General features: G+C 70.5%; 106 protein-coding genes and 1 pseudogene (2 of these 107 only partly in view). 56 read left to right on the forward strand and 51 right to left on the reverse strand.

Going from position 1 to position 115110, the window contains the following annotated elements:
* From K1T34_RS10575 to K1T34_RS10585, 3 genes are all read left to right on the forward strand, one after another.
* Window positions 1-269: the final stretch of an NADPH-dependent FMN reductase gene (locus K1T34_RS10575; RefSeq protein ID WP_220244097.1), read on the forward strand. The gene continues 319 nt to the left of window position 1, outside the view; 269 of the gene's 588 nt are visible here — the last part of the coding sequence; its start codon lies beyond the left edge, outside the window; it ends in the stop codon at window positions 267-269.
* A gap of 66 nt (window positions 270-335) precedes the next feature.
* A complete protein-coding gene (locus K1T34_RS10580) occupies window positions 336-1859 on the forward strand; it encodes an ATP-dependent DNA ligase (RefSeq protein WP_220244098.1) in 1524 nt (507 codons plus the stop codon).
* A gap of 124 nt (window positions 1860-1983) precedes the next feature.
* A complete protein-coding gene (locus K1T34_RS10585; RefSeq protein WP_255638437.1) occupies window positions 1984-3273 on the forward strand; it encodes a S8 family serine peptidase in 1290 nt (429 codons plus the stop codon).
* A 72-nt stretch (window positions 3274-3345) separates the two neighbouring features.
* Here K1T34_RS10585 and K1T34_RS10590 read toward each other — a convergent pair whose 3' ends face one another.
* Both K1T34_RS10590 and K1T34_RS10595 read right to left on the reverse strand, forming a co-directional pair.
* Window positions 3346-4404, reverse strand: coding sequence for an iron-containing alcohol dehydrogenase (locus K1T34_RS10590; RefSeq protein ID WP_220244099.1), 1059 nt, complete (start codon window positions 4402-4404; stop codon window positions 3346-3348).
* Window positions 4388-4960 carry a VOC family protein gene (locus K1T34_RS10595; RefSeq protein ID WP_220244100.1) on the reverse strand — a complete coding sequence of 191 codons (573 nt, stop codon included), beginning with the start codon at window positions 4958-4960 and terminating at the stop codon, window positions 4388-4390. The genes K1T34_RS10590 and K1T34_RS10595 overlap by 17 nt, the downstream gene beginning before the upstream one ends.
* Window positions 4961-5087: 127 nt before the next feature.
* Here K1T34_RS10595 and K1T34_RS10600 point away from each other — a divergent pair, with 127 nt between their 5' ends.
* Together K1T34_RS10600 and K1T34_RS10605 are read left to right on the forward strand one after the other, a co-directional pair.
* Window positions 5088-5555 (forward strand): MarR family winged helix-turn-helix transcriptional regulator, encoded by a 468-nt coding sequence (locus K1T34_RS10600; protein ID WP_220244101.1) that lies wholly within the window; start codon window positions 5088-5090, stop codon window positions 5553-5555.
* A gap of 69 nt (window positions 5556-5624) precedes the next feature.
* Window positions 5625-6272, forward strand: a complete 648-nt coding sequence (locus K1T34_RS10605; RefSeq protein WP_220244102.1) for a Pr6Pr family membrane protein — start codon at window positions 5625-5627, stop codon at window positions 6270-6272.
* Here the strand turns inward: K1T34_RS10605 and K1T34_RS10610 are convergent.
* Window positions 6232-7161 (reverse strand): annotated as a pseudogene (locus tag K1T34_RS10610) (hypothetical protein). The gene K1T34_RS10605 and the pseudogene K1T34_RS10610 overlap by 41 nt on opposite strands.
* Window positions 7162-7268: 107 nt before the next feature.
* Here K1T34_RS10610 and K1T34_RS10615 point away from each other — a divergent pair.
* Window positions 7269-7892: an MBL fold metallo-hydrolase gene (locus tag K1T34_RS10615; protein WP_220244103.1), complete on the forward strand. Its 624-nt coding sequence runs from the start codon at window positions 7269-7271 to the stop codon at window positions 7890-7892.
* Window positions 7893-8076: 184 nt separating this feature from the next.
* Here K1T34_RS10615 and K1T34_RS10620 read toward each other — a convergent pair whose 3' ends face one another.
* On the reverse strand, window positions 8077-8844 hold the full coding sequence (locus tag K1T34_RS10620) for a helix-turn-helix domain-containing protein (RefSeq protein ID WP_220244104.1): 768 nt from the start codon (window positions 8842-8844) through the stop codon (window positions 8077-8079).
* Between the two features lie 72 nt (window positions 8845-8916).
* Here K1T34_RS10620 and K1T34_RS10625 point away from each other — a divergent pair, with 72 nt between their 5' ends.
* Window positions 8917-9645 carry an SDR family NAD(P)-dependent oxidoreductase gene (locus K1T34_RS10625; RefSeq protein WP_220244105.1) on the forward strand — a complete coding sequence of 243 codons (729 nt, stop codon included), beginning with the start codon at window positions 8917-8919 and terminating at the stop codon, window positions 9643-9645.
* A 2-nt stretch (window positions 9646-9647) separates the two neighbouring features.
* On the opposite strand, the gene K1T34_RS10630 is transcribed toward K1T34_RS10625, so the two are convergent.
* On the reverse strand, window positions 9648-10163 hold the full coding sequence (locus K1T34_RS10630; RefSeq protein WP_220244106.1) for a hypothetical protein: 516 nt from the start codon (window positions 10161-10163) through the stop codon (window positions 9648-9650).
* Between the two features lie 9 nt (window positions 10164-10172).
* Here K1T34_RS10630 and K1T34_RS10635 point away from each other — a divergent pair, with 9 nt between their 5' ends.
* The gene (locus tag K1T34_RS10635; protein WP_220244107.1) at window positions 10173-10319 is read left to right on the forward strand and encodes a hypothetical protein; all 147 of its coding nucleotides are present in this window, start codon (window positions 10173-10175) and stop codon (window positions 10317-10319) included.
* 112 nt (window positions 10320-10431) lie between these two features.
* Entirely contained in the window at window positions 10432-10830 is a 399-nt protein-coding gene (locus tag K1T34_RS10640) for a molybdopterin-binding protein (RefSeq protein ID WP_220244108.1), read from the forward strand.
* 25 nt (window positions 10831-10855) lie between these two features.
* Here K1T34_RS10640 and K1T34_RS10645 read toward each other — a convergent pair whose 3' ends face one another.
* Window positions 10856-11641, reverse strand: coding sequence for a sulfite exporter TauE/SafE family protein (locus tag K1T34_RS10645; RefSeq protein ID WP_220244109.1), 786 nt, complete (start codon window positions 11639-11641; stop codon window positions 10856-10858).
* A gap of 188 nt (window positions 11642-11829) precedes the next feature.
* Between K1T34_RS10645 and K1T34_RS10650 the strand changes: the two genes are divergently transcribed.
* The 3 genes from K1T34_RS10650 to K1T34_RS10660 are packed head-to-tail and all read left to right on the forward strand — an operon-like array spanning window position 11830 to window position 14742.
* Window positions 11830-12849 (forward strand): extracellular solute-binding protein, encoded by a 1020-nt coding sequence (locus tag K1T34_RS10650; protein WP_220244110.1) that lies wholly within the window; start codon window positions 11830-11832, stop codon window positions 12847-12849.
* Window positions 12850-13683: an ABC transporter permease gene (locus K1T34_RS10655; RefSeq protein WP_220244111.1), complete on the forward strand. Its 834-nt coding sequence runs from the start codon at window positions 12850-12852 to the stop codon at window positions 13681-13683.
* A gap of 3 nt (window positions 13684-13686) precedes the next feature.
* On the forward strand, window positions 13687-14742 hold the full coding sequence (locus K1T34_RS10660) for an ABC transporter ATP-binding protein (protein ID WP_220244112.1): 1056 nt from the start codon (window positions 13687-13689) through the stop codon (window positions 14740-14742).
* A gap of 104 nt (window positions 14743-14846) precedes the next feature.
* Here K1T34_RS10660 and K1T34_RS10665 read toward each other — a convergent pair whose 3' ends face one another.
* The gene (locus K1T34_RS10665; protein ID WP_220244113.1) at window positions 14847-15314 is read right to left on the reverse strand and encodes a DUF309 domain-containing protein; all 468 of its coding nucleotides are present in this window, start codon (window positions 15312-15314) and stop codon (window positions 14847-14849) included.
* A gap of 67 nt (window positions 15315-15381) precedes the next feature.
* Between K1T34_RS10665 and K1T34_RS10670 the strand changes: the two genes are divergently transcribed.
* Window positions 15382-16821 (forward strand): GuaB1 family IMP dehydrogenase-related protein, encoded by a 1440-nt coding sequence (locus tag K1T34_RS10670; RefSeq protein WP_220244114.1) that lies wholly within the window; start codon window positions 15382-15384, stop codon window positions 16819-16821.
* Window positions 16822-16872: 51 nt separating this feature from the next.
* Here the strand turns inward: K1T34_RS10670 and K1T34_RS10675 are convergent, their stop codons facing one another.
* The gene (locus K1T34_RS10675; protein WP_220247107.1) at window positions 16873-18159 is read right to left on the reverse strand and encodes a PhoH family protein; all 1287 of its coding nucleotides are present in this window, start codon (window positions 18157-18159) and stop codon (window positions 16873-16875) included.
* A gap of 735 nt (window positions 18160-18894) precedes the next feature.
* On the opposite strand from K1T34_RS10675, the gene K1T34_RS10680 reads away from it, so the two are divergent.
* The gene (locus K1T34_RS10680; protein ID WP_220244115.1) at window positions 18895-19140 is read left to right on the forward strand and encodes a hypothetical protein; all 246 of its coding nucleotides are present in this window, start codon (window positions 18895-18897) and stop codon (window positions 19138-19140) included.
* Window positions 19141-19228: 88 nt separating this feature from the next.
* Here K1T34_RS10680 and K1T34_RS10685 read toward each other — a convergent pair whose 3' ends face one another.
* Window positions 19229-20005, reverse strand: coding sequence for an isoprenyl transferase (locus K1T34_RS10685; protein ID WP_220244116.1), 777 nt, complete (start codon window positions 20003-20005; stop codon window positions 19229-19231).
* Between the two features lie 87 nt (window positions 20006-20092).
* Here K1T34_RS10685 and K1T34_RS10690 point away from each other — a divergent pair, with 87 nt between their 5' ends.
* Entirely contained in the window at window positions 20093-20776 is a 684-nt protein-coding gene (locus tag K1T34_RS10690; protein ID WP_370643667.1) for a hemolysin III family protein, read from the forward strand.
* Between the two features lie 77 nt (window positions 20777-20853).
* Here the strand turns inward: K1T34_RS10690 and K1T34_RS10695 are convergent, their stop codons facing one another.
* The 6 genes from K1T34_RS10695 to mca form a co-directional block, all read right to left on the reverse strand.
* Window positions 20854-20994 (reverse strand): hypothetical protein, encoded by a 141-nt coding sequence (locus K1T34_RS10695; protein WP_220244117.1) that lies wholly within the window; start codon window positions 20992-20994, stop codon window positions 20854-20856.
* Window positions 20995-21123: 129 nt separating this feature from the next.
* Window positions 21124-23019 (reverse strand): acyl-CoA dehydrogenase, encoded by a 1896-nt coding sequence (locus K1T34_RS10700; protein WP_220244118.1) that lies wholly within the window; start codon window positions 23017-23019, stop codon window positions 21124-21126.
* 501 nt (window positions 23020-23520) lie between these two features.
* Complete coding sequence (locus K1T34_RS10705; protein WP_220244119.1) at window positions 23521-24078, reverse strand: hypothetical protein; 558 nt, start codon at window positions 24076-24078, stop codon at window positions 23521-23523.
* A 117-nt stretch (window positions 24079-24195) separates the two neighbouring features.
* Window positions 24196-26187 (reverse strand): thioredoxin domain-containing protein, encoded by a 1992-nt coding sequence (locus tag K1T34_RS10710; protein ID WP_220244120.1) that lies wholly within the window; start codon window positions 26185-26187, stop codon window positions 24196-24198.
* 69 nt (window positions 26188-26256) lie between these two features.
* Window positions 26257-26592, reverse strand: a complete 336-nt coding sequence (locus tag K1T34_RS10715) for a hypothetical protein (protein ID WP_220244121.1) — start codon at window positions 26590-26592, stop codon at window positions 26257-26259.
* Complete coding sequence (mca, locus tag K1T34_RS10720; RefSeq protein ID WP_255638438.1) at window positions 26589-27503, reverse strand: mycothiol conjugate amidase Mca; 915 nt, start codon at window positions 27501-27503, stop codon at window positions 26589-26591. Before mca ends, K1T34_RS10715 begins: the two co-directional genes overlap by 4 nt.
* Before the next feature lie 158 nt (window positions 27504-27661).
* Between mca and K1T34_RS10725 the strand changes: the two genes are divergently transcribed.
* From K1T34_RS10725 to K1T34_RS10735, 3 genes are all read left to right on the forward strand, one after another.
* Window positions 27662-28117 (forward strand): DUF4307 domain-containing protein, encoded by a 456-nt coding sequence (locus K1T34_RS10725; RefSeq protein ID WP_220244122.1) that lies wholly within the window; start codon window positions 27662-27664, stop codon window positions 28115-28117.
* Window positions 28118-28315: 198 nt separating this feature from the next.
* Complete coding sequence (greA, locus tag K1T34_RS10730; RefSeq protein ID WP_220244123.1) at window positions 28316-28813, forward strand: transcription elongation factor GreA; 498 nt, start codon at window positions 28316-28318, stop codon at window positions 28811-28813.
* Window positions 28814-28895: 82 nt separating this feature from the next.
* The gene (locus tag K1T34_RS10735) at window positions 28896-29708 is read left to right on the forward strand and encodes an MBL fold metallo-hydrolase (protein WP_220244124.1); all 813 of its coding nucleotides are present in this window, start codon (window positions 28896-28898) and stop codon (window positions 29706-29708) included.
* Here K1T34_RS10735 and K1T34_RS10740 read toward each other — a convergent pair.
* The gene (locus K1T34_RS10740) at window positions 29705-30169 is read right to left on the reverse strand and encodes an Lrp/AsnC family transcriptional regulator (protein ID WP_220247110.1); all 465 of its coding nucleotides are present in this window, start codon (window positions 30167-30169) and stop codon (window positions 29705-29707) included. The genes K1T34_RS10735 and K1T34_RS10740 overlap by 4 nt on opposite strands.
* Before the next feature lie 121 nt (window positions 30170-30290).
* Here K1T34_RS10740 and hppD point away from each other — a divergent pair, with 121 nt between their 5' ends.
* The 7 genes from hppD to K1T34_RS54660 all read left to right on the forward strand — a co-directional run bounded on the left by hppD (window position 30291) and on the right by K1T34_RS54660 (window position 39034).
* Window positions 30291-31490 (forward strand): 4-hydroxyphenylpyruvate dioxygenase, encoded by a 1200-nt coding sequence (hppD, locus tag K1T34_RS10745; protein WP_220244125.1) that lies wholly within the window; start codon window positions 30291-30293, stop codon window positions 31488-31490.
* Between the two features lie 269 nt (window positions 31491-31759).
* The gene (locus K1T34_RS10750; RefSeq protein ID WP_220244126.1) at window positions 31760-32308 is read left to right on the forward strand and encodes a YbaB/EbfC family nucleoid-associated protein; all 549 of its coding nucleotides are present in this window, start codon (window positions 31760-31762) and stop codon (window positions 32306-32308) included.
* Between the two features lie 39 nt (window positions 32309-32347).
* Window positions 32348-32662, forward strand: coding sequence for a type VII secretion target (locus tag K1T34_RS10755; protein ID WP_220244127.1), 315 nt, complete (start codon window positions 32348-32350; stop codon window positions 32660-32662).
* A complete protein-coding gene (locus tag K1T34_RS10760) occupies window positions 32662-36594 on the forward strand; it encodes a hypothetical protein (protein WP_220244128.1) in 3933 nt (1310 codons plus the stop codon). Before K1T34_RS10755 ends, K1T34_RS10760 begins: the two co-directional genes overlap by 1 nt.
* Complete coding sequence (locus K1T34_RS10765) at window positions 36572-37009, forward strand: hypothetical protein (protein WP_220244129.1); 438 nt, start codon at window positions 36572-36574, stop codon at window positions 37007-37009. Before K1T34_RS10760 ends, K1T34_RS10765 begins: the two co-directional genes overlap by 23 nt.
* A 64-nt stretch (window positions 37010-37073) precedes the next feature.
* Window positions 37074-37520 (forward strand): hypothetical protein, encoded by a 447-nt coding sequence (locus tag K1T34_RS10770; protein ID WP_220244130.1) that lies wholly within the window; start codon window positions 37074-37076, stop codon window positions 37518-37520.
* A gap of 20 nt (window positions 37521-37540) precedes the next feature.
* Entirely contained in the window at window positions 37541-39034 is a 1494-nt protein-coding gene (locus K1T34_RS54660) for a hypothetical protein (RefSeq protein ID WP_220244131.1), read from the forward strand.
* A gap of 6 nt (window positions 39035-39040) precedes the next feature.
* Here K1T34_RS54660 and ilvA read toward each other — a convergent pair whose 3' ends face one another.
* The gene (gene ilvA / locus K1T34_RS10780) at window positions 39041-40246 is read right to left on the reverse strand and encodes a threonine ammonia-lyase (protein ID WP_220244132.1); all 1206 of its coding nucleotides are present in this window, start codon (window positions 40244-40246) and stop codon (window positions 39041-39043) included.
* A 96-nt stretch (window positions 40247-40342) separates the two neighbouring features.
* On the opposite strand from ilvA, the gene K1T34_RS10785 reads away from it, so the two are divergent.
* Window positions 40343-40642 (forward strand): hypothetical protein, encoded by a 300-nt coding sequence (locus tag K1T34_RS10785; protein ID WP_220244133.1) that lies wholly within the window; start codon window positions 40343-40345, stop codon window positions 40640-40642.
* Window positions 40643-40931: 289 nt separating this feature from the next.
* On the opposite strand, the gene K1T34_RS10790 is transcribed toward K1T34_RS10785, so the two are convergent.
* The 6 genes from K1T34_RS10790 to K1T34_RS10815 form a co-directional block, all read right to left on the reverse strand.
* A complete protein-coding gene (locus tag K1T34_RS10790) occupies window positions 40932-42089 on the reverse strand; it encodes a cystathionine gamma-synthase (RefSeq protein WP_220244134.1) in 1158 nt (385 codons plus the stop codon).
* Window positions 42090-42221: 132 nt separating this feature from the next.
* Window positions 42222-42959, reverse strand: a complete 738-nt coding sequence (locus tag K1T34_RS10795; RefSeq protein WP_220244135.1) for a hypothetical protein — start codon at window positions 42957-42959, stop codon at window positions 42222-42224.
* 85 nt (window positions 42960-43044) lie between these two features.
* Window positions 43045-43572, reverse strand: coding sequence for a hypothetical protein (locus K1T34_RS10800; protein ID WP_255638439.1), 528 nt, complete (start codon window positions 43570-43572; stop codon window positions 43045-43047).
* 1067 nt (window positions 43573-44639) lie between these two features.
* Entirely contained in the window at window positions 44640-46238 is a 1599-nt protein-coding gene (locus K1T34_RS10805; protein ID WP_220244136.1) for a hypothetical protein, read from the reverse strand.
* Window positions 46239-46453: 215 nt separating this feature from the next.
* On the reverse strand, window positions 46454-47824 hold the full coding sequence (locus tag K1T34_RS10810; RefSeq protein WP_220244137.1) for a cystathionine beta-synthase: 1371 nt from the start codon (window positions 47822-47824) through the stop codon (window positions 46454-46456).
* 76 nt (window positions 47825-47900) lie between these two features.
* A complete protein-coding gene (locus K1T34_RS10815) occupies window positions 47901-48188 on the reverse strand; it encodes a hypothetical protein (protein WP_220244138.1) in 288 nt (95 codons plus the stop codon).
* Window positions 48189-48319: 131 nt separating this feature from the next.
* Between K1T34_RS10815 and K1T34_RS10820 the strand changes: the two genes are divergently transcribed.
* On the forward strand, window positions 48320-49540 hold the full coding sequence (locus K1T34_RS10820; RefSeq protein WP_220244139.1) for an acetyl-CoA C-acetyltransferase: 1221 nt from the start codon (window positions 48320-48322) through the stop codon (window positions 49538-49540).
* A gap of 86 nt (window positions 49541-49626) precedes the next feature.
* Here K1T34_RS10820 and K1T34_RS10825 read toward each other — a convergent pair whose 3' ends face one another.
* Window positions 49627-51183 (reverse strand): DHA2 family efflux MFS transporter permease subunit, encoded by a 1557-nt coding sequence (locus K1T34_RS10825; RefSeq protein ID WP_220244140.1) that lies wholly within the window; start codon window positions 51181-51183, stop codon window positions 49627-49629.
* A 340-nt stretch (window positions 51184-51523) separates the two neighbouring features.
* Window positions 51524-52390 carry a Bax inhibitor-1/YccA family protein gene (locus K1T34_RS10830; protein WP_220244141.1) on the reverse strand — a complete coding sequence of 289 codons (867 nt, stop codon included), beginning with the start codon at window positions 52388-52390 and terminating at the stop codon, window positions 51524-51526.
* 332 nt (window positions 52391-52722) lie between these two features.
* Here K1T34_RS10830 and K1T34_RS10835 point away from each other — a divergent pair, with 332 nt between their 5' ends.
* The 4 genes from K1T34_RS10835 (at window position 52723) to K1T34_RS10850 (ending at window position 58737) form a co-directional block, all read left to right on the forward strand.
* Complete coding sequence (locus K1T34_RS10835; RefSeq protein ID WP_220244142.1) at window positions 52723-54228, forward strand: collagen binding domain-containing protein; 1506 nt, start codon at window positions 52723-52725, stop codon at window positions 54226-54228.
* A 16-nt stretch (window positions 54229-54244) separates the two neighbouring features.
* Window positions 54245-54952: a class F sortase gene (locus K1T34_RS10840; RefSeq protein WP_220244143.1), complete on the forward strand. Its 708-nt coding sequence runs from the start codon at window positions 54245-54247 to the stop codon at window positions 54950-54952.
* Window positions 54953-55328: 376 nt separating this feature from the next.
* Window positions 55329-57320 carry an SDR family oxidoreductase gene (locus K1T34_RS10845; protein WP_220244144.1) on the forward strand — a complete coding sequence of 664 codons (1992 nt, stop codon included), beginning with the start codon at window positions 55329-55331 and terminating at the stop codon, window positions 57318-57320.
* Window positions 57321-57441: 121 nt separating this feature from the next.
* On the forward strand, window positions 57442-58737 hold the full coding sequence (locus K1T34_RS10850) for a cell division protein DivIVA (protein ID WP_255638440.1): 1296 nt from the start codon (window positions 57442-57444) through the stop codon (window positions 58735-58737).
* 302 nt (window positions 58738-59039) lie between these two features.
* On the opposite strand, the gene K1T34_RS10855 is transcribed toward K1T34_RS10850, so the two are convergent.
* Together K1T34_RS10855 and K1T34_RS10860 are read right to left on the reverse strand one after the other, a co-directional pair.
* The gene (locus K1T34_RS10855; RefSeq protein ID WP_220244145.1) at window positions 59040-60362 is read right to left on the reverse strand and encodes an amidase family protein; all 1323 of its coding nucleotides are present in this window, start codon (window positions 60360-60362) and stop codon (window positions 59040-59042) included.
* 20 nt (window positions 60363-60382) lie between these two features.
* The gene (locus K1T34_RS10860) at window positions 60383-61393 is read right to left on the reverse strand and encodes an aldehyde reductase (protein ID WP_255638441.1); all 1011 of its coding nucleotides are present in this window, start codon (window positions 61391-61393) and stop codon (window positions 60383-60385) included.
* A gap of 89 nt (window positions 61394-61482) precedes the next feature.
* Between K1T34_RS10860 and K1T34_RS10865 the strand changes: the two genes are divergently transcribed.
* Window positions 61483-62034: a TetR/AcrR family transcriptional regulator gene (locus tag K1T34_RS10865; protein WP_220244147.1), complete on the forward strand. Its 552-nt coding sequence runs from the start codon at window positions 61483-61485 to the stop codon at window positions 62032-62034.
* A gap of 95 nt (window positions 62035-62129) precedes the next feature.
* On the opposite strand, the gene K1T34_RS10870 is transcribed toward K1T34_RS10865, so the two are convergent.
* The 3 genes from K1T34_RS10870 to K1T34_RS10880 all read right to left on the reverse strand — a co-directional run bounded on the left by K1T34_RS10870 (window position 62130) and on the right by K1T34_RS10880 (window position 63577).
* A complete protein-coding gene (locus tag K1T34_RS10870; RefSeq protein WP_220244148.1) occupies window positions 62130-62765 on the reverse strand; it encodes a LuxR family transcriptional regulator in 636 nt (211 codons plus the stop codon).
* A 213-nt stretch (window positions 62766-62978) separates the two neighbouring features.
* Window positions 62979-63272: a WXG100 family type VII secretion target gene (locus K1T34_RS10875; RefSeq protein WP_220244149.1), complete on the reverse strand. Its 294-nt coding sequence runs from the start codon at window positions 63270-63272 to the stop codon at window positions 62979-62981.
* Window positions 63269-63577 carry a WXG100 family type VII secretion target gene (locus tag K1T34_RS10880; protein WP_255638442.1) on the reverse strand — a complete coding sequence of 103 codons (309 nt, stop codon included), beginning with the start codon at window positions 63575-63577 and terminating at the stop codon, window positions 63269-63271. Before K1T34_RS10880 ends, K1T34_RS10875 begins: the two co-directional genes overlap by 4 nt.
* A gap of 332 nt (window positions 63578-63909) precedes the next feature.
* Here K1T34_RS10880 and K1T34_RS10885 point away from each other — a divergent pair, with 332 nt between their 5' ends.
* On the forward strand, window positions 63910-67230 hold the full coding sequence (locus tag K1T34_RS10885; RefSeq protein WP_220244150.1) for a BTAD domain-containing putative transcriptional regulator: 3321 nt from the start codon (window positions 63910-63912) through the stop codon (window positions 67228-67230).
* A 136-nt stretch (window positions 67231-67366) separates the two neighbouring features.
* Complete coding sequence (locus K1T34_RS10890; protein ID WP_255638443.1) at window positions 67367-71074, forward strand: BTAD domain-containing putative transcriptional regulator; 3708 nt, start codon at window positions 67367-67369, stop codon at window positions 71072-71074.
* On the opposite strand, the gene K1T34_RS10895 is transcribed toward K1T34_RS10890, so the two are convergent.
* The 5 genes from K1T34_RS10895 to K1T34_RS10915 are packed head-to-tail and all read right to left on the reverse strand — an operon-like array spanning window position 71075 to window position 76061.
* On the reverse strand, window positions 71075-72448 hold the full coding sequence (locus tag K1T34_RS10895) for a GH1 family beta-glucosidase (RefSeq protein WP_220244151.1): 1374 nt from the start codon (window positions 72446-72448) through the stop codon (window positions 71075-71077).
* Window positions 72441-73265 carry a carbohydrate ABC transporter permease gene (locus tag K1T34_RS10900; protein ID WP_370643669.1) on the reverse strand — a complete coding sequence of 275 codons (825 nt, stop codon included), beginning with the start codon at window positions 73263-73265 and terminating at the stop codon, window positions 72441-72443. The genes K1T34_RS10895 and K1T34_RS10900 overlap by 8 nt, the downstream gene beginning before the upstream one ends.
* Window positions 73265-74173: a carbohydrate ABC transporter permease gene (locus K1T34_RS10905; protein ID WP_220244153.1), complete on the reverse strand. Its 909-nt coding sequence runs from the start codon at window positions 74171-74173 to the stop codon at window positions 73265-73267. The genes K1T34_RS10900 and K1T34_RS10905 overlap by 1 nt, the downstream gene beginning before the upstream one ends.
* Before the next feature lie 8 nt (window positions 74174-74181).
* Entirely contained in the window at window positions 74182-75453 is a 1272-nt protein-coding gene (locus K1T34_RS10910; RefSeq protein WP_220244154.1) for an ABC transporter substrate-binding protein, read from the reverse strand.
* A gap of 14 nt (window positions 75454-75467) precedes the next feature.
* Window positions 75468-76061 carry a LuxR C-terminal-related transcriptional regulator gene (locus tag K1T34_RS10915; RefSeq protein WP_220244155.1) on the reverse strand — a complete coding sequence of 198 codons (594 nt, stop codon included), beginning with the start codon at window positions 76059-76061 and terminating at the stop codon, window positions 75468-75470.
* A 176-nt stretch (window positions 76062-76237) separates the two neighbouring features.
* Between K1T34_RS10915 and K1T34_RS10920 the strand changes: the two genes are divergently transcribed.
* Both K1T34_RS10920 and K1T34_RS10925 read left to right on the forward strand, forming a co-directional pair.
* Window positions 76238-77428, forward strand: a complete 1191-nt coding sequence (locus K1T34_RS10920) for a glycoside hydrolase family 3 N-terminal domain-containing protein (protein WP_220244156.1) — start codon at window positions 76238-76240, stop codon at window positions 77426-77428.
* Window positions 77429-77486: 58 nt separating this feature from the next.
* Window positions 77487-78362, forward strand: a complete 876-nt coding sequence (locus K1T34_RS10925) for an oxidoreductase (RefSeq protein ID WP_220244157.1) — start codon at window positions 77487-77489, stop codon at window positions 78360-78362.
* A gap of 3 nt (window positions 78363-78365) precedes the next feature.
* Here K1T34_RS10925 and K1T34_RS10930 read toward each other — a convergent pair whose 3' ends face one another.
* The 4 genes from K1T34_RS10930 to K1T34_RS10945 are packed head-to-tail and all read right to left on the reverse strand — an operon-like array spanning window position 78366 to window position 83803.
* Window positions 78366-79259, reverse strand: coding sequence for a hypothetical protein (locus K1T34_RS10930; RefSeq protein ID WP_220244158.1), 894 nt, complete (start codon window positions 79257-79259; stop codon window positions 78366-78368).
* Window positions 79259-81763 (reverse strand): Hsp70 family protein, encoded by a 2505-nt coding sequence (locus tag K1T34_RS10935; protein WP_220244159.1) that lies wholly within the window; start codon window positions 81761-81763, stop codon window positions 79259-79261. The genes K1T34_RS10930 and K1T34_RS10935 overlap by 1 nt, the downstream gene beginning before the upstream one ends.
* On the reverse strand, window positions 81747-82274 hold the full coding sequence (locus K1T34_RS10940; RefSeq protein ID WP_220244160.1) for a hypothetical protein: 528 nt from the start codon (window positions 82272-82274) through the stop codon (window positions 81747-81749). The genes K1T34_RS10935 and K1T34_RS10940 overlap by 17 nt, the downstream gene beginning before the upstream one ends.
* On the reverse strand, window positions 82271-83803 hold the full coding sequence (locus K1T34_RS10945; protein WP_220244161.1) for a hypothetical protein: 1533 nt from the start codon (window positions 83801-83803) through the stop codon (window positions 82271-82273). The genes K1T34_RS10940 and K1T34_RS10945 overlap by 4 nt, the downstream gene beginning before the upstream one ends.
* Before the next feature lie 164 nt (window positions 83804-83967).
* Between K1T34_RS10945 and K1T34_RS10950 the strand changes: the two genes are divergently transcribed.
* Window positions 83968-84918 carry a hypothetical protein gene (locus K1T34_RS10950; RefSeq protein ID WP_220244162.1) on the forward strand — a complete coding sequence of 317 codons (951 nt, stop codon included), beginning with the start codon at window positions 83968-83970 and terminating at the stop codon, window positions 84916-84918.
* 6 nt (window positions 84919-84924) lie between these two features.
* On the opposite strand, the gene K1T34_RS10955 is transcribed toward K1T34_RS10950, so the two are convergent.
* Window positions 84925-85953 carry a LacI family DNA-binding transcriptional regulator gene (locus tag K1T34_RS10955; RefSeq protein WP_220244163.1) on the reverse strand — a complete coding sequence of 343 codons (1029 nt, stop codon included), beginning with the start codon at window positions 85951-85953 and terminating at the stop codon, window positions 84925-84927.
* Between the two features lie 171 nt (window positions 85954-86124).
* On the opposite strand from K1T34_RS10955, the gene K1T34_RS10960 reads away from it, so the two are divergent.
* From K1T34_RS10960 to K1T34_RS10985, 6 genes are all read left to right on the forward strand, one after another.
* The gene (locus tag K1T34_RS10960) at window positions 86125-87441 is read left to right on the forward strand and encodes an ABC transporter substrate-binding protein (RefSeq protein ID WP_220244164.1); all 1317 of its coding nucleotides are present in this window, start codon (window positions 86125-86127) and stop codon (window positions 87439-87441) included.
* Complete coding sequence (locus K1T34_RS10965; RefSeq protein ID WP_220244165.1) at window positions 87438-88424, forward strand: carbohydrate ABC transporter permease; 987 nt, start codon at window positions 87438-87440, stop codon at window positions 88422-88424. The genes K1T34_RS10960 and K1T34_RS10965 overlap by 4 nt, the downstream gene beginning before the upstream one ends.
* Complete coding sequence (locus K1T34_RS10970) at window positions 88421-89266, forward strand: carbohydrate ABC transporter permease (RefSeq protein ID WP_220244166.1); 846 nt, start codon at window positions 88421-88423, stop codon at window positions 89264-89266. Before K1T34_RS10965 ends, K1T34_RS10970 begins: the two co-directional genes overlap by 4 nt.
* Window positions 89267-89268: 2 nt before the next feature.
* Window positions 89269-90687, forward strand: coding sequence for a GH1 family beta-glucosidase (locus tag K1T34_RS10975; protein WP_220244167.1), 1419 nt, complete (start codon window positions 89269-89271; stop codon window positions 90685-90687).
* Window positions 90688-91071: 384 nt separating this feature from the next.
* The gene (locus K1T34_RS10980) at window positions 91072-92424 is read left to right on the forward strand and encodes a ricin-type beta-trefoil lectin domain protein (RefSeq protein ID WP_255638444.1); all 1353 of its coding nucleotides are present in this window, start codon (window positions 91072-91074) and stop codon (window positions 92422-92424) included.
* Window positions 92425-92592: 168 nt separating this feature from the next.
* A complete protein-coding gene (locus tag K1T34_RS10985; RefSeq protein ID WP_220244168.1) occupies window positions 92593-92820 on the forward strand; it encodes a hypothetical protein in 228 nt (75 codons plus the stop codon).
* On the opposite strand, the gene K1T34_RS10990 is transcribed toward K1T34_RS10985, so the two are convergent.
* Entirely contained in the window at window positions 92786-93565 is a 780-nt protein-coding gene (locus tag K1T34_RS10990) for a hypothetical protein (RefSeq protein ID WP_220244169.1), read from the reverse strand. The genes K1T34_RS10985 and K1T34_RS10990 overlap by 35 nt on opposite strands.
* A 114-nt stretch (window positions 93566-93679) precedes the next feature.
* Between K1T34_RS10990 and K1T34_RS10995 the strand changes: the two genes are divergently transcribed.
* Together K1T34_RS10995 and K1T34_RS11000 are read left to right on the forward strand one after the other, a co-directional pair.
* Window positions 93680-94207 carry a molybdenum cofactor biosysynthesis protein gene (locus K1T34_RS10995; protein WP_220244170.1) on the forward strand — a complete coding sequence of 176 codons (528 nt, stop codon included), beginning with the start codon at window positions 93680-93682 and terminating at the stop codon, window positions 94205-94207.
* Window positions 94204-94638 (forward strand): cupin domain-containing protein, encoded by a 435-nt coding sequence (locus K1T34_RS11000; protein ID WP_220244171.1) that lies wholly within the window; start codon window positions 94204-94206, stop codon window positions 94636-94638. Before K1T34_RS10995 ends, K1T34_RS11000 begins: the two co-directional genes overlap by 4 nt.
* A 13-nt stretch (window positions 94639-94651) precedes the next feature.
* Here K1T34_RS11000 and K1T34_RS11005 read toward each other — a convergent pair whose 3' ends face one another.
* The 3 genes from K1T34_RS11005 to K1T34_RS11015 form a co-directional block, all read right to left on the reverse strand.
* A complete protein-coding gene (locus tag K1T34_RS11005; RefSeq protein ID WP_220244172.1) occupies window positions 94652-94879 on the reverse strand; it encodes a hypothetical protein in 228 nt (75 codons plus the stop codon).
* A 237-nt stretch (window positions 94880-95116) separates the two neighbouring features.
* A complete protein-coding gene (locus K1T34_RS11010) occupies window positions 95117-97291 on the reverse strand; it encodes a hypothetical protein (protein ID WP_220244173.1) in 2175 nt (724 codons plus the stop codon).
* Window positions 97288-98175: a 5'-methylthioadenosine/S-adenosylhomocysteine nucleosidase gene (locus K1T34_RS11015; RefSeq protein WP_220244174.1), complete on the reverse strand. Its 888-nt coding sequence runs from the start codon at window positions 98173-98175 to the stop codon at window positions 97288-97290. The genes K1T34_RS11010 and K1T34_RS11015 overlap by 4 nt, the downstream gene beginning before the upstream one ends.
* Before the next feature lie 212 nt (window positions 98176-98387).
* Here K1T34_RS11015 and K1T34_RS11020 point away from each other — a divergent pair, with 212 nt between their 5' ends.
* Window positions 98388-99095 (forward strand): NUDIX domain-containing protein, encoded by a 708-nt coding sequence (locus K1T34_RS11020; protein ID WP_220244175.1) that lies wholly within the window; start codon window positions 98388-98390, stop codon window positions 99093-99095.
* 214 nt (window positions 99096-99309) lie between these two features.
* Here K1T34_RS11020 and K1T34_RS11025 read toward each other — a convergent pair whose 3' ends face one another.
* A complete protein-coding gene (locus tag K1T34_RS11025; protein WP_220244176.1) occupies window positions 99310-100191 on the reverse strand; it encodes an ion transporter in 882 nt (293 codons plus the stop codon).
* 77 nt (window positions 100192-100268) lie between these two features.
* Window positions 100269-100799 carry a DUF4232 domain-containing protein gene (locus K1T34_RS11030; protein ID WP_220244177.1) on the reverse strand — a complete coding sequence of 177 codons (531 nt, stop codon included), beginning with the start codon at window positions 100797-100799 and terminating at the stop codon, window positions 100269-100271.
* Between the two features lie 304 nt (window positions 100800-101103).
* Here K1T34_RS11030 and K1T34_RS11035 point away from each other — a divergent pair, with 304 nt between their 5' ends.
* Window positions 101104-101328: a hypothetical protein gene (locus K1T34_RS11035; protein WP_220244178.1), complete on the forward strand. Its 225-nt coding sequence runs from the start codon at window positions 101104-101106 to the stop codon at window positions 101326-101328.
* Here the strand turns inward: K1T34_RS11035 and K1T34_RS11040 are convergent.
* Both K1T34_RS11040 and K1T34_RS11045 read right to left on the reverse strand, forming a co-directional pair.
* Window positions 101325-101885: a M15 family metallopeptidase gene (locus tag K1T34_RS11040; RefSeq protein WP_220244179.1), complete on the reverse strand. Its 561-nt coding sequence runs from the start codon at window positions 101883-101885 to the stop codon at window positions 101325-101327. The genes K1T34_RS11035 and K1T34_RS11040 overlap by 4 nt on opposite strands.
* Window positions 101886-101989: 104 nt before the next feature.
* On the reverse strand, window positions 101990-102979 hold the full coding sequence (locus K1T34_RS11045; RefSeq protein WP_255638445.1) for an ArsR family transcriptional regulator: 990 nt from the start codon (window positions 102977-102979) through the stop codon (window positions 101990-101992).
* A 67-nt stretch (window positions 102980-103046) separates the two neighbouring features.
* On the opposite strand from K1T34_RS11045, the gene K1T34_RS11050 reads away from it, so the two are divergent.
* The 3 genes from K1T34_RS11050 to K1T34_RS11060 all read left to right on the forward strand — a co-directional run bounded on the left by K1T34_RS11050 (window position 103047) and on the right by K1T34_RS11060 (window position 105687).
* Entirely contained in the window at window positions 103047-104237 is a 1191-nt protein-coding gene (locus tag K1T34_RS11050) for an MFS transporter (RefSeq protein WP_220244181.1), read from the forward strand.
* Entirely contained in the window at window positions 104234-104695 is a 462-nt protein-coding gene (locus K1T34_RS11055) for a MarR family winged helix-turn-helix transcriptional regulator (RefSeq protein ID WP_220244182.1), read from the forward strand. The genes K1T34_RS11050 and K1T34_RS11055 overlap by 4 nt, the downstream gene beginning before the upstream one ends.
* Window positions 104696-104757: 62 nt before the next feature.
* A complete protein-coding gene (locus tag K1T34_RS11060; protein ID WP_220244183.1) occupies window positions 104758-105687 on the forward strand; it encodes a serine protease in 930 nt (309 codons plus the stop codon).
* A 45-nt stretch (window positions 105688-105732) separates the two neighbouring features.
* Here K1T34_RS11060 and K1T34_RS11065 read toward each other — a convergent pair whose 3' ends face one another.
* The 3 genes from K1T34_RS11065 to K1T34_RS11075 form a co-directional block, all read right to left on the reverse strand.
* Window positions 105733-106530: a family 1 encapsulin nanocompartment shell protein gene (locus tag K1T34_RS11065; protein WP_220244184.1), complete on the reverse strand. Its 798-nt coding sequence runs from the start codon at window positions 106528-106530 to the stop codon at window positions 105733-105735.
* On the reverse strand, window positions 106527-107576 hold the full coding sequence (locus K1T34_RS11070; protein ID WP_255638446.1) for a Dyp-type peroxidase: 1050 nt from the start codon (window positions 107574-107576) through the stop codon (window positions 106527-106529). The genes K1T34_RS11065 and K1T34_RS11070 overlap by 4 nt, the downstream gene beginning before the upstream one ends.
* 127 nt (window positions 107577-107703) lie before the next feature.
* Window positions 107704-108327 carry a TetR/AcrR family transcriptional regulator gene (locus K1T34_RS11075; RefSeq protein ID WP_220244186.1) on the reverse strand — a complete coding sequence of 208 codons (624 nt, stop codon included), beginning with the start codon at window positions 108325-108327 and terminating at the stop codon, window positions 107704-107706.
* 128 nt (window positions 108328-108455) lie between these two features.
* On the opposite strand from K1T34_RS11075, the gene K1T34_RS11080 reads away from it, so the two are divergent.
* From K1T34_RS11080 to car, 6 genes are all read left to right on the forward strand, one after another.
* On the forward strand, window positions 108456-109259 hold the full coding sequence (locus tag K1T34_RS11080) for an SDR family NAD(P)-dependent oxidoreductase (RefSeq protein WP_220244187.1): 804 nt from the start codon (window positions 108456-108458) through the stop codon (window positions 109257-109259).
* Between the two features lie 57 nt (window positions 109260-109316).
* The gene (locus K1T34_RS11085; RefSeq protein ID WP_220244188.1) at window positions 109317-110438 is read left to right on the forward strand and encodes a DUF5938 domain-containing protein; all 1122 of its coding nucleotides are present in this window, start codon (window positions 109317-109319) and stop codon (window positions 110436-110438) included.
* Window positions 110439-110454: 16 nt separating this feature from the next.
* Window positions 110455-112017 (forward strand): AMP-binding protein, encoded by a 1563-nt coding sequence (locus K1T34_RS11090; RefSeq protein ID WP_220244189.1) that lies wholly within the window; start codon window positions 110455-110457, stop codon window positions 112015-112017.
* A gap of 273 nt (window positions 112018-112290) precedes the next feature.
* Window positions 112291-113769, forward strand: coding sequence for an LCP family protein (locus K1T34_RS11095; RefSeq protein ID WP_220244190.1), 1479 nt, complete (start codon window positions 112291-112293; stop codon window positions 113767-113769).
* Window positions 113770-113903: 134 nt separating this feature from the next.
* A complete protein-coding gene (locus tag K1T34_RS11100) occupies window positions 113904-114758 on the forward strand; it encodes a bifunctional 2-polyprenyl-6-hydroxyphenol methylase/3-demethylubiquinol 3-O-methyltransferase UbiG (protein ID WP_220244191.1) in 855 nt (284 codons plus the stop codon).
* Between the two features lie 224 nt (window positions 114759-114982).
* Window positions 114983-115110 carry the 5' end (the start) of a carboxylic acid reductase gene (gene car / locus K1T34_RS54440; protein ID WP_304504313.1) on the forward strand. It continues 3373 nt past the right edge of the window, so only the first 128 of its 3501 coding nucleotides appear in the window; it begins with the start codon at window positions 114983-114985; its stop codon lies off the right edge, out of view.

The raw sequence follows: 115110 nt of genomic DNA on the forward strand, positions 1-115110 counted from the left end.
AGTGGACGGCCAAACCCGTCGCGTTCGTGAGCTACGGCGGCGCGGCCGGCGGGCGGCACGCGGTGCTCCACCTGGAGAACGTGCTGACCGAGCTGCACGCGGTGACGATTCGCGACGGCCTCACTTTCCCGAACTACTTCACCGCATGGGAGGCCGGCCTGCCGCTCGACCCGCAGGCCCCTGCGTACGCGAAGACGATGCTCGACCAGCTGGCCTGGTGGGCGGGCGCGCTGCGGACGGCGCGCGAGGCCGAGCCGTACCCCACCTGAGGGTGTTTTCCCAGTTCAGGACCATTTCACCGGGAAACTGTCGGTGCCTCGGGTCATGATGGTCGGGTGCTGCTCACCCAGATCGTCACCGCGTCCGCCGAGCTGGCGGCCACCCGGTCGAGGAAGGCGAAGATCGCCACCCTCGCCGCGGTGCTGCGCGCCGCCGAGACGACCGAGCTGCCGGCCGTGATCGCGTACCTCACGGGGCAGACGGCGCAGGACCGGCTGGGCGCGGGGTGGCGCACGCTCGCGGAGCTGGCCGTCGAGCCGGCCCCGGAGCCGAGCGTTGAGGTGCGGGAGGTCGACGAGGCGCTCACGGAGGTCGCGGCGGCTTCGGGGGCAGGGTCGGTGAAGCGGCGCGCGGAGGTGCTCACGGCGTTGTTCAAGCGGCTCACTCGAGGCGAGCAGGAGTTTCTCTTCCGGCTGGTCACCGGAGAGCTGCGGCAGGGGGCGCTGGAGGGCGTGATGGTCGACGCCGTCGCCGCGGCGGCCGAGGTCGGCGCCGCGGACGTGCGGCGGGCGTTCATGTTGTCCGGCAAGCTTTCCGTCACCGGCTATGCGGCGATGACCGGCGGCGCGGCGCGGCTGGCCGAGTTCCGGCTCACGCTGGGGCGCCCGATCAAGCCGATGCTCGCGTCGCCCGCGGAATCGCTCGACGAGGCGGTGGCGGAACACGAGCACGCGATCGTCGAGTACAAAATGGACGGTGCGCGAATCCAGGTGCACCGCTCCGGCGAGGAAGTGCGCGTCTACACGCGCACGTTGCGGGAGATCACGTCAAGCGTCTCCGAGCTGGTGGACCTGGTGCGGGCGCTGCCGTGCGAGTCGGTGGTGCTCGACGGAGAGACGCTCGCGCTCACCGACGACGGCCGGCCGAGGCCGTTCCAGGAGACGATGAGCCGCTTCGGCAGCACGCGGGAGGAACAGGTGCGGGCGCTGCTGCTGCGGCCGTACTTCTTCGACTGCCTGCACCTCGACGGCGTGGACCTGCTCGACGCGCCGCTGTCGGAACGCAACGCGGCGCTGCGGAAGGTCGCGGGCGAGCACGTGATCCCCGGCGAGGTGGAGCCGGCCGACGCCGCGGCAGTGCTCGACGCGGCGATGGCGGGCGGCCACGAGGGCGTGATGGTGAAGGACCTGGCGTCGCCGTACGCGGCGGGGCGCCGAGGCCGGGCGTGGCTGAAAGTGAAGCCGGCGCACACCATCGACCTGGTCGTGCTCGCGGTGGAGTGGGGGCACGGGCGGCGCACGGGCACGCTGTCCAACCTGCACCTCGGCGCGCGCGACCCGGACGGTGGGCCGCCGATCATGGTGGGCAAGACGTTCAAGGGCATGACCGACGAGCTGCTGGCGTGGCAGACGAAGCGGTTCCAGGAGATCGAGACCCACCGCGACAGCTACACCGTGTACGTGCGGCCCGAGGTGGTCGTGGAGATCGAGCTCGACGGGGCGCAGATCAGCACGCGGTATCCCGGCGGGCTGGCGCTGCGGTTCGCGCGTGTGGTGCGGTACCGGCCGGACAAGGAAGCTGCCGACGCCGACACGATCGACACCGTGCGCGGCCTGCTGCGGGGTGATCGGGCCGAATGACATCCGGACACCACCGGCCAATTCGCCCGGCCGAGGCCGAAAGGCCAGACGAAAGTCGATGTTGTGCCCTCCGGCGATGCATGAGAGTGGGCTGTACCGCATCGCTCACCACTGGGGAGACGACATGACTTTTCGGGTTCGGTCCGCCGTCCGGCCGATGACCTTGCTCGCGGGTGTCGCGCTGGCCGTCACGGCCGTCGCGGCTCCGGCCGGCGCGGCCACGAACGCGCCGGCTCCCGCGCTGCACCACTTCTCGGCGGCGGCGAAGTCGTTCATCGGCGCGCGCACGGTGGCCGACCGCGTCGCGAAGCTCGACGCCGCGATGTCCGCGCTGCCCAGGGAAAGCGTCGCGTACAACGCCACGAAGCTGTGGAACCAGGGCATCACGGGAGCGGGCGCCACCGTCACCACGCTGGTGTCGTTCGGCGACGACCAGGTGAAGCAGGTGCTCGACGAGTACTCCCAGCGCCACGGTCTGCCGCCGGCCAACGTCGAGGTGCTCCAGCCGTCGGGCTCGGTCCCGGCGTGCACCGACCCGGGCGTCGACACGGCGACTTGCGAGTCCTGGGGCGGCGAGACCGACCTCGACGTCACGATGATGCACGCGATGGCGCCCAACACGAAGATCATCGTCGCCGCGACGCCGGTCGCCGAGACGCAGGGCTTCACCGGGCTGCCCGAGATGATGAACGCCGTCGACTACCTCACGAAGCACAAGCTCACCGACGTGATCTCGATGAGCTTCGGCACCACGGAGGAGAACTTCCCGTCGTTCCAGTCCATCAAGACGCTCGACCCGGCGCTGGAACGCGCGAGCAAGGCGGGCATCACGATGGTCGCCTCCTCGGGTGACGACGGCCCGACCGGCGGCTTCCTGCAGGGCCCGGGCAACTACCCGTACCGCGTGGCGAGCTGGCCGGCCAGCGACCCGCGCGTGACCACCCTCGGCGGCACGCAGCTGCACCTCGACTCCACCGGCACCCGCACGAAGCCGGACGACCTGGTGAACGTGGCCGACAACGGCTTCGGCGAAGGCGCGGGCCTGTCGAAGGCCTACGCGCGCCCGGCGTGGCAGGACAGCGTCAAGAAGATCACCGGCAGCAAGATGCGCTCGTTCCCGGACATCAGCATGGAAGGCGTGCAGGGCACTTCGCAGTCGGCGCCGCTGTTCGCCGGCGTGCTCGCCCTGGCGGTGCAGGCCAACCACGGCAAGCTCGGCCAGATCAACCCCGCCCTCTACGAAAAGCTCGGCCCGAAGGGCGCCAAGGCCGGCATCGTCGACGTCACCACCGGCGACAACAGCCAGGACGGCGTCGAGGGCTTCACCGCCACCCCCGGCTTCGACATCGCCAGCGGCTGGGGCACGGTCGACGCCTCGGTCTTCGTCCCCGCCTTGGTGAAGGCGCTTCGCTGACGCGACCCTGAACAACCACGACGAAGGGCGCGGCCTACGGGCCGCGCCCTTCGTCGTGCTTGCCGAGGCAATTCAGCAACCCGCGACCAGCCGCTCGAAAACCTCCGCCTCGGCCCGATCCGCAGCCACGGACAACTCCCCCAGCATCAGCCGAAGCTCCGCACCGCCAAGGCCCAACTCACCCGCAACCCGCCGTGGGTCGACCTCCGCGGTCAGCCCCATCGTCACCGTGAGCTCGGCCACCGCCTGTTCGGCCGGCACCCCGGGTCGCAGCTCCGCCAGCGCCGCGCGCGCCCCGGCGGCGGCCTCGCCGTACGCCCGCAGCACGAGCGGAAGAAACAGCGCGTGCAAACGGCCGTACCCGAGCCCGTGCCGCGTGGACACCAGGTCGCACACCCGGTGCACCACACCGGCCCGGCCCAGCTCGTGCAGTGCGTGGCCCGCCAGGGCGGCGCCGGCCAGCGCGTCTTGGCACGTCGCGAGGTCACCGGCCGCGAGCGGGGCGAGGCTGCTCCACAGCAGAAGCAGACCTTCGCGAGCCGACGCCAGCGCTTCCTCGCTCGCGGGACGGCACAGGACCTCCAGGCAGTGTGCGACGGCGGTGATGCCACTGCTCGCCACCACCTCGCGGGGCAGCCCCGCGACGAGGTCGGGGTCGTAGAGCACCGCGCGGGGCAGTGCGTGGCCGGACGTCCCCGTTTCCTTGCCGCGGGCGGTGGTGACGAAGTAGCGCGATGTGCGCTCCGCGCCGGAGAAGGTGGTCGGGACCGCGATCAGCGGCAGCCGCAGCGCGAGCGAAACGATCTTGCCCAGCCCGATCGCCGAGCCGCCGCCGATGGCCAGGACCGCGTCGGCGTGCGTTTCCTGCGCCGAGCCGACGGCGAGGTTGGCCTGGTGGGCCGGCACGTGCGCGGGCACGTCCGACCACCGGCCGAGGTAGCGCCCGCCGAGCAGACCCGGCAGCCGGGCGACGACCGGGTCCGCCGACCGGGAGGCCACCGCGAGCACGCGGTGACAACCCAGGGCGTCGGCGACCTCCGGGAGTTCTCGCAGGGATCCGCTGCCCCACACCAGGTTCTGCTCGGGCGCGGCGTCCCGGGACCGGCGGACGGGGTCAGCGGGCCGCGCCACCGTGGCCGTCCGGCGTGTACTGCAGCAGGTGCTGTCCGTAGACGTCCGAGCCGATCGCGGCCAGCGCCGCCGGCACCGGTTCGGGGTCCTGCAGGAAGGGCTGCGCGACGTCGCACGGGTGCTGCCACGTGGCGAACTCCAGGGCGATCTTGTTCACCGGGTCCTCGAAGTAGATCGAGTGACAGAACCCGTGGTCGAGTTCACTGTTGACCTTGATCCCGTTCTCCTCCAGCACCGATTTCGCGTGCTGCAGTTCACCCTCGGAAGGCACCGTGATCGCGAGGTGGTTTCCCGCCCCGAGCAACGAGTTGTCCGCGGCGATCTCGACGTCCTTGAACTCGAAGAACGCGATCGTGTCCTGCTCGCTGATGCGGAAGAAATAATGCCTGCTGCCGGCGAGATTCCCCGGCACCGCACCGGGGAACGGGTCCGGGTCCGGCAATTGCAGCGTCACGACAATGGGAAACCCGAGCACCCCATTGTAGAACTTCACGGTTTCTTCCATGTCATTGGTCACGAAAGCCATGTGGTGACACCCGGTCGTCCGAATCCCCATGACGATTCCTCTCACTGTTCCCGGCAATGCGAGAATGACAGTACGCGCAATCTTGTTTCCACGTCAACGAGATTACCGCAAAGGACCCTGACGGCCCAACGCGCGCACGCTCGGTTACGGTGGGTACGTGACCGCGACGCACGGGGAACGCCCGGTGCCCCACCTCTCGGAGGACGAGCTGCTCGCCTGGCGCGGGCTGCTCGAACTGGAAGCACGCGTGCTCGGCGTACTCGACGCCGAACTGCGCGCGGACCACGACCTGTCGGTCGCCGAGTTCGACACGCTCTACCAGCTGTGGCTCCAGCCCGGCGGCCGGTGCCGCATGAAGGATCTCGCGGAGAAACTGCTGGTCAGCCGAGGCGGGGTGACCAAGCTGATCAACCGGCTCCGCAGCCGCGGCCTCGTGGCCCGCGTGTCGCAGCCCGGTCAGCAAGCCGTCGACGCGCAGCTGACCGAGACCGGCGAGGCGCTCCTCGCCACGGCGATGGACACCCACTTCGACGGCGTCCGCCGGCTCGTGACCTCCCGGCTGTCCGCCGCGGAGCTGCACACCCTCCGCACGGTCACGGAACGCCTGCGCGAGCCGCCCGCCTGAGCACCCCGACGGGGTGACACCGGGTCGTTTCGGCTGGGTCCGAGCAGGCCGGAACCGTAATCTCACCGCATGCCACCGACGCGACTGACCCGGATCTGGTTCGGGGTGACGGCCCTCGTTGTGCTGATCGGCCTCGTCACACAGGGCTTCGTGAGCGCCGGAACACCAGGCCGCTACGCCTCGGCGGGCGCGCGCGTCGCCAACATGTTCGCGTACTTCACCATCGAATCGAACGTGCTGGTGCTGCTGGCTTCCGTCGCGTTCGTGGCCGGCGCGCGGGCCAACGGGCTGCTGCGCGTGCTGTGGCTCGACGCACTGGTCGGCATCGCGGTGACCGGCGTCGTCTACCACGTCGCGCTGTCGGGGCTGCTCGATCTGAGCGGCGCGGCCCTGTTCGCCGACGTCATGCTGCACACCGTGTCGCCGATCATCGCGGTGCTCGGGTTCCTCGTCGCGTCGCCGCGCATCCTGCGGTGGCGCACGGTCGCGTGGTCAGCGTGCTGGCCCCTGGCGTGGCTGGCGTTCACGCTGGTCCGTGGCGCGCAGGGCGGCTTCTACCCGTACCCGTTCGTCGACGCCGCCGAGCTCGGTTACGGCCGTGTGGCCGTGAACTGCGTGCTCATCGCCGTGCTGTTCGTCGCGCTGGCGAGCGTCGCGAAGGTCCTCGACGGCTGGCTCACGCACGCACCCGCCGAAACGCGTTCAGCGGATCGTTGATCCCCGTGTGCACCAGCGCGCGCCACGCGCCGCGGCTGCGATCCGCCGGTTTGCCCGCGGCCAAGCGGTGCAGCTGCTGCGTGTGCCACTGGACTTCGAGCAGGCTGTCGGCCAGGCGGATCCCGGTGTGCGGGCACAGCCGTTCCGCGCGCGCGTCGTCGCCGGCGAGCAACCGCGCCGGCAGATCCGGGTCGACGGTCAGCGGCCGGCCCAGCCCGATCACGTCCAAGGCCCCTGACTGCAACGCTTCGGCCATCCCGGCGGGCGTGGTGAAGCCGCCGGTGACCATCAGCGCGACGTCGCTCACCTGCCGCGCTTTGGCCGCGTAGTCGAGGAAGTACGCCTCGCGCCGCGCGGTGCTCTCGCGACCGCAGCCCATCATCACGGCTTTTTCGTAGGTACCGCCCGAAATCTCGAGCAGGTCGATGCCCGCGTCGCTCAGCGCGCGGACCACACGCAGCGACTCGTCCTCGTCGAAGCCGCCGCGCTGGAAGTCGGCGCTGTTGAGCTTCACCGACACGGGCACGCCGTCGCCGACCGCCGCGCGCACGCGGCGCACGAGCTCCAGCAGGAAGCGGCTGCGGTCGCGGCCCCACTCGTCGTCGCGAAGGTTCGTGAGCGGGGAGAGGAACTACGAGATCAGGTAACCGTGGGCGCCGTGCAGTTGCACGCCGGTGAACCCGGCGTCGACGAAAGTCCGCGCAGCCAACGCGAAGCGGTCCACGATCGTCTCGATCTCGTCGCCGGTCAGCTCGGCGAGCTCGCGCGTCGGGGCGTTGCGCCGGTCGCCGAGCTGCTCACTCAGCGCCGATTTCCCCAGGCGGTGCGGCAACACGGCGCCGCAGCGCAGTTTGAGGGGTTCGGCCAGCAGATCCCGAGCGGCGGTCATGGGCGCTCCCGTCTTCGCGGCTAACTTACCGGCAGTAAGTCTACCCGAAAGTAGATACCGGCGGTATGTCAGCTGGACGGGCGCGTGGGCACTAGGGTCTGCAGACCATGACGGCGATAGTGCAGAACCTGGTCACGTCGGGCGTGTTCGAGCTCGACGGCGGCAGCTGGGAAGTGGACAACAACGTGTGGATCGTCGGCGACGACTCGGAGGTGATCGTGATCGACGCGGCGCACAACGCCGACGCGATCGCGGACGTGGTCGGGGATCGCGCGCTGCGCGCCATCGTCTGCACCCACGCCCACAACGACCACGTCAACGCCGCGCCCGCACTCGCCGAGCGCACCGGCGCGCCGATCCTGCTGCACCCGGCCGACCGCGTCGTCTGGAACCTGACGCACCCGGACCGCGCCCCGGACGGCGACCTCGCCGACGGCCAGACCATCACCGTCGCCGGCACCGACCTCAAGGTGATCCACACGCCGGGCCACGCCCCCGGCGCCGTCTGCCTCCACGCCCCGGAGCTGTCCGTCCTCTTCACGGGCGACACCCTGTTCCACGGCGGTCCCGGCGCCACCGGACGGTCCTATTCGGACTACCCCACCATCGTCAAGTCCATCCGCGAACGCCTTTTCTCCCTCCCGGACGCCACTTCCGTCCGCACCGGCCACGGCGAGGGCACGACGATCGGCGAGGAGAAGGCGGCGTCGAAGGACTGGCCGGAAAGCTAAACCGCGCGCGCAGGCCCGGCGCGCTGGGTACCTGGCGCCTCAACGACCGCTCGATGGCGGGCGGGCCGGCCGGAAAACCATGCCAACCGCGAGGGCGCCGGGCCGAACGGACCGCCCGGCTCGGCGTGGCAGTCGGCTCCGCCAACTCCTAGCCCGGCGACAACTCACGGCCACCGGCCGAAAGCTAAGCCAGCCGGGCCAACGCGTGGGCAGAACGGCTGCCCGGTTCGGCGTGGTAGATCAGCACATCCCACTCCCCGCCCGGCACCGTCAGCACCTGCCGCCCCAACGACAACTCGCCCACCACCGGGTGGCGGAAAACCTTGCGCGGCGCGGCGTTCGTGCGCACGTCGTGGCGAGGCCACAAGCGGGCGAAGTCCTGGCTGGCGGCCAGCAGCTCGGCAACGAGAGCGTCCAGCGCCGGATCGCGCAATGCCGTCCGAGCACGGAGCATCGCCGTCACGTTGAGGGCCATCGTGGCCCAATCCGGATGCAGCGAACGCACCGAGGGGTCGAGGAAAAACGCGCGGGCGAGATTCGTGCCCGGCCGGTACATCGGCGCCAGCGCGACGGCGAGCGGGCTGGCGGCGAGCACGTCCATCCGCCGTCCCCACGCGAGCGCCGGCGCGCCACCGAGCTCGACCAGCTCGCGCACGCCCGCCGGCAGCTCCCCGCCGGTGATCCGGGGTGGCGAAGCGAGCCGGTGGAGGTGGGCGGCGCCGTCGTCGCCCAGGTGGAGCGCGCGGGCCAGCGCGTCGAGCACCTGGGGCGACGGGTGCCGGTCGCGGCCCTGCTCGAGGCGCACGTAGTAGTCCACGCTCACGCCCGCCACCGCGGCCAGCTCCTCGCGCCGCAGGCCCGGCACGCGTCTCGGGCCGTCGTCGGGCAGGCCGACGTCGGCGGGGCTGACCAGCGCCCGCCGGGCGCGCAGGAACTCGCCGATGGCGTTCATCTGCCCAGGTTAACCGTGGGTGGCCCTGTCGCGGCCTGGTGACGGTCGAGCCCTGCGACGACGCTGGCAGTCATGATCACAGCCCTCGTGAGCGGCGCCAACAAGGGTCTGGGCCGCGAAATCGCCCGCGGTCTGGCCCGCCGGGGCGCCACCGTCCTGCTCGGCAGCCGCGACCTCGCCCTCGGCGAGAAGACCGCCGCCGAACTCCACGCCGAAGGCCTGGCCGTGACGCCGGTCCGGCTCGACGTGACGTCCGCAGCGGACATCGACGACGTCGCCCGCCACCTCGAAACCCGCCACGGCAAGCTCGACGTCCTCGTCAACAACGCCGGCGCCCGCTTCTCCGTCGAACCCGCCGAGCTGACCGCGGACCACCTTCGCCGCGCCTACGAAACGAACCTCTTCAGCGTCGCCGCCGTCACCCACCGGATGCTGGGCCTCCTGCGAGCCGCGGAAGCTCCGCACGTGGTCAACGTCGCCAGCACCTCCGCTTCACTCGCCCTCACCACCGCCGAGGGCTCGCAGTTCGCGGCCGCGACGGACACCATCGCCTACTCGTCGTCGAAAACCGCGCTCGTCATGCTCACCATCCGCTACGCGACCACCTTCCGCGCCGACCCCGCGTATGCGCACTTGCGCGTCAACGCCGTCACCCCCGGCTTCATCGCCTCCGACCTCAACGGCCACACCGGCCCCCGCACCGCCGAACAGGGCGCGCGCGTGGTCCTCGACCTGGTCGCGCAGGGCGCCGCGGCGCCGACCGGGGCGTTCCTCAACGAGGACGGCCCCGTGCCCTGGTGATCTCAGGACGTGTGCCGCCGGGCGACCGCCGCGAAGGCCTCGATCGCGTGGTCGAGGTCGCTGGCCGCGGCGGCGACCGGCGGAGGCAGCACAGGCCGGTTGAACGCACCGCCGGCGTCGAGCTCGAAGCGGGTGTGGTGCAGCAGCATGTCCTTGTGCCGCAGCTTGCGGGCCTGGGCGACGAGGTCGTCGGGACCGCTCATCACGAGCAGGCCGTAGAAAGCCCGCATCTGCGCCCGCGCCGTGTAGTACGCGTCCTCGTACTCGGCTTCGCGCGCGACGTCGCCTTCGTCGGCCTCGCCCAGCTTCTGCCGCCGGTGGATCACGTTGAGGTCGACCACGTGCTGGCGCGCCCGCGTCGCGGCCTCGATCAACCCCGCACAACGGTCGGCGCGGTCCTGCAGCAACCGCGCGCGCCGGGCCGCGCGCAGCTTCACCGGCTCCACGAAAGCCCCCAGCGTCACGCCCGCCAGCGACGCGACGGCCGCGATGATCGCGACACCCACAGCGGTCAGCACGGCAGCAGTGTGCCGGCCGGCACCGACAGGAGTCAGCCGATCAGCCGCGGCGCCACCGGGTCGGCCCGCGCGCGCGTGGTCCTCGACCTGGTCGCTCAGGGCGCCGCGGCGCCGACCGGGACGTTCTTCAACGAGGACGGCCCCGTGCCGTGGTGACCTCAGGACGTGTGCCGCCGGGCTCGTAAACCCACCCCGTTTCGGGCGGCGCGATGGCTCTCTGTCGCTTCGGAAATTCCGTGTCGTGGAGTCACCCGTTTATGCTGCCGAGGTGTCGCAGTACCGGATCTCCGAGGCAGCGAGGCTGCTCGGCGTCAGCGATGACACCATCCGGCGCCACATCGACGCCGGAACGCTCACCGCGACCAAGGACAAAGTCAACCGGTCCGTGATCGACGGTGCGGAACTAGCCGAGTTCGCTCGCCTCCAGGGCGAGTCCGCGCCTGATCCGACCTCGGTGGGGAGCTCGGCGCGTAACCGCATGGTCGGGCTGGTCACGTCGATCGTCGCCGACAAGGTCATGGCCCAGGTCGAGATACAGTGCGGCCGCGACCGCGTGGTCTCCCTGATGAGCACGGAGGCGGTCAAGGAACTCGGCCTCGAACCCGGGTCGCCGGCCGTCGCGGTGATCAAAGCGACCACCGTTGTGGTCGAAACGCCGAACGCCTGATCAGCTGCGCACCTCACCCGTCGGATCAGGCGAGCGTGGCTTCGATGACGTAGAGCGCGCCGATGCTCATGGCGAGGATGCCGAGCAGGAGGCGGAGCCCGGTTTCGGGTAACCGGGACTGCAGGCGGGTGCCGAGATAGCCGCCGAGCAACCCGCCGAGCCCGCAGGCCAAGCCGACGAGCCAGTCGGGTGCGATGTCGCCGGTCGAGGTCGTCGCGAGCACGGCGAACGAGGCGGCGCCGACGAGCGAGGTGACGAAGGTCGATGCGAGTGCGGCCGGGGCGGCGGTGGTGACGGGGACTCCGCGGCTGACCAGGATCGGGCTGAGCAGCGAGCCGCCGCCGATCCCGTAGATCCCGCCCACGATGCCGACCACGAGCGCCAGAGCGACGGTCGCGCGCGGCGACGGTGGCGTGTCGGAGCGGTGCGGGCGAGGGTGCAGCGTGCGGACGCAGATCCACAGGCCGAGGGGCAGGAGGAAGGCCGCGGCCAGGAGGCGGAACACCTGCGGACCAGGCACCGCGAACACGCGGATGACGGCTCCGATCACAACGCCGGGCACGGTGCCGGCCAGCAGCAGGCGCGTCAGCCTGCCGCGGAGATGCACGCTCCGGCGGTGCCGGACGAGGGCTCCTGGGCCGGCGACGACGTTGAACAGCAGGTTCGTCGGGGTGACGGCCGGGTTGGGGACGCCGAGGATGCTTACCTGCACGGGAAGGAGGAATACCGCGCCGGACACGCCGGCGGGAGTGGTCACCGTCGAGATGATCAGGCCCGCGACGAACGCGAGCACCTCCGTTGACCAGCTCACTGCTGCCCTTCCTGTCGTCGCGACCGCAACAGCTTGCGGCAGAGGCAGTCCACCAGGCACCTGGGGATGGCCGCCGAGCGTGGCCGTCGCGGGTGTCCTGATTGTGGTGGGTGAGCTGTTCGGCGCTGTCGTCCATACCTCACAGTCGGTAGCCTTGCCTACTCTGCGACGCGGCAGGAGGTAGCACGATGCGACGGGGCTTCGGGCTCAGAGCGCTGGCAATCGGTGCGGTGGCGGCAGTGGTGGCAGCGTGTGGGTCGTCGCCCCCGCCGCAATCGGCTCCGGCGAGCGGGTCCGCTGTTCCGGTCACCGGCACGTTGATCGTGAACGGGGCGGGCACGTTGGCCAAGCCGTTCGCGGCGATGATCGCGGCGTTCAAGGCGCAGAACCCGGGCGTGACGGTGCAGTCGCGCTTCGCCGGGAGCGTCGAGGTGGTGCGGGGCATCACCGAGCTGCACAACCCGGTCGACGTGCTGGGCGTGGCGGACTACTCGCTGATCCCATCGAAGATGTACGGCACGAACGGTGGCACGCAGTTCGCGAACTGGTACGTCGGGTTCGCCTCGAACCGCATCACCTTCGCCTACACCGATCAGAGCAAAGGGGCGGCCGATCTCACGGCGGACAACTGGTACCAGGTGCTCGCGCAGCCGGGGGTGAAAGTCGGCCGGTCCAATCCGGACACTGACCCGTCGGGCTACCAGACGTTGCAGATGCTCGCGCTGGCGCAGACCTACTACCACCAGCCGAACCTGTCGGCCGGGGTGCTGGCGAACTCTCCGCCGGAGACCATGGTCGGCACCGAGACGCAGCTGCTGCCCGCGGTGTCCTCCGGGCAGATCGACTACCTCGGGATCTACCGCTCCGACGCCTTGCAGCACCACCTGAAATTCCTGGACCTGCCCGCACAGATCGACCTGTCCGACCCCGCGCTGGCCGCGACGTACGCGACGGTCAGCGTGCCGACGTCGTCCGGGCCGCGGACGGGCAAGCCGATCGTGTACGCGCTGACCGTGCCGACCAACGCGCCGAACTCCGCGGCGGGGCAGAGGTTCGTCGAGTTCGTGCTCTCCCCGGCGGGGCAGAAGATCATGAGCGACAACGGGTTCTCCGTGGTCAACCCGGCGGTCGCGGGAGTCGCGAACGGCGCGCAGCTGCCCGCGTCGGTGCAGCCGCAGACAGTTCCGGCGAAGCTGCCCGGGGGCTGAATGAGCGACACGGCCGACCGCGTGGTGCCCCGGCGGGTGCACGGGCTGTTCCCCGCACTGCTGTGGGTCGCCAGTGGGCTGCTGCTCGGGTTCATCCTGCTGCCCGTGCTCGGCCTGGTCACCGCCACCTCGCCCGGCGGCCTCCGAGACGCCGCGGCCAGCGACGAGATCCGCGACGCCCTGTTGCTGAGCGTCCAGGACGCCGCGATCACCGCGGTGATCGCCACGGTGCTCGGTGTCCCGCTGGCCTACCTGCTCGCGAAGCGGCGATTCCCCGGGCACGCACTCGTCCAGGCGATCGTGGACCTGCCGCTGGCCGTCCCGCACACCGTCGCCGGGATCTCCCTACTGTTCGTGTTCGGCCGCACGGGCTGGCTCGGCGCCCCGCTGCAGGCCGCAGGCTTGTCCTTCTACGGCACGCAGGCCGGGATCATCGTGGCGATGCTGTTCGTCAGCGCGCCATTCGCCGTCAACAGCGCACGCGTCGCGTTCGAAGCCCTGGACCCGAACGTGGAACGCGCCGCGCGGAGCCTGGGCGCCTCGGCCGGGCAGACGTTCCGGCGAGTCAGCCTCCCGCTGGCCTGGCGCGGAGTCCTGACCGGCGCGGTGCTCGTGTACGCCCGCTCGATCAGCGAGTTCGGCGCCGTCGTCATCCTCGCCTACTACCCGGCCACCGCCCCCGTGACGATCTACAACCTGTTCCTCTCCTCGGGCCTCGCCGAATCCGCGTCGGCCGCGGTGCTGCTCCTGCTCGTCGCCCTGGCCACGTTCCTCGTGCTGCGCACCCTCGCCTCGGGCTGGCTCGTCGCGGGGAACACCCGCGCGCGGCGGTGACACGTGCTCATCGTGTCCGACCTGCGCACCGAGGCGGGATCATTCCGGCTGGGCCCGGTGGACCTCACCGTGTCCCCGGGCCGCGTCCTGGTCGTGCTCGGCCCCTCCGGCGCGGGCAAGAGCATGCTGCTCGACACCATCGCCGGATTCCGCACCCCCGGACGCGGCCGCGTGCTCCTTGACGGCCAGGACATCACCGGTCGGCCCGCCGACCAGCGCCGGATCGGCGTGGTGTTCCAAGACGCGGCCCTGTTCCCGCACCTGTCCGTTCGCGCCAACGTCGGCTTCGCGCCCGCCTTACTCGGCCACCGGCGCAACCCCGAAGTCGACGAGCTGCTCGACCGGTTCGGCATCACGCACCTCTCCCACCGAGCGCCACGCTCGCTCAGCGGCGGCGAACGGCAACGAGTCGCACTGGCCCGCGCCCTCGCCGCCCGACCGGCCGCCCTGCTCCTGGACGAACCCCTCTCGGCACTCGACCAACCCGTCCGCGAAGAGCTGCGCGAAGTGCTCCGGGCGACACTGCGGGACCTGGCCGTGCCCGCCATCCACGTCACCCACGACCGCGACGAAGCACTCCGCCTCGCCGACGACCTGGCCATCCTCAACGCCGGCGCCCTCCGCCAGACCGGCCCCACCGACGAGCTCACCCGCCACCCCACCGACACGGTCACCGCCCGCCTGCTCGGCTGGGCGGAACTCGGCCCCGCGGCCCGCGGCCCTGACGGCCTGCGCGTCGGCGACCTGCCGATCGACCCCGCGGTCCGCTACGGCGCCGCGACGCCGGGAACGGTGTTCTACCGACCGGAGGAAGTCCTCATCGGTGGTCCGGACCGGATCTCGTCCCCCGCGCTGCGGGTGCGAACCCAGGTCGTCGAGGTCGTACGCACGCTCCCGCTCGCCCGGGTCCTGCTCGCCACCACACCACCCCTGACCGCACTCGTGTTGCACCGTGACCTCGAGGGGCTCGATGGGCTCGACGGCGAGGTGGAGGTCACCGTGCCCCAGCACGCGCTGCGCGTCATCGAGCCCGGCACACCACTCCTTCTGCCTGGGTGAGCGCACTTCTCTCGCGTTGCAGGATCGCTGCTCCGCCGCGACGGCCGCGATGATCGCGGCACCTACGGCGGTCAGCACGGTTTGCCGGCCGGCACCGACAGGAATCAGCTGATCAGCCGCGGCGCCGCCGGTTCGGCCCGCACGCGCGCCTTCGCCTCGCGGGCCAGCTCGCGAGCCCACTCCTGCAAGCCGGGGACGTCGATCCCGTGCGGCGGAGCGGCCGCGAACGGCTCGAGGTTCGCCGCACCGCGCTCCAGCAACGCGACGGCGCCCGCGCCGTTGCCGCGCAGGGCGTGGGTCAGGCCGACGGCCAGCTGCGCCAGGCCGCGCCAGAGCTCGCGTTCGGGGCCGTTCGTGGCCTTCCACGCGTCCTCGAAGACCTCGTGGGCGTGGAACGGACGGCCCTCGTCGAGGAGCAGCTGGGCTTCGGTGAGCGTGTCGCCGGGGGTGCGGACCACGCCTTCCGGCTGGCGGGCGACGCCGTCGGCGCCGTACGGCAGCGGCCGGCCGAGGCCGTCGCGCGGGCGGGCGTTGCGCGCTCGGCCCGATTCGTCGCGGTCACGGCCGTTCATAACGGCATTGTTCCACGGGTCACGCCGGGTTCGCGTCGGCGGCGTCAGGCACGTAGTCTGGGGACTCGTGCGCTTTCTCGACGGGCACGTGCCCCCTCATGACCTGACCTACGACGACGTGTTCCTGCTGCCGAACCGCTCGGACGTGGAGTCCCGCTTCGACGTCGACCTGTCCACTGTGGACGGCACCGGTGCGACGATCCCCGTGGTGGTGGCCAACATGACGGCCGTCGCCGGGCGGCGGATGGCCGAGACGGTGGCCCGCCGCGGCGGCTTGGTGGTGCTGCCGCAGGACGTGGACACGGAGGCGGTCGCCGAGATCGTCACGTGGGTGAAGAGCCGCCACACCGTGTGGGACACCCCGCTCGTGCTCACGGGCGGTGACGCCGTGGCAGACGCCCTCAACCTGGTCCACAAACGCGCCCACGGCGCCGTCGTGATCGTGGACGGCGAAGGCCGCCCCGTCGGCGTTGTCGACGAAGCCGCGTGCGCGGGCGTTGACCGCTTCGCGCGCCTGGCCGAGATCGCGGAGCCCGCGACCGTCGCCGTGCCGCTGGACACGCCGCCGCGCGAGGTCTTCGACCTGCTCCACACCCACGGCGGGCGCCTCGCGCTCGGCCTCGACGCCGAAGGCCGCCTCGCCGGCGTGCTGACCAGCGTCGGCGCGCTGCGTGCGGGCGTCTACACCCCCGCCACCGACGCCGGAGGCAAGCTGCGCGTGGCTGCCGCCATCGGCGTGAACGGCGACGTGGCTGCGAAGGCCGAGGCCGTGCTGGCCGCGGGCGTCGACGCGCTGGTCGTCGACACGGCCCACGGGCACCAGGAGAAGATGATCGCCGCACTGAAGGCCGTGCGCGCGATTTCGCCGAGCGTCCCGGTGGTGGCGGGCAACGTCGTCACCGCCGAGGGCACCCGCGACCTCATCCACGCGGGCGCGGACGTCGTGAAGGTCGGCGTCGGCCCGGGCGCGATGTGCACCACGCGCATGATGACCGGCGTCGGCCGGCCGCAGTTCTCCGCCGTCGCCGAGTGCGCCGCCGCCGCGCGCGAGCTGGGCAAGCACGTCTGGGCCGACGGCGGCGTCCGCCACCCGCGCGACGTCGCCCTGGCCCTCGCCGCGGGCGCCTCGGCCGCCATGGTGGGCTCCTGGTTCGCCGGCACCCACGAATCCCCGGGCGACCTGCGCTACGACGAGCAGGGCCGCCCGTACAAGGAGTCGTTCGGCATGGCGTCCAAGCGCGCTGTCGGCGCCCGCACCCGCACGGACAACGTCTTCGAGCGCGCCCGCAAGGCGTTGTTCGAAGAGGGCATCTCCACGTCGCGCATGGCCCTGGACCCCAACCGCCCCGGCGTGGAGGACCTGCTGGACTCCATCTGCTCGGGCGTCCGCTCCTCCTGCACCTACGCCGGCGCGCGCACGATGGAGGAATTCCACGAGCGCGCGTTGCTCGGAGTGCAGTCGGCTGCGGGGTTCGCGGAGGGTCGGCCGCTTCCTTCAGGCTGGTGACCCGTGGGTGTTGCGCCCGGTGACAACCGGACGCAACACCCACGGAGCAGATCAGCCGTGATCCTCCAGCATCTCCGTGACCAGCGCCGCAATCGGCGACCTCTCCGAGCGCGTCAGCGTGACGTGCGCGAACAACGGATGCCCCTTCAGCTTCTCGATCACCGCCGAGACGCCGTCGTGGCGGCCGACGCGGAGGTTGTCGCGCTGGGCGACGTCGTGGGTGAGGACCACGCGTGACGCGGTGCCGAGGCGGGAGAGCACCGTGAGGAGCACGTTGCGTTCCAGTGACTGCGCCTCGTCGACGATCACGAAGGAGTCGTGCAGCGAGCGGCCGCGGATGTGGGTCAGCGGGAGCACCTCGAGCATGCCGCGGTCGAAGACCTCGTCGAGCACGTCCTGGCTGACCAGCGCGCCGAGGGTGTCGAACACGGCCTGCGCCCAGGGCTGCATCTTCTCGCTCTCGGACCCGGGCAGGTAGCCGAGGTCCTGGCCGCCGACGGCGTAGACCGGGCGGAACACCACGACCTTGCGGTGCTGGCGGCGTTCCATCACCGACTCGAGGCCGGCGCACAGCGCGAGCGCCGACTTGCCGGTGCCCGCGCGTCCGCCGAGGGAGACGATGCCGACGTCCGAGTCGAGCAGCAGGTCGAGTGCCACGCGCTGCTCGGCGGAGCGGCCGTGCAGGCCGAACGCCTCGCGGTCGCCGCGCACCAGCCGCACGCGCTTGTCCGCCGTGACGCGGCCGAGGGCGCTGGAGCTGCCCGCGAGCAGCCGCAAGCCGGTGTGGCACGGGAACTCACCCACCTCGGGCAGGCCGTACTCGACCGGGTCGACGGTGCCGCCCGAGAAGAGGCTGTCGATCAGCTCCTGAGGGGCGTCCACGTCGGCCATGCCCGTCCAGCCCGACGGCGTGACCTCACCCGCGCGGTACTCGTCGGCGGCCAGACCCACGGCCCCCGCCTTGACCCGCAGCGGGATGTCCTTCGTCACCAGCGTGACCGACGGCCGTTCCACCGCGAGGTTGAGCGCGCACGCGAGGATGCGGTGGTCGTTGGAGTCGGTCCGGAAGCCCACGGGCAACACCGACGGATCGGTGTGGTTGAGCTCCACCTGCAGGGTGCCGCCCTCTTCGCCGATCGGGATCGGCGCGTCGAGCCGGCCGTGCTTGAGCCGCAGGTCGTCGAGCAACCTGAGCGACTCGCGGGCGAACCAGCCGAGCTCGGGGTGGTGGCGCTTCGCCTCCAGTTCACTGATGACGACCAGGGGCAGCACGACCGCGTGTTCGGCGAATCGCGTCACCGCCCACGGGTCGGAGAGCAGCACAGACGTGTCGAGCACGTAAGTGGACTGCCCGGATTCGGGCGAGATCGAGGCTTTCTCCGGGCCAGAGGCACCGGTCGAAGAACGGCCAGAGGCCTTGCGGGGTGAACGCTGCGCAGTCACGACGGCATCTCCCTCGAGGGCGTGTTGCACCCCACGCCCGCACTCGCTGGGCCGGGCACCTCCCTGGCTGGGTCCGCACTCCCTGACGTTGGCTACGTCAGCGCGCGCGGCCACGAGGGCCGGGTGCCGGCCCCCTCGTGCATCGTGTGGGCGGCTGTGCCGCCCCCTCGATCAACGCCACGACCAGGGCCTCCCGTGAGGGCCCGCACGGAACGCGTGCCCTCACTTCCGGAAGGTACCGACGGATCGCGGTTCGTGCAGGCAGCCACACAGGTGATTCGCTCATTCGTCACCTCACCGTAGGTCGTCCGACATCAACACCCCGTCACTGTCACGCTGCGTCACCAAGCCAGCAATCGGGTGATCACGCGGTGGCGTGATCATGGAAAAAAGATCACCGAACGCGTTCGAAAGATCCGCGCAAAGGCTTGTACCACGGGGTGGACGAGAATGCATTTCGCGTCCTGAAGACAGGACCGGACCGGGTGAACCACGCGATTTCGGCCTCACACAATGGGCGTACCCGGCACTCATTTCGGCCTCGACGAGGGTAATTTTCTCACTGCGGGACACACCACCGGAAACTTCGGTGCCCCGGATCCCAGATATCTCTACCTAGGAGTGTGCGAAGTGCTGAAGAAGGCTGGAATCGTCGCCGGTGCCGCCGCAGGCCTGCTGATGATCGGCGGCACGGCGTTCGCCTCGCCGGCAGACCACGGCTACACCCCGGACCCGACGTTCGGCGACGCCTACGCGACCTTCATCGAGGGCGGCGGGGCCCTGGGCTTCGGCGCGGCCTCGCTGGTCGCCGGTGCTTACACGGGCATCGCCACCACCCCGGCGCTGGTCCTCCACTCGCTGGAGCACCACGGCTGATAGCCGACCTCGGCTACGGAAGGGCCCGGAGTTCCGACTCCGGGCCCTTCTGCTGTGCTCTGTTCTTGTCCGGCCGGGCTCAGGCGCCTCAGGTGCCGAAGCGGCGGTGGCGCCACGCGTAATCGCGAAGCGCGCGAAGGAAGTCGACCCGCCGGAATGCGGGCCAGTACGCCTCCGTGAACCAGAATTCCGAATGCGCCGACTGCCAAAGCAGGAATCCGGAAAGCCGCTGCTCTCCTGACGTTCGGATAATAAGGTCGGGATCCGGCTGACCGGACGTGTAGAGGTGTTCCGAGATGTGGTCCACGTCGAGGATTTTCGCCAGCTCGCGGATCGACGTGCCCTCGTCGGCGTGCTGCAGCAGCAGCTTGCGCACGGCGTCGGCGATCTCCTGCCGCCCGCCGTAACCGACGGCGATGTTGACCTCCATGCCGGTCCGGTCCTCCGTGCGGGCCGCGGCGGCGGTGAGCTTCTTCGCGACGTCCAGCGGCAACAGGTCCAGCGCCCCCATGATCCGCAGCCGCCACGGCACGGCCGGACCCGCGAGCTCGTCGGTGACGTCGGTGATGATCTTCAGCAGCGGCTCGAGCTCGTCGGGGTCGCGGTTGAGGTTGTCGGTCGAGAGCAGCCACATGGTGACGACCTCGACGTCGGCCTCGCGGCACCAGCTGAGGAAATCGGCGATCTTCTTGGCACCCGCGCGGTGCCCGTCGGCCACGTCGGCGAACCCGGCTTCCCGCGCCCACCTGCGATTTCCGTCGAGCATGATCGCGATGTGCCGCGGATGGCGGCCCCGCGCCTGCTGGATCAGGCGGCGGCCGTAGACGCTGTAGACGACGTCGGACAGGAAGGACCGGAGGCTCACGTCGGCTGAGCGTACGCACCCCCGCGTCACACGTGTGACGCGCCACGGGGGGTGGCGAAAAACCTACGCTCCCGTAGCGTGGGGTCGGTGAGCGTGACGACCGAACCCACACCGTCCGGCCCTGCGCCAGTGGACACCCGCCCGCGCCTGCGCGGCCACATCCACTTCTGGTCCTTCTTCGGTGCCCTCGCGGGCGCCGCCGCCCTGGTGAGCCTCGCCGCGTCGACCGTCTCGCCCCTGGCCGCCCTGGCGACGTCCGTCTACGGCCTGACCGTGCTCGGCGTCTTCGGCGTGAGCGCGCTGTACCACCGCCGCCTGTGGAGCCCACGCGCGTACAAGTGGATGAAGCGCGCCGACCACTCCATGATCTTCCTGTTCATCGCCGGCACCTACACCCCGTTCACCCTGCTGGCCATGTCGAAGCCCACGGGCTACATCATCCTGGCCATCGTCTGGGGCGGCGCCATCCTGGGCGTCGCGATGAAGATGCTGTGGCCGAACGCGCCCCGCTGGCTGGGGGTGCCGATCTACATCGCCCTGGGCTGGGTGGCGGTCTTCGTCATGCCGGAGCTCGCCCAGCACGCCGGCGTCGCCGCCCTGGTGCTGATCTGCGTGGGCGGTCTGTTCTACACGATGGGCGCGGTGTTCTACGCGGTGAAATGGCCGAACCACTGGCCGGAGACGTTCGGGTATCACGAGTACTTCCATGCGTGCACGGTGTTGGCGGCGGTGTCGCATTACGTCGCGATTTGGTTGGCCCTCTACGCCTAGCAGGTGCCCCTGGCGATCACAGCCCCGTTCTCGGCACGTACCTGCAATCCGATCACGCGGAGGACGGTAGCGCGTAGCTACCGCAACAGCAGGAGCACCGCCGCTCCGATCGTGCCGCGCGTGATGAGGAGCAGGAGGGCGTAGCGGAGCGTCGTGGGCCAGCCGGCGGTGGCGGCGGTGAGCAGGGCGGTGTGAGTGGTCCCCCGTGTGGCTGTCAAGGCCAGGACCTCCGGTGGGTGCGGATTGCGGACCCCCCGGCGAGAAGATGTCGCCAGGCGCAAGGGTAGCGGCAGGCGGCCGAGCCGGGCGAGCGGCCGATCAGGTGGCGTCCGCGCGCCGAAGCGGTGTCACGAGTGCAGCATCGGCGCCGCCAGGAACTGTGACGGGATTGCGAAGGCGTCCACGAGGGTGCCCGCGTGGGGACGCAGTGAAGCGCACAGCTCGTTCACCGCGGCGGTCACGGCCTTGGACCGCGAAGTCGTGAGGCGGCCGTGTTCGAGGAACCAAGCCCGGTCCTCCTCGATCGCCGACAGGGCGTACAGATCGCACACCCGCGAGAGCAAAGCCGCGGCCTCCGGATCCGAGCAAGCGTCGACCGCGCGAGCAAATGCCGACAGCACAAGGTGATCCACGTGCACCCGGCCGGCGCGCAGCACGTGGTCCTGCGCGGCGCTGAAGACGCCGAACGGGTCGTCGGCGGCTTTGCGCAGGCGGTTGGCGACGCCGTCGAGGACATGTTCCTCGCGGTCCTCGAAGAGGCGCAGCTGCCATTCGCGGTCGAAGAGCACCTCGGCGTCGTCGGATTCCGTCAGGCGTTCCACGAACTTGCGGGCGGAGGTGCGTTCCAGGACAGCGCCCACCAGCTGCTCGGCGACGAAGCGCGCGGTCGCAAGTGGACTGAGGTCCGCGAAGTGCTCTTTGTATTGTGTGAGAAGGCCTTTGGCCACGAGCTGGAGCAGCACCGTGTTGTCGCCTTCGAAGGTGGTGAAAACGTCGGTGTCGGCTTTGAGGCCGGCCAGCAGGTTTTCCGACAGGTAGCCGGCGCCGCCGCAGGCTTCGCGGGCGGCCTGGATCGCGGCGGTGGCGTGCCAGGTGTTGGCGGCTTTCAGGCCGGCCGCGCGGGATTCCAGTTCGCGTTGTTCCTCTTCGGGCGCGTCGGGCGCGATGTCGTTCAGCTTCGCGACGAGCTCTTCTTGCGCGAAGTGCAGCGCGTATGTCTTCGCGAGCGCCGGCAGGAGCTTGCGCTGGTGGCCGAGGTAGTCGAGGATCACGACCTCCTCGCCGTCAGGGCTCTTGAACTGCCGGCGCTGCTCGCCGTAGCGGATGGCCAGCGTCAGCGCGCGTTTCGTGGCGCTGCCGGCACTGCCGCCGACGCTCACGCGGCCGCGGATGAGCGTGCCGAGCATCGTGAAGAAGCGGCGGCCGTCGCTTTCGATGGGGCTGGAGTAGGTGCCGTCCTCGGCGACGTCGCCGAAGCGGTTCAGCAACGCTTCGCGCGGGACGCGGACGTGGTCGAAGGCCAGGCGGCCGTTGTCGACGCCGTTGAGACCCGCCTTGCGGCCGCAGTCCTCGATCGTCACGCCCGGCATCGGCGCGCCGGAGTCGTCGCGGATCGTCACGAAAAACGCGTGCACGCCACGGGAATCGCCACCCGTCACGAGCTGCGCGAAGACCACTGCGGCGTGGCCGTCGCGCGCCGCGTTTCCGATGTATTCCTTGGTGGCGCCGGGATCCGGGCTGTGGACCACGAACTCCTGCGACGCCGGGTCGTACGTCGCCGTGGTGTGCAGGTGCTGCACGTCGGAGCCGTGGCCGTGCTCGGTCATCGCGAAGCAGCCGAGCAGGTCGAGGTCCATGATGCGCCGCAGGTACTTCTCGTGGTGGCGCTGCGTACCGAGCAGTTGCACGGCGCCGCCGAACAGCCCCCACTGCACGCCGGCCTTCACCATCAGCGACAGGTCGCCGAGGCCGAGCATCTCGAACGACACCACCGAACCGCCGATGTCGCTCTGCCCGCCGTACGCGCGGTCGAACCCGAGCGCCGGCCGGTCGGTGGCGGCGAGTTCGCGCAGCTGGTCGAGTACCTGCGCGCGGTGCGCCTCGACGTCGAGGTCCACGGGGTCGCGGAACTCCTCGCCCGACATCTGCGCGCGCACGCCGCCGCGTAGCTCGGCCCAGCGGCCGTCGAGGACGGCGGTGAGCGCGTCCGGCTCCACCTTCGCGGGAACGGCAGGGATGTCCACGGCTCCTCCGATGCAGCTGGCGGCTACTCACTGGTAAGCCTGCCCCCGCCGCCGCGTCGTCGCAGGTCGAGGTGACGAAGACGACTCGATCGTTTGGTGGTTGTCCCGGTGGGGAAGCCCGCGGCGATGAGTTCACAAGCCACCGCCACGGGGGTCTCTGCGACGGATCGGCGGACTTTGCGAGGACGGTGACGTTTCCGCGCCTGACGGGGACATTCGGGCGACCGGCCTCGGCGCCGATCAGTAGCCGACCGTGCGCGCGGGGGACTTTCGCGCCGCCGCGAGAAGTTGTGTTCCGCGGCTTCGCCGCCAACACAAACGTGCGACGGCAACGAATGGTGGTCAGCTCACGCACGGCGGGGACTTTCGCGCCGCAGGCCCAACTCCACACCGACGACGCTGAGGAAGCACTCACGCGGGCCGGGCGCGTTCGCCGGCCACCCCCACACGCGAAAGGGACTCTCGCGCCGAAGCACGAGAGTCCCCGCCGGTACCCGGCCGTCAGCTCAGGTCCGGGCCCTTCGAGCGCAGGTCGTCGACCTTGGTCATCGCGTCGCGCAGCTCGGCGAGCCACGTGTCGGCGTGTTCGCCCACGAGCCGGACGGCCCAGGCCAGCGCCTCGGAGCGCGAGCGGGCGACGCCGGCCGCGACGAGGGTGTCGAGGACCAGCCGTTCGGGCTGGCGCAGGCGTGTCATCACGGGCGCGGACAGCGTCGTGAACAGCACCTGCGTGCCGCCCAGATTGGCGCCCCACGCGACCTTGCGCTGGTAGCGGTGCTCGGCCTGCCGGGCGATCTCGATGCGCTCGTCGCGCGTGTCCTCGCGGAACCGGCTGATGCGGCCGTCCTCCGCGGCCGCGCGGGCCGCGTCGTCGGCGAACTCGCCGGTCAGCGCGGGCAGCTCGCCCACGATGATGATCTCCTCGCGGTCGACCGTGACCTCCGGGTCGCCCGTGAACCAGCCGTCCGGGAGGCGCCCGCCGAACCAGGCGGCCGCGTCTTCGGCCGACGGCACCTCGGCCTGCTGCCAGCCGCCGCGGCCCTTCCAACCTCGTCCCATGTGTCCCACCACCTTGAAGTGCGTGTACATGTTCGCCTCCGCGATTACATGATTACCTCGCTACTCAAGCTACGCCGAATACACGTCGGGCAGGGCACTGTTCACCAGGGGCGGAACTCAGAGCTGCGCGAGCAGGTCCTCCGCCGAGGTCACCGGGCGATCGCAGACGTAGCCGCGGCAGACGTACGCCGCCGCAGCGCCGTCCACCAGCGGACGGTCCGCCAGCAGCGGCACGCCGGGCGCATCCGGAGCGCCACCCAGCACCACGCCGCCGCCGTGGATCTGCCGCGCGGCCGCCGCGACCAACTCCGCCCGGTCCTCCCCGACGACGGCCACCTGCACCGGCCCCGACTGCGCCGCTTCAGCCACCGAAAGCCAGTGCCCGGCGAAGCGCGGCGCCCGGCCCACCAGCAGGCCGGCGCGCTGCAGGGCCGCATCGGCCGCGTCGCGATACCGCGCGGCCTGCTCGAACCCGGCCAGCGCGGAAGCCGTCAGCAACGCGCCCGCCAACGCCGAAGCCCCCGAAGGGCTCGCGTTGTCCGTGGGGTCGGAAGGGCGCTGTACCAACGTTTCCGCGTCGTCCGCGGTGTCGTGGTACGCGCCCACGGCGTGCGAAGCGAAGTGCGTCAACGCCAGGTCCAGCAGCCGCGAAGCCTCCTCCAACCACCGCGGCTCGCCCGTGGCCTGGTGCAGCGCGAGCAGGCCGTCGGCCAGGCACGCGTAGTCCTCGAGGACGCCCGCCGGCACGCCGACCACGCCGTCGCGCGAGCTGCGCCGCAGGCGGCCGTCCACGAGGTGAGTGGAAAGCAGCAGCGACGCCGCCCCGCGCGCCAGCTCGATCCACTGTGGACGCTCCAGCGCGACACCCGCCTCGGCGAGCGCGGTGATGACGAGGCCGTTCCACGCGGCCACCACCTTGTCGTCGCGCGCCGGCTGCGGCCGCGAAGCCCGCGCCGCCAGCAACGCCTGGCGGACGCGCTCGAAGCGGTCGGCAGACTCCGGCTCACCCGGCAGCTGCAACGTCGACGAGCCTTTTTCGAACGTCCCGGACTCCGTCACCGAAAACACCGAAGCCGCCCAGACGCCGTCCTCGTCGCCGAGCACTTCGCGCAGCTCGGCGGGCGTCCAGACGTAGGTGAGTCCCTCGACGCCGTCGGTGTCCGCGTCGAGCGAAGCCGCGAAGCCGCCCTCCGCGGTCAGCAGATCCGCCTCCAGGAACCGGACGATCCCCTCGGCGACGCCCAGCGAGAACGAAGACCCCCGCCGCGCCAAATGGGCGTAAACCCGGAGCAGCAAAGCGTTGTCGTACAACATCTTCTCGAAGTGCGGCACGATCCACTCGGCGTCCACGGAGTACCGCGCGAAGCCGCCGGCGAGCTGGTCGTGGATGCCGCCGCGGGCCATGGACTCCGCGGTCGACGAAGCGAGCGACAACGCTTCGGCCGAGCCCGTGCGCTCGTGGTGGCGCAGCAGGAACTCCAACACCATCGACGGCGGGAACTTCGGCGCGCCGCCGAACCCGCCGTGGACGGGGTCCACCTCGGCCGCGAGCTTCTCGACGGCGCCGGCCAGCACGCCGGCGTCCACCGCCGAAGCCTGCAACGGCCCGCTCTGCTCGGTGAGGTGCCCGATCAGCCGCTGCGCGCCCTCGCGCAGGTCTTCGGGACGCTCGGCCCACGCCTCCGAGACGGCCACGAGCAGCTGCCCGAACGACGGGATGCCCGGCCGCGGCGTCGGCGGGTAGTAGGTGCCGCAGTGGAACGGCTCGCCCTCGGGCGTGAGGAAACAGGTCATCGGCCAGCCGCCCTGGCCGGTCATGGCCTGGGTGGCGGCCATGTACACCGCGTCGATGTCCGGCCGCTCCTCGCGGTCGACCTTGATGTTCACGAAGTGCGCGTTCATCAGCGTCGCGGTGCCCTCGTCCTCGAAGGACTCGTGGGCCATCACGTGACACCAGTGGCACGCCGCGTAGCCGACCGACAGCAGGATCGGCACATTGCGCTGCCGCGCCTCCGCCAGCGCTTCAGGCCCCCACTCGCGCCAGTCGACGGGGTTGCCCGCGTGCTGCAGGAGGTACGGGCTGGTCGCGTCCGCCAGTCGGTTCGCCATGACACCAGGGTGGCATGGCGCTGGTCGGGGCCAGTCAGGCACGTCGGCGAACCCGCCTGGCGGGCGAGGTCAGTCGGACTTGGCCCGCGCCGGGTCGGCCGGCTCGGCGGCCTTCACCTCGATCTGTTCGCCCGCGTCGTCCGACGCCGGTGTTTCGCCCGAAACCTCCGAGGCAGGTTCCTCCTTGTCGAAGCTCGCCGGCACCTTCTTCAGGTGCTTGCTCATCGACCGGATGAGGAACGCGACCGCGATCAGGAACAGGATCAGCACCAGGAAGCCGACGGGCGAGGACTTGCCGAAGTCCTCGCCCTGACCGCCGTTGTCACCGCTGTCGGGCTGCTGGGCCAGGAACAGGGCCGAGGCCGTCAGCGGGGCGACCGCGACGGCCGGCACACCGAAACTCATGGACTCACCTTCTCCTTGATGCCGGCGAACAGATCATCCTCCGGCAGCGTGCTGTCCACCAGGGAGCGGTTCAGTTCGTACTCCTCGGTCGGCCACGTCTCGCGCTGGATCTCGAGCGGGACCGCGAACCAGCGGCTGGTCGGGTCGATCTGCGTGGCGTGCGCCTTCAGCGCCTCGTCGCGCACCTCGAAGTATTCACCGCACTCGATCCGGGTGGTCACCCGCTCCATGATGTCGGCTCGATCCGGGTCCCAGTTCTTGAGCCACTCCTCGTAGGGCGAGGGCAGGCCGGCCTTCTTGAGCGCCTCGTCGAACAGGAGCATCCGGGCCTTGGAGAAGCCGTGCACGTAGTAGAGCTTGAGCGGCTGCCACGGGTCACCGGCGTCCGGGAAGCGGTTCGGGTCGCCCGCCGCGTCGAACGCCGCCATCGACACCTCGTGGGTGCGGATGTGGTCCGGGTGCGGGTACCCGCCGTTCTCGTCGTAGGTGATCAGCACGTGGGGGCGAAACTCCCGCACCACGCTCACCAGCGCCTCGGTGGACTCCTCCAGCGGCACCACGGCGAACGAGCCCTCGGGCAGCGGCGGCAGCGGGTCGCCCTCGGGCAGCCCGGAGTCGACGAAGCCGAGCCAGCGGTGCTGCACCCCCAGGATCTTCGCCGCGCGCGCCATCTCGTCGCGGCGGATCTCGGCCATGTTGGCCAGCACCTCGGGCCGGTCCATGGCGGGGTTGAGGATGCTGCCCGCCTCACCGCCCGTGCACGTCACGACCATGACCTCATGGCCCTCGGCGACGTACTTCGCCATCGTGGCGGCACCCTTGCTGGACTCGTCGTCCGGGTGCGCGTGCACCGCCATGAGACGCAGGTTTGAGGCGCGGTCGCTCGTCATCAGCTCGTCAGCTCGCACCATGTTCCGAACGACCCTTTCGTGTCCCGTTATTCCGTCGTACCCTGCCCCGGCTCCCAGCCACCGGAGCGGCTCGCGGATACTCGACGACAGGTGGTGCCCCCAGTCGGGCTCCACCCATTGTCCCCACGGGTACGACAAGAACGACCGGAGGCCCGGACTTGCAGACCGGAGAGACCGCAACCGCCGAGGGAGACGCCCACCCGGCGCCGCCCGCGGACCGGTACGGCTCGCCCGCCAAGACCGGGTCGAAGCGCTGGAAGCGCTGGGTTTTCGGCGCGGTCGCCGTGGTCGCGAGCTTCGGCGTGGCGTGGATCGCCTACGTCAACCTCGGCCAGACGTCGATCGACGCCGAGCGGGTGGCGTTCGAACCCCGCCCGGGCAACGCGATGGAGATCACCATCAACGTCACGCGTGACGACCCCGACAAGGCCGGGGTGTGCGTTGTGCAAGTGCAGGACAGGTCCGGCTCCGAGAGCGGCCGGAGAGAGGTGCTGGTTCCCGCCGGGGCCGGCCACAGTCGAGTGAGCACAGTCGTGAAGAGCATCGGGGAACCGGTGACGGCCGACGTGTACGGCTGCTCGTACTCCATACCACGTTACATGTCAACCCCATAGCGGCCAACGGGGTGAAATGCGCGGCGAGTGTCCGCGCGACGTGGAATGGACCGGCGTCGCTGCATCCTGCCGTGATAAGCTGACACACCAGCACGGCCCGAGGCGGGCCGTGTTTTTCCTTTATCCCAGCCGTGCGGGCGCAGTGAGCCCGTGCGGAGGCCGGTTTGAACACCCAAGCCTGGCAGGCCCGACGAGGAGATGGTGACCGTGAGCGACAAGGTGACCTGGCTGACCCAGGATGCCTACGACAGGCTCAAGCACGAGCTCGACGAAATGATCGAGAATCGTCCGGTCATCGCTGCGCGCATCAACGACAGCCGCGAAGAGGGAGACCTCAAGGAAAACGGCGGCTACCACGCGGCGCGCGAAGAGCAGGGCCAGGCCGAGGCGCGCATCCGCCACCTGCAGGAACTCCTGCGTTCGGCGAAGGTCGGCGAGGCACCCGCGGACGACGGCACCGCCGGTCCCGGCAAGGTCCTCACCGTGAAGTACGCGGGCGACGACGACGAGGAGAAGTTCCTCCTCGCCACCCGTGAAGAGGGCGCCGAGGGCGCGCTCGACGTGTACTCGCCGGAGTCGCCGCTGGGCAAGGCCCTGCTCGGCGCCAAGGAAGGCGAGTCGCGCGAGTACGAGCTGCCCAACGGCCGTACGCAGCAGGTCACACTGGTCAAGGCAGTGCCTTACATCGAGGCCTGACCCACCGCGGTCTTCGCGTACCCGGCTCGCATGAGCCGGGTACGCGACTAGCGTGGCCCCTGAACACCACTGGGAGGCCACGATGAGCACAGAACCGCTGTGCCGCACGTGCGGCATGCAGTACCCCGAGCCCCGTGACGACTGCCCGATCTGCGAGGACGAACGCCAGTACGTGCCGCTCACCGGCCAGGCGTGGACCGACCTCGCAACGCTGCGGTCGAGTGGCGAGTACCGCCCGCGCATCGAAGAGCAGGGGCCGGGCGTGATCGGCATCGGTTCCGAACCCGGTTTCGCGATCGGCCAGCGGGCGCTGCTCGTGCGGGCCGAATCCGGCAACTTCCTCTGGGACTGCGCCGCTTATCTCGACGACGCGCTGGTGCGGCAGGTCACCGACCTCGGCGGCATCACGGGCATCGCGATCAGCCACCCGCACTACTACACGACCATGGTCGAATGGGCCCACGCCTTCGACGTGCCGATCTACCTTCACGAAGCCGACCAGGAGTGGATCGGGCGCCCCGACCCGTCGATCCGGCTGTGGTCGGGCACCACCCTCGACGTGGCCGACGACCTGCGGCTGATCAACCTCGGCGTGCACTTCACCGGCGGCACCGTGCTCCATTGGCCGGCCGGTGAAGACGGCCGCGGGGCGCTGCTGTCCGGCGACATTGTGCAGGTCATCCCCGACCGCACCCACGTCGCTTTCATGTACAGCTACCCGAACCTGATCCCGGAACGGCCGAGCGTGGTGCGGCGCGCGGCCGAACTGCTGGAGCCCTACGCGTTCGACGCGATCTACGGCGCGTGGTGGGACCGGATCGTGCGCAGCGACGGGCACGAGGTCGTGCAGCGTTCGGCGAAGCGGTACCTGGCCCACACTCTCGACGCGTTCTAACCGCGCGCGGTGCGTTCCAGCAGCGGACGCACCCGCGGTGGCACCGGCGTGGACAGCGCGATCGAGGTCGACGTGCGCAGCACGCCGTCCACGCCGACCACCTCGTCGATCACGCGTTGCAGGTCGTCGTTGTCGCGCGCGACCAGGCGGACGAACAGGTCGCCCTGCCCGGTGGTGGCGTGCACCTCGCACACCTCTTCGATGGCGGCGAGCGCCTCGGCGACGCTGCCGCGCCGGCCCTGCGCGATCTCGAGCACGGCGAACGCGGTGAGCCCGTAGCCCATCGCGGCGAGGTCGAGCTCGGGCGGGAAGCCGCCGAGGATGCCGCGTTCGGTGAGCCGGTCCAGGCGCGCCTGCACGGTGCCGCGCGCGACGCCGAGGCGGCGCGCGCACTCCAGCACGCCCAGCCGGGGCGAGTCGGTGAGCAGCAGCAACAGCCGGGCGTCGAGCGAGTCGAGCACGGTTTCCTCCCTGCGCAGGTTGTCCACGTTGACCGCAGCTTACGGCTTGCCGCTGGGCACATTGTCCAGCGAATTCGGTGACCGTTGCTCATCTTGCCGTGGCGCAACCATGCTTCAGGGCATGACCCACACCATGGATCCGCAGGGCGCACTCGACGACGTCAGCTTCGACCAGCTCCGTCAGCTCGTGGGGCTCGTCGAGCACGACGCCAGCAAAGACCCTTTCCCGGTCAAGGCACTCGACGCGGTGGTTTTCGTCGCCGGTAACGCGACGCAGACCGCGTGGTTCTACCAGGTCGCGTTCGGCATGCAGCTCGTCGCGTACTCCGGGCCGGAGACGGGCCGCTTCGACCGCAAGGCGTTCGTGCTGAAGTCGGGCTCGGCGCGGTTCGTGATCACCGGCGGCGTGCGGCCGGACTCACCGCTGCTCGACCACCACCGTCGCCACGGCGACGGCGTGAGCGACCTCGCGCTGGAGACGACCGATGTGGACAAGTGCGTGGCGCACGCCCGCGCGCAGGGCGCGACGATCCTCGAGGAGCCGCACGACGTCTCCGACGAGCACGGCACCGTCCGGATGGCCGCGATCGCGACATACGGCGAAACCCGCCACTCGCTGATCGACCGGTCGCGCTACGACGGCGTGTACCTGCCCGGGTTCGAGGCGCGCGACAGCACGGTGACGCGGCCGGCAGATGCGCCAAAGCGGCTGTTCCAGGCGGTGGACCACTGCGTGGGCAACGTCGAGCTCGGCAAGATGGACTACTGGGTCGACTGGTACCACCGCGTGATGGGCTTCGTGAACATGGCGGAGTTCGTCGGCGACGACATCGCCACCGACTACTCGGCGCTGATGAGCAAGGTCGTTTCCAACGGCAACCACCGCGTGAAGTTCCCGCTCAACGAACCCGCTGTGGCGAAGAAGAAGTCGCAGATCGACGAGTACCTCGAGTTCTACGAGGGCGCCGGCTGCCAGCACATCGCGTTGGCCACCAACGACATCATCGCGACGATCACCGCGATGCGGGCCGCGGGCGTCGAATTCCTCGACACGCCTGACTCCTACTACGAGGACCCGGAGCTGCGCGCGCGGATCGGCGAGGTGCGCGTTTCGATCGAAACGTTGCAGGAGCACAAGGTTCTGGTCGACCGCGACGAGGACGGGTACCTGCTGCAGATCTTCACGAAGCCGATCGGCGACCGGCCCACGGTGTTCTACGAGCTCATCGAGCGGCACGGTTCGCTGGGCTTCGGGAAGGGGAACTTCAAGGCGCTGTTCGAGGCGATCGAGCGGGAGCAGGAGCGCCGGGGCAATCTCTGACGCCCTTGCGGCGCCACAGGAAACCCTCGATCGGCGTGGTTGTCAAGGATTGAGTGGTGCGAGCGGCCCGTTCGCGACAAAAAGTCGCGGGCGGGCCGCTTGCCACGTTTTGTGTCGGCGCGGGCACGTACAGTCGATTCAGGTGCCGGCGAGACCGGTTGACCCGGATGGCAAACTGGGCCGATCGGATCAATTCGGACGGCACCGGAACCTGGGGCGGGCCGGATCCGTCACTGTGGGGAAGTCGGCTCGAGAGGAACGGGGGCCCGATGTCGGACGGCGTCGACGCCAGTCAGCGGATGGTGGACGGCTGGACGCGGCAGCTGCAGGAGACGGCTGCGCGCTACCAGGCGATGGCCGACCGCATGCAGGGCCAGACCGTGACCGAGCGGGCGAAGGACGGTTCGGTCGAGGTGACCGTGGATGCCAAGGGGCTGCTGAAGAACCTGGTGATCTCCGAGTCCGCGGGCGGCAAACGGATGGCCGAGGTGTCGGCACAGGTGATGCAGCTCGTACAGAAGGCGCAGGCGCGGATTCCCGAGCTGCTGCAACAGGTTGCGAGCGAGACGCTGGGCACCGACGCCACCGGCGACAAGCTCGTGGAAGACGCGAAGAGCACGTTCCCCGCACCGCCGCCGGAAGAGCCACCGCCGCCGCCGGCACCTGTGCACCGGTTCGGGCCCGAGGATTCCGACCCGCCTCCCCCGCCGCCGGCCGCGCCGCCGCGGCAGCAGGCCCCGCCTCCGCCACCACCGCGTCGCCGCCGGACCGAGACGTCCGACGATGACGACGATTTCGGCGGCTCGATCCTCTCCTGATTCAGGTTTCTTACACAGCCATCCTGGGGGATGAACACCATGGCACCTAAGGGATACGAGGTCGGCAGCGACCTCGAGGCGCACGCGGGCCAGCTCGACGGGATCAGCGACGGGCTGCGGCAGGCCGTCGACGCCGCGAACCAGGTCAGCATGCCCACCGACGCGTACGGCATCCTCTGCCAGCCGTTCCGGGCCATGCTCGACCCGGTGGAGGAGTTCGGCATCAACGCGTTGCAGAACACCGTGACGGCGATGGACGCGCAGGCGCAGAAGGTCCGCAACGCCGCGCAGGCGTACCAGACCTACGAAACCGGCACGACCGACGCCATCGCTTCCACGAAGGTCCCCGACTGATGGCCGACGGCAACCCGCTCGTCGTCCAGGCGAAGCAGGACGGCGACGGCCCCGGGCCGCTCACCGCGGGCAACGGCGACTACGGCTACGCCACCGGCATCGGCGTGGCCGAGTCGGCGATGGACGCGTTCAACGGCATCAAGGACGGCGACTGGGTTTCCGGCGGCCTCGGGGTGCTGAGCCTCGCGGGCGAGATCGCGGGCGCGGCGATCGACCCGTTCGGCTACCTGATGTCGTCGGTGGCGTCGTTCCTCATGGAGCACGTGCAGCCACTGAAGGACATGCTCGACTCGGTGGCGGGCAACCCGCCCGTGATCCAGTCCTATGCGGACACTTGGGGCAACGTCGCGAAAGCGTTGCAGGACAGGCAGGCCGACTACACCAACGCGGTCAAGACCGGCACCGCGGAGTGGACGGGCGACGCGGCCGACGCGTACCGCAAGGGCGCGGCGGAGTGCGCGGAGGCCCTCGGCGGGGCCGCCACGGTGGCGAGCGCGATCGGCACCGTCACGATGATCATGGGCCAGGTCGTGTCGTTCGTGCGGGAGACCGTGCGGCAGCTGATCGCCGACCTGGTGGGCAAGTTGATCTCGTGGGTGATGGAGGAGGTCTTCTCCCTCGGCTTCGGCACGCCACTGGTCGTCGCGCAGGCCGTCACGGCGATCTCAAAGTGGGGCGAGAAGATCAGCGGCCTGCTGACCAAGCTGTGCGACACGATGCGCCGGGTGTCGCCGCTGCTGGGCAAGCTGGCCGACGTCTTCACGAAGATCATCAAGATCCTGGGCAAGCTGGCGGGCAAGGTCACGGGCCTCGACGTGATCAGCACGAAGAACATCAAGGCCGGCGGGTTCGCGCACCGCACGGGCGGTGGCGGCTCAGGCGGTGGTTCGCACCACAGCGGTTCCGACGGTGACGGGGACTCGCCCGGCGGCGAGGGTTCGGACAGCCCGGATGGCTCGGGCAGTTCGCATTCGGGTGACTCGGACGCCGACAGTTCCCACTCCGGTGAGCCGGACTCCGGCAGCTCGCGGTCCGGCGACTCGGATTCCGGTAGTTCGCACTCCGGCGACTCGGACGCCGACGGCTCGCACTCCGGTGACGGTGACTCCGCGTCGTCGAGCCCGGACGGCGGTGGTCCCTCCACAAGGGACGGTTCTTCCGGTGACTCGTCGCGCCGGAGTACGGGCAACGGCACCCACGACGGCAACACGGGCGGGGCCGGCGGCGACAACTCGGCGTCGACGTTCAGCGGCGATTCCCCTTCCCACAGCAGCTCCGCAGCGCACAGCACCAGCGGTCCGTCCGGTGGTGGGTCGCCGAGCCACGCCGGTTCGTCCTCGAGCTCGCCGAGCCACGCGGGCAGCTCTACGCCGTCCGGTGGCGGCAGTTCCGCGCCCTCGCACACGGGCGACGCCCCGAGCGCCCACACCGGTGACGCGCCGAGCTCGTCGCACGCCGGCAGCTCGCCGTCCGGCGGCTCCGCGCCCCACAGCACCGGCGGGTCCGGCGGCGGTGCGCCGACACACTCCGGCGGCGGCTCTTCCGGGAGCAGCTCGCCGTCCGCGCATCAAAGCTCGGGAGACAGCTCGACCTCGGCGTCGGGCTACGCGCCGCCGAAGGTCGACGAGCCGGCGCCCAGCGCACCCGCTCCGCGCACCGGTGATGGCGGGAGCCCGTCGGGCTCCACCACGCCGAACCAGCCCGTCGCCGGTGGAATGCCGCCGCAGGGTGTTGGCGCGCCGGCGGGTTCGCCGTCGGGCGGCGGTCCCGGTGGCACGCCGGCAGCTCGGCCCGGCAGCGGCGGCGGCTGGACGGGCACACCGGGCAGCCCGGGCGCGCGCACTCCGGAGCCCGCAGGTCCTCGCACCGGCCCCGATCGCGGGCCCTCGTCACGGCGACCCGGTGAGGGTCCTGAGCCCTCGTCGCGGCGACCCGACTCGGGGTCACCGCGCCGCCCCAGCGACCCGAACACGCGCTCACCCCAGGGCCCCGACGGCCCGCGCCGCCCGGGCGACCCGGCCGCGAGCGGGCCGCGGCGGCCGAGTGACGCGCCGGAGCCCGTCGCGCGTGGTGGCTCGCCGACGGCGACCCGCCCGGAGGCCGACAGTCCACATCGGACTCCCGATGGCAAGCCCGGCGACCGGACCCCGCGCCACGGCGAGCCGGACGGCGGCGCTCCCCATCACAACGAGCCGGACGACACGGCACCTCACCACGACACCGACGGCTCACCCGACCATCACGACAACGCCGACCATCACGACAATCCCGATGACCACGACCCGTCCGATCACCACGACAACCCCGACCACGACGGCGGACCGCACCACCACGACGACGAACCCCTGACGCCGGACGAGGTCAACCAGCACCACTCCGAAAGCACGCCGGCGGGCAGCTCGTACCACCGCGGTGACACGGACCTGGGCGACCTCCCCCACCGCGTGCAGCCGGATCCGGACGGGCGCTACACCGTCGACGTGCATGTGACGGCCGACGGGCACGCGCGCATCGGCGACCGGCACTACACGCCGGAGGAGTTCGCCGACGTCCTGCGCCACAACGCGGACTACGACGGCCGTCCCATCCGCCTGATCGGCTGCGACGCCGGCTCCAACGACTTCGCCAACCGGCTCTCGCGCGAGCTCGACACCGACGTCATGGCGCCGACCAGACCGGCCTGGACCGACTCGAACGGCCGGGTCTTCTCGTCCGACTACGAGATCGGCCCGGACGGCCGGATGCGGCCGCGGATCCCGCCGGACGGCGAGTGGTCCGTGCACCACCCGGACGGCACGTCGCACCACGCCGGCCAGGACGGATTCGCGCCCGAGTCGCACCACCACGACCCGCACGACGTCGACGCCGACAGCGCCCACGCCCGGGGAGACGACGCCGCCGCGGACATCCCCGAGGAGGAGTTCGACCTTCCTCCGGCGACCCGCACGTACAACCCGGACTCGCCGGAGTTCGACCGGCGGTTCGTGGACTGGGACCGGCCCGACGACTCCGAGTTCGCCGGCCCGCGCCACCGCGACGGCCACCCGGACATCGACTCGCCGCGCGACATCGACGACGTACCCGCGCGGACCAGCAACGCCGACCCGAACCCGGACGGCGTGCCGCAGACGCTGCACGGCGAGCGTCCGCTGGCGGGCAACGCCGAGTACCACGTGTCCTACGAAAACGGTGCCAGCACACGGTTCTACACCGACGCCGACGGCCACGTCACGCACGTCGAGGCGACGTCCGGCACGTCGTCGCCCAACCACAACCCCGACCTGCGCTACCCGCTGATCCCGGGCGCGCAGTACCGCGTGCCGAACTTCCACGACTCGGCGAAGTCGTGGACCTTCCACATCGGCGAGAACGGCAAGCCCGACGCGATGACGGGCGACCCGATCTTCGACGGCCGCAACGACACCTTCCGCGACACCAACTCGCAGAACCGCTCCGGTGGTGAGGGCAAGGAGGCGTTCGCCGACCACCCCGAGTACGGCGACAAGTACGAGAAGGTGCGCTGGGCGGGCGGCCACCTCGCGGCCAACGAGATGGGCGGCCCGGGTGAGTACGTCAACATGCACCCGCAGATGGCGGCGTCCAACAGCGGCAACTACCGCGACGGCTGGATCCACGAAGCGTCGTGGCGCAACCAGGAGACCGAGCTCGGCAAGTTCGCGAACACAGAAGGCCAGGACATCCAGAACTACCAGGTCGCCATGCACGGCGAGAGCAACGGAGTGCCGGAGAGCGTCACCATGCGCTGGCAGGAAGTGGTTTACAAGACCGACGCCAACGGGCACGTCGTCGTGGAGAACGGGAAACCCGTCGAGATCTCGCGCGTGACCAAGGAGCGCGAGTTCCCGAACAACCCCGCGGACATTAACTTCGGAAAGAACAGGCAGTACAGTGACCGATCCCGTTCCCGCTGAAATCGCGACGGCACTGGGGAACGCGGCGCCGCCCGGGTGGGCGGAGATCGTGCTCACGGTGTCGGCGACCGTGGTGGCCAACGACTTCGCGCTGCAGGTGCGGATGCGCGACGGCTCCCCCGGCTCGATGGAGCTGCCCGCGCCCGCCAAAGCCGCGTTCCGCGCGCTGCGCGACGAGATGTACGAACCCGGCCGTGGCACGTGGTTCTCCGCGAAGGTCGTGCTGCGCCCGGATTCGTCGCCGGAGTTCACCTACGACCTCGACGGCGACCCGAACTGGTGGCCGCCCTTGCACCCCAGCGCGTTCACGCGTGATCTGGAGGCCTACCCGCGCGACGACGAGCACGTGCCGGCGTGGCTGCGGAAGCTGCTCGACGAGGGCGGCGAGCAGGACCGCCTGCGGGCCCAGGAGTGACCGCGGGGCCCGTGCCATGATGGGCCCCGCCCGAAAAGTCCGAACGATCAGGAGGACACGACCGATGCCGTTCAAGTGGCCGGAGCTGGACCCGATCCAGCAGAACGAGCTGCTGGGTGAGATCACCACGGCCGTGGTCGAAGCCCTGCCGCCGGGCTGGCAGCAGGTGATGATCGACTACCGCATGGTCGGCCGCAACGTCGACGTCGCCGTCGGCGTGAAGGACCCCAGTGGCACGTTCCGCCCGTGGGACCCGCCGGTGGACGTCTGGAAGATGTTCCAGCGCCTGCGCGGCGGGATGTACACCGAGGGCGAGGGGACGTGGTTCTCCGCGCGCTTCGGCATCGAGCCGCCGAGCCGGTTCACGATCCAGTACAACTGGCGCAACGAGCCGGACTTCGACCCGTACCCGGCCGCGCAGCAGTTCGCGATCGAGCAGGAGCGGTTCCCCCGCACCGAGGAGTTCATGCCCGACTGGTTCCGCGAGCGGCTCGCCGCCGCCGGCAACTGACACCACCGCGGGGAGACGCATTGAGCCAACCGCCGGCACCCCTGAGCCCAGCCCAGCAGCAGGACCTCGTCCAGCGGATCGGGCAGGCCTGCGGCTCTGCCGTGCCGCCCGGGTGGCGGCAGCTGCGGGTCGAGTACCGGGCCGTGGGGCGGCACGTCGAGGCCGACGTGTTCACCACGGCCCCGGACGGGCGCGACTACCCGGCCCGCCCGCACCCCGAGGCCGTCCGCCTCCTCGCCGTCCTCCGCGGCGGCATGTACCGCCGTGGCCGCGGCACCTGGCTCAGCGCGACGCTCCTGTTCACCCCCCGGCAGCCACCCCGCCTCGACTTCCGCCCGGACGTCGAGCCGATCTGGCGCCGGCCGCCCCCGCAACTCGGCTTCCAGGACGAGCTGCGGTTCTTCCCGCGCTCGGAGGCCTTCATCCCGCCTTGGCTGCGGACGCGCGCGGGGCTGCCGCCCCTTCCGGCACCGTGGTCGCCTGACACACCACCTCCGCCGCCCGACCGCGCGGTGGCTCCGCAGCCCAGCCCGGCCGCTATGCCTCCTCCCGTTGCGCCGACACCCCACGCCGACGCGCCCGCCGCACCGCAGGTCAACGCCACCGCAGCGCCGGCGAGCGGCGTCGCAAACGACACCGCTCCAGTGCCGGCGGACGAGCGCACGGCAGCTGCGCAAGAAGGCACCGCAGCACCGCAGAGCGCAGCGCCACCGCCCGTTGTGCCGGCGTCTCACACCGCCGCACCTGCCGCGCCGAGACAGGATCTCGCCACTTCGGCGCCGACGGACGGAAACGCAGCCCCCGCCTCGCCTCAGGAGAACACCGCCGTCGCGGCGCCGGCGAGCGGTGGCACACCCACGGCTCAGCCGCGAGAAACGATCGGCGTGGCAGCCGCCATACCGACAGAGGGCGGCACTGAACCGGCACCGGACGCGGGCGCTACGCCCGCAACTCAGCAGCAGGACGCGACCGCGCCCGTACCGGCGGCCGAGGCAGCAACCGTCGCGCCGCTAGAGGGCATTGCCGCGCCGGCACCGGAAGGTGGCGCTTCCCCCGCGGCACCCGCGGAGGAAGCGGCCGGCCCCGTCGCGCCGGTTGAGCCCGGCGTCGCGGATCCGCCGGCGACGACCGCGGCCGAGATGCGGACGCCGCGGGTGTACGACGGCCTCGACGAGGCCGGGCGGCCCGTGGTGGAGCGAGAGGCGCTGCCCGAGGCGGAGCGCGAGCGGGTGCTGGCCTACCTCGAATCCGCGCCAGCCGTGTTGGCGTCGCGGAGTTTCGACGTCGACGCGTTCGATCCGGGGCGCGTAGACGCTGTGCCGTTGACGTTCCGGACCGATGGCATCTGGGTGTGGCCAGGCGCCGTCGCGTACTACCTGCGGGAGCACGCCGTGGCGCCTGACCCTGAGCTGCTGAGCCACATCCGCGGGCGGCGGTTCGAGGTGCCCGAGGTCGGTGAGCCGGCGCGGGAGCTGGCGTTGGCGGCGGTCACCGGGGAACAACCAGTCCACTGAGGACGGTCACGGGACGATGGTGAATCCGGCGTCGGCGAGGGCGGCCTCGACCGCCTTGCAATGTTCGGGGCCGCGGGTTTCGAGGGCGAGCGCCACGTCGACCTCGCCGAGGGCGAGGCTGCCGGAGATGCGGGAGTGCTCGACGTCGAGGACGTTGGCGCCCAGCTCTTTCACACACGTCAGCACGGAGACGAGCGAGCCGGGCCGGTCGGGCACGCGCAGGTGGAGCTTGAGGTAGCGGCCGCCGGCCGTCATGCCATGCTGGATGATCTGCTGGAGCAGCACGGGGTCGACGTTGCCGCCCGACAGGATCGCCACCACGGGCGGCTCGAAGGCGCCCGGGTGCTGCATGAGCGCGGCAACCGTCGCGGCGCCGGCGGGCTCGACGACGAGCTTGCGCCGCTCGAGGCACAGCAGCACCGCGCGGGACAGCGACTCCTCGCTGACCGTGACGACGTCGTCGACCAGCGAAGAAACGTGCGCGTAGCTCACCGGACCCGGCTCGCCGACGGCGATCCCGTCGGCCATCGTGTGCAGCTCGCGAAGGCGCACGGGCGAGCCGGCCGCCAGCGAAGGCGGGTACGCGGCGGCGTCCTCGGCCTGCACGCCGACCACGCGGATGTCGGGTCGCAGGCCCTTCACCGCCGCCGCGACGCCGCCGACCAGGCCGCCACCGCCCGTGGCCACGAGCACGGTTTTCACGCCAGGCACCTGCTCCAGGATCTCCAGGCCGACGGTGCCCTGCCCGGCGATCACGTCGACGTGGTCGAACGGGTGGATGAACACCGCCCCGGTGCGCTCGGAGAACGCGATGGCCTCCGCCAGCGTCTCTTCGAGGACGGCGCCGTGGAGGTGCACGTCAGCGCCGTAGCCGCGGGTGGCCGCGAGCTTCGGCAGGGGCGCGCGCAGCGGCATGAAGACCGTCGACGAGATCCCCAGCAGTGACGAGGCCAGCGCCACGCCCTGCGCGTGGTTGCCGGCGCTGGCCGCCACGACGCCGCGGGCGCGTTCCTCTTGGGTGAGGCCGTGGATGCGGGTGTAGGCCCCGCGGATCTTGAACGAGCCGGTGCGCTGCAGGTTTTCACACTTGAGGTAGACCGGGCCGCCGTGTAAGCGCCGCAGGTCACGGGCGTGTTCCATGGGGGTCACCCTGGTGATGCCCTCGAGGAGCTTGCGCGCCTCCTCGATCCGCTCGATGCTGACCAGTTCCATAGGTCGCGATGATGCCACCGACGGATGGGCGAGGTGCCACCGCCGCGGGACCGGTACTCTGATAACGGCAACCTCACGTGATCAGGGAGTGCGACCATGGCCCGCGGGAAAAACGCGACGACCGCTCGCGGGACGAGCGCGACCCGTTCGGCCGGAGTCCTGCCCCTCGTGCTGGGCGTCGCTTCCGCCGTCGCCCTCACCGGCGCCGCCTACTTCACCGTCGACGCGGCCGGCTGCGGCGCCCACCCCCAGTACATCCGCCACGACAACCACGTCGAGCTCGTCGGCGGCTGCATCGACGGCTCCGAGCTCCCGGCCGCGCCCGCCGAGCAGCAGGAGGCGGTCCACCACTCCCTGCACACGGCAGGTCCGCAGCCGAGCAGCTACCGGCCCTGACCGGTCCAGACCTGCCCAATCCCGAACCCCGTGGCCGATGATCGGCGCGGGGTTCTCGCGTACGCGCGGGTTCGATCGGGCACCGAGGCAGCCTGATCGTCAGCACATTTTTTTACGAACCGCCGCGCAGAGCGCTCGGACCGGCCCCACCAGTCGCGCGGCGAGTCGGCCTCACACACGGGCAGGTTCGCCATGCCAGTGACCGCACGCAGGCCGCCGGCCTCGAACTGCCTGCTCACAGCAAAAAACCCCCGCGCCGACCGGCACGGGGGTTCCCTGAAGAACAGGCTCAGCCCAGCGCAGCCGTGAGGTCGGCGACCAGGTCGGTGCCGTCCTCGATGCCGACGGAGAGGCGGAGCAGGTCGGCCGGGACCTGGAGCGTGGAGCCCGCCGTGGAGGCGTGGGTCATGCGGCCCGGGTGCTCGATGAGGGACTCGATGCCACCCAGGGACTCGGCCAGGATGAAGAGCTCGGTACGCGACGCGACGTCCAGCGCGGCCTGCTCGCCGTCGGCGTGGCGGAAGGACACCATGCCACCGAAGCGGCGCATCTGCTTGGCCGCGACCTCGTGGCCGGGGTGCTCGGGCAGGCCCGGGTAGTAGACCTTCGAGACCTTCGGGTGCTTGGCGAGCGTCTGCACGATCAGCTCGGCGTTGTCGCTGTGCCGCTCCATGCGCAGGGCCAGCGTCTTCAGGCCGCGCAGGGTGAGCCACGCGTCGAAGGGGCCGGGGACGGCGCCGGCGGCGTTGCGGAGGTAGAAGAGCTGCTCGCGGACCTCGTCCTCGTTGGTCAGCACGGCGCCGCCGACGACGTCGGAGTGGCCGCCGAGGTACTTGGTCGTGGAGTGGACCACGATGTCGGCGCCGAGGGCCAGCGGCGTCTGCAGGTACGGCGTGGCGAAGGTGTTGTCGACGACCAGGCGCGCGCCCGCGTCGTGGGCCACGCCGGCCAGGGCCGCGATGTCGGCGATGCCGAGCAGCGGGTTGGTGGGCGTCTCGCACCAGATCAGCTTGGTCTCGGGCCGCAAGGCGGCGCGGACCTCGTCGACGTTCGCGAGGTTGGCGACAGTGTGCTCGATGCCCCAGAGGCTCAGCACCTTGTCGATCAGGCGGAACGTGCCGCCGTACGCGTCGTTGCCCAGCACCAGGTGGTCGCCCGGGCGCAGGGTCGTGCGCAGCACCGCATCGGACGCCGCCATGCCGGACGCGAACGCCAGCGCGTGCCGAGCGCCCTCCAGCGAGGCCAAGGCCTGCTCCAGCGCGGTGCGCGTGGGGTTCGCCGTGCGCGAGTACTCGTAGTCACCCTCACGGGTGCCGCCGACACCGTCCTGCGCGTAGGTCGACGTCTGGTAAATAGGCACGATGACGGCGCCCGTCCGCGGATCGGGCTGCTGCCCGGCGTGGATGGCGCGTGTTTCGAAGCCCAGCACGGAGTAGTCGTCGACCATGGTTCCAGGGTACGGCCCGGTACCGACAATCCCGCCAGGTGGGATGGAATTCACGCCTGCTGCCACCTGTCATCGCAGGTCCCGCCGGTGCGGTCCCACCCGGCGGCGATTGCGCCTGGCGGGACCGGTCCGTCACCAGCCTTGTTGCGGAGGGTAGGTGCCCGGGTACTGCGGCTGCGCCGGCGCGCCGAGCCCGACCCAGAGCTGGGTGGGCTTCACGATCGCCAGGACCAGCGTGGCCACCGGCGGGATGAGCGCGACGATGCCGCTCGCGACGCCGTAGCCCAGGAACTCGGCCGACGAACCTAGAGCGGTGGCGCCGGTCGCGGTCAGGATCAACGAGATCACGGAGAACGCGATCGAGACGCCGCAGCCGATGATCACGCACATCCGGCCCGCCGGCTTGTGCATGATCAGCGCGATGGCGCCGTAGAGCAGCAGACCGGCGAGCGCGAGATCGACGACCAGCGAGACGATGAAGAGCACCTCGGCACCGTGCAGCGCCGAAAGCCCGATGATCGAGCCGATCACCCCGATCAGCGCGACGATGCCACCCAGGATCGCCAGCACGGCCGCGGTGATCGCGGTTCCGCCGCCCGGCTTCTGCTGGAGCACACCCGGACCGCCCGGGTACGCGGGGAACGGCTGGCTCGGCTGGCCGTACTGCTGGGGGTACTGGCCGGGCACGGGCTGCTGGCCCGGGTACGGCTGCCCCGGCATCGGCTGCGGACCGGAGTAGGGCGCCGGCTGCTGGCCCGGGTACGGCTGACCGTAGGGCTGCTGGCCGGGGACGGGCTGTGGGCCGGAGGGCTGCTGACCGTACGGCTGCTGCGGATTCTGCCCCTGGCCGGGGTTCTGGGGATAGCTCACGGAAGTCCTCGGGAATCCGGCCCCCACCGGCTGCGGGGAGATGTCCCCGTATCGTGCCAGGCCGGAGACGTTTCCGGGGCGAAAATCACCACTGCCCGGGCACGTACGCCCGGTACCTGAGATACGAGAACGTCGGGCGCAGCGCGGCCAGCACCAGCACGAGCGGCGCCAGCACCACCAGCACCGCCCGGTCGACGGCCGCGAAGCCGTTCAGCGCGAACACGACCTCGAAGTAGGCCGCGTAGCCGCCGTTGCCGAGCGTCGGCTCCAGCAGGATCGCGCCGATGGCGATCACCGCGCCGAGGATCAGCAGCACGGCGCCGGCGGTGGCGCGGAAGATCGTGGCGAGCGCGCCGACGAGCAGGAAGAGACCGGCACCCAGGTAGCCGCCGAGATCCACGAGTGTCCACACGGGAAGGTCGCCGAGGCTGAACCCCCAAGGGATGTCGATGAACAACGTCGCCGGCAAGTAGCCCGCCGCCCCGGCCGCCACGAGCCCCAGCAGCGCCGCGACCAACGCCGTCGCCCCGGACGGCCGGCCGCGCCGCGCAGGCGGTTCCCCGTGCGCGGGACCTGACCGCTGCTGCGCTGGAGATCCGTACGGGCCGCTCAACTCTGCTCCCCCTCGGGCCGAAGGCGAAAACGAACGGCTCACCCTAGCCCGGAAATCGCGATCATGGACGAGAAATGGTGAAGCGATGAAGAACCAGTGCCCGTTCCGCCCAGGTCGGGTAATGGGTCAAGATCAGAAGGGTGAAGCGTTACTGAAAAACAGCATTTCTCAATTTTTCGCAAAGATCGGCTGTACGGGTGACCGGGCGCTGTGTTGCGGCTCCACGCTGCCGGAGCGCAACGGGAGAAGTGCCGACAGTGCGGAAATGGGCCGCGGAGACTGGGGGCGGGTCTGCTTCGGCCGGTGCAGTTCGCGATACCGAGCGGTATTCGGCAGGCCGACCAGACTTCCGGTCAGGAAAGGTCGACGGCTGGTGGCAACTTCCGGCAGTTCATCAAGGCGAGTGGCGAGCCACCGCCTGCGGCAGAGGTCGCAAACCCGAACCTCGCCGGGAATCCGCTCAGGCGTGAAGGTCGCGGAGACGACTGCAGGCGGCAACGCTTCGCGGCTCGCCCCTTCTGGTGGGGTTCATCGCCGATCCGAACCCGAAGAGCGAGACTCGGCCGCGTCCTCCGCGCCGCGACGTGAATCGCGGCCGGCGAAACTCCGCGGCTCACCGCTGTTCCGCGCCGCGACGGAAGCCAAGTCCCGCACGGTTGCCCAGCCTGGTCCTCCGCCCTGCGAAGTCGATCGCGCCAACCAAACGCGGCCGTCCGCCACCGCGCGGCGCGGGCCGCCGTGCGACCTGCCAGAGGACCGGACCCAGCGATTGCCGGGTGGCGGCGCGAAGGCGAGTACGGGTCGAGCCAAGCCCTGCGCGGATGCCCAGCCTGGTCTCCGCCCTGCGAAGTCGATCGCGCCAACCAAGTGCGGCCGTCCGCCACCGCGCGGCGCGGGCGGCGCGGGCCGCCGTGCGACCTGCGAGAGGACAGGCCTCGGCGATTGCCCGGCGGCGGCGCGAAAGCGAGCGCGGGTCGAGCCAGTTGCAGAGCCGAAGAGCCGCCGGACAGCAAAAGGCCCCTTCGATGCGATGCACCGAAGGGGCCCTTCACGTCAAGCTCAGCTGGTCACCACTGCTGTTGCTGCGGCGGCTGACCGTAGCCCGGGGGCTGCTGCCCGGGCGGGGGGCCGTAGCCCGGGGGCGGCTGCTGACCCGGCTGGGGCTGGCCGTAGCCGGGGGGCGGGCCGTAGCCCGGAGGGGGCTGCTGGCCGTAACCGGGCTGGGGCTGGCCGGGCTGGGGCTGGCCCGGCTGCGGGAAACCGCCGCTGCCGGGCTGTTCGCCGGGCTGGCCGTAGCCGGGCTGCGGGGGCTGACCGTAGCCGCCGGGCTGGGGGAAGCCGCCGCTGCTCGGGTTGGGCTGCTGGCCGAAGCCGGGCTGGCCGAACGGGGGCTGCTCGCCGGGCTGGCCGAAGCCAGGCTGACCCGGCTGACCGGGCTGACCCGGCTGGCCGAAGGGGCCCGGCTGGCCGAAGCCCTGCTGCGGCTGGCCGAAGGGACCCGGCTGGCCGAAGCCACCAGCGCCACCCGCGGGGCCACCGAAGCCGCCCGCGCCGCCCGGGGTGCCGCCGCCGAGGCCGACGAACTGGGCGGTGGGCGGGATCAGGCCGAGGAGCCCGACGATGAAGATCAGGATGCCGAAGATGAGCGTCGGCATGCCGATGCTGTCGGCGGCGTTGCCGCCGGCCTGGTCGAGGACCTCCTGGTTCGGCGTGGAGCCGGCGATGAGCAGAACGCCGAAGACGCCCAGCAGCACGCCGCCCACGGCGACCACGATCGGCACGATCTTCTTGATCCCGCCGAGGCGGCCGGCCAGGATGAGCCCGGCGCCGCCCGCGATGGAGACGACCGCGCCGACCAGGACCATGATCACGTAGAACCAGATGGCGCCCGGCGAAGCGAGGCCGGACTGGCCCAGCAGCTCGTCGACCTTCGCGTCACCGGCCGACTGGCGGGCCTGGTCGAGGCTGGACGAGTAGTCGCTCGCGTCGCCCATGTAGAGGAACGACCAGATCAGCGACAGCACACCCAGCAGCGCCACGACGCCACCGGCGATGAAGCCGTACATGCTGTTGCCGCCACCGGACGCGACAGGCGGGGCACCGAAGGCCGGCGGCGCTCCGAAACCGCCCGGCTGACCCGGCTGCCCGGACTGACCCGGCTGACCGAAACCGCCCTGCGGCGGGGCACCGAAGGCACCCTGGCCCTGGTCGAACCCGCCCGGGGCGCCGAAGCCCTGCGGCTGGCCCGGCTGACCGAAGCCACCAGGAGCACCCGGAGCACCGGGCTGTCCCCCGAAGCCCTGCTGGCCGAACCCGCCGCCCATGGCAGCGGGGTTGTCGGCCGCGCTCGGCGGCGGGGAGTACGGGATGGCCGGCGGCTGCGAGCCGGGCGGGACGAGCTGCGTCGACTCGGCGCCGAAGTGGCTTTCGCCGCCGATGTTCGCGTCACCGGGCCGCACGACCTGCGTGGGCTCGGGGGCTTCGCCGAACAGTCCGCCATCGCCCGAAGACGGGGCCGACGGGTACGGCTGGCCCGGCTGGACCACCTGGGTCGGCTCCGACGCGCCGAAAGGACTGTCCTGCTGAGGTGTGGGACCACTCGGTGGGCCCTGCGGCGGCTGCTCGCCGCCGTCCCCGGGCTGGTTCGGTGGCTGCGGAGCACTCATGTGGGTCTTGAACCCCCTTGACGAGGACGCGAAAAAGTTCTATCGCGCCCACGCTATCGGATAGCGGGGCAGGGCGCTCGGAACGCCCCGGCCCGCTTTGCCGTTTTACCGATCCGACCAGAAGTAGGCGGGAAGTTAACCGGACGCTGCCGGGTCTGGCAACACTCCCGCCGTGGCTGTGATCGGATCGGTGACCAACAGCGCAGTGTCGTCAGCTAGCGCCCCGCGAGGAACCCGAGCAGATCGTGCCTGGTGACGACCCCTGCGGGCTTGCCGTCGATCAAGACCAACGCGCCGTCCGCGCCCTCGAGCGCCTTCATCGCGGAGCTGACCTGTTCGCCGGCACCGATCGTCGGCAGCGGCGGCGACATGTGCGTCTCGAGCTTGTCCGCGAGCTGGGCCTTGCCGGTGAACAGCGCGTCGAGCAGGTCGCGCTCGTTGACAGCGCCCACCACCTCGGCGGCCATGACCGGCGGCTCCGCGCTGACCACGGGCATCTGGCTCACGCCGAACTCCGACAGGATCGCGACGGCCTCCGCCACGGTCTCGTTCGGGTGCGTGTGCACGAGGCTGGGCAGGGAGCCACTCTTCTTGGTGAGCACATCGCCCACCGTCGCGCCCGAGGAGTCGGGCGGGAGGAAGCCGTAGGACGACATCCAGTCGTCGTTGAAAACCTTGGTGAGGTAGCCGCGGCCGCCGTCGGGCAGGAGGACCACCACGACGTCGTCCTCGGTCAGGCCCTCGGCGAGCTTCAGCGCGGCGGCGACGGCCATGCCGCACGAGCCGCCGACCAGCAGGCCCTCTTCCACCGCGAGGCGGCGGGTGATGTCGAACGAGTGCGCGTCGGAGATCGGGATGATCCGGTCGGCGATGCCGCGGTCGTAGGTCTCGGGCCAGAAGTCCTCGCCCACGCCCTCGACCAGGTACGGGCGCCCGCTGCCGCCGGAGTAGACGGAGCCCTCGGGGTCGGCGCCGACGACCTGCACGCGGCCGTCGCTGGCCTCCTTGAGGAAGCGGCCGGTGCCGGAGATCGTGCCGCCGGTGCCGACGCCGGCGACGAAGTGCGTCACCTTGCCCTCGGTCTGGCGCCAGATCTCGGGGCCGGTGGAGAGGTAGTGGCTCTCGGGGTTCGCGGGGTTGGCGTACTGGTTCGGCTTCCAGGCGCCGTCGATCTCGCGGACGAGGCGGTCGGACACGTTGTAGTAGGAGTCGGGGTGCTCGGGCGCGACGGCCGTCGGGCACACGACGACGCGGGCGCCGTACGCGCGCAGGACGTTGCGCTTGTCCTCGCTCACCTTGTCCGGGCAGACGAACACGCACTTGTAACCCTTGCGCTGCGCGACCATCGCCAGGCCCACACCGGTGTTGCCCGACGTCGGCTCCACGATCGTGCCGCCTGGCTTGAGGGCGCCCGACGCCTCGGCGGCCTCGATCATCCGCAGCGCGATGCGGTCCTTCACGCTGCCGCCCGGGTTCACGTACTCGACCTTCGCGAGCACCAGCGGCTTGAGCCCCTTGGTGAGGGAGTTCAGCTTGACCAGCGGGGTGTTCCCCACGAGGTCGACGATGTGCTCGGCGTACTCCACGACTGCGCTCCTGCCCTTCCGCGCCGGATCTCGGCGGCGAGCCCAGCCTAAACGCTGGACCTGCGGCGCTGTCCACTCAGGCGGAACGGCTCGACTCCAAGGTGGCAGTCCCGCCCGGCATGGGCGTTCCGGGCGGCAGCTCGATCCCCTCGACGCCGGGCGGCTCGGCGAACGTCGCCCCGGTGAGATCGGCCTTGGTCGCGAAGCTGGTGTAGCGGAACGTCGTGGTCCCGGCGAACACCGCCGACCGGACCCGGCAGTACTTCAGCGACAGGTCGACGAGCTTCGCGCCGGTGAGGTCCAGGTCGACGTTCGGCCAGAACCAGCTGTCGCCGTCCTCGGCGGGGCGGAGGTGCACGGTCACGGCGGAGATCCTGCCGGCGCCCGATAGTGGTCCGCGTCGCGTTGGGCTTTGCGGGAGACGGGACAGGCGGCACTATGGTGAGCAACCGCTTAGCGCCCGCCGTTGTCACCGACCCGAGGAAGTGTCACGCCATGCCCGAAGCCGTCATCGTCTCCACCGCCCGCTCCCCGATCGGCCGTGCCGCCAAGGGCTCGCTGGTCAGCATGCGCCCCGACGACCTCGCCGTGCAGATGATCCGGGCGGCGCTCGACAAGGTGCCGCAGCTGGACCCCGCCGACATCGACGACCTGATGCTCGGCTGTGGTCTGCCCGGCGGCGAGTCCGGCTTCAACATGGGCCGCGCGGTGGCTGTCGAGCTCGGCTACGACCACCTGCCCGGCTGCACGATCACCCGGTACTGCTCCTCCAGCCTCCAGACCACCCGCATGGCGATGCACGCGATCAAGGCCGGCGAGGGTGACGTCTTCATCTCCGCGGGCGTCGAGGCCGTGTCGCGCTTCGCGAAGGGCAGCTCGGACTCCTGGCCCGACACGCACAACCCGCTCTTCGCCGACGCCGAGGCCCGCACCGTGGCGACCGCTTCGTCGGGCACGGACACCTGGACCGATCCGCGCGGTGAGGGCACTGTGCCCGACGTCTACATTGCCATGGGCCAGACCGCCGAGAACCTGGCGCGGCTCAAGGGCATCACGCGCGAGGACATGGACGAGTTCGGCGTGCGCTCGCAGAACCTCGCGGAGAAGGCGATCGCCGACGGCTTCTGGGCCAAGGACATCACGCCGGTCACGCTGCCCGACGGCACCGTCGTATCCAAGGACGACGGCCCGCGCGCCGGCGTGACCATCGAAGGCGTGTCCGGCCTGAAGCCCGTGTTCCGCCCCGACGGCCGCATCACCGCCGGCAACTGCTGCCCGCTCAACGACGGCGCCGCCGCCGTGATCGTCATGTCCGACACCAAGGCGCGCGAGCTCGGCCTCACGCCGCTGGCCCGCATCGTGTCGACGGGCGTCACGGGCCTGTCGCCGGAGATCATGGGCTACGGCCCGGTCGAGGCTTCGAAGCAGGCGCTGTCTCGCGCGGGTCTGTCCATTTCGGACATCGACCTCGTCGAGATCAACGAGGCGTTCGCCGCGCAGGTCATCCCGTCTTACCGCGACCTCGGCATCGACCTCGACCGCCTCAACGTCAACGGCGGCGCCATCGCGGTCGGCCACCCGTTCGGCATGACGGGGGCGCGGATCACGTCGACGTTGATCAACTCGCTGCAGCACCACGACAAGCAGTTCGGGCTGGAGACGATGTGTGTTGGTGGCGGGCAGGGGATGGCGATGGTGCTGGAGCGTCTTTCCTGAAGTAGGCCGCTTTCTTGAGGTAGGTACGGAAGAAGGGCCGCCCGCGACCTTGGTTGCGGGCGGCCTCTCCCCTGAAGCAAACCCAGTCAGTGCAACGGCGCCGCCGGGACCGGGGCCACCGCGTCGTCCGAGCCCGACGAAGGGACTGTCGGGATGAAGCGCTTGTTCGGCAGGAAGGTGGCGGGCACCAGGCAGAGCGCGAGGATCACCGTGGCGATCAGGAAGGGCGTCGCGAAGGCGCCGGCGGCGAGGGCGGACGCGGCGGTGTGCGTGGCGGGGTTCAGGGTGGCCACCGTGGCCGCCAGCTGGCCTTGGCTCGTCGGGACGCCGAAGCGGGAGCCGAGCAGGGCGGCCAGCACGATGGACATGATCGCGGAGCCGATGGCGCCCGACGTCTGCTGCAGGATGCTCGTGGTGGTCGAGGCCTTGGCCATGTCCTCGGAGCGCAACGTCTGCAGGGCGGCTGACGTGATCGGCATCATCGTGCAGCCCATGCCGAGGCCCATGACGAACGCGGCGGACAGCAGCAGCGCGTACGGCGTGGTCGACGTGACCTGCGTGAACGGCACCATGCCCACCACGATCAGCGCCAGGCCCGGCAGCACGATGCGGCGGGCCGCGAGCTTGTCGAACAAACGGCCCGCGATCGGCATCGCGATCATCGCGCCGAAGCCCTGCGGTGCGAGCAGCAGGCCGGCGTGCAGCGCGGATTCGCCGCGCACCAGGGTGAAGTACGTGGGCAGCAGCAGCATCGCGCCGAAGAAGCCCATGCAGAACACCGAAAGCGTGATCATCGAGACCGAGAACGTCCGGTTGTGGAACAGGCTCAGGTCCATCAACGGGTCCGCCACCCGCAGCGCGCGCAGCACGAAGCTCACCAGCAGCACGATGCCCGCGACCGCCGGCAGCCACACCTCGATCGCGGTGACCGTGCCGGTGGACGGGATGCGCGAGACGCCGAAGATCAGGGCCGCCAGGCCCGGCGACACCATCAGCAGCCCCGCGAAGTCGAAGCGGCCCGACTTCGTCGCCTTGTCCTTCGGCAGCAGGCGCAGCGCGAGCACGAACGCGATGACGCCGATCGGCACGTTGATGTAGAAGATCCAGCGCCAGCTCACGGCGTCGACGAGCCAGCCGCCGAGGATCGGGCCGCAGATCGGGCCCAACAGCATCGGCACGCCGAGCACGGACATCACGCGGCCGATGCGCTGCGGACCCGCGGTGCGCGTCAGGATCGTCATGCCCGCGGGCATCAGCATGCCGCCGCCGAGCCCCTGCACGACGCGGAAGATGATCAGCGACTCGACGTTCCACGCGAGCCCCGCGAGCATCGAACCGACGAGGAACGTACCGATCGCCAGCAGGTACAAGCGTTTCGTGCCGAAGCGGTCCGAGGCCCAGCCCGTGACCGGGATGACCGTGGCCAGCGCGAGCATGTAGCCCGTGGCGACCCACTGGATCGTGTCGAACGACGTGGAGAACTGGATCGTGAGCTTCTGCAGCGCCACGTTGACGACCGTGGTGTCGAGGATCGCCATGATGGCGCCGAGCACCACGACGGAGGCGATCTTCAGCACGCCGCGGTCGAGTTTGTCGTCGAGCCCGGCGGCGCCCGGCGCGGCCGGGCTCGGTTGTTCGGACATGCGGTGGACCATCCCCATCGATCGAGAGCAAGTTCGAGAGCAAAAGGTCACGCAAGCCCCAGGTTGGGTCCCCCTTGCGCGACGTCGTCGAGGCTAGAGGACGCCACCGACAAAAAGCCATCGATTTCGCCCGAAGCACGACGTAGACGACTTTTCGCATTCTCCACCCGCCCGCGGAAAGTCCTCCACCTGCACTGTTGCGGCCGGGAATTGGCCTCGCACAAGCACTCTGCGTACGCGCTCCGTCGCGCGAAGAGCGATTTCCCCGCGTACAGAACGTGTACACAGAGAAGGCGCCCCGTAGTACACGGAGCGCCTTCTCGGGATTCCTACGCGAGCACTAGTCGCGTAGGTAGGACAACAGCCGCAGGATCTCGAGGTACAGCCACACCAGCGTGGTCATGAGACCGAAGGCCGCGAACCACGCCCACTTGGCCGGCATCCCCGACCGGATCATGCGGTCGGCCTGGTCGAAGTCGAGCAGGAAGCTGAACGCGGCGATGCCGATGACCACCAGGCTGAAGATGATCGCGATCGGGCTGCCGTCGCGCAGCGGGTTGAAGCCGAAGAACAGCGCGGTGACCAGGTTGACCAGCATCAGGATCACGACGCCGCCCACGGCCCCGACGATCCACTTGGTCAGCTTCGGCGTGACCTTCACGGCGCCGGTCTTGTAGACCACCAGCATCGCGATGAACACACCCGCCGTGCCGATCAGCGCCTGCAGCGCGATCCCCGGGTAGACGAGCTCGAACAGCCCGCTGAGCGCGCCGAGGAAAATGCCCTCGGCGGCCGAGTAGGCCAGCGTGAGCGGACCGCTCGCCTTCTGCCCGAAGATGATCACGAGCGAGAGGACCAGGCCCACGATCAGGCCGCCGAACAGAGCGCCGAGCAGCGCCCCGCTCATCCCGGTGACGCGGCCGAGCGAGTCGGTGACGAGCTGGTTCTGGGCCCAGATCGCCGCGAGAACGCCGAACACCAGCGCGGTGCCCAGCGAAAGACCGGTCTTGATGACGACGTCGTCGACCGTCATCGGACGGTCGGCGGAACCGGCGGCCATCTGCCCGGGACCGTAGCCGGGCACACCGCCCTGGCCCTGCGGAGTGCCGTAGGGCCGCTGGTCGAAGCCCACGTTCGGCCCGTACTGCCCTGAAGCGGTCGAACCGCGGGACAGGTTGCGGAACGCCGGGTTGCTACTGGAACGCACCTGATCCTCCTGGATCTGCTGGCACCTTGCATGGGGTTCAACGACCGCTCGGGCCTGCTGGTTCCCGTCGAGACCGTCGAGTAAAGAAGACTTTACCCTTTTGTCTGATCAGGGGACCGGACCCGCGCCGGGCTACACCGTATGCGACTGAGATCACGACCCGTTCACCGCAGGTCACCCGATGGCCCCTAGACAATCCGGGTGATCAGCCGCGAACCTTCACTTCGCGTGTTCGGAATGTGACCGAAGGCGTGTCGGGGAGTTGTTCGATCGTGTGACCTGCGTCGACGCAGAGGCGTCACGGCAGAGCCTGTTGAAGGAGTCAACACACCATGGGGTGGTCTTCACGCCCGCGCGCTCGCCTGCGCGCGGCCGCCGGTCTGGTCGCCACGGCCGTGCTCGGCGCACTCTCCCTCACCGCACTCGGCCCGACCGCCGCCGACGCCGCGACCCAGCAGGGCATCGGGGTCGAGGTCCCGGCCCAGCGGTTCGACAACAAGGACCACAGCGGCAACTGGCTCGGGTCCTACCTCGTCGCCGGCAAGCAGGTGTTCTGCGTCAGCTTCCAGCTGAAGGCACCGGACTCGAACGAGACGTACAAGCCCGGCGACAAGCTGCTCACCAAGTGGGGCGACGAGATCCCCGCCGACAAGGCGGCCAACATCTCGTACCTGCTGCTGCGCTACGGCGACACCAAGGACGCGAACATCGCCGCCGCGCTCGCGCACCTGTTGCACTCGTGGACCTCCGCGCCGCGGCCCGGGCACGACGACCTCAACGAGGCGCTGCCCGCGGACAAGATCGGCTACGACATCGACATGCACCTGCAGGGGCTGAAGGACAAGGCCCCCACGGCGTACGACGACGTCGCCAAGCTGACCACCGACGCCGAGGCCAACCGCGGCCCGTGGACCGCCTCGGTCACGCCGCCGAAGGAAGACCAGCACCTCGGCACCGCGGCGACCTGGACGGTCACCGTGAAGAACGCCAAGGGCACCGGCGTCCCGGACGTCGCGGTCAAGCTCGACGCCACCGACGCGACGCTGACCACCGGCACCGACTCCGACTCGCAGGACGACGCCCAGGCCACCGACACGGCCGGCGGCAGCGCCACCGTCCAGGGCGCGCAGACGGAGACCACGCTCAAGACGGGCGCTGACGGCACGATCTCGGTGAAGCTCATGCCGACCGGTGACCAGCCGAAGCTCGCGACGTCGCTCTCGGCCCCGGCCGACCGGCCGTACGTTCAGAAACCGGTGAACACCGGCATCCAGAACGTGGTGTCCACCGGCGGCGAGAAGACGCTGACGGCGGAAGGCGTCGTCGCCGTCGCGAAGCCGGGCAAGGTCCAGGTGACCAAGACCGACGCGAAGACCGGCAAGGGCATCGGCGGCGCGACGCTGCGGATCACCGGCAAGGACAAGAAGACCGCCGCCACCGGGCAGGACGGCAAGCCGCTCAACGGCCCCGACGGCCGGCCCGTGGTCGTCACGACCGCCGGCGACACCGGTGCGGTGACCGTGGACAATCTGCTGGCGCCGCAGGACATCTGCGTCGTCGAGGTCAACGCGCCGCCGGGCTACGAGAACGCGTTCGACCCGAAGAACCCGCCCTCGGTGTGCGGCTCGCTGAAGCCGGCCGACACACTGGCGCTCACCGTCGCCAACACGCCGAACGAGGTCCCCCACGCGATCCCCGCGGGCGACCAGCCGGTGGCGATGGCGAAGGGTGCCGTCGAGACGAGCTTCTCCGCGCCGGGGCTGATCGGCCTCGCGGTGCTCGCGCTCGTCGGTTCGGGTCTGGTCGGGTTCGCCGCGCGGCGCGCGTCCCGGAGGTAGTGAGAGCGGAACGGGTATGGCACGCAAGAGCCGGTTGATCACCGGTTTCGTCCTCGGCGCGGCGAGCGTTCTCGTGGTGGAGCTCGCCACCGTCGTGATCAGCGCACCCCCGATGGCGGTGGTGGCCGGGAGTGCTCAGCCGGCCCCCGCCGCCCTCGCGGGTTTGCGGCCGGCTGCGCCTTCGGAGGCGCCTTCTTCGGCGCCACCTCCACCACCGTCGTCCACCGCGCCGGCCGGGCCACCCCCCGCCGCGCCGGTGGAGCACAAGCAGCCCCCGCTCGCGCCGCAGAAGCCGGGCACGCTCCGGCTGCCGGGCGGCGGGACGGCCGCGATGGTGCGCCAGGGCCTCGGGCCGGGCAACACGCTGCCGGTGCCCTCGGACATCGGGCAGGCGGCCTGGTGGGGCGCCGCGCTCGACGCGGTGAGCGGCGCCAGCGTCTTCGCGGGGCACGTGAACTGGAAGGGCGCGACGGGGCCGTTCGCCGAACTGTGGAACGAGCGCATCGGCGGCGAAGTGACCATTGTGGACAGTTCGGGGAAGACCTCGAAATACCGGATCTCGCAGCTGGTCACCGTGCACAAAGACGATCTGCCGGCCCGCGCCGACGATCTCTTCGGGCAGGCGGGGCCGCACCGGGTGGTGCTCGTGACCTGTGGCGGCCGGTGGGTCGGCGGGACCGACGGGTACGAGGAGAACCGGGTCGTCATCGCGGATCCGGTCTGATCCTTTTCACCGAGTTTTTCACCGCGTTTTTCGACCGTGCTATTCGACGCTATTCGACGCTATTCGACGAGGGTGCCCCGGCGGGATTTCGCCGGGGCACCGGTTTTTCTGCCTTTTTCTCCTACGTGGCAAGCAACGGCGTGCAGTTCACGTGGTGCGAGGGGACCGTTCGCACCATGCGGCGGGTGTCGCGAACGGTCACTTCGTGCCGCTCATCGGGACACCGTCGCCGAAAAAGGTGCCTCCGACCTGCGGGACCCGGGTTTCGCCACAAGTTACTAGCAAGTAACATCACCCGGGCGCGCTGTGGTCAGCGCGGCTTCCATGCAGCAGAATGCGGCAAGGGTCCAGCGTTGTACGGCGGAGGGTGATGGAGATGGCGACGTTCTTGGTGACGGGTGCGACCGGGTTGATCGGCCGCCAGTTCACCCGGCTGCTGCTCATGCGGCCGGACGCGGAACGCGTCGCCCTCGTGGTGCGCGCGTCGTCGAGGGAGAAGCTGGCGAAGCTGGTCGACGGGTGGCCGCACGCGGACCGCGTGACGCTCGTGACCGGCGACCTCGCCGAACCGATGCTGGGCGTGTCCGAGGAGGACCGCGCCGACCTGCGCGGTGTCGACCACGTGGTGCACCTGGCCGCGCTCTACGACATCACCGCCGACGACGAGACCAGCATCAAGGCCAATGTGGACGGTACGCAGCACGTCGTCGACCTCGCCGCGGACCTGCGCGCCGGCGGGCTGCACCACGTGTCGTCGGTGGCCGTGGCCGGTGATCACGAGGGCCTGTTCACCGAGGACATGTTCGACGTCGGGCAGCGGCTGATCACGCCGTACCACCGCACGAAGTTCGAGGCCGAGAAGCTGGTGCGCGAGCAGCACGAGGTGCCGTGGCGCGTGTACCGGCCCGCCGTGGTGGTCGGTGACTCGAAGACCGGCGAGATGGACAAGATCGACGGCCCGTACTACCTCTTCCCGGCCATCAGCAAGCTCGCCGGGCTGCCCGACGTGCCGATCGTCGGGCCGGACCTCGGCGACACCAACGTGGTGCCGGTCGACTACGTGGCCAAGGCGCTGCTGGAGCTGGTGACCACGCCGGGCCTCGACGGGCGCGCCTTCCACCTCGTGAACCCCGAGCCGCAGCCGGTGGTGTCGGTGTACAACGCGTTCGCGCGATCCGCGGGCGCACCGACGATCACTGCGCAGCTGGGCGAGGGCGTGTCGAAGGGGCTCGTCGGGCTGGTGAAGCTCGGCGAGCACATCCCCGGCTTCACGATCGCGCGCGACGCGGTGATGGAGCGCCTCGGCATCCCGCCGGTGCTGCTGGAGACGATGGCGTTCCCGTCGGTGTTCGCGTCGACCGAGACGCGCAAGGCGCTGGCGGGCACGGGCGTGGAGGTGCCGCGGCTCGAGGACTACGCGGCCACGCTGTGGCGCTACTGGCGCGAGCACCTCGACCCGTTCCGCGCCCGGAAGCACGGCCCGCGCGGTGAGCTGGACGGGCGGCGCGTGATCATCACCGGCGCGTCTTCGGGCATCGGGCGAGCGACGGCGCTGAAGGTCGCGGCGGCGGGCGGCGTACCGCTGCTCGTGGCGCGGCGGCAGCACGAGCTGGAAGAGGTGCGCGACGAGATCATCGCGGCCGGCGGCACGGCGTCGGTGTACCCGGCGGACCTGACCGACGAGGAGTCGGTGCACAAGGCCGTGGACGCGATGCTGGCCGAGCACGGCCGGATCGACATGCTCGTGAACAACGCCGGGCGCTCGATCCGCCGGTCGATCAAGCTGTCGTACGACCGGATCCACGACTACGAGCGCGCGATGGCGATCAACTACTTCGGCGCGGTGCGGCTGATCCTCGCAGTGCTGCCGCACATGTCGGAGCGGAAGTTCGGGCACATCGTGAATGTTTCGTCGATCGGCGTGCAGGGCATCGCGCCGCGGTTCTCCGCGTACGCCGCGTCGAAGGCCGCGCTCGACTACTTCTCGCGAATCGCCGCGACCGAGACGCACGGTGACGGCATCACGTTCACCACGATCCACATGCCGCTGGTGCGCACGCCGATGATCCGGCCGACGAAGATCTACGACGCGTTCCCCACGAAGTCGCCGGAGCAGGCGGCCGACATGGTCATGAAGGCGCTGATCCAGCGGCCCAAGCACATCGGCACGCCGGCGGGGCAGGCCATCGGGCTCACCTACACGCTGGCGCCGGGCCTCACCGACGCGATCGCGTACCAGGGTTTCCGCATCTTCCCCGACTCGACGGCGGCCGGCGGCTCGGGCCGGCTCAAGATCGGCCGTGGCGAGAAACACCTGTCGCGGGCGGCGATGGCGCTGGCCCGGCTGTCGCGCGGGTTCCACTGGTAGTCACGGTGCGTTTCGAGGGTGAGGCCGTTCAGGGGACGATCACCAGGTAGGGCCCGACACGTGGCGGTGAATCACCAGTCCTGACGCCGACGACACAATGTGCGCGGGTACGGTCGGGCCCATGGTTCCCGAGCGAGACAACGGCCTCCTGCCCCTGCGGCGCGAGTACACCCAAGCCTGGCACGGCTTCGACCGCAACGAGGTGCGCCAGTACCTCGATCACATCGAGGCGCAGCTGCGCCGGCTGCTCAGTGATCGCGACGCGGCGGCGACCCAGGTCGCCACGCTGGCGCGCGAGCTTGAGGCCGCGCGCGGCGAGGTGACCAAGCTGCAGGGCCGCGTCGAGGAGCTGATGAAGCCGCCCGAGCGGCTCGAGGACCTGGACGAGCGCATGCAGCGCACGGTGCAGCTCGCGCAGGCGCGCGCCGACGAGATCACCAAGCGCGCGCAGGTGGCGGCCGAGAAGCACTGGGCTTCGTCCACCGAGGCGTCGACGAAGCTGCGCGAGCGCTACACGCGTTTGGTCTCGGAGCTCGACACGCAGGCCGAGGCGCTGCACTCCGAGCACGAAGCGGCTTTGAAGGAGACGCGCGCCGAGGTGCAGCGGCTCACCGTCGAGGCGGCGCAACGCCGGGAACTCCTCGACAACGAAGCCGAGCGCAAGCGCCGCAAGATCGAGCGCGACTTCGACTCGAAGATCACCGCCGAGCGCACCGCGCACGAGAAGCTGATCGCCGACCAGCGCACGGCGAGCAAGAACCAGGCCGAACGCCGCATCGCCGAGGCGACGACCGAGGCCAAGCGCCGCGTCGACGACGCCACCACGGAAGCCAAGCGGCGCCTCGACGAAGCCACCACGCAGGCCGCCCAGCGCACCACCGCGGCGACCCGCAAGGTCGAACGCCTCGCCGAGATCCGCGAGCAGGCGCGCAAGAACCTGGCGATGGCGGACGAGGTGCTGAAGAGCAGCGAGACCCTGCTGGCGGCGCTTCCGGTGGAGTCGGTGATCCCGTCGGCGTCGAAGCTGGTGGGTGGGGATGATCCGGCTGCTTCTTCTGTGTCGGGCAAGTCTGCTGCTTCTGCCAAGCCCGCCGCTCCTTCGCCTGCCCCAGCTGCTGCCAAGCCTGCTGCTGCCAAGCCCGCTGCCGCGCCCGCTGCTGCTGCCAAGCCAGCGCCCGCCCCGGCTGCTTCTGCCAAGCCCGCTGCCGCGCCGGCACCCGCACTGAAGCCCGTTCCGGTCCCGAAGCCGAAGCCTGAGGTCGTCTCGGTCGACTCCCCGACCACCCCGGCCCCGACGGTGAAGCCCAAGCCCACACCGGCAAACGGCATCGCCGCCACCGCCGCGAAGCCCACCGAGAACGCCAAGGGCTCCACGCCTCAGCCGGTCTCCCAGGCGGCGGGCAAGTCCAACTCCTGACCCGCACTTCACGACCGAAGGCCGCTCCCCCTCGACTGGGGAAGCGGCCTTCGTCGTTTCTCGCAGTGGCCGCGCGAGCCTCTGTCAACCCCCGTCCCGCAGTTGTCCACAGGCAGCCGCCTATCCACAGGAAATGCCGGATTTCCTTGCTACCAGCGGGTTTTGTCGGGGGTGGCCGATAGCCTGGACGTGGGACGCCCCCCAGGGAGGGCGGGGGCATGTCACCACCGAGCCACGTCGCCGGCGAGGCCACGTCACCACCGAGCCACGTCACCGGGGGCCATGTCACCACCGGGCCGGGGTCAGCGGCTGCGGGGCCAGGGGTTGGCCGCCTCGAGTTGAGCCGCGAGACCCAACAGCAGCGATTCGCCGCCGGGTGGGGCGATGAGCTGGACCGAGGTGGCGAGGTCGAGGGTCGGGTGGTGGCCGACGGGGACGGAGAGGGCGGGGAAGCCTGCGAGGTTCCAGAAGCCCGTGAAGTCGGCGACGCGGACGGCCGGCAGGGCGTTCGCGAGCCAGGAGCGGCGGTGCCAGCGCTGGGCTTTCGGGGGCAGCGTGGCGAGCGTCGGGGTGATGAGGACGTCGTGGGACGCGAAGAACGCCTCGGCGCGGGAGATCCACGCGGTGCGGGAGCGGTCGCGGACGAGGGCGCGTGTGAGGTGGCCCAGGCGGACGTGGGTGCGGGTGCGGGGCTGGAGGTGGCGGAAGGTGAACTCCGCGTCGGCTTGGGAGGCGGGGCCGGCGAACCAGCGGGCGACGAGGGCGAGCATGGTGTCGAAGCCGTAGGCCGGGGTGGCTTCCGTCAGCGAATGACCAAAACCGGTCAGCAACGTCGAGGCTTGGGTGACGGCCTGGCCGAGCGGGCGCGGGAGCGGGGCGCGCGTGACGGGGACCTGGGTGGAGAAGGCGATGCGTTGCGGGCCGGGCACCGGAACCTCGGCCAGCGAAGGTTGCTCGCCCAGCACGGACATCAGCAAGGCCGCGTCGGCGGTGGTGGTGGCCAGCGGGCCGTGCGTGGACATGCCGTACCAGCCCTCGGTGGGCTCCTGGACGACGCCGCGGCCGGGCTTGAGGCCGACGAGGCCGCACATGGCGGCGGGCAGGCGCACGGAGCCGAGCCCGTCGGTGCCGTGGGCGATGGGGACGAGGCCGGCGGCGACGGCGGCCGCGCTGCCGCCCGAGGAGCCGCCGGCCGTGTACGCGGGTTCCCACGGGTTGCGGGAGACGCCGGTGGGGTCGTCGCTCATCGGGTACAGGCAGAGCTCGGGCACGCGGGTGAGGCCGACGATCACGGCGCCCGCCGCGCGCAGGCGGGCGGCGATCACCCCGTCGGAAGGAAATGGTGTCTGCGGGCCGGCGACCGAGCCCCAGCCCGCGTATTCGCCGGCGACCTCCGTGACGTCCTTCACCGCCACCGGAACACCCGCCAACGGCAAATCACGCAGGTCCGGGCGGGCGGCGACCTCCGCCGCCTCCGCGAGGGCCTCCGCCGCACGCACGCGCCGGAACGCACCGACCACGCCGTCGGCCGCCGCGATGCGGGCGAGGGCTTCCTTGGTCACCTGGACGGGATCCAGCTCACCGGCGCGCACCGCGCGCGCGATCTCCACCGCAGTCTGCACCATGATTCGCACCCTAACCGTCCTCAGTGGACAGCGACAAGACTCCGCGCGCAGTCGACGACGGTCGCGGCCGCGGGCCGGGGCTGCCAGCCGAGCAGCTTCTGCGCCTTGGCCGAGGTGTACACGTTCTTCCGGCCGAGGTCCGGCGCCACCTCGCGCACGCCGGCGTTGACGAGCGCGAAACCGCGCAGCACGAAGTCGGGCAGACCGCGCATGGGAACCTTGGCGGCGTCGGGGCCGAGCTTCGCGCGGATCTCGCGCGCCGCCTCGCGCAGCCACAGGAACTCGCCGACGGCGACGAACCGCTCGCCCGCGGCCTCGGGCGCGAGCATGGCTCGAAGGTGGAGATCGGCGAGGTCACGGACGTCGGTGACGCTGTAGCCGAGCCGCGGGACGCCGGGGAGGCGGCCGTCGAGCAGGGCGCCGATCAGCTGCACGGAGCCGAGCGCCTGGCCTTCCAGCACCGGGCCGAGGATCGCGCCCGGCAGCACCGTCGCCAGCGAAGTGCCACCGCCGGCGGACTCGATGAAGTCCCACGCCGCGCGCTCGGCCACAGCCTTGGAGCGGCGGTACGGGTTGAGGCGGCGGTCGTCGGGGTCGGTCCACCGGGTCTCGTCGAACACCTCGGCGCTGCGCGTGCCGATCGGCGGCGCGGCGGCGGCCAGCGAGGACGTCATCACGACTCGCGACACCCCGGCCTCGGTCGCGGCCTTCAGCACTCGCAGCGCACCGTCGCGCGCGGGGCCGATGAACGCGTCGGGGTCACGCGAACCGTCGCCGCCCAGCGGCGAAGCGACGTGCAGCACGTAGGTGCAGCCGGCCACCGCCTCGGCCCAGCCGGCGTCGGACGTCAGGTCGGCGACCACGACCTCCAGCCGGTCACCGGGGTCGATCTCGCTGCCGACCGCGCGGCGCACCGCGGCTTCCTTGGCGGCCGAACGCACCGTCGTCCGCACGTCGTAGCCACGCCGCAGCAGCTCGACGAGGCACCAGCCGGCGACGTAGCCGGTCCCGCCGGTCACCAGTACGCGCATGAGTCTCTCCTCGAAGCTCATTAGCCGAACGGCTAATGAAACCACTGTAGTCCATCCCCGCACCGAATGCCGTGGGTTAGCATCGCCGGGTGTCACCCTCCCGGGCCGAGCAAGCCGAGAAGACCAGGCGGGCCGTGCTCGCCACGGCGCGGGAGCTGTTCGCCGAGCACGGGTTCGACGCCACGTCGCTGCAGCTGATCGCCGACACCATGGGCGTCACGAAAGCCAACGTCTACTACTACTTCCGCTCGAAGGCCGACATCCTCGCGGCTCTCCTGCAGAGCAGCATCACGGCGTTCGACGAACTCCTCGATGCGGCCGCGAAGGTCCAAACCGGACAGCAGCGGCGCGAGCTGCTCGTCGACGGTTTCGTGGACCAGGTCGTGGCCCACCGGTCCGTCTCGCCGCTCAACCGCACCGACCCGGGCGCGCGGCGGCACGAGAGCATCGGTCAGGCGCTCGACGACCAGGCCCGGCGCGGCCTGCGCCTGCTCTTCGGCGACCACCCGACGCCCGACCAGACCGCCGCCTACTGGACGGCCACCGAGCTCGGCCCCGCGCTGCGAGGACTGGACCACCTCTCCGACGACGACTTGCGCGCCATCCTGCGCCGCCTCTGCCTGCGCGTCCTGGACGTCTGAACCACCACCACGCAAAAGGGCCTCCCCCTTGTAAAGGGAGAAGGCCCGGAACAAGGGCGGCGACACCGCGCTGGTCGCCGCCCGGCGAGAGTGGCTCAGATGGCGCCGGCACGCAGGGCGTAGGCCACGGCGTGAGCGCGGTTGTTGAGGCCGCAACGGGTCATCAGGCCGTAGAGGACGTTCTTCACGGTCCGCTCCGAGTAGCAGAGCTTCGTCGCGATCTCCTCCGTGCCGTAGCCCTCGGCGACGAGCCGCAGCACGTCGCACTCGCGGGCGGCGAGGCCGGACAGGGTGAGGCCGTTGGGCTCGAGCACGTCGCGGCGCATGCGCTGGACCTGGCCGAGCAGCGCGCCCTGCAGGCGCGGCGGCAGGCTGGCGGTGCCGTCGCCGGCGGCGAGCACGGCGGACACCAGTTCAGCGCCACCGGTCTCGCGGCGCGGCAGGATCGCGACGACGCCGCACTCGATTGCGGTCATCAGGTCGCTCTCCCGGAAGTGGTCGGCGACGATGACGAGGTGCGGTCCGGCCAGCTGCTCGGACTCGCGCCCCAGCTCCTTGACCCGCGACAGCACGCGATCGGTCACGTGCTCCTCCATCACGAGGACCACGTCGGCCTGCGCGGCCGAGTCCTCGGGGAGGACCTGCAGCTCGGCGCGGGTACCCAGCAGACTCGCGGCGCCGGCCTTGGTGATCGGGTCCGAGGCGAGAACAGCGACTTTCACGAGCTTCACGAGATCTCCTACCACCACTCCAGGTTGACGGTGATAAGTCTCGCGCGGACGACTTCACGTTTTCTTACCAAGATTCTTCATGCCCGCCGCGATCGTGAAGAATCTCCCTATAACCGCAGGTCAACACCCTCTACGAGCCGCTTCACGAGGGTCTTGACGGCAGGGTTGAGCCGCCCGTCGGTCCGGGCTTCACGCCGACCTTCACGCCGGCCTTCACACCTCGGTGCACACCCCGCACGCGCCCGGCCCCGCCGCGCCGGAATTGCCGGCGATCTCCCGGAACGCCTCCCGCGCCCGCTCGACGCAGTCGGGCATGCGGCCGACGGCCTCGGTCCAGGCCTGCTTGGCCGCCCAGTAGCGCGCCTGCGCCTCCGGCGTCCAGCCCGCCATATCCCGTTCCACAGTGGACTCCAGCTCCGCCAGCACGGCCCGGATCCCGCCGGTCGTCCTGCCCATCCGGTCGAGGATCTCGTCGGCGTCGGTGAAGTCGAAACGCCCTGGACTCATATCCCGCTCAGGCCACCCGTCCACGGCGTCGCCCGCTCGTCGGCGGCCGGGCGCGCGTCCGCCGCGCCGCCGGTGACCACAAGCAGGTCGGCGAGCCGGCCCAGGATGAGGTCGTACTGCTGTTCCCAGTCGTTCATCGCCTGGCCGAAGCGCACCGAAGCGTCGCCCCGCCACGACGCCTGCAGCGCCGCCATCTCGCTGTTGACCCGCCTCAAATGGCCGTTGGCCGAGTCTATGGCGCGGGCGAACTCACCCGCCGCACCTCGCATACCGTCCGGCACCACCGTCGGAGGAATCGATTTCACGACGCTCTCCTCACCACACGTCCCCAGTACCCGCGCCCGTGCCGCGCGGGCAGCTCATGCGAGCGTGACCCACCGACGGGGGGTGGCGAAACCGGGGACCAGGTGGTATGCCCGATTTTCGGATATCCTTGCCTGCCGTTCCACCGGAGTCTCAGCAGCGGAGTTTCCCGGGTGTTCGCCGTCACGCCCAGTGGTCGTTACACCCCGCCCCGAGACTGACGTTCAGGGCGGCCGGTGAGACCCGGCCCCGGCCCGCTCCACCACCCGTTCGGGCGTAAGATCACGACTGGCATCCGGCGTGTGACGATCCGTCAACGCGTGAAAGGAGACCGATGTCGGCAGCGGACGGCGCGGCAGGCGGTATCACCGCGCCGAAGATCCGGCTGCTCGGCCCGGTCCGCGCCTGGCGCGGCGGCACAGAACTCGACAGCACCGAACTGAACAGCGCCGAACCGAACGGCACTGAACTCGATCTCGGCTCCGCCCACCGCCGCACGGTTCTCGCGGTGCTGGCGATGTCGCCCAACCGCACCGTTTCCCGCGAAGAGCTGATCGACGCCGTGTGGGGCGACTCGCCCCCGGCCAGCGCGCAGGGCAGCATCTACACCTACATCTCCGGCCTGCGCCGCGCGCTCGAGCCCGGCCGCGTGAAGGGCACCGGGCGACAGCTGCTCGCGTCCATCGGGTCGGGTTACTCGCTGTGTGTGGCGCCCGGAACCGTCGACGTGCACCACTTCGAGGCCCTGCGCGACAAGGCTCAGCGCCACCTGTCGGCCGGCGAACGCGGCCCGGCCCTGGCGAAGCTCGACGAAGCGCTCGCGCTGTGGCACGGCGAGCCGCTGCAGAACCTGCCCGGCCCGTTCGCGGCGTCGCAGCGCACCCGGCTGGAGGAGCTGCGCCTCGCGACGGTCGAGCGTCGCGCGGAGGTCGTGCTCGACAACGGCGGGCACCTGGAGCTCGTCGACGAGCTGCTCGAGTCGGCGCGCGAAAACCCGTTCCGCGAACCGCTGCACGGGCTGCTCATGCGAGCGCTCGCGCTCGGCGACCGTCGCACCGAAGCGCTGGCCGTGTACACGGACTTGCAGGACAAGCTGATCGAGGGCTTCGGCACCGAGCCGGGCCCGGCGCTGCGCGAGCTGTACGAACGCCTGCTGGGCGGCGGTTCCGTGGTCGAGACCCCGGCTCCGGCGCCCCGGCCGGCGCCGGCGCCCGCCCGCGTGCCGCGCTTCCCGTTGCCGGTGCTGCCGCCGCGCGCGGAGATCTTCTTCGACCGCGCGAGCGAGACTTTGCTGCTGCGCGAAGCCGTCGCCGGTCTCGCCGGCGGGCTCGGCCGTTCGGTGTGGGTCGAGGGCGAACCCGGCATCGGCAAGACGGCGCTGCTCGCCGAAACCCTGTCCATGGCCCAGGACGCGGGCGTCAAACCGCTGTTCGCCTCCGCCGACGCGCTCGACCAGCGCTTCGCCCTGCGGCCGCTGCTCGACGCACTGGGTGTGCACCCGCGCGCGTCGGATCTGCGACGCGCGGAGCTCGCCGTCGCGCTCGCCGAGAACCCCGGCGCCGACCCTGTGGAGGGCATCCTCGGGCTCGTGCGCGAGCTGTGCACGGACGAACCGCTCGCGCTCGTGGTCGACGACCTGCAGTGGGCCGACGACACGACGTTGCGCCTGTGGCGCTACCTGAGCCGCGAGACGCGGCGGCTGCCGCTACTGCTCATCGGCGCGTGCCGCCCGGTCCCCCGTCCCGCCGAGCTGGACGGCCTGCGCGCGGAGCTGGCGGCCGACGGCACGGAGCTGCTCACGCTCGGGCCGCTGCCCGAAATCGCGATCCGCGACCTCGCAGGTGATCTCGCCGGCGCCCCGCCGGGCCAGGTCCTTCGCACGCTGATCTCGTTCGCGTCGGGAAACCCGCGCTACGCCAAGGAAATCGTGGAGACACTGCTCTCCAACGCGATGATCCTGCTCGACGGCGCGCAGGCGATCGTCGACGGCAACAGCTGCCGCACGATCCCCGCGCCGCTGGGTTCGCGCATCACGCTGTACCTGAGCTTCCTCTCCAGCGGCACGCGCGATGTCCTGCGCTGGGCAGCCTTGCTGGGCAAGGAGTTCTCGCTCTCGGACATCGCGATCGCCACCGAGCGGCAGGCGACCGCGCTCGTCGGCGCCGTCGAGGAGGCGCTCGCGGCCGGCGTGCTCACCGAGTCCGACGAGCTGCTCGCCTTCCGCCACCCGCTGCTGCGCCGCGTGCTGTACGAAAAGACGCCGGCCGCGATGCGCGTCGCGTTGCACCGCCAGCTCGCCGAGGCCTTCCAGGGCGCGGGCGCGTCGCCCGAGCGCGTGGCCGAGCAGCTGGCCGCCGCGCCGGTGCAGGTCGACCCGTGGGTCACCGGCTGGCTCACCGCGCACATCGGCACCGTCGCCACCGAGGCACCGCGCATGGCCGTCGACCTGCTCAAGCACGTGGTCACCCAGGCCTCGCTGCCCGCCGACGCCCGCGAACCGCTCACGGCCACGCTCGCGCGGCTGCTGTTCTGGCTCGGCCGCGAACCGGAAGCCGAGGCTCGCTCGGTCGTCGCGCGGACCGAGGACAGCAGGCAGGCCGCGGAGATGCGCTGGATCCTCGCCTACATCTACTACCGCCGCGGCGAGTTCGCCGAAGCGTCCGAAGAGGTCCGCCGTACGCTCTCCGACCCGAACGTGCCCGAGATGTGGCGCGGCCGGCACGAGACGTTGCGCGCGACGCTCGAACGCCTGGCCGTGGACGAAACGTCCGAACCGGACTTGTCGGAACTCGGTGTGCTCGACGGCCTCGACGACGCCGCCGAACCGCTGAGCACCGCGCGCCGGCTGGCCGCGACCCGCGCCGTGCCCGGCGAGATGCACCTCGCGGGCGCCGTGCACTACTACTGGCGCGGCCGCTGGCCCGAGGCGCTGGCCGAGCTCGACACGGTGATCAAGGGCGGTGCCGAGACGGCGTCGTACGTATTGCGCAGCCCCGGTTCCGCGCTGCTGGTGCACGGCGTCGGCGCGTTGATCGCGAGCCACCGCGACGAGCCCGAAGAAGCGAGCGCGCACCTCGACGCCGCCTCGCACCAGCACTGGCCGCAGGGCCTCGAGCCCAACGGCGGCGACTACCTGCTGGCCGCCGAGGCGCAGCTGTCCGAATTGGAGGGCAACCCGGAGGCGGCGCTCGCCGCGCTGAAGCCGTTGCTGGACCAGGGTTATCCGCCTTCGGCGCGCCAGCAGTGGCTGCCGGACCTGGTGCGCCTGGCGATGCAGCTGGGCGAGACGCACTACGCGTACCAGGCGTTGCGGCTGGTCGGCGACACCGACGGCTCCGACGTCCCACCCGCGCACACCGCCGCCGCGGCCCACTGCCGCGGCCTGGTCGCGGGTGATCCCGACGCGATCCTCGGCGCGGCCGCGCACTACGAGGCCGCCGGCCGCGTGCTGAAACACGCGCGCGCCACCGAGGACGCCGCGATCCTGCTGGCGGAACACGGCCGCCTCGACGAGGCCCGCTCGGCGTTCCGTGCGGCGCTCACCAGCTACACCGCGCTCGGCGCGGCTTGGGACGTGCGCCGGGCCGAAACCCGGATGCATCCGCACGGCATCCGCCGCGCCACCCCCGTGCGCAGCCGCGCGGCGGGGGAATGATCCCGTTTTTGCCACCACAGCGCCCCGCTGAGCGGGACTGGCCATGGGCCCGGATACTGGCCACTCGTACGATGCCGGGTGATCACCGGCTCCCGGTAAGCTCGTCGAGTCAGACCGGTACGTCGAATGGAACGGCATGCCAGGGGATGCGCACAGCGGGTTGCGGGTGGACGTGCTCGGCCCGTTGCGGGCCTGGCGGGGTCCGGCCGAGATCAAGCTCGGGCCAGCGCGCCAGCGTGCCATCTTCGCGATGCTCGCGGTCAACGCCGGCCGCTCCGTGCCGCGCGCGGAGCTCATCGCGGGGGTGTGGGGCGACTCGCCGCCCGCCAGCGTCGAGGGCAGCGTGCACACCTACATCTCGGGGCTGCGGCGCGCGCTCGACCCCGAGCGCACCAAGTGGGCGGCCTCGGGCGTTCTCGTGTCCGACGCCGGAGGCTATTCACTCGCGCTGGAGCCCGGAGGCCTCGACGCGGCCGTGTTCGAACGTCACCGCGAGCAGGCGCAGCAGCACGCCGCCGCCGGTGATCACGACAAGGCCGCCGCGGAGTACGACGCCGCCCTCGCCCTCTGGCACGGCGAAGCGCTGTCCGGCGTGCCCGGCGAGTTCGCCGAGCGCCACCGCGAGCACCTGGCCGAGCTGCGGCTCGACACGCTGGAGCGCCGCGCCGCTGCCGTGCTGGAGCTCGGCGGCCATCAGGATCTGATCGCGGAGCTGACAGTGCTCGTCGGCGAACACCCGCTGCGGGAGGCGGTGCGCGAGCCGCTGATGCTCGCGCTCTACCGCAGCGGCCGGCACTCCGACGCGCTCGACGTGTTCCGCGACGCCCGCGCCACCCTGCGCGCGGAGCTGGGCGTAGAGCCCGGACCGCGGTTGCGGGAGCTGCACCAGCGCGTGCTGGAGCAGGATCCCGCGCTGGACCTGCCCAAGGCGAAGGCACCGGAGCCCGCGGCCGGCCCCGAGCCGATTTCCGTGCTGCCACCGCGCGTCAGCCGGGCGCTGGACGACGGGGACGACAGCCCGTTGTTCGGCCGCGAAGCCGAGTCGGCGCAGCTGAGCGAGCTGCTGGCCGAGGTCCGCGACGGGCGGGGCCGGGCCGTGTGGATCGAGGGCGAGCCGGGCATCGGGAAGTCGGAGCTGCTCACCCGCGTATTCAGCCACGCCACCGGCGGCGGGCTGCAGCTCGCGTGGGTCGCGGCGGACGAGCTGAGCACCCGGTTCCCGCTGCAGGTGATGCTGGAGTGCCTCGCGATCGACGCCGCCTCACCGGATCCGCGCCGCGCGCGCGTGGCGAAGGAGCTGATGGGCGAGGGGCCGACGCAACGCGCGTGGGGTTCGAGCGACCCGGTGCTCGGAGCGGTCGACCGGCTGTTGTCCCTGGTGGACGAGCTGTGCGCCGACGCCCCGCTGGTGCTCGTGGTCGACGACCTGCAGTGGGCCGACGAGTCGAGCGTGCTCGTGTGGCACCGGCTGTGCGCGGCGACGCGGCAGCTGCCGTTGCTGCTCGTGGCCGCGACCCGGCCGGCGCCCGACCGCGCGGAGCTCGCCCAGCTGCGCCGCGGCGTCGAGTCGCGCGACGGCGTGGTGCTGGACCTCGAACCGCTGGTGTCCGACGACGTCGTGCGGCTGATCGAAGGGCTGCTCGGCGCGGATCCCGGCCCCGGCCTGCGTGAGCTGGCCGCTCGTGCCGCGGGAAACCCGTTGTACGTCAAGGAAATGGTCGACGTCCTCGTGCGCGCGGGTGCGGTGGAGGTGGACAGCGGCTACGCCGACGTCGACGACCCCGCCGAGTTCGAGACGCCACGCTCGCTCGTGGCGGCCGTCGACCGGCGCCTCGACTTCCTGCCGGCCGAGACGCAGGACGTGCTGCGCTGGGGAGCGTTGCTGGGCATGGAGTTCGCGGTCGGCGACATCGCGGCGGTGCTCGGCATCCGGCCGTCGGACCTGCTGGGACCGCTGGAAGAAGCGGTGGCGGCCAACGTCCTCATCGACACGGGCACGCAGCTCGCGTTCCGGCACCCGTTGCTGCGCCAGGCGTTGTACAACCGGCTCTTGTCGGGCACGCGGGCGGCCCTGCACCGGCAGGCCGCGGAGGCGCTGGCGCGGATCGGCGCGCCCGTGAAGCGGGTGGCGGAGCAGCTCGTGGCGGCGCCGTCCACTGTGGACCCTTGGGTGCTGGACTGGCTCACGGAGAACCAGACGGCCGTGACCAACCGGGCGCCGCTGATCGCCGTGGAGCTGCTGGAGCGGGCGCTCACCGCGTGCTCGGCCTCCGACCCGCGGCGCGAGGCGCTGATCACCGCGTTGGCGAAGGTGCTCTTCCGGCTGGAGCGCAACCCGGAAACCCTTGCCGTGCAAGCGCTTGATCTGTCGCAGGATCCGGAGAACGTCGCCGAGATGCGGCACCTGCTGGCCACGCTGCGGTTCCGGCGCGGGGCCGTCGCGCTCGCCGTGCAGACGCTCGAAGAGGCCGAGGACGATCCGGCGCTGCCAGAGATCTGGCACGTGCGGCGCCGGCACCTGCTGGCGAACTTCCGCCGCGGTGGGCTCGACGACCTCGACGTCGCGGAGGCCAGCGCGCACCAGGCCCGCGCGGAGGCCGACGGCGACCCGTACCTGTCGGCGCACGCGTTGCAGACGTTGTGGCTGGTGGATTCCGTGCGCCGCCACCACGAAAGCGCGCTGGCGCACATCGACGAGGCCGTCGAGGCCGTCGGCGACGAGCACGAGCTGGCCGACCTGCACCTGGATCTGCTGGACAACCGCGTGTTCACGCTGCAGAACCTCGACCGTCTCGGCGAGGCGGACCGCACGCTGCAGGCGGCGGGCGAGATCGCGCAGCGCCATTCGATGCCGATCGGCTTGCAGGTGTCGGTGGCGGTGCACCGGTACTGGGAAGGGCGCTGGGACGAGGCGCTGGTCGAGCTCGACACCGTGACGGAAGACGGACCGGCGATCACCTTCTACGGCCTGCGGGAGCCCGGCGCGGCGGCGTTGCTGCTGCACGGCGTGGCGTCGCTGATCGCCGCTCGGCGCGGCGAGCGCGGGCAAGCCGCGGCGCACCTCGACGCGGCGGAGGAGTACGCGCCGGCGACCGGTGCCGAGCGGGAGAGTTTCGACTTCCTGCTGGTGGCCAACTCGGTGGTCGCGTGGCAGCGCGGGGAGATCAAGGAAGCGCTGGCCGTCCTCGAGCCGATCCTCAACCCGACGTACGCCCAGATGATGTTGCGGCACCAGTGGCTGCCGATGTTCGTCGGCTTGGCGTTGGAGGCCGGCGACCAGGCGCTCGCGTCGCGCGGGCTGGCGGTGTGCGAGGAAGAGGCCGCCAAGGAACGCGAGCCGGCCCGGGCCCACGCGGCGACGGACTGGTGCCGCGGCCTGATCGACGGCGATCCGGCGCCGGTGCTGCGGACCGTGGAGCATTTCCGCTCGGTCGGCCGCCGCCCGGAACTGGCCGCGGCGCTGGAGGACGCGGCGGTGCTGCTCGCCCGGACCGAGGACCTGCCCGCGGCCCACGCGGCGCTGGACGAGGCCGCGGAGCTGTACACGTCACTGTCGGCCCGCTGGGACTTGCAGCGCGCGGAGAAGCGCCTGCGCGAACTCGGCGTCCGCCGCGGCGGGCGGCTCGCGGCCGCCGCCCGGCCAGGACGTGGGTGGGATTCGCTGTCGCCGCTGGAGGTCCGGATCGCGACGCTCGTGGCGGAGGGCCGGTCGAACCCGGACATCGCGACGGAGCTGGCTTTGCCGCGACGAACGGTCCAGGCTCATGTGGCGCGGTTGCTGGGTAAGTTGGAGTCGCCTTCGCGGTCCGGTGTCGCGAATGCCGTGGCGCGGCGGATCGGCTGATCAAGGCAATCGGTTGAGCTTCGCCACCTCGCCCAGGAAGCGACCCGAGTCCTTGATAGTGCGGACCTGCGTGTCGAAGTCGACGTGGATGACGCCGAAGCGCTGGGTGTAGCCCATGCCCCATTCGAAGTTGTCCAGAAGGGACCACGCCAGGTAGCCGCGGACGTCGGCGCCCTGGGCCATGGCGTCGTGGACGGCGCGGATGTGGGTGTCGAGGTAGGCGAGGCGGGCGGGGTCGTGGACGCGGCCGTCGACGACGGTGTCCTCGAAGGAGGCGCCGTTCTCGGCGACGACCAGGGGCAGGCCGCCTGTGTGGGAGTTCAGCCACACCAGCAGATCGGTGAGCGACGACGGCGTCTGCTCCCAGCCGAACGACGTCAGCGGGCCGCGGGCGGGCAGGACGTCCATGCCGCGCAGGCCGGGCAGCGGGCAGTTGCTCGGGGCGAGCGGGTCGTCCAGCGGTGCGACGCGGGCGGGGGCGTAGTAGTTCACGCCCAGCCAGTCGATGGCGGCGGCGATGAGGTCGGTGTCACCGTCCTGAATGGACGCCGCGAACCGGCCACCGTGGTGTTCGACGTCGGCCATCACGTCGGGCGGGTAGCCGCGGCCGAGGACGGGGTCGAGGAAGAAGCGGTTGTGGATGCCGTCGAACTTGCGCACGGCTTCGCGGTGGGCGTCCGTATCGCCGTCAGCCAGCGCGGGTGCGAAGTTCAACGCGAGCGAGAAGTCCTGCCCGGGACGGGCCTGTTCCGTCAACGCCCGCATCGCCAGGCCGTGGCCCAGCAGCAGGTGGTGCGCGGCGACCAACGCCGTGTCATAGTCCTGGATGCCCGGCGCGTGGACGCCGCTGCCGTAGCCGAGGAACGCGGCGCAGAACGGCTCGTTGATGGTCGTCCACTGGGGCACGCGGTCGCCGAGGGCGTCGTGGACGACGGCGGCGTAGTCGGCGAACCGGTAGGCCGTGTCCCGCGAAGGCCAGCCGCCCGCGTCCTCGATCGCCTGCGGGAGGTCCCAGTGGTACAGCGTGAGCACCGGCATGATGTCGCGGCTCAGGAGCTCGTCGACGAGCCGGTCGTAGAACGCGAGGCCCTCGGCGTTGCGGGTACGGCCGTCGGGCATCACGCGCGGCCACGCCACCGAGAACCGGTAAACGGGCAGGCCCAGCTCGGACAACAACGCGGCGTCCGTGCCGTACCGGTGGTAGTGGTCGCACGCGACCGCGCCGGTGTCGCCGTTGAGGACCTTGCCCGGCGTCGCGCTGTAAGTGTCCCAGATGGACGGTCCGCGGCCGCCCTCGGTCACCCCGCCTTCGATCTGGTACGACGCGGTCGCCGCGCCCCACCAGAAGCCGGACGGGAACTCGAGCTCAGCCATGGACAGCACCTTTCAGGATTCCCCGCACGATGTAGCGCCCCAGAACCAGGAACAGCGCGATCACCGGCAGCACGCCGAGTGTCGCGCCCGTGAGCATCAGCGCGTAGTCGGTGTAGTAGCCGCTGGCCAGCTGCGAGAGCACCACCTGCACGGTCGGCGTCTCGTTGGGGTCGAGCACCACCAGCGGCCAGAAGTAGTCGTTCCACGTGGCCATGAACGTGAGCATCGCCAGCACGGCGGCCTGCGGCCGGATCGCGGGCAGGGCCACGTGCCAGAACGTGCGCACCACCGAAGCACCGTCCACAGTGGCCGCGTCCACGAGCTCGCTGGCCACCGCGCCCTCGCACGCCTGGCGCATCCAGAACACACTGAACGCGCTCACCAGCGCCGGCACGATCACCGCCTCCAGCTTCCCGTACCAGCCGAAGTCGCCGACCACGAGGTACAGCGGGATCACGCCGAGCTGCGCCGGCACCATCGCCGAGCCGACCACGAACAGGAAAAGACTGTTGCGGCCAGGAAACCTCAGCCGCGCGAACGCGAAGCCGGCCAGGCTCGCGAGGACCACATTGGACACCATCACCGTCACGGCCACGATCAGCGAGTTGCCGATCGCCAGCCAGAAGTCGACGGTGTCGAACACGCGCCGGATGTTCTCGAACAGGTGCCCGCCCGGCAGGAGCAGCGGTGAGGTCTCCCCGATCGCCGAGTTGTCGCGGGTGGAGATCACGAATGACCAGTACAGCGGGAACAGCGAAGCACCGACCACACCGACCAACACCACGTACACCCACGCGCCCGCGCGCCGCCGCGGCATCACGGCGCGCTCACGAACCGGCGCACCAGCCGGTAGTTGAAGAACGCGAACAGCACGCAGAACACGAACATCACCCACGACAGCGCCGCCGCGTAGCCCGCGTCGAACTTGCCGAAACCCTTTTCGTACAGGTACATCGTGAGCGTCTGGAACTGCCGGTCGTTACCGCCCGTGCCACTGGAGCCCGTCGCGTCGAACAGCTGCGGCTCGGCGAACAGCTGCAGCCCGTTGACGGTGCCGGCCACGGCCGTGAACGCGATGGTCGGCCGGATGCCGGGCACCGTCACCGACCAGAACGACCGCCAGCGCGAAGCACCGTCGAGCGCCGCCGCCTCGTACAGGTCCTGCGGCACGGCCTGCATCGCCGCCAGGTAGATCAGCGAGTTGTAGCCGGTCCAGCGCCACATCACCATCGTCGCGATGGCCAGGTGCGAGGACCACTTGCGCGCCTGGAACGAGATCGGGTCGATCCCGAACCAGCCGAGCACCTCGTTGACCACGCCGTAGTCGCGGCTGTAGAGCTGCGCGAACACCAGCCCCACGGCCACGACCGACACCACGTTGGGCAGCAGCACGCCGGTGCGCCACCACGTCGCCGCGCGCAGCGGCCGGTTCAGCAGCGCCGCGATCCCGAGCGCCAGGAAGAACTCGGGGATCGCGGCGAGCAGGAAGATGCTCGTGGTGTTGAACAGCGCGTTGTAGAACCGGCCGTCGGTGAACAGCTCGGCGTAGTTCGCGAGCCCGAACCCGCCCTGGTCACCGGCGAGCAGATCCCAGTCGTGCAGGGAGACCCAGGCCGTGTAGACGAGCGGGAACGCCCCGAACACCACGAACACCGCGAAGAACGGGGCGATGAAGAGGAACGGCGTGACCTTGCGGTCCCAACGCGCCGACAGAGGGCCGCGCATGCGGGGCTCTACTTGATGGCCTCGCGGCCGAGCTTCACGGCGTCCGCCCAGGCCGCGTCGACCTTTTCGGACCCGTCCTCGATCCGCCCGAGCGCCCGGCCGAATTCCGGCCGGACGTCGGCGTCATGCAGGCCGCGGTAGTTGGGACGAAGGGTGTCGGCGGACGCGGCGTAGATCTGGCCGATCGGCGCGCCGGAGAAGTACGGGTCGGTGTGGGCCACGACCTGCGGGTCCTTGTAGACGCCCGGCTCGCTCGGCAGGATGCCGTCGGAGAGGAAGATCTTCTTCTCCTGCTCGGGCGCCGTGAGCCACTTCGCGAGGTCGTAGGCCTCCTTGGGGTGCTCGCTCTGCTTCGGGATCGAGAGGAACGAACCGCCCTGGTTGCCGCTCGCGCCGGGGACGGTCGTGACGTCCCACTTGCCGGTGTTGCCGTCGCCGCCGGCTTCCTTGATCTGCGTGAGCATCCAGGCCGGGCAGGCGATGGTGGCGAAGCTGCCCTGCTTGATCGCGACGTTCCAGGCCTGCGTGTAGGTGGTCGCGCCGGCCGTCTGGCCCTTCTGTGCGAGGGTGCCGGCGAGCATGAAGGCGTTGCGCACGGCGGGGTTCTTGTCCGCGATGTAGGAATCGTCGCGCGAGGAGAAGTAGTTCTCCGGCGACTGGTTCAGCATCGCCGTGTAAACGGTTCCAGCCGAGTCCGCGAACTTCACCTTCGGCAGCTTGTCGGTGAAGCGCTGCGACAGCTGGGCGTACGCGTCCCAGGTCGGCATGAGCGCGGCGACGGCCTTGCGGTCAGTCGGCAGGCCGGCCTGCTGGAAGAGGTCTCGGCGGTAGCACATGGCGAGGCTGCCCATGTCGGTGCCGAGGCCGAGCACGTCGCCGTCCTTGGTGCCCTGGGCCCACTTCCACGCCGCCCACTGGTTCTGCAGCTGGTCGGCGCCGTAGTCCGCGAGGTTCACGAACTTGTCCTTCACCCCGAGGTACTTGGGGATCTGCTGTTCCTCGATGGCGACGATGTCGGCCGCGCCGTGGCCCGCCGCGAGCTGCGTGGCGAGGGTCTTGAAGTGCGTGTCGAAGTCGGTGACCCGGCTCTGGATCTCGATGTTCGGATGATCCTTCTCGTACTGGGCGAAGAGCGGGGCGTAACCGAACTCACCGAAGGTGGCCACAGTCAGCTTGATCTTCCCGCCTTCGGCGGCGGAGCCGCCGCTGCAAGCGGTTACCAGCAGGAGGAGCGCGGTCGTCAGGACGGCGACGGCCGGGCGCCGGGTCAGCTTTCGCACGGGGTGAGCTTCCCTCAGATAACACCTGCGCGCAGGGCGTAGGCGACGGCATGCGGTCGGTTGCGCAGCTTCAGCCTATTGGTCATCCCGTAGATGACGTTCTTCACGGTCCGTTCCGAGTAGCACAGCTTCCCGGCGATCTCAGCGGTGTCCCAGCCCTCGGCCATCAGCCTGAGCACGTCGACCTCGCGCGGCGACAGCGCGGCACCTCCCGCGGTGTGCTGCAGGCTCTCCGCCTGGCCCAGAAGATCGCGCAGCGAGGTCTCCCTGCCCGACGCAGCGGCGGTGATGCTGCGCACGAGCCGGTCGCCCGCGATGGCCTCGCGCGGCAGCACGGCCACGACGTGGCACGCGGCCAGTTCCGGCAGTTCGTCGGCGTCGACGTACCCGGCGACGAGGACGATCGCGGCCGGCGTCTCCGAGGCGGCCGCGCGCAGGGCGGCCTTCAGCTCCGGCGTCACACGGCCGGCGGCGAACACGAGCACTGCCGCTTCCCCGCGCCGCGGGCCGGGCAGGACCTGCACCTCGGGCCGCGCCTGCAAGTGGTCGATGAGCCCCGCGAGCGCGATGGGATCCGAAGCCCACGCCGCCACCCTGACCTGATCCATCGCTGCTACCTCCCTGAAGAAACACTCATCCCGTGTCTGCCAGTCTGGAGACAGCGGCTTCACGAATTCTCTAGCCGCGATGAAGTCATCCTTCACGACGTGAAGTTGGGCTCCCACCAGGGGTTCCGCTAGCGTCGCGTCGACACCGGGAACAAACATGTAAGGAATTCATGAAGATGCCCGCACGGAAGCGGCTACCTGCGGCGATCGGCGGCGCCGTGCTGGTCGCCGGCACCCTCGCCGGATGTGCTTCCGCACACACGGTTTCCGGTACCGCGCTGGCCGAACCGAGTGCTCAGCCGAGCACGAGCGCCGCGCCGACGGTGTCTTCGGAGCCGTCACAGCCGCCGTCTTCACGGCCGGCTTCACCGTCTTCATGCGACTCGCTGATCTCTTCACTCGACGTGCGCGCGCGGGTGGCGCAGCTGGTAGTCCCGGGTGTCGACGCCGCCGATCCGGCTGCGGTGACAAAACTTGTCCAGCAGCAGCAGATCGGCGGGTTCTTCGTGGGAGGCAATAAAACCACGCTGTTGCAGAACCACGCGCTCGACGCCGTGCAGAAGGCCGCGAAGATCCCCGTGTCCGTCTCCGTCGACGAAGAGGGCGGGCGCGTGCAGCGCATCGACGACCTCGACGGCTCGATGCCGAGCGCGCGCGAGCTCGCCGCCACGAAGACGCCCGCCGAAGTCCGCGCGCTGGGCGTGCAGCGGGGCAAGCAGCTGCACGCGCGCGGGATCACCGTCGACTACGCGCCCGACGCCGATGTGAGCGACGAACCGGACGACGCGGTGATCGGAGACCGTTCGTACAGCTCGGATCCCGCCAAGGTGCGCCAGTACGCGATCGCGTTCGCCGAGGGCCTGCGCCAGAGCGGCGTGACGCCGGTGCTCAAGCACTTCCCCGGCCACGGCCACGGATCCGGCGACTCGCACAAGGGCACGGTCACCACGCCGCCGCTCGATCAGCTGCGCAAGGTGGACCTCAAGCCGTACGAGAACATCGCCGACTACGGCGCCGTGGAAGTGATGGTGGGCCACCTCGACGTGCCGGGTCTCACCGACGGCGTGCCAGCGTCGATCTCGCCCGCCGCGTACCGGCTGCTGCGCGGCGACTACCACTTCACCGGCCCGATCATCACCGACGACCTCGGCGGCATGAAGGCGATCACCGACCAGTACCCGCTGCCCGACGCCGTGCTGAAGGCGTTGCAGGCGGGCGCCGACGAGGCGTTGTTCTCCTCGGGCAACGGCGACGTCGGCGCGGTGCTCGACCGGCTCGTGAAGGCGGTGTCGAGCGGCGAGCTGCCCGCGGACCGCGTGGCCGCGTCGGTGAAGCGGGTGCTGAAGTCGAAGCACGCGTGCACCTGATCGCAGTCCACTCCGGACTAGGCTGGCGGCCGGATCACCGTCTCGGGAGGAGCACCACATGACGACGGACGCCACGGCGGCCGGCACCCTGCAGCTCGGCGGCGAGCTGGCCGTGACCCGGATGGGCTTCGGCGCGATGCGCCTGGCCGGACCCGGGGTCTGGGGGCCGCCGCAGGACCTCGCCGAGGCGTCGGCGGTGCTGCGCGAGGCGCTGGCGCTGGGCATCACGCACATCGACACGTCGGACTACTACGGCCCGCACACGGTCAACGAGCTGATCCGGACCAATCTCGCGCCCTACCCGGACGAGCTGGTGCTGGTGACCAAGGTGGGCGCGCGCCGCAGCGCCGACCGCGGCTGGCCGCCCGCGCTCAAGCGCGACGAGCTGATCTCCGCCGTCCACGACAACCTGCGCAACCTGGCCGTCGAAGCGCTCGACGTGGTGAACCTGCGCCTGGGCGACGAAACGGGCGGCTACCCCGTGGACGTGTCGATCGTGGAACCGTTTTCAGTGCTGGCCGAGCTGCGGGACCAGGGCCTGATCCGCCACCTCGGCGTGAGCCACGTGACGGGTGCGCAGCTCGACGTCGCGCGCGAGATCGCGCCGGTGGTGTGCGTGCAGAACGCCTACAACCTCGCGCACCGCGAGAACGACGACCTCGTGGACAAGTGCGCCGCGCTCGGCATCGCGTTCGTCCCGTACTTCCCGTTGGGCGGGTTCAGCCCGCTGCAGTCCTCGGCGCTCGACGAGTGCGCCGCGCGGCTCGGCGCGAAGCCGATGCAGGTCGCGCTGGCGTGGCTGCTGCAGCGCTCGCCCGCGATCGCCGTGATCCCGGGCACGTCGTCGATGGCGCACCTGCGGGAGAACGTCGCGGCCGCCGCACTCGAGCTGCCGGCCGACGTCGTCGCCGAGCTCGACGCGATCGGCGTCTGAGAACTACGCCGGAGTCACCTCCAGCGTCACCGTGCGGTTCGCGGCCACGTCCGTGCCCTCGTGCACGGGCGTGGCCTGGTCGGCGCTGGTGATCGCGAACGTCGTGAGCGGCAGGCCGCTCGCCGTCGCCAGCACGCGCGCCGCCGAAGCCGCGCGGGCCAGCGCGGTCGACGAGCCGTCGCTGGCCGGGCCGCCCGGCACGGCGACGCCATGGCCGATCACCGTGACCCGCACGTCCTGTCCCTTGAGGACGGCACCCCAGCGTTCCAGCGCGCGCCGGCCGTCGCCGCTGGGGCTGATCGCGTTGGGGCCGAAGAGCCCCTCGTCGAAGGTGATGGTGACGGCCGAGCCGGTCGTGACCTGCACGCCGTCGCCGCCGAGGTGCGACGCCAGCGCGGTGAGCTTCTGCTGACGGCTCTGCTCCTCCTCGGCCGCTTTCGACTGCGACGCGTGCAACCGGTCCAGCTCGGCCTGCACAGCGGGGCTGGTCGTCGCGAGCGGTGCGGCCGTCGGCGCGGGTTCCGGGGAAGACCACGGCAGCGTCGCCACGATCACCGCCACTCCGGCCACGACCACGACCGCCGCGCCGGCGGCCGCGAGCCGACGGCCGACCGGGCGCTTGCGCAGCCGCCCCGAACGGATCTTCGCGATCAGCCGCCGTCCCGCCAGCGCCGGCTCGGACTCCGGCGCCAGCTCCAGGACCCGGGCCCACGCGGCGTCGGCCTGCTCCAGATCACCGGCCTGGGCGTGGACGCGGGCCAGCAGATCCAAGCGCGCCACGTCGTCGGTGGCGGCGCGCTGCAACAGCTCGGCGGCGGCCGCGTATTCGCCGAGGCGGGCCAGGTCGGCCGCCTCCGCGAGCGTCAGCTCCTCGGAAAGCCCGCTGAACACGGTCATCACGGACGCTCCTGACGCAGGATGCCGCCGTCGGCGCTGCCCTGGATGTCGGGCGGCAGCAGCGCTCGCAGCCGGCGGTTGACGTCCGTCAGCGCCGCCCAGTTGCTCGTGTTGACGGCGTGCTCGCCTTCTCGGATGAGCTCACGGGCGCGCGCCGGCTCGGTCATCCGGTCCTGCGACGCGCGCAGGGCGTTGAAGATCTCCTCATCGAGCGAGCCGTCACGCCGAAGCAGCACCACCTGGAGGTCCGTGGCACGGTCGGACAGGCGTTCGGCGGCCGCGGCGTCGCGGTTGTCGTGCACGGTCTCGTAGCGGCGTTCGATGTCGGCCAGCTCGGTGCGGTCCTCGGCGGAGCCGACGCGCTCGACGAGCTCCCGGCAGTGCGCGATCTGGTCGCGCAGCCGGGCCATCACGTCGGGGATGCGCAGTTCCTCCTCGATGTCGTCGAGCTCCGCCTGGACCTCGCGCATCCGCTGTTCGGCCGCGACCGCCGCGCCCTCGTCGGTCGCGCTCGAGGTGACCTCCTCACGTACCGCCGCGACCGTGCCCCGCTCGTCGAGCCGCATCAGCAGGCCGCGGGCGCGATCCGAGCGCGCCGTCTCGGCCTCGGACCGCAGCTGTTCGTGGCGGGCCTCCAGCTCGTTGAGCTGCCGGCGCAGCGCCGGCGCCTCGGGGACCGCGGTCTTGTTCAGCTCGACGGCGGCCTCGAACTCCGCGTCGAGCAACGGCACGAAAGCGGTGACCGAGACCAGGCGCGACTCGTCCATCGCGAAGGTCACCTGGATCTCGCTGCCGCGCGGCAGGTCGCGGCGCACGTCCTGGGCCTTGATCTCGATCAGCCCGACCTGCTTGTTGCGCTCGCCGCGCCGAAACTCTCCCTCGGCGATGGGGATGCGGATGACCGAGCCGGCCTCCGCGCGGTGCACGCTCGCGGTCGAGAAGAAAACCTGCGTGGTTTCCGCCGGCAGTGGCCGGTTCTTCATCAGCATCGGGGTGAACGTGCCGTCGGCCTCGGTCAGGCCGACGCTGTTGACCACGGTCTGGCCCTGCATCTCGTTCGCCCAGTGGGTGATCGTGAACCCCGGCGGGTTCACCGGCACCCGCGCGCCCACCGGGTCGATCAGCTCGACCTCGAACCGGTTGGAGACCAGGTCCTTGAGCAGCACGTCGAGGGTGAACGTGCCTTCGGGAGACAGCGTGATCTCCGCGCTGCGGTACTGCGGCTGCCGCCGCGAATCGCTCAGGACTACGCGGAAACGGCTCCAGTCGGCGCCACCCGGCGTCTCGAACCGGCCCGAGACCGGAACGGACAGCAGGCTCGTGGTCTTCGGGTAGGACAGCGTCGCGGAGAACTCACCACGCTTCGGCACGACCTTGGCGCGCGGCAACGCCACCGTGCCGGCGTAGATCGCGGCGCCGCGCGCGACGACCGTGCTCGGGTCCTGGCTGTGGTCGAGCTCGATGCCGAGACCGTCGGTCGGATCCGCGAGCAGCTCGCGCAGCCCGGGGGCCAGGGTCGGGCCGCCGACGAGCAGCAGCCGGTCGATGTCCGACGGCCGCAGGTTCGCCTTCGCCAGCGCTTCGCGGCACAGATGCACCGCGCGCAGGTAGAACGGCGACGCGAGCCGATCGACGTCCTCGCGCCGCAGGGTGTACTCGAACAGTTCGAGCACGCCGTCGCCGAGGTCCAGCTCCGCCATGATCTGCGCCTGATCGGTCGACGACAGCGCGATCTTGGCCGACTCCGCGGCCGCGCGCAGGAACGCGAAGTTGCGGATCCAGCGCGGGTTCTCGACGGTGAACTCCTTCAGCCCGAACGCCGTCGCGGCGGCCGGCGCGAGCAGGCTGCTCACGATGGCCGCGTCGATGTTCTTACCGCCGAGGCCGAGGTCGCCCGCGTGGTGGAGCACCGACAGCTCGCCGTCGACCGTGCTGACCACCGCCGAGTCGAACGTGCCGCCGCCGAAGTCGAACACCATCCAGTAGGAGCCGCGGCTCTCGTTCTGGAAGCCGTAGGCGAACGCGGCCGCCGTCGGCTCCTGCACCAGCGGGCACGGCGCCGTGAAGCCGGCGAGCTTCGCCGCCTCGCTCGTCGCCTCCGTCTGGTTGAGCGCGAACGCGGCGGGCACGGTGATCACCGCCGCCGCGGGCGGTTCGCCGAACCGGCGGGCGGCGTCGCCGCGCAGCGACTTGAGCACCTCGGCAGACAGCTCGACCGGCGTCATCGACACCCCGGCGCGCGCGAAGGTGCGCCGGGCGTCGGCGAAGCCCATGGCCTGCTTGAACTCGATCTGGACGTTGTCCGCGTCGCGTTCCCGGCGGCTCTTCGCCGCGGCGCCGACCTGGATCAGGCCGGGCTTGGGCATCCAGACGGCCGAGGGCGTGTAGTCGCCCTGCACGTTGTTCTTGACCACCGAGACCTGGCCGCCGTCCAGCACGGCGAGCGCGCTGTTCGTCGTGCCGAGGTCGATACCGAAATCGATGGTGTCACGGGTGTCCCGCATCAGCTTCCTCCGCCGTAGTGCCGGGGGCGACCGGGCACCCCACGATGACCTGCCCCATCTGGATCCGCCGCCCCGCCAGGTAGACCGAAGGCCGCACCGTCTCCACCACCCGCTCCGACGTGAGGCCCGGTTCGTCCTGGAACACCAGCGGTTCCAGCGCGAGCCCCGAGTCGAACAGGTCCCCGTCGTGGTCCTGGATCAGCACGCCCGCCGCGTCGAGCGCCTCCTGGCTCGCCGACAAGTACCGGCCCGCCTGCTTCGCCACGCGGTCCTGCACGCCGGTGAGCTTCTTGCGCGCCCGCCACAACGCCGTCGCCGCCACAGCCAGGTCCGATTCGGACAGCCGGGGCCCCGCCGGCTTCGCGGCAGAACCCTTCGTGGCCACGAGCAAGGCCGAGACCTGGTCGGCGAGCTCCCGCAGCCGCGCCCGCTCTTCCGCTCCCCACAAGGGTTCCTCGATACGGAACTCCCTGTGGTGCCGGCGCTGGCGCCGGTCTTCGGTGTTCGTCACGCCCTTGTCCTCTCCGTGCGCATGCGTACGGTCCCCACCACGAGCAGCAGCACCGCGGTCACCACCGTGATCCACGCGGGGATCGGCGTGCCGGTCGAATCCACCAGCCACAGCACGAGCCCCGCCACGGCATCGGTCATGAGCAGGCCCGGCAGCCGCCCGCGGCCGACCGACGCGTCCGTGGCCAGCCCGAGCCCCCCGACCAGCCCGGGCACGCCGATGAGGAACACCGGCAGCAACGGCGAGGTCAGCAGCGTCGCGAGCAAGGTGACGCCGAAGGCCACGTGGAGCAGCGCCAGGAACACCCGTGACGCGGAGACGTAGCGCCGTGGCGGTCCGCCGTCCTGCAGCTGTCGCATTTGGACGATCATCCGGCGAGCCTGTTCGCGATCCTCGGAGCGCGGTGCGATCTCGATGATCGTGTTCAGCACGAGGCTCGCGTCGCTGTAGCGGCCGCGCTTGATGTAGCCGGTCACGGTGTTCCACAGGTGCCCGACGTCGACGGGGGCGTTGACCCGGCCGGCGCCGAGCGCGCCCTGCTGGTTGCGCTTGACGGTGGCGAGCGTGTCCGGGTCCGTGCTGTATCGCGTCGCGAGGGCGAAGACGTCCTTCGTCAGCGCGTGGTGCGCGCCGGCGGAATCGGCGAGCGCGACGCCGATGTTGTTCAGCGAGACCGCCGCCATTTCAGTGACGCTCGCCGTGCGCCGGAAGTCCGTGCGCGGCACCAGATCTTCGAGCCGGTCGAGCGGCACGGGGAGCTCCGCGAGCGCGCGCTCGGCCGCCGTGCGCGCCTTGCCCTGGTCCAGCAGCGTGCGCAGCTCCTTCAGCAGGCTCTCCACGCGCAGGTAGGTGGGTTCGGCCGCTTCGCTGCGGGCGTCGGCCACGGTGTGCTTGTCGCCGCCGAAGAGCGGCAGGTACCGCACGAGCCGGTGGGGTTCGCTCGACTCGGCCGTGAGCGCCACGAGCGGGGCGACGAGCGCGTCCGGCAGAGCGCCGCGAATACCGTCCACAGTGGACTCGTCGAGCCGACGGTCGCCGAGGCTCTCCACGCGGTGGGCGAGGTGCCCCCAGAAGGCCTCACTGCTGAGCGTGACGGCCCAGCTGCGCGCGGCCTCGTCCCACAGCGGCGCCGGGTGGTCCTCGGTGTGTTCGGTTTCGGCCTCGAGCGCGGCCGAGTGCGCCGCGACGGCGAGGTCGTGCTTGTCGTGCAGCTGCGGCGGGCACCCGCAGTCCTCGGGAGTGCCCCAGGTCCAGAACAGCTCGTCGACGAACCGGTGCTCGGTGTTGCCGAGCGCGTCGAACGCAGCGCGGATCTCCTCCGGCGTCGGATCGGCCGGCACCCCGGGCGGCCGCGCGCCGCCGACGTCGAGCACGCCGAGCACCCGCAGCCGCTGCTCGCGCACGGTCCGCCGCGACGCCGTCGCGTTGAGCCCCGTGATCCGGAACGGGTTGCGCCGGTACAGCTGCGGCGTCGCGATCGCCCGCAACCGCCCGGCCGCGGCTCGCCCGCGGCTCTCGTTCGCACCCATGGCGCAGAAGTTAGGCCGAGGTCGCCGGGAGGGGTCCCGATCGTCCTCTTGCTGCCACGCCGTGGACGTGACCCAGGTCACCGGAAGCCGGTGGAACCTGACGGCGCCCAACGCGTAATACCCCGCATGAGCACCAGAAAGAGCCGGGCCGGTCGCCGCTGGGGGTGGCCGCTGGTCCTGGCGGTGGTCGTCGTCGCCGGAGTCGCGGAGACTCCGGCGACGGCGTCCCCGAACCGACTCCCCTCGCGAAGTACCGCGAGCTCTCGCGCCAGGCCGAGAAGCTCAGCCAGGACCTGCTGGGCGCGCAGGCGGACCTCGACCGGAAGCAGTCCGACCTCGACCGCGCCGGTCAGGACATCACGGCGGCGAAGAACGCCGGCGCCACGGCGGCCGCGGACAAGGCGCGCCGCCAGGTGGATGTGGACCGGTGCTCTGTTGTCTGCCTCGGCTCCGCCGAGGCGTGCGAGATCGCTTCAAGCCGGCTTCTTCCCTCCCGATTTTCGCGCGGCCCAGGGGCCGCGCGAAATCGCTCAGTCCAGAAGCCCGAAACCGGCGGCGAACGCGTGCGCAGCGAAGTCTGGCAGCCGCAGACGTGGACGGACGTCTGGCAGCGGCGCAGCCAGGTCGGCTCCGGCGCGCCGACGACGGGCAGCGGGAAGCGCTTGTCGTTCAACGCCTCCACGTCGGTGGACCCGTGCACGCTCGCGCCGGGCTGGACCAACCCGACACCGGAGTTCCTCGCGCGCGCCCCGCGCGACCCGGCCGTGATCAAGGCACAGCTGGCGGCCGCCGTGCCGCACTCGGACGCACGAGTGGAACAGCCGGCGGGCACCTACGCCGAGCTCGTGATCCTGCGCGGCGCCGCTCGCGCCAACGGCCTGCCCGCCGACCTTTCCCGTGCCCTGCAACGCACGGCCGCCCTCCTCGCGCCCGCGTCGCCGGCTCACAACCTCGACGGCGTGCCCGGCACCGCGTACACGCTGAAAGGCACGAACGGCGTCCAGCTCGTCGTGCTCGCCGACGCGGACGGCACGTACCTCGGCAGCCCCACGGAGTCGGTCACCCGCGGCGCCGCGGCGGAACTCGGTGGACCGGCGGTGAAACTCTTTCCCTGACGGATTTCAGCTCGACTCGCGGACGGTGAGCGACACCGGCAGGATCTGCTGCCGCGGCTGGGGTTCCTTCCCGTCGAGCAGGTTCATCAGCGTCTCCACCATCGCGTGCACCTGCTCGCGCGGGTCCTGGTGCACGGAGGTCAGCGGCGGGGTCATCTCGGGCGCCAGCGTGGCATTGTCGTCGAAGCTGACCACGGCGACCTCGTCCGGAATGGACCTTCCAGCCGACGAAAGCGTGCGCAGGGCACCGACGGCCATCATGTCGCTGGCCACGAACACGGCGTCGAGGTCGGGCACGCGATCGAGCAACGAAGCCATGGCGCGGGCGCCGCCGGCGAGGGTGAAGTCGGCTTCCTCCGCGAGATCCGCCGGGTCGAGGCCGGCGTCGACGAGGGTTTTGCGCCAGCCCGCGAGGCGGTCGATGGGCGCGCCCTGGTCCTGGGGCCCGGCGATGGTCGCGATGCGGCGGCGGCCGGCCGACACGAGGTGCTGCACGGCGAGCCGCGCGCCGCCCTCGTTGTCGAAGTCGACCACGTGCACGCCGCGGCGCAGGTCGGCCGCCTGACCACCGAAGACGACGGGCACGCGCAGCAGCCGCAACGCCCGGGGCAGCGGATCGGCGCGGTGCGGCGCGAAGACGAGCACCCCGTCGACGTGCCCGCCTTCGAGGAAGCGCACCGTGCGCGTGAGGTCTTCGCGGGTGTCGCTGAAGATCAGCACCATCTGGCAGCCGACGTCGGCCAGCTCGCGATAGCCGGCGCGCATCACGGCCGTGCGGTACGGGTCGTCGAGCAGCCGCGCCTCGGGTTCGGACAGCACCAGGGCGATCGCGCCCGTCCGCCGCGTGACCAGCGACCGCGCGGCCTGGTTCGGCGAGTAGCCGATTTCGCGCGCCGCCGCGAGCACCTTTTCGCGTGACCGCGCGCTGACGTAGGTGTCGTCGTTCAACGCCCGCGAAGCGGTGGAGCGCGACACACCGGCGAACGCCGCGACGTCTTCCAGCGTCGGGCGCTCGTCCTCGGACCGAGGCGCCACTGCACCACCCCTCCACTCGTGATCGTCGGACAGCTTAGCCGCACGATTCAGGGAGCGCTCCCGGAAGGGCACGCTCCGATAACCACCCTTGACATGGAACTCCAGCGGACCCAGACTCGTCAACCGTCTGGGAGCGCTCCCAGACACTGAACCTTCAAGGGGTTGACGACGGTGACAACGTTCCGGAAGGGCCTGGCACTCACGCTGGGCATCACGATGACGGCGCTAGCCGTGGCGGCGTGCGGTGGCGGCGGTGGCAGCAGCAGCAGCAGCGACATCCCGGCGGCGGCCGGGCCGGACGAGCACGTGGAGCTCACGCTGGCCACGTTCACGGAGTTCGGCTACGAAGCGCTGATCCCGGAGTACGAGCGGCTGCACCCGAACATCAAGATCACCCACCGCAAGACGGGCCAGGGTGGCCCGTACGCGCAGGACATGATGACCAAGCTCGCGGCGGGCGCCGGCCTCGCCGACGTGCAGGCCGTGGAGGAGGGCCACCTCTCCGACATCCTCAGCAAATCGTCGAAGTTCTACGACCTCACGCAGATCGGCCCGGCCGACGCGAGCCCGGACCGCTGGCTGTCGTGGAAGTACGACGCCGGCAAGGACAAGAACGGCAAGCTCATCGGCTACGGCACGGACATCGGGCCCGACGCGATGTGCTACCGCAAGGACCTGCTCCAGCAGGCCGGCCTGCCGACGGACGACGCGTCCGTGAAGACCATGTTCGCCACCTGGGACAGCTACTTCGCCGCGGGCGCGCAGTACGCCCAGCGAACCGGCGGCAAGGCGTGGTTCGACTCGGCCGCCCAGAACTTCAACGCGATGGTCAACCAGCTGCCCGTCGGTTACCTCGACAAGGACGACAAGCTCACCGTCGAGTCCAACCAGGGCATCAAGGACGCGTGGGCGAAGGTGACCGACGCCGTCGGGAAGGGCGAGTCGGCGAAGCTCACCGCGTTCAGCAACGAGTGGAACTCCGGTTTCCGCCAGAGCGCGTTCGCCACGAAGGTCTGTCCCGCCTGGATGCTCGGCGTGGTCAAGGAGCAGGCCGGGCCGGAGAACGCGGGCAAGTGGGCGGTCACCGACGCGTTCCCCGGCGGTGGCGGCAACTGGGGCGGCTCGTACCTGACCGTGCCGACGCAGAGCAAGCACCCGCGTGAGGCCGCGGCGCTGGCCGCGTGGCTGACGGCGCCGGAGCAGCAGCTCAAGGCGTTCCAGGCGAAGGGCACGTTCCCGAGCCAGGTCAAGGCACTGGAGAGCCCCGAGCTGCTGAACCAGACCGACGCGTACTTCGGCGGCGCGAAGATCGGCGAGCTGTTCGTGGCGCAGGCCAAGAAGGTCGCGAAGCCGCAGTACAAGGGCCCGAACGACGGCCAGATCCAGGAGAACGTGACGGCTCCCGCGTTGCAGGCCGTGGAGCAGGGCAAGTCGCCCGCCGACGGCTGGCAGCAGCTCGTCGACGGCGCGAAGAAGCTCGCACGGTGACGAGCACCGTCAGGCGCGAAGGCACGCAGGCCGGGGTGCGGCGTCCCGCACCCCGGCCGGGGCTGCGCGACCGGCTGTCCAGGTGGGACGTGAAGGCGTCGCCTTACCTTTACGTGGCGCCGTTCTTCGTCGTCTTCGGCATCGTGGGGCTGTTCCCGCTGCTCTACACCGCGTACGTGTCGCTGTTCCACTGGGACGCCGGCGACGACAACCCCGATTTCATCGGCCTCGACAACTTCAAGGAGCTCTTCGCCGACGCGCAGTTCTGGCACTCGCTGGAGAACACCGTGAGCATCTTCCTGCTCTCCAGCGTGCCGCAGCTGATCATCGCCGTGCTACTGGCCGCGTTGCTCTCCACGCGGCTGCGCGGCGCTACCGGCTGGCGCGTCGGGATCCTGCTGCCGTACGCGGCGAGCCTGGTGGCGCTCGGGATCATCTTCGCGAACCTGTTCGGCCCCAAATACGGCCTCGTGAACGGTCTCCTGCAGACCATCGGACTGTCCCCTGTGGACTGGCAGGCCAACCGGTTCGCGAGCCACGTGGCCATCGCCATCATGGTCAACTGGCGCTGGACCGGTTACAACGCGCTGATCGTGCTGGCCGCGATGCAGGCCATCCCGAAGGAGCTGCACGAGGCGGCGCTGATCGACGGCGCGGGCACCGTGCGGCGGTTCCGGCACGTCACGCTGCCGCTGCTGAAGCCGACGCTGATCTTCGTCACCATCACCTCGACGATCGGCGGGCTGCAGATCTTCACCGAGCCCAAGCTGTTCGACGCCATGCCCGGCTCGAACAACGGCGGCTCCACCCACCAGTTCCAGACGGTGACGCTGTACCTGTACCAGACGGCGTTCGAGAACTTCGACCTCGGCTACGCGTCGGCGATCGCCTGGGTGCTGTTCCTGATCATCGTCCTCATCGCGGGCCTGAACTACCTGCTCACCGGCCGGATCGCCCGAACCCCGAAGCGGAGGGGCGCATGACCACGCTGACCACGCGGGTGAGCCGGCTGGGCAAACCGCGCAAGGCCACCTACTGGGTGCTGGCCGTGTTCGTGCTCGGCTCGCTGTTCCCGTTCTACTGGTCGTTCCTCGTCGCCAGCCGCGACAACGGGATGCTCACCGAACGCGTGCCGCCGCTACTGCCGGGCGGCAACTTCTTCGCCAACGCGGCGCGGGTGTTCGACACCGTGCCGTTCTGGAAGGCGCTGGCCAACAGCGTGATCGTGTCGGGCACGGTCACGCTCACCACAGTGCTGTTCTCCTCGCTCGCCGGGTTCGCCTTCGCCAAGCTGCGCTTCCGCGGCCGCAACGCGCTGTTCGTGTTCATCGTGGTGACGCTCGCGGTGCCCACGCAGCTGGGCATCATCCCGCTGTTCATCGCGATGTCGAAGCTCGGCTGGGCCGGCGGGCTGCAGGCGGTGATCGTGCCGAACCTGGTGACCGCGTTCGGCGTCTTCTGGATGCGCCAGTACACAGTGGACGCCGTGCCGTACGAGCTCATCGAGGCCGCGCGCGTGGACGGCTGCAGCATGATCCGGATCTTCTGGAACGTGTGCCTCCCGGCCGTACGCCCGGCGGCGGCGATCCTCGCGATGTTCACGTTCATGATGTCCTGGAACGACTTCCTGTGGCCACTGGTCGTGCTCGACGTCGGCAACCCGACCGTGCAGGTGGCGCTGGAGAAGCTGCAGAGCGGCTACTACGTGGACTACTCGCTCGTGCTCGCCGGCACCACGCTCGCGACGATCCCGATCCTCATCGTCTTCCTCCTGCTCGGCCGCCAGATCGTGGCCGGGATCATGCAAGGTGCCGTGAAAGGGTGACCATGCCCCCACAACCCCTGTCCGCCGAAACCCTGTCCGCGTCCGCGCAGACGGGCCTCGCGTTCCCGCCGAGGTTCGTCTGGGGCGCTGCCACGGCGGCGTTCCAGGTCGAGGGTTCGACCACTGTGGACGGCCGCGAACCGTCCGTCTGGGACACCTTCGCCACCCGGCCGGGCGCGATCCGCGGCGGCGACACGGGCGAGCCGGCGGCCGACCACTACCGGCGCGCCGGCGAGGACGTGGAGCTGATGCGCTCGCTGGGCCTCGGCGCGTACCGGTTCTCCCTGGCGTGGCCGCGGATCCGGCCCGGCGGCGTGCCGAACGTGCGGGGTATCGCCTTCTACGACCGGCTGGTCGACTCGCTGCTGGCGGCGGGGATCCAGCCGTGGGCGACGCTGTACCACTGGGACCTGCCACAGCGGCTGGAAGACCTCGGCGGCTGGACCTCGCGCGACACGGCCTACCGCTTCGCCGAGTACGCGGAGACGATCGTGAGCGTGCTCGGCGACCGCGTGGCGAGCTGGTCGACGCTCAACGAACCGTGGTGCGCGGCAATGCTCGGGTACGCGAAGGGGATCCACGCGCCGGGCCGTGTCTCGGCCACCGCCGCGGCCGCCGCGACCCACCACCTGCTGCTCGGCCACGGACTCGCGATGGACGTGCTGCGCCGCGACGCCCCGCGCGTGCCCGCCGGGATCACGCTCAACCTGTATCCGGTCACGGCGGACTCGGACTCGCCCGAGGACGCCGAAGCCGCACGGCGCGTCGACGGGCAGCAGAACCGGCTGTTCCTCGACCCCGTGCTGCGCGGCGGTTACCCGGCCGACGTGGTGGCGGACCTCGCGCCGTTCGGGTTCGCCGACGTGGTGCGCGACGGCGACGAGGCCGTGATCGCCGCACCGGTCGACTGGCTCGGCGTGAACTACTACCGCGGCTACCGCGTCGCGGGCTCTCCTCGGCGCGGCAGCTCACCCGCCGGCCAGGAATGGCTCGGCGCGGCAGACGTGCACTTCGTCCCTGACCCGACCGCGCCGCTCACGGACTCGGGCTGGGAGGTGCAGCCGGCCGGGCTCACCACGTCGCTACTGCAGGTGCACCGCGACTACCGGCCGGTGCCGCTCTACGTGACGGAGAACGGCGCCTCCTATCCGGACGTGCTGCACGACGGCGAGATCGCCGACTCCGATCGCGTCGCATTCCTCGAAGCGCACCTGCGCGCGGCGCACGACGCGCTGGCCCAGGGCGTGGACCTGCGCGGCTACTTCTACTGGTCGCTGCTGGACAACTTCGAGTGGGCCGAGGGGTACGCCAAGCGCTTCGGCCTGGTTCACGTGGACTACGCGACACAACGGCGGACGCCGAAGCGAAGCGCGCAGTGGTACTCGGAAGTGATCGCGCGCGGCGCCGTGGGCGTGAATTAACCCGGATTTCGCCGGCCGGAATGCGTTTCACCCGGAAAGCGCAAAGCTTCATTCACCGGAACAACCAAAGAGACCAATGCGACAAACAGGACGCCCGGTGTTCACCCTTGTGGACACCGGGCGCACCACTGGCCCGGTCTGGTCTGAACCTGTCGGACAGGATGTGGCCATGACCTGCTGTGATCGCTCCGCAACCCGTTGCCAAGGACTGGGACGACCGGTATAACTTTCTTCACAACACGCACGAAGTGGCTGGCAATTCGGTCCCCCACCGTTTCTCCGGAATTGCCCGCCCGTACTCGGTCCTGCCGTTTCCCGAAAATTCGGCCGGCCGCGGGTAATCGTGCGCGCAATTCTCCCTCCCCGTCCCCTGGAGTTCACGGAATGCGCATTTCGAAACTCAGAACGCTCGCTGCCGCGGCTCTGCCCGTGCTGGCCGGCGTCGCCATGGCCACCGTCAGCCCCGCCGTGAGCGAGGCCGCCCCGGCCGCGGGCGCCGCTTTCCCCGCCCACTACTCGGCCCCGTACCTGCAGGTCAGCGACGGCGACATCGGTCAGATGGCCGCCGACATGAACGCGACCGGCACGAAGTTCTACACCCTGGCGTTCCTCACACCCTCCTCCGGCTGCAACCAGCTGTGGGAAGCCAATGGCACGGGTGTCGGCTCGTTCAAGTCGCAGATCAGCTCGCTGCAGGCCGCGGGCGGCAACGTGATCCCGTCGTTCGGCGGCGCCGCCGGCGGTGAGATCGCGCAGACCTGCACCAACACCTCGAGCCTCACGGCGGCCTACGCCAACGTGGTCAACACGTACGGCACGCCCCGCCTGGACTTCGACATCGAAGAAGACACCATCAAGGACACCGCGGCCAACGCGCGCCGCAACTCCGCGCTCGCGGCGCTGCAGCAGCAGAACCCGAGTGTGCAGGTGGACTACACCCTCGCCGTCGACCCGAGCGGCCTCGGCTCCACGCAGATGGACATCCTGCGCGACGCCAAGAACAAGGGCCTCAACGTCAGCGTCGTGAACCTGATGGTGATGGACTTCTACGACGGCCAGCCGGTGCTCGGTGACGCGCTCGCGTCGGCGCGCACGGCCGCGGGCCAGCTCGCGAGCCTCTACGGCATCTCGACGTCGGCGGCCTACGCCAAGATGGGCCTCACGCCGATCGCCGGGCGCAACGACGACGGCGCGCAGTTCAGCCAGTCGGACGCGCAGCAGCTGGAGACGTTCGCGGCGCAGAACGGCGTGCAGGAGCTGTCGTTCTGGGAGCTTCAGGACTACGACCGGGCCACCGGCTACGCGTACTCGCGGATCTTCAACGCCATCACCGGCGGTGGCGGCACCACCCCGCCGCCGACCGGCGGCAAGCAGATCACGGGTTACGGCGGCAAGTGCGTGGACGTTGCCGGCGCCAACTCCGCCAACAACACGAAGATCGACATCTACACGTGCAACGGCACCGCTGCGCAGCAGTGGACCTCCACCAGCGGGACGCTGCAGGCGCTGGGCAAATGCATGGACGTCGCCGCGGCCGGCACCACCAACGGCACCAAGGTGGGGCTCTACGACTGCAACGGCACGGCCGCGCAGCAGTGGACGCACAACTCGTCCAACGAGCTGGTGAACACCGGCTCCGGCAAGTGCCTCGACGCGACCGGGCCCAGCTCGGCCGATGGCACGCAGCTGCAGATCTGGTCGTGCACGGGAGCCGCGAACCAGTTGTGGTCCTTCTGAGTCGGTAATTTTCCTCCGGGTTCACCAAGGCCGGTGGGGAGCGATTTCCTTGCTCCCCACCGGTTTTTCTTGTTCTGAAGAACTTCTCGCGGTTTGCCGTCATGGCTCGCGGGGCCGGTCGTCGAATCCACGTCGGGGCCAGCCCACGAGCAGAAGCGAGGCAAAGCGATGACCGTTCAGTGCCGCGACGCGGTGGAAGAGGTCGGCGTCTGGTTGACCGGCGAGTTTTCGGGACGGGTATCCGCCACGACGGTGGCGGACGTGGTGCGCGCGACGCGGCGGGACCTCGAAGGCCGCATCGCGACGGAGGAGCTCGGCGAGATGCTGCACCGCATGGCTCGCGCGCGGCTGCAGCGGATGCTCACTGCGGGCGACGGGATCCCGCGTTCCCGCTGACGCGTTTCTTCTTCAGGTCCGGGGTCGGGGTTCCGCCGAAGAGGTCCCGCAGGCGGTTGTGGCGCGCGGTGTAGCGGGCGCCGAACCGCCGGCGCGACCGGTCGAGCTTGCGCCCGGCGTAGCGGCGCCGGGCCCACGCCGAGTCGGGTTTCGCCAGCCGCAGCGCGCCGACCAGGGCGATCAGCGGCACGACAACCCCCAGCACGCCCGTGGCGAGCTTGCCCTTGAGCAGGCAGACCAGTGCCGTGACCAGGTGCACGGCGATGCCCAGCAGGTATGACCACATCGCCGACTCCCCGCGCGACTCGCCGATCGGCGACGCTTCGAGCAGCAGCAGGATGCCCAACGATCCGCCGATGAGCACGGCGTCGATGGACTTGCGGCCGTTTTCGGCCCAGTACACGTCGTCGAGGTAGAACCAGAGCGCGAACTCGTCGAGCACGAGCGCGGCGCCCACCCCGAACAGCGCGGCCAGGATCTCGCCCCACGGCGCGTCTGGCGAGAACCGGAATTCAAGCGCGCCGACGACCAGCACCAGCAGGATGCCCCACACCTGGTGGTGCACGTGGACGCCGCCGATGTGAATATCGTGGATCAGGCCGGTTTTACCTTGGGGTTTGCGCTGCTTCGCGCGGATGCGGCGCGTGATGCCGCGCACGACCACGAACGTGACGAGGAACCCGACCACCGCCCACATCGCGGCGGCGCGTCCGGTGTCGACGAAGACGCGGTCGTACCAGCTCACGGCAGTCTCCCCCGTGTTTGGTGGCGGAAGACGCTACCACCGTTTGATCCTGGTTGTCCTTTTCCCGGATGCGCTCGGAGGGCGTGTGATCCTGGCGCGGGTAGGGTCGGGATCGTGGACGGCACGCCGGTGGAGATCGTTTCGCTGCTCGTGTCACCGGTGCACGCGTTCGAGGGCCGCCCGTCCGACGGTCCGCGGCCGGATCCCGGGCCGGTGTCGCGCTCGTGCGTCGAAGTGCGCGCGGGCTTGGGTTTGGTCGGCGACCGCTACTTCAACCACGCCGCGCACCGCGACGCCGCCGTGACGGTGTTCGATGTCGCGGCGCTCGACGCGTTCGGCCCGGTGGACCCTCTGCTGACCCGCCGCAACATCGTCTTGCGCGGCTTCCGCGTCGACGACCTCGCCGCCACGCGCTCACATCCGGGAGCCGTGTTCACCCTGGACAGCGGTGACGGCCCCGTGCGTTTCCAGGCCCGCCGCCCGGCGAACCCGTGCGCCTGGATGGACGTCTCCGTCGCCCCCGGCGCCTTCCGCGGCCTGCGCGGCCGCGGCGGCGTGCGCTGCGTCCCCCTCGACGACGGCGTGCTGCGGGTGGGGCCGGCTCGCCTTACGGTGGTGGAATCAACCGTGGAGGCCCGATGACCGACCAGTGGCACCAGCCGTTGCGCCACATCCGCGGCGGCTCGTTGACCGGGGACACCAACCAGACCACCGGGATGCGCCGGCTCGAGGCCATCTCGGGCAAAACGGTGGGCTCGCAGAAGGTCTGGATGGGCGAAACGCACGTCACACCCCACACCAACTCCGGCGACCACCACCACGGCGCGGCCGAGACCGCCATCTACGTGCAGTCGGGCCACCCGGTGTTCGTCTTCGCGGACGGCGCTTCGGAGATCCGCCTGGAGACCTCGCCGGGCGACTACGTGTTCGTGCCCCCGTACGTGCCGCACCGCGAAGAGAACCCCACGGGCGAGGACGCCGTGGTGATCATCGCGCGCAGCAGCCAGGAGGGGATCGTGGTGAACCTGGCCAGTTTGTGGGCCGAGGTGGAGATCCCTTCGGATCAGGGCTGATCCTCCGCCGAGGTCAGGACCCCGGCAGCACCCGGCTGCTCAACGGCACCGCCTGGCGCTCCGGCGGCCACCACACCTGCGCGGGCGGGGGCGGCACGTCGTCCTCGGCCAGTTCGAGGGCGTCCAGGCCACGCTGCCACCGGCTCCAGTGCGCGGCGCACAGCCCGCGCCACAGCGAGTCCTCCGAGCACTCCTGCCGTCGGCACGGCTGCACCTGCTGCCCGCTATCCACCACGTTCACTTCTCCAACCCGCGCCTCGGCTCCCGACGCTCCCCAGCTTGCCTCGGAAACGATCGGATCACCCCGTGTGCGCGCCAACACAACCCTTGTGCAGCAACGACAACGAAGGACTCCAGCGTACTCCCGCCCTCTCACCGCCCGGGCCGGGGCGTGCAGCACTCGTTCAGCGGTTGACGGCGCCGTCGGCCGAGGCCCGGGGGCGGCCCGAAGACCGCCCCCGGGTTTCCCTCCCCCGGGTCACCGTGGCTCGGGGACCTCCGGTCCCGCCTCCGGGCCGTCTTCACCGAAGGGGTCCCGCAACCCGTCGCCGAGCAACCTCGGTCCGCCGGCGCGGCGCCAGTCCTCGGACCGCCGCCGGCGACGTTCCTGCTCGCGGGCGATCCAGTCCCGGCCCTCGGCGGCGACGGCTTCGAGCACGTGCAGCGCACCGACGATGCCGGACGCCTCGAGCGCCAGGGAATTGAGCCGGGCCTCGTCCTCTTGCTCGGTCACGTCGATCTGCCGGCGGTAGGTCTCGACGACCACCGAGATGTCGTCCCCGTCGAGCAGGCGCAGCCGGAACGCCCGTTTGCGCAGGGTGTGCTTGTCCAGATGCCCGGCGGTGTCGTCGGACCGCACGATGTAGCGCTTGTTGTCGGCGTAGCGCACGCCCACCTCGGACACCCGCGCGGACGCCAGGGCGTCGTACCGGAAGGAAGTCCGCCGCTCGTCGTGGGTGTTCGCGTTCAGGAAGTCGAGATCCACCTCGATCTCCCGTACCCCGCTGCGCGTCAGGAGGAAGACCAGGACCACATACTTGGAGTACCGCATCGGCCCACCGACTTCCCGGGCGCGGAGCGCCGACGGATCGCCTTCCGTGAGAACCACGTGAGCGACCACATCACGGTTCGCGAGCGAAGCCCGGCGCAGAGCCGAGGTCTTGAGGTGGGACTTGTCGAGGTCCAGCCACACAGCCATCTCCGCGTCCGACGGCCGATCGGCGAGCACTGCCAGCCAAGCGTCGTAGCCCTGCTGCTCCTCGGCGAACAACCGCCGGCCGGCCGCTTCCTGCTCCGTGTGCAACTGCCGTGCGGCATAGACCTGAACGACCGGACGCCACACGAGGAAGGCGCCGACCGCGGCGAAGACCGCGGCTCCGACGTAACCGGCCTGCGAGCTCGCCATTCCCACGAATCCGGCGACCGCCGCCGCGACACCCACGCGGAACAACACGATCGTTTGTGAGGACGGCAGTAAGCCGGCGCGATAGCCGAACCTCGTGCCGGTCAGCCAGCCGTCCGCGACGCGTTTCGCGTGCCACCGGATCAGCCAGTTCACCATGGGAGCCTTGAGCTGGGCGTTTCCGTAGAGGGTGACGAACCGCCACTTGAGGTACTCGCGAACCCCTTCGGTCGCCGCCTGCCACTGACCTTCGACGTGCGGCCGGGCTTCGGAGAACCGCGCGTCCACCTGCTCGTGGATCTGCCGGACGAAGTCGGTCGAGACCCAGTGCCCCGGTGACACCATCGCCTGTCGCTGCAACGTGTATCCGTGCTCGGCGTCCAGCCACGCCAGCTTCCTGGCACGGAACTCCCGGTCGAGCCCGAATCGCAGGGCACCGTAGACGCCGGCACCGAACACGACCAGCGCGACCAACCCCAGCGCCGTGTTCCCCGAACCGATCGAAGACAGCGCCACGATCACCGCGATCACGAACGCCGCGACACCCAGCCAGATCCGGGCCCACGTAGCCGTGGGAACGTTCACGGGCTGCACGCCGAGGAGCCTCGGCTTCGCCGGGACGGGCTCGAAGAATTTCCACGCGCGTCTCGCTCGGCCGCCGCCCACTCGGGCCTCGGCCACGCGCTGGGCTTCGACCACGTCGAGGTGGTCCTGGATCGCGCCGCCGAGCATCATGTCGAGGTGCCGGGTGATCTCGATCTGGCGGCCGACGGACAGGGCGTTGAAGTTGTCGATGGCCTTCGTCAGCGCGGTCTGGTCGAGCGCCTCCCCGCTTTCCTGCCGCCACACGCACGAGAGCAGATCGGCCACCACGGCGAGCGCGGCCCGCCACTCGTCGTCCGGAAACCGCGCTGCTGTGCGGTTCGCATCGCGGTACCGCGAGTACATTTCGTCGCCCATCTCGTTCAGCGAGCGCTCGCTGAAGACGGAGAGCGCGTAGTAGTACGCGGTCTGCGTGCTGGCGTGTCCGTTTCGCAGGAGGTCGGCGAAGATCGATTCGGCAGCACGCGCCGTACCACCCCGCAGGTGGTTGAGAGCGACCGCGAACTTCCTTTCGGGCGGGTCTTCCTGGTTGACGTAGTACGTTCCGTTGTTGTGGAACGTGGTTTCCCCGAAGTTGACGCCGATCTGCTGGTCCACGTGCGCGTTGTCCTGCGCAACCGGACCTGATTGGCCGGGAGGGAAGTTCACCACTGCCCTCCGCCGAAGTTCGTGGTGCCGTGGTTGATCCCGATCTGCTGGCCGACGCGAGCGTTGTCTCGCGCGATCATCGTCGGGCTGGGACTCGGCGGCACCGCCGGCTCCTCCTTCGCGCGGCCCTCACCGTCCCGACCATCGTCGAGGGCGGCGGCCAGTGCGACGGCGAAGGCGGCAGCGTTGCGGGAAGCCGGCCCCTGCCAGCCTTCCCGGTCGGTGAGTTCCTTTTCGCCTCCGGCGTGGTCGCTGATGCCGCGGATCGTGACGGCCGGGATGTTCTCGTTGAGGTGACCGGCCAGGGCCAGGCCCGCGCTCTCCATCTCCACGGCCACGGCGTCGTTGTAGTTCTTGCGCAACAGTTCCGCGACGTCGGAGAGCCTGGAGTCGAGCACCACGTCGCCGGCCGCGATCGGTCCCAAGTGGACACGCGGGGTGTTGCCCTGGCTCTCCGCCGACAGAGAACGGCTCCATGTGCCGTCGCGCTTGAGGGAGCGCGCGATCTGGTCGGCGCGGTGGGACAGCTCCCAGGCCCGTGGCCGGCTCAGCAACCCTTCGTCGACACTGCGGCCGCCCTGGTAGGCATAAACCTTGTCCGCCACGATCACGTCGCCGAGCTGGAGCCATTCGCGGAGGCTGCCGGCGACACCGACGAAGAGGATCGCCGCCGGGGAGAACTCCGCGACGGCGCGTTCCGCGAGCGCGGCGGCCGTGATGTTGCCCATGCCCGTGACCGCGAGGGCCACGGTGCACCCCGGCCAGTCGTCGAGCGTGCCGACGTCGAACAGCGTGCCGGCCCGGTGGCTGCGCTGCTCCACACCGGTCATCCGGGCACGGACCGCGCCGTGCTCGATGTCCAGCGCGGTGAGGATGACGATCATGGGGTCGCTCCGATTCGTTCCGTCATGGCGTTTCCTCCCGGGCAGCACGGGGTGACCGGCGGCCCGGTCGGACGGGGTCGGCGGCGGGAGGTGATGAGTGCAAGTTGCACGGTAGACCGCACGGCACATTCTCGTCAATACGACGAATATTTTCCCGGCGGCTACACTGTGCACTATGGACACTCGCCCGGGCGCCGCGGAACGCGCCGACGATGCCTGACGACGAGGGCTGGACCCCGCCCGAGGTCGCCGTCGCCGTGGACCTCGCCGTGCTCACGGTCCACGAGGGAGCGCTGCAGATCATGCTGGTGAAGCGCGGAATCCCGCCATACGAGGGGATGCTCGCGCTCCCCGGCGGATTCCTCGCTTCAGCCGAGGAAGACCTTGACGTCGCCGCCGCACGCGAGTTGCAAGAAGAGACCGGGCTGCACGCGAAGGATCTGCACCTGGAGCAGCTGCGCACCTACGGGACACCGGGGCGCGATCCGCGTCGCCGGGTCGTCACCGTGTGCTACCTCGGCTTCTCGCCGAACCTGCCGGAGCCCGCAGCGGGCGGAGACGCGAGCGAGGCGGTGCTGATGCCTGTGGACAAGGTGCTGCGACCGCGGGCGACGGTCGCGTTCGACCACAAGAAGATCATCACCGATGCCGTGGAACGCGCGCGGAGCAAGCTCGAGTACACCACGCTCGCGGCGGCGTTCTGCGGCCCCGAGTTCACCGTGACGGACCTGCGCGAGGTCTACGAGATCGTCTGGGGCGAAACCCTCGACCCCCGAAACTTCCACCGCAAGATCATGAGCGTGCCAGGTTTTCTGGTACCGACCGGTGAACGGGTGTCACGCCAAGCCGGCCGCCCCGCGGCCGTGTTCCGACGCGGCCCGGCCACCATCCTGCACCCCGCGATGCTGCGCAGCTCCTGACGAAATTCTCGTCACCTTGACGTTAAAGGTGGTCGGGCCTACCGTGAACCCCATAATCGTCACATCGACATGAATGGGGTCGACATGGAGATCCACTGCACAGCCGGCTACGCGGTCCGCGCCGTCACGCTCGCTTTCGCCGCCGGCGCGACGCTGGGCGGCGTGCTGACCGGGTGCACGCTGGACACGGCCGCACCCCAGCAGCCGCCTCCGGTCACCGCTGCTTCTCAGGCGGCTTGGTCGGTTCCGGACGGGGATGGCTGAGGTCGTACTCCCGTGCCGCAGTGCGTTGGGGTCGGGTGCGGAGCAGGCCTTCGTCCGGGGAGTCGTCCACCTCGCTCAGGCCGAGGGAGACGGCGCGGCGGATTTGTTCGCGGTTGTCCCTCACCACGGCGGAGAAGAAGTCGTCGATGCGGGAGTCCAGGAGGACCTCCAGCAAGACCCGGAAGGAAGCGTCGACGGCCGCGCGGACGATCTCGTCGTGGAACGGCAGGCGGCGCAGGCGGCCGAGCTGTGGGTCGGCGGCGAGTTTTTCCGTGATGATGGCCCGGAGTTCCACCTTGTTCTCACTGAGGGACTTCGCGAGGTTCTCGGGGTAGTTGCCCGTCTCGAGGACCTTGACGACCTCGTCGAGCACGGCGATCGTCACGGGTTTCTTGATGGCGCGCACGATCGGGTCGGAAAGTTTCTCCACCAGGCGGTAGAAGAACTGCTCCCCGACGGCCCGGTCGGCCGCGCGGCCGATGCGGATGAGCAGCAGCAGCCCGGCGATCAGGTGGTGCTGCGCGACGAACGGCGGGTACGCGACCGGGATCATCGCGAAGACCTCGTACCAGTTGCGCGTCAGGAAGGCCATGCGCCAGGCGACCTTGCGCCACCGCCAGAGGAAGTGGAGCAGGAAGATGCCGCAGACCACGCAGTCGACGCTGAAGAACCACGCGTCGAGCGCTGCCGGCGGCGGGGGCCCGAGCAGCAGGTAGCCCAGGCCCCCGACAGAGACGACGGCGAGCAGAAACATCACCCAGTCGTCCACATGCACGTTGCCGGGGAGGATCCCGCTGTTGAGCTCGGCCTCCCGCCGGCCGGTGGTAGTCATGCCATCTCCAGGAATCGACGCCGCGTGGCCCGATCATGGCACGTCAGCACCCCTCGGGCCGCGCGACGAGCCCGGCGTCAGGCGGCGATGACCGGTCCCACCGTGACGTTGTGGGCCTCGGCGGAAGCGTCGAGGGGCGACTGGTCCCACGGCAGCGTGATCTGCGGGTCGCTGGTGTCGCCGCGAGGGGTCGTGGTGCCGGGGGCCGTGATGGTGACTGCGGTGGGCTGGACCTGGTGCTCGGGCGCCTCGATGCCGCTCCAGTGCAGGAGCATGGTGGCCTGCTGACCGTCGGCGATGGTCACCAGGGGCGCGTCCGAGGAGCCCGCCTCGGGGGTGACGGTGACGCCGTCGGCGCCCGTGAAGGAGACCGGCAGGGCGCCCTGGAAGTTGCAGGACTCGCCGGGTTTCGCGGTGAAAACGACGTTCGCGTAGCGCTGGCCGGCGCCCGGGTCGCCGGCGACGATGGTGGTGTCGACCTGAGCCGCGGTGCAGCGGAAGTCGGTGGGCATGGCCGACGCCGTGCCCACGCCGATGAACGCGACGGAGGCGGCGGCCGCGCCGGCCAGAGCGGTGATGGTGGCGGCCCGGCGAAGAGTGATGGTCATGGAGTGGCTCCCTCCCTGTACGCGAGCGGACGATCCGCCGCGGAGCGCGGCCGCCGGTGATTCATTCACCGGTCTGGCCTGCTCACTCGAAATATGCCCACACCACGGACGGATTACCGCCCGAAGTGGGATTGCCCCCAAGAAAGCAACCTTGAGTGAGCACGGGCGTCCACCAGGTAATGAACGTCGCGGGAGGATGACTGCGCGCCGGAGGCCTGACCGAAGTATTACCTCATGCGCAACCTGTTTGACCGGTGACGAATTCGCGTGCCAAGCTCGGTGTCACGAACCGGAGGAGGAGCGGATGAGGACCATCGGCAAGGGGGTCGCGGCGCTGGCCGTGATCGGCGGCTCGCTGGCGTTCGAGGCGGTGCCGGCCACGGCGTCGGCCACCGGCACGGCCTTCACCACGTCGAACGGCCGCGTGGTCACCCCACCGGGGCCCGGCTTCGGCACCCCGGAACGCGGCGGCGACCCGGTCGCGTGCTTCCTGATCGACACATTTCGCCGCCGCACCAAGGAAAGTTAACCCGCCGCGTTCGGCAACGGCGCCGGGCACGTGCCACCCGGCGTCGTGAGCAGCTCGAAATGCCACAGCTCATTGGAATACGCCTGGCAGAGGCCGTAGTCGTCGCCGTGGCGGATGAGCCAGTCGTCGGCGTCGGTCGGGCCGATGTCCACGGCCTTGCCGGAGACGTGCGTCGATTTCTCCGGCGTGTTCACGTATTGGCGCGCGTTCTGGAGGCTCCCGTACTTCTGGATCCCCTCTTCGAGCAGCCGCTGCTGATACGCCTTGCTCCGCCACCCCGAAGTCACCTTGAACTCGATCCCCCGCCCCCGCGCGTCCGTCGCCGCCTGCTGCACGGCCTTCAGTAGGTTCGGATCCAGCTTCGACACGGCCGGGTAGCTCGTGTCGAACGGCGTGAGGTCCTTGCCCGACGGAATCCCGCCCTGCGCCGGATCGGTGTCGGGGTCGGACGAACCCGAGGCAACGCCCGTCGGCCACTCCGCCGCCGCCGTCGAACACCCCGCGACGAGCACCGCGGGCAGCAGCAACAGCACGAACTTGGCACGCATTTCAGGCATTCCCACTCCCGGACGACCCCACGACGATCACCCGGACCACGGTGCAACCCGCGTGTCCCCGGACCGTCAGGCGAATGTCCGCGCGGCGTAACAGCTGCGCAGGATCACGTAACAGCGCGCCGGCCGAGCAGCGCCTCGCCGAGCGGAGTCGTCAGGTACAGCACCGAACGCCCGGACCGTTGCCCCGCGACCAGGCCGTTCTCCCGCAACACGCGCAGGTGCTGCGATACCGCGCTCGGCGAAACGCCGAGCGACACCGCCAGATCCGTGGTCGTCGCGGGCGACCGCAAGGCTTCCAGCAGCTCGGCCCGCGGCCGGCCCAGCAGCCTGACCAGCGCGTCCCCGACCGGCGCGGCACCGACTGTCCACAGTGCACCAACCCCGCGCGCCGGATACCGCACGGTAGTCTGTGTGGCGGTGTTGCGCTTGATCAGCACATCGGGCGAGCCGAGCACGACCGGCATCAGCACCAGACCACCCGGACCCCGGTTGACGACCACGTCCCGGCCCGTCCCCGACAGGCGCAACCACCCGGCCGACCAGCTCAGCTCGGGATGCAGATCGGCGAACAGCCGTTCCGCGCCACCGACCGCCAGCTGCCGCGCCCGATGGACGACATCGGCGTCCAGCACGGCCCGGATCCGCGGCCAGTGCGGCGCCACCAGCCGTTCGTACGCCACGCGCAGCTCGGCCGCCAGCACCCGCAACCCCGCCGCCGGACGCGCCGCGAACTCCGCGACGACCGGCGGCGGATCGTCCCCGAAAACCCGCGAAATGCTGGCGCGCACCTGCCGCGCCGCAGTGCGCCCGAGCATGGCGAGATCGTCGTCGATCGTGCTGGTCGCGTGCGCCGGAGCGGGAACGAGGAAGTTCGGCCAACCCAAGCCCTTGGCGGTCAGCAAAGCCCACGCCAGCGGCACGTCGAGCGGCTCACGCGCGAGCTCGTCGGCCACCCACCGCAACCACGGCTGGTGCAGCGGCCCCCAGGTGCGCCCCATGACCTGCAGCAACGCCGCGACCGTCTCCGACAACGGCGACACGGCGAACCGCGTCGCCGCCAGCTCGGCGACGCCCACCTCGACGATGTCTGCCACCCCGCCGAGTATGTAGCAAGGAGCTAAAAGATGTCGCGGCCGACGCTCCGCCACCAGGATCGCCGTCGTGACAAAACTGCCGGCCGGGTACCGGAAGCTGTGGTGGGCCAACGGGATCGACAACGTCGGCAACGGAGCCTTCGTCACGGCCATGCCCCTGCTGGCCGTCACCGTCACGCGCGATCCGCGGCTCGTGTCGCTCGTGGCCGCCGCCGAGTACGTGCCGTGGCTGCTGCTCTCGTTGCCCGCAGGTGCCTGGGCCGACCGGCACGACCGCGTCCGGCTCATGACGCGCGCGCAGCTCGCGCAAGCCGCCGTCGCCGGTGCCGTCGCGCTGCTCGTCGCCGGCCACCAGGCGACGATCGTGCTGCTGGTCCTCACCGCCGTCGCCCTCGGTGCCGGCGATGTCGTCTTCGGCACGGCAGCACAGGCGTTCCTGCCCGAGGTCGTCCCGAAACCGTTGCTGCCCCGCGCCAACGGTTCCCTTCAGGTCGTCAAGACGGTGGGCGTCCAGTTCGCCGGCCCGCCGCTGGGCAGCGCGTTGTTCGCGCTCACGGCAGCCCTTCCGTTCGGGCTCGACGCGGTTTCCTTCGCCGCGTCGGCCGCGCTCGTCGCGAAGCTGCCTCGCCGCACGCACCAAGCCACGCGGAAAGCCCCAATTGCCGAAGGGCTCCGCTGGCTCGCGCACCACCGGTTGCTGCGCACCCTCGCGATTCTCCTGGGCGTCAACACCTTCTGCGGCCAGCTCGCCACCGCGACCCTCGTCCTCCTCGCCACCCAGACCCTCCACGTCAGCCCCGGCGGCTACGGCGTGCTGCTCGCGGCCGCGGCCGTCGGCAGCGTCGCCGGTGGTCTGGTCAACGCCCGGATCGTCGCGAAAATCGGGCCACTCAGCGCACTCGTCACCAGCCTCGCCGCGAACGCCGCGGTCTTCGCCGCCATCGGCCTCAGCCCGAACGCCGCTGTCCTCGGCGTTTTCCTCGCCCTCAACGGTTTCGTGACCACGCTCTGGAACGTCGTCACCGTCAGCCTCCGCCAGGACCTCGTCCCGGCGCCGCTGCTCGGGCGCGTCACCAGCGTCTACAAACTCCTCGGCTGGGGCCTCATCCCGCTCGGCACGCTGACCGGCGGTTTCCTCGCGGCGGCCTTCGGGCTGCGTGTCCCCTACCCCGTCGCCGGCGCCGTGCGCGGCCTCGCGCTGCTGGCCGCGTTGCCGGTGCTGGTGCGAAACCGGCCCCGCTACCATCGCCCCTCATGACAGAACCGCGCTGGCTCGGGGACGGCGAGCAGCGTGCCTGGCGCGCCTTCCTCGCGATGAGCCAGCGCCTCGACCACGCCCTCGCGCGCCACCTGCAGAACGAGTTCGGCCTCTCCGGCGCCGACTACCTGATCCTCGTCACCCTGTCCGAAGCCCCGGACGAGCGGATGCGCGCGTACGAGCTCATCGAGTCGACCGGCTGGGAGAAAAGCCGCCTCTCCCACCACCTCAAGCGCATGGAACGCCGTGGCCTCGTCTGCCGCGAGCCCACGGACAACGCGCGCTCCCCCGAGTTCTGCCTCACCCCCGCCGGGCACCAGGCCATCGTCGACGCCGCCCCCGCCCACGCGGCGCAGGTCCGCAAGCTCTTCTTCGACGTCGTCTCGCCCACCGAAGCCGCCCGCTTCGCCGCGACGTGCGAGAAGATCCTCGACGCCCTCGGCGGCACCGCCGCGTAGTACGACCGGGCAATTCACCGGACCGGGGCGGAACCGCCCGCGTCCCCGGCCGTCTCCTGGTAATGACGATCTTGACGATCCGCCGCACCCTGGTGACCCTCGCGGCCGTGCTGGCCACCGCCGCTACAGCCGCCACGGCGGCCACCACCGCCTCCGCCGCCGGTGAGAACGACGTGACCGCCTTCAGCGCCGCCGACCGTGCGGCCGCGCTCGCGTACTGGACACCCGAGAAGATGAAGGCCGCCGGGGCCGACACGATCGACCGCGTGGAGCAGGTGGCGAAGCGCTGGGCCGGGCCGGGGCCGCAGGGGGTCGGACGGCTGTTCTTCACCGAGGTCTCGCCCGGCGAGGCGCCGCTGGACAGCTGGTGCACCGCCACCGCCGTGCCGAGCACGAGTGGCGACGTCCTCGTGACGGCCGGGCACTGCGCGTACGCCGGGCTGAACCGGGAGGACCAGGTGATCCCGATCAAGAACTCCGTGTTCGTGCCCGGCTACGACCAGGGCCGCCGCCCGCACGGGGTGTTCGCGACACGCGCGCTCGCCTTCCGCCACTCCTACACCACGGGCAGCGAACCCGACGTCGCCATGGTCGTGCTCGACCAGCAGCAGGGCCGCCACGTCGCCCAGGTCGCGGGCACACAGCGGATTTCCTTCGACCACAAGGGAACCACGCAGGCCGCGATCGTCGGTTACCCCGGCTCGAAGGCGTACTTCGGGGAAGCGCTGATGTGGTGCGACCTGCCCACGCACCAGGACCCGACCGTGTCCGACCACTGGATGTCCACGTGCGACATGGCCGGCGGTTCCAGCGGCGGCCCGTGGTTCGACGGCTTCAACCGCTGGACCGGTTACGGCGAGATCTTCTCGGTCACCAGCCGCGGCGAGCTCGACTACGACGAGACCACCGGCGAGTCCAAGACCCTCAGCCTCGAGGGCGCCCCGCTCGGCGCGGACGCGAAGAACCTCTACGAAGCAGCGGAAAAGCTCTGAAACAAAGGGGAAGCCGCCCACGCAAGGCGGCTTCCCCGTTCGGAATCAAGCAGTCAGACCGACCGCGGCCTCGGCCGTGTTGACCAGGAACGTCAGCGTCTCGCGGAAGTACAGCTGCACGCTGTCGGCGTCGTGGCTCGTGTAGCCGATCGACAGGTCCTGCCCGAAGTGCAGCTCGTAGTCGCCGCCGCGAGTCGTGAGCACGCACGCGCCCTCGATCGCCGGCGTCAGGATCAGGTCCCCGTCCACGATCTGCTTCAGGTGCTCCAGCACCGGGTAACCGTGGTCGGCGGCCTCGATCGCGGCGGTGTAGGCGGCGTTGCTCAGCAGCACCGAGTACGGCCCCGCGACGCCGGCCGAACGCAGCTTCGCCAACGCGTCACCGATCGCCTTCGGGTACGCGCTCGCCTCGCCGGGCAGCGCGATCGGGCTCAGCGAAGACGCGGGCCGGATGCCCGCGATGCCGGCGCCCGCGAAGCCGTCGAACACGATGCGGTCCTCGGCGTACGCGATGGCCTGCGCTGCGTCCTTCACCGGCTGCCAGTCCGGGTCCTTCGCGCCCCACTCGACGGAGTCGACGGCCTCGCGCGTGACGGTGAAGGGCACCTTCAGGTCCACGATCCGCTGCGCCGTGCGAAGCCGCGTGGACACGCCGGCCAGCGGGCTCTCGACGCCCTCGACGTGCCCGGTGCCCACGGCCGAAAGGGTCGCGTCGTCGGCCACCACCACGTCGACCACCTTGCGCGCCGACGCGAACTCGGCGAACGTGCGCCGGGCCTCGTCCTCGAGGTCCGACCAGGCGACGTCGGAGATCGGGGCGAGTTCGCGATGCAGGTTGTTCATGACCGGGGACTCCTTCGCAGGCTGCCGATGCCCAGCGAGGTGCCGGGCTTGGGTGCCGGGGGCTCCGGCTTGACTTCGGGTTCGGCCGACTCGTCGCTCGCGACAGTCGGGTCTTCCAGGAACTCCGCCACGGGCACGTAGAACAGCGCACCCGTGAGCGGCGTCGAGAAGTCGAGGATGCGGTCGGTGTTGCCGGGCGGCGAGCCGACGAACATGTTCTCCAGCATCGTCTCGATGATCGAGGGCGTCTTGGCGTAGCCGATGAAGTACGTGCCGAACTCGCCGTACGCGGGGCGCCCGAAGGGCATGTTGTCGCGCAGGATCTCCAGCTCGTTGCCGTCTTCGTCTTCGATCACGTTGAGCGCGATGTGCGAGTCGCCGGGCTTCTCGTCGTCCGACAGCTCCACATCGGACAGTTTGCGCCGGCCGATCACCAGCTCCTGCTGCTCGGTGGTGAGCTTGTTCCACGCCGTCATGTCGTGCAGGTACTTCTGCACGATCACGTAGCTGCCGCCGTTGAACGCCTCGTCGTCGTCGACCAGCACGGCCTCGACGGCGCCGCGGCCGGTCGGGTTCTCGGTGCCGTCGACGAACCCGAGCACGTCACGCGCGTCGAAGTAGCGGAAGCCCTGCACCTCGTCGACGACCGTGACCACACCGTCGAGCCGCTCCATGATCAGCGACTCGAGCTCGAAGCACAGGTCCATCCGCTCGGCCCGCAGGTGGAACAACAGGTCGGCCTTGGTCGTCACGCTGGTGTGCTTGTCCCCGGCGAACACGGGCAGGTCGTGCAGCTCGGCCGGCTTCGGCGAGCCGTAGATCCGGTCCCACGCCGACGAGCTGATGCCGGCCACGCACGTGAGCCCGCCGTCCAGCGACCGGAACCCGACAGAACGCTGCAACCCGGCCAGATCGGCCAGCAGGTCCTTCGCCACGGACTCGCCGCCTGGGTTCACGCGGACCACCAGGAAGATCGCCGCGCGCGTGAGCGGGCCGACCACCTCCTGCGGCTCCGGCGGCAGCTCGGCTGAAGCAGACGCCGTCACCACGCACCCCCAGCGCAGCGCGCTTTCTCGACCACTGGCCCTCCCGCCTGCCCAACCGACGTCCGGCATCCTAACCCGCTGCACCGGATCCGCCCGCCGCACTCACACGGCCGGGAAACCCGCGCCGTCAGGCCGTGCAGAACAGTTGCTTGACCACGCGCGGCACGGCTTCGCCGAGCTCGTCGGCCGCGGTCTCCCGCCCGGCGAGGTGGCGGAGCAGGAACTGCTGGAAGAGGCCGTCGAACGTGGCATACGCGACGGCCTCGGACACCTGCGGCACGGCGCCGGCCAGCTCGGCGTAGCGCTCGACGACGCGCCAGATCATGGCCTGCCTGCGCTCGTCGATCTCGAGCACGTCGGCGCGGAAGGACTCCTCGAACAGGCTCTGGTTGCGCAAGTCGTACCAGAGGCGGTGCATTACGGCGTCGGTGCGCAGCGTCGCCGCCATGGCCGCGCCGAAGCCGCGTTCGAGCTCCTCGGCGGTGTGCGCCTCGGCCACGACGTCGTCGTAGCGCGTCACGCAGACCTCTTCGAACTTGCGCACCGCGTAGGTGAGCAGCTCGACCTTGTCGGCGAAGTAGTAGTGCAGCACGCCGTGGGAGAAATCCGACTTCTGGGCGATCTCGCGCAGGCTTGTGCGGGCGTAGCCCAGCTCGGCGAGCGTCTGCAGCGCGGATTCCGCCAGCTGCTCGCGCCGCTGGGCGAACTTGTCCACGCCCCGGCGCGAGATGCGCTCCTTTGCCTGCGTCACGCCGGGAGTCTAGCGCGACCCGGGACCCGATGCGGAAATTCCTTGACGACTGTCCAAGAAAATCTTGACGACTGTCCAAAGTTAGCTACGGTGTGACCTACGCCGCATGTCTCAAGGAGGAGATGTCGATGGTTTCGTACGACCTGAGCGGGCGAACCGCGCTGGTGACGGGTGGGGCACAGGGCCTGGGGGCCGGGATGGCCGAGGCGCTCGCGAAGGCCGGGGCCACCGTGGTCATCGCCGACGTGCAGGAGGAGCTGGGCCGCGCCACGGCCGACTCGATCAAGCAGACCGGCGCGACGGCCGGCTTCGTCCGCCTCGACGTGACCGACGACGCGGGCTGGGAGCAGGCCGTGAGCGCGGTCGTCGGCGAGTACGGCGGGCTCGACGTGCTGGTGAACAACGCCGGCGTCGAGATCACCGGCCTCGTCGCCGACCTCGACCCCGCCCACGTGCGCAAGATGCTCGAGGTCAACGTGCTCGGCACCGCGCTCGGCGTGAAGCACGCGTTCCGCGCGATGCGCCCCGGCGGCGCGGCCGGCAACGGCGGTTCGATCGTGAACATCTCCTCGGTGGCCGCGACCATCGCGTTTCCCGGGATCGCGGGCTACTCCGCCACGAAGTCGGCCGTCGACCGGCTCACGCGCGTGGCCGCGATGGAGGCCGGGAAGCTCGGTTACGGCGTGCGCGTGAACTGCGTGTACCCGGGCCTCGTGCCCACGCAGATGGGCAACCAGCTGGCCAACGACGTCGTCGAAGTGGGGTTGTTCCCCAGCGTCGAAGAAGCGATCGGCGCCGTGGTCGGGCAGACGCCGGCGGGGCGGCTCGGTGAGGTGGCCGACATGGCCGACGCCGTGGTGTTCCTCGCCTCCGACGCCGCCCGGTTCATCACCGGCGCGGGGCTGCCGGTCGACGGCGGCATGGGCATGTGACCGGAAACCCGAGCCGACCCCACTGACTTCAGCGACCTCTGCGAAAGGACAACCGTCGTGAGCAAGCCCGTCGTCGTCTACGGCGCTTCCGGCTACACCGGGCGCCTGATCTGCGAATACCTGCGCGAGTACAACGTGCCCTTCGTCGCCGCGGGGCGCGACAAGGCCCGGCTTCAGGAGTCGCTCGACCACATCCCCGGCCTCGACACCGTCGACCACGAGGTGGTGGAGGTGGCCCACGAGGTCGGGCCGCTCACCGAGCTGTTCGCGGGCGCGTCGGTGGTGTGCAACACCGTCGGCCCGTTCAGCGAGTACGGCCACGAGGTCGTGCAGGCCTGCCTCGCGTCGGGGGCGCACTACCTGGACACGACCGGCGAGCAGGACTGGCTGATCTCGGCCGAGGAGCGCTACGGCGCCGACATGGCGGCCCAGGGGCTGCTGCTGTCGCCGGGCATCGCGCAGATGTACACGACCGGCGAGATCGCCGCGAACATCTGCTTGGAGACGCCAGGGCTGGACACCCTGGACATCCTGGTGTTCTGGAAGGGTTACCCGACTGTCGCGTCGACTCGCACCATCCTCGTCAACGCGGCGCTTTCTTCGGCGTACTACCTGGAACAGAACGAGTACCAGGAGTGGCCGGCCGACGGCGGTCTGCACGACGTCGTCGTGCCCGGTCACCACGAAACCGGCCTCGCGCTGCCGTGGGGCGGGACTTCGCACCCGGTGTGGTTCAAGCGCGACCCGCGCGTGGCCAACGTGAAGGCCATCGGCGGTGTGTTCGACCGCGCGCTGATGCAGGGCGTGCCGATGATCGTGGCCGCTGTGCTGGAGCAGGTGAAGGACCTGCCGGAAGCCGAGAAGCTGAAGGTGCTGCACGAGCAGGCCGCCGCCGTGCGCGACGAGATGCCGCCGCGGGAGAACCAGCGGCTGAACACGTCGCTGGACTCGGTGCACGCGTCGGGCCCGCTGGGCCGCGCCCACTGCGTGATCCACGGGACCTGCAACTACAAGCAGACGGGCCTGTTGCAGGCGTACGCCGCGTACTCGCTGCTGCAGCAGCCGCCGCGGCGGGCCGGGTTCGCGTCGGCGTGCCAGGCGTTCGGGCACCGGGAGCTGCTCGGGGTGCTGCGGTCGTTCGGGCTCGTGTCCAACCCCGTGCTGACCGTGCACGCGTGAGCCGGGGAGACGAGCGGTGCGGTTGATCGACTACCTCGACAAGGGCGCCTCGCTGGGCGCTTCGGCGCCGTGCTTGACCTACGGCGACCCGGCACAAGAGACGGCCTCACTGAGCTACGGCGAGGTCCAGGAGCTGTCCTGGCGGGTCGCGCGGGCGCTGGCGCGCTCGGGCGTGCGGCCGGGCGACAAGGTCGCGATCCTCTCGGGGAACGACCCGGTTTCGTTCGGCTGCGTCTTCGGCATCAGCCGCGCAGGGGCGGTCTGGTGCCCGGTCAACCCGCGCAACGAGGCGGCGGAGAACAGGGAGCTGCTCGACCTGTTCGACTGCACGTGCTTGCTGGTGCAGTCTTCGTTCGCATCGCTCGTCTCCCGCATCCTGCCGGACCTCCCGGCGGTGAAAACGGTGGTGTGCCTGGACGGTTCGATGCCGGGCGCGGTGTCGTTGACGGGCGCGGTGTCGTTGACGGAGTGGCTCGACGGGCTCGAATCGTCACCGTTCGATGTGGTGCCGCCCGACGACGTGGCCATGCTCGTCGGCACGGGCGGCACCACCGGCCGGCCGAAGGGCGTGGTGCTGACCGGGCACAACGTCGAGACGATGTCGGCGCTCACGCTCATGAGCTACCCGTTCTCGCCGCGGCCACGGTATCTCGCGCTGGCGCCGCTGACGCACGCGGCCGGTGTGCTGTGTTTCCCGGTGCTGACGCTGGGCGGCGAGATCGTCGTGATGCCGAAGCCGGACCTGGGCGAGTTCCTGGCTCTGGTGCACCGGCACCGCATCACGCACACGTTCCTGCCGCCGACGCTGATCTACCTCCTCCTGGACCACCCCGATCTGTCCACAACGGACTTCAGCTCGATGGAATGCCTGTGGTACGGGGCCGCTCCGATGTCGGCGGCGCGGCTCGAAGAGGCGATCACGCGCATCGGCCCGGTGCTGGGCCAGCTCTTCGGCCAGAGCGAAGCACCGATGATGATCTCGACGATGGCGCCGGCCGAGCACTTCCACGCCGACGGATCCCTCGCCCGCGAACGCTTCACGTCCGCGGGCAGGCCCACACCGCTCACGCGCGTGGCCATCATGTCCGACAACGGGTCCCTGCTGCCGTCCGGCGCGCGCGGCGAGATCGTGGTGCGCGGGCCGCTCGTGATGCCGGGCTACTACAAAAACCCTGCCGCGACCGAGGACGTCAGCCGCTACGGCTGGCACCACACCGGCGACATCGGCTACCTCGACGACGAGGGGTACCTCCACATCGTCGACCGCGCCAAGGACATGATCATCACGGGCGGTTTCAACGTGTACTCCGCCGAAGTCGAACAGGCCCTGATGACACACCCGGCCGTGCAGGACTGCGCCGTGGTCGGGCTGCCGCACGAGAAGTGGGGCGAACAGGTCACCGCGGTCGTCCAGCTCCACAGAGGACGGTCGGTGTCCGAGGACGAGCTCCGCGCCGTCGTGAAGGAGCTCCTGGGCAGCGTCAAAACTCCCAAGGTCGTCCGGATCTGGCCCGACCTCCCGCGGTCGAAGGTGGGCAAAGTGCTGAAGACGGACGTCAAGGCCCAGCTGCTCCGCTGAGCGGCACCCCACCGGACGGATCGCCGTCGCGAGGAGACCCCGTGTCCTCGCGGCGGCGATTTCACGTGCCCGCGTGAACACTCTGCGCCGGCCCCGCGAGCGAACCGCGAATAATCACCGGCACAGACCTTTGTCCGGTCTTGTCCACTCCCGTTACGACATCGAAAACGCCCCCCGGCCGAGGCCGGAAACGGGGCCGCTACCGTTGGCATTTCGAGCACCGGACGGCGTCGGGCCCCGGGATGCCGGAGAAACTGCAGAAAAGGAGCCCTGATGCGTCGCACCAAGGCCTCCGGTCCGCTGCGCGCGGCCCAAGTCGTGCTCGTGGTCGTGTCCCTGCTCGTGCTGGGCGGCACCGGTTACGCGTGGTCGACCCTGCAGTCACTCACCGACGGCCTGACCAGGGCCGATGTGATCACCGGCACCGACCAGCCGCCGCTGGGCGAGCAGAACATCCTCATGGTCGGCCTCGACACGCGCACCGACGCGCAGGGCAATCCGCTGCCCGCCGACGTGCTCTCGCAGCTGCACGCGGGCGGCGCGGACGACGGTGGCGACACGACCGACACCATGATCGTCATCCACATCCCCGCGGGTGGCGGCCAGGCGACCGCGATCTCCATCCCGCGCGACTCCTACGTGAAGATCGCCGGCGACTACGGCAAGCACAAAATCAACTCCGCGTATACCTACGGGCTCGTCGCGGAGAAGAACAAGCTGGTCGCGCAGGGTGTGTCCGGCAACCAGCTGGAGACGGACTCCGCGCAGGCCGGCGCCAAGACGGCGATCGACACCGTGCAGCAGTTCACCGGGCTCACGATCACGCACTACGCGGCGGTGAACCTCGCCGGCTTCTACTACCTGAGCGAGGCCGTCGGCGGCGTGCCGGTGTGCCTGAGCAAGGCCGTGCACGACTCGTACTCGGGCGCGAACTTCGCGGCGGGCCCTCAGAGCGTCGGCGGGGCGAAGGCGCTGCAGTTCGTGCGCCAGCGCCACGGGCTGCCCAACGGCGACCTCGACCGCATCAAACGCCAGCAGGTGTTCATGGCGAGCATGGCCAAGACGATCCTGTCGGCCGGCACGCTCGCCGACCCGGGCAAGCTGGACAACCTGATCACGGCCGTGAAGAAGGCCGTGGTGGTCGACTCCGGCTGGGACATCGTCGGCTTCGCGCAGCAGCTGCACGGGATGAGCGCGGGCGCGCTCAAGTTCGTCACCGTGCCGGTCGTGAACATCTCGCTCAAGACGCCGTCGGACGGCGACGCGGTGGAGGTGGATCCCGACCAGGTGCAGCAGTTCGTGCACCAGCAGCTGGGCACGCCGGCGGCCTCGTCGAACGCACCCGCCTCGCCGGGCGACTCGAGCCTGAGCCAGTACACCGTGGACGTGCGCAACGCGTCGGACACCAGCGGCCTGGCCGCGAGCGTGGCCGACAAGCTCGCCGCCGCCGGGTACACCAAGGGCACGGTGGCCAACGCGACCACGCGCAAGATGTCGATCGTCTTCTACGGCCACAGCCAGAAGACCGAGGCGACACAGATCGCGAAGACGCTCGGCGGGATCGCCGTGAGCCCCGACACCTCGCTGGACAACGACCACTTCCGCGTGTTCCTGGGCAAGGACTACGAGGACTCCAGCGGCTCGTCGAGCACCGGCGGCGCGCCGCAGGTGCACCCGGCGGCGTATGTGAGCCCCGCGCCCGCGCAGACCCCGCCGCCGATCACCGGCGACGGCGTCCCCTGCGTGAACTGAGTCCTTTTCATCCCGATAAATCGTTTTTGGGCATTCTGCGAATTCGCTTTTACTTCGTGCGCTTCGGTAACGCTCACTCCGCGGTTTCGGACTGAGCGAGTGAACCGAAACGACGGCGAAAAGGGTTTCCCGCCATGTCCGAAAGACAGAAACCGGCCAACTTCCGGAACCTGCTGAACCACGTTTCCGTGGCCAACGCGAAAAGGGTGGCCGCGAGTGCCGAAGAGCTCGCGCAGCGTGTACTCGCGACCGTCGGCGCCCGTCAGCCGGAATCCCGGATCTCCGCCGATTCGCAGACGTACTGGCGCCGGCCGAGCGGGGATCGCTGGCAGGCCAACGCACATTGGCGCGACGCGTCCGTGTTCCAGGGCAGCGACCTGTGGTCGCGCCTCGGCCGCGAGCACCTCGACCTGTTCGACGCGGGCGCCCGGATGGCGAGCTTCACCGGCCCGTGGCACCGCGTTCTGGAATGGGGCTGCGGTGGTGGCGCGAATGCGATCCACTTCGCTCCGCGCGCGGAAGAATTCATCGGCATCGACATCGCGGCGGAAACGTTGCACGAATGCGAACGCCAAGTGAAAGCCGCGTGTGACACGCCGTTCCTGCCGGTCGCGATCGACGTCGCGAAACCGGAAGAAGCACTCGACGCCGTCGGCGGGTTGGTCGACGTCTTCTTCTCCTGCTACGTCTTCGAGCTCATCCCCACCCCGGAGTACGGCGAACGGCTGCTGCGCATCGCCCGGCAGCTGCTGACTCCCGACGGCCTGGCGATGATCCAGATCAAGTACGACCCCGGTTCGTGGCGCACCGGACCCCGTCGCCGCGCCTACCGCAACGGGCTGGCCGGAATGACCACGTACGGCATCGACGCGTTCTGGCAGACCGCCACCCGCTGCGGCCTGCAGCCGCTCGCCGTCCACCTGGTCCCGAAGAACGACTTGGACGAGCGCTACGCGTACTTCTTCCTGCGCAACGGAAGTCCCTCCTGATCCGATTTGCGCAGTTCGTCCGTTTCAGTGAATCGGACCCCTGTTGCCCACTGACCGTTTCCCTACCAGGCGTGATCAAGCCGGCACAACGCGTTCATGATCACAAACACGAGCAGGTGTTCGGCCGACCACGATCAGTAAACTTAGGGGACGCAAACAACTAGCCCAAAAGGAGCCGACGGCGCCTCCCGCTGGACGAACGCCGACCCAGGGAGGGCTGAGCATTGGCGACCCCGCCGACCGAGATCACCAGTACCGAGCACCGCGTCGAGCAGCTGCTGGCAGCTGAGCCGCAGCTGCGGGACGCCGCCCCCGACGCCGGCATCGCCGAGGCGATCCGACGACCGGGGTT

It is taken from the genome of Amycolatopsis sp. DSM 110486, assembly GCF_019468465.1.
Classification (GTDB): Bacteria; Actinomycetota; Actinomycetes; order Mycobacteriales; family Pseudonocardiaceae; genus Amycolatopsis.

Bases quoted from the DNA above. Each gene is read 5' to 3' on its own strand.
- K1T34_RS10585 (WP_255638437.1), top strand. From the start codon at position 1,984: ATGACTTTTCGGGTTCGGTCCGCCGTCCGGCCGATGACCTTGCTCGCG.
- K1T34_RS10595 (WP_220244100.1), bottom strand. From the start codon at position 4,960: ATGGGGATTCGGACGACCGGGTGTCACCACATGGCTTTCGTGACCAAT.
- K1T34_RS10605 (WP_220244102.1), top strand. From the start codon at position 5,625: ATGCCACCGACGCGACTGACCCGGATCTGGTTCGGGGTGACGGCCCTC.
- K1T34_RS10615 (WP_220244103.1), top strand. From the start codon at position 7,269: ATGACGGCGATAGTGCAGAACCTGGTCACGTCGGGCGTGTTCGAGCTC.
- K1T34_RS10620 (WP_220244104.1), bottom strand. From the start codon at position 8,844: ATGAACGCCATCGGCGAGTTCCTGCGCGCCCGGCGGGCGCTGGTCAGC.
- K1T34_RS10625 (WP_220244105.1), top strand. From the start codon at position 8,917: ATGATCACAGCCCTCGTGAGCGGCGCCAACAAGGGTCTGGGCCGCGAA.
- K1T34_RS10650 (WP_220244110.1), top strand. From the start codon at position 11,830: ATGCGACGGGGCTTCGGGCTCAGAGCGCTGGCAATCGGTGCGGTGGCG.
- K1T34_RS10655 (WP_220244111.1), top strand. From the start codon at position 12,850: ATGAGCGACACGGCCGACCGCGTGGTGCCCCGGCGGGTGCACGGGCTG.
- K1T34_RS10665 (WP_220244113.1), bottom strand. From the start codon at position 15,314: ATGAACGGCCGTGACCGCGACGAATCGGGCCGAGCGCGCAACGCCCGC.
- K1T34_RS10705 (WP_220244119.1), bottom strand. From the start codon at position 24,078: ATGGGACGAGGTTGGAAGGGCCGCGGCGGCTGGCAGCAGGCCGAGGTG.
- K1T34_RS10710 (WP_220244120.1), bottom strand. From the start codon at position 26,187: ATGGCGAACCGACTGGCGGACGCGACCAGCCCGTACCTCCTGCAGCAC.
- K1T34_RS10715 (WP_220244121.1), bottom strand. From the start codon at position 26,592: ATGAGTTTCGGTGTGCCGGCCGTCGCGGTCGCCCCGCTGACGGCCTCG.
- mca (WP_255638438.1), bottom strand. From the start codon at position 27,503: ATGGTGCGAGCTGACGAGCTGATGACGAGCGACCGCGCCTCAAACCTG.
- greA (WP_220244123.1), top strand. From the start codon at position 28,316: ATGGTGACCGTGAGCGACAAGGTGACCTGGCTGACCCAGGATGCCTAC.
- K1T34_RS10735 (WP_220244124.1), top strand. From the start codon at position 28,896: ATGAGCACAGAACCGCTGTGCCGCACGTGCGGCATGCAGTACCCCGAG.
- hppD (WP_220244125.1), top strand. From the start codon at position 30,291: ATGACCCACACCATGGATCCGCAGGGCGCACTCGACGACGTCAGCTTC.
- K1T34_RS10750 (WP_220244126.1), top strand. From the start codon at position 31,760: ATGTCGGACGGCGTCGACGCCAGTCAGCGGATGGTGGACGGCTGGACG.
- K1T34_RS10755 (WP_220244127.1), top strand. From the start codon at position 32,348: ATGGCACCTAAGGGATACGAGGTCGGCAGCGACCTCGAGGCGCACGCG.
- K1T34_RS10760 (WP_220244128.1), top strand. From the start codon at position 32,662: ATGGCCGACGGCAACCCGCTCGTCGTCCAGGCGAAGCAGGACGGCGAC.
- K1T34_RS10770 (WP_220244130.1), top strand. From the start codon at position 37,074: ATGCCGTTCAAGTGGCCGGAGCTGGACCCGATCCAGCAGAACGAGCTG.
- ilvA (WP_220244132.1), bottom strand. From the start codon at position 40,246: ATGGAACTGGTCAGCATCGAGCGGATCGAGGAGGCGCGCAAGCTCCTC.
- K1T34_RS10785 (WP_220244133.1), top strand. From the start codon at position 40,343: ATGGCCCGCGGGAAAAACGCGACGACCGCTCGCGGGACGAGCGCGACC.
- K1T34_RS10790 (WP_220244134.1), bottom strand. From the start codon at position 42,089: ATGGTCGACGACTACTCCGTGCTGGGCTTCGAAACACGCGCCATCCAC.
- K1T34_RS10805 (WP_220244136.1), bottom strand. From the start codon at position 46,238: ATGAGTGCTCCGCAGCCACCGAACCAGCCCGGGGACGGCGGCGAGCAG.
- K1T34_RS10820 (WP_220244139.1), top strand. From the start codon at position 48,320: ATGCCCGAAGCCGTCATCGTCTCCACCGCCCGCTCCCCGATCGGCCGT.
- K1T34_RS10825 (WP_220244140.1), bottom strand. From the start codon at position 51,183: ATGTCCGAACAACCGAGCCCGGCCGCGCCGGGCGCCGCCGGGCTCGAC.
- K1T34_RS10835 (WP_220244142.1), top strand. From the start codon at position 52,723: ATGGGGTGGTCTTCACGCCCGCGCGCTCGCCTGCGCGCGGCCGCCGGT.
- K1T34_RS10840 (WP_220244143.1), top strand. From the start codon at position 54,245: ATGGCACGCAAGAGCCGGTTGATCACCGGTTTCGTCCTCGGCGCGGCG.
- K1T34_RS10845 (WP_220244144.1), top strand. From the start codon at position 55,329: ATGGCGACGTTCTTGGTGACGGGTGCGACCGGGTTGATCGGCCGCCAG.
- K1T34_RS10850 (WP_255638440.1), top strand. From the start codon at position 57,442: ATGGTTCCCGAGCGAGACAACGGCCTCCTGCCCCTGCGGCGCGAGTAC.
- K1T34_RS10855 (WP_220244145.1), bottom strand. From the start codon at position 60,362: ATGGTGCAGACTGCGGTGGAGATCGCGCGCGCGGTGCGCGCCGGTGAG.
- K1T34_RS10860 (WP_255638441.1), bottom strand. From the start codon at position 61,393: ATGCGCGTACTGGTGACCGGCGGGACCGGCTACGTCGCCGGCTGGTGC.
- K1T34_RS10875 (WP_220244149.1), bottom strand. From the start codon at position 63,272: ATGAGTCCAGGGCGTTTCGACTTCACCGACGCCGACGAGATCCTCGAC.
- K1T34_RS10885 (WP_220244150.1), top strand. From the start codon at position 63,910: ATGTCGGCAGCGGACGGCGCGGCAGGCGGTATCACCGCGCCGAAGATC.
- K1T34_RS10890 (WP_255638443.1), top strand. From the start codon at position 67,367: ATGCCAGGGGATGCGCACAGCGGGTTGCGGGTGGACGTGCTCGGCCCG.
- K1T34_RS10895 (WP_220244151.1), bottom strand. From the start codon at position 72,448: ATGGCTGAGCTCGAGTTCCCGTCCGGCTTCTGGTGGGGCGCGGCGACC.
- K1T34_RS10900 (WP_370643669.1), bottom strand. From the start codon at position 73,265: ATGCCGCGGCGGCGCGCGGGCGCGTGGGTGTACGTGGTGTTGGTCGGT.
- K1T34_RS10905 (WP_220244153.1), bottom strand. From the start codon at position 74,173: ATGCGCGGCCCTCTGTCGGCGCGTTGGGACCGCAAGGTCACGCCGTTC.
- K1T34_RS10915 (WP_220244155.1), bottom strand. From the start codon at position 76,061: ATGGATCAGGTCAGGGTGGCGGCGTGGGCTTCGGATCCCATCGCGCTC.
- K1T34_RS10920 (WP_220244156.1), top strand. From the start codon at position 76,238: ATGCCCGCACGGAAGCGGCTACCTGCGGCGATCGGCGGCGCCGTGCTG.
- K1T34_RS10925 (WP_220244157.1), top strand. From the start codon at position 77,487: ATGACGACGGACGCCACGGCGGCCGGCACCCTGCAGCTCGGCGGCGAG.
- K1T34_RS10930 (WP_220244158.1), bottom strand. From the start codon at position 79,259: ATGACCGTGTTCAGCGGGCTTTCCGAGGAGCTGACGCTCGCGGAGGCG.
- K1T34_RS10935 (WP_220244159.1), bottom strand. From the start codon at position 81,763: ATGCGGGACACCCGTGACACCATCGATTTCGGTATCGACCTCGGCACG.
- K1T34_RS10945 (WP_220244161.1), bottom strand. From the start codon at position 83,803: ATGGGTGCGAACGAGAGCCGCGGGCGAGCCGCGGCCGGGCGGTTGCGG.
- K1T34_RS10970 (WP_220244166.1), top strand. From the start codon at position 88,421: ATGACCACGCTGACCACGCGGGTGAGCCGGCTGGGCAAACCGCGCAAG.
- K1T34_RS10975 (WP_220244167.1), top strand. From the start codon at position 89,269: ATGCCCCCACAACCCCTGTCCGCCGAAACCCTGTCCGCGTCCGCGCAG.
- K1T34_RS10980 (WP_255638444.1), top strand. From the start codon at position 91,072: ATGCGCATTTCGAAACTCAGAACGCTCGCTGCCGCGGCTCTGCCCGTG.
- K1T34_RS10985 (WP_220244168.1), top strand. From the start codon at position 92,593: ATGACCGTTCAGTGCCGCGACGCGGTGGAAGAGGTCGGCGTCTGGTTG.
- K1T34_RS11000 (WP_220244171.1), top strand. From the start codon at position 94,204: ATGACCGACCAGTGGCACCAGCCGTTGCGCCACATCCGCGGCGGCTCG.
- K1T34_RS11015 (WP_220244174.1), bottom strand. From the start codon at position 98,175: ATGATCGTCATCCTCACCGCGCTGGACATCGAGCACGGCGCGGTCCGT.
- K1T34_RS11020 (WP_220244175.1), top strand. From the start codon at position 98,388: ATGCCTGACGACGAGGGCTGGACCCCGCCCGAGGTCGCCGTCGCCGTG.
- K1T34_RS11025 (WP_220244176.1), bottom strand. From the start codon at position 100,191: ATGACTACCACCGGCCGGCGGGAGGCCGAGCTCAACAGCGGGATCCTC.
- K1T34_RS11030 (WP_220244177.1), bottom strand. From the start codon at position 100,799: ATGACCATCACTCTTCGCCGGGCCGCCACCATCACCGCTCTGGCCGGC.
- K1T34_RS11035 (WP_220244178.1), top strand. From the start codon at position 101,104: ATGAGGACCATCGGCAAGGGGGTCGCGGCGCTGGCCGTGATCGGCGGC.
- K1T34_RS11040 (WP_220244179.1), bottom strand. From the start codon at position 101,885: ATGCCTGAAATGCGTGCCAAGTTCGTGCTGTTGCTGCTGCCCGCGGTG.
- K1T34_RS11055 (WP_220244182.1), top strand. From the start codon at position 104,234: ATGACAGAACCGCGCTGGCTCGGGGACGGCGAGCAGCGTGCCTGGCGC.
- K1T34_RS11060 (WP_220244183.1), top strand. From the start codon at position 104,758: ATGACGATCTTGACGATCCGCCGCACCCTGGTGACCCTCGCGGCCGTG.
- K1T34_RS11065 (WP_220244184.1), bottom strand. From the start codon at position 106,530: ATGAACAACCTGCATCGCGAACTCGCCCCGATCTCCGACGTCGCCTGG.
- K1T34_RS11080 (WP_220244187.1), top strand. From the start codon at position 108,456: ATGGTTTCGTACGACCTGAGCGGGCGAACCGCGCTGGTGACGGGTGGG.
- K1T34_RS11095 (WP_220244190.1), top strand. From the start codon at position 112,291: ATGCGTCGCACCAAGGCCTCCGGTCCGCTGCGCGCGGCCCAAGTCGTG.
- K1T34_RS11100 (WP_220244191.1), top strand. From the start codon at position 113,904: ATGTCCGAAAGACAGAAACCGGCCAACTTCCGGAACCTGCTGAACCAC.